75 protein-coding genes, 1 tRNA gene and 2 pseudogenes are annotated in these 90,436 nt (G+C 69.4%); 33 read left to right on the top strand and 45 right to left on the bottom strand.

Annotation, left to right across the window (positions count from 1 at the left end; all coding sequences use genetic code 11):
- Window positions 1–554: 554 nt before the first annotated feature.
- The 4 genes from ACH4TV_RS06665 to ACH4TV_RS06650 all read right to left on the bottom strand — a co-directional run bounded on the left by ACH4TV_RS06665 (window position 555) and on the right by ACH4TV_RS06650 (window position 5,405).
- Window positions 555–1,982: a GH1 family beta-glucosidase gene (locus tag ACH4TV_RS06665; protein ID WP_398394849.1), complete on the bottom strand. Its 1,428-nt coding sequence runs from the start codon at window positions 1,980–1,982 to the stop codon at window positions 555–557.
- Window positions 1,983–2,136: 154 nt separating this feature from the next.
- Complete coding sequence (locus tag ACH4TV_RS06660; RefSeq protein WP_398394847.1) at window positions 2,137–3,039, bottom strand: carbohydrate ABC transporter permease; 903 nt, start codon at window positions 3,037–3,039, stop codon at window positions 2,137–2,139.
- A 12-nt stretch (window positions 3,040–3,051) separates the two neighbouring features.
- Window positions 3,052–4,065 (bottom strand): carbohydrate ABC transporter permease, encoded by a 1,014-nt coding sequence (locus ACH4TV_RS06655; RefSeq protein ID WP_398395398.1) that lies wholly within the window; start codon window positions 4,063–4,065, stop codon window positions 3,052–3,054.
- A 5-nt stretch (window positions 4,066–4,070) separates the two neighbouring features.
- Window positions 4,071–5,405 (bottom strand): extracellular solute-binding protein, encoded by a 1,335-nt coding sequence (locus tag ACH4TV_RS06650; RefSeq protein WP_398394845.1) that lies wholly within the window; start codon window positions 5,403–5,405, stop codon window positions 4,071–4,073.
- Between the two features lie 457 nt (window positions 5,406–5,862).
- Here ACH4TV_RS06650 and ACH4TV_RS06645 point away from each other — a divergent pair, with 457 nt between their 5' ends.
- Window positions 5,863–6,918, top strand: a complete 1,056-nt coding sequence (locus ACH4TV_RS06645; RefSeq protein ID WP_398394843.1) for a LacI family DNA-binding transcriptional regulator — start codon at window positions 5,863–5,865, stop codon at window positions 6,916–6,918.
- Window positions 6,919–7,050: 132 nt separating this feature from the next.
- On the opposite strand, the gene ACH4TV_RS06640 is transcribed toward ACH4TV_RS06645, so the two are convergent.
- From ACH4TV_RS06640 to ACH4TV_RS06625, 4 genes are all read right to left on the bottom strand, one after another.
- Window positions 7,051–7,123 (bottom strand) — tRNA-His (locus ACH4TV_RS06640).
- A gap of 117 nt (window positions 7,124–7,240) precedes the next feature.
- Window positions 7,241–7,846: an oligoribonuclease gene (orn, locus tag ACH4TV_RS06635; protein ID WP_398394841.1), complete on the bottom strand. Its 606-nt coding sequence runs from the start codon at window positions 7,844–7,846 to the stop codon at window positions 7,241–7,243.
- A 264-nt stretch (window positions 7,847–8,110) separates the two neighbouring features.
- The gene (locus tag ACH4TV_RS06630; RefSeq protein WP_398394839.1) at window positions 8,111–9,415 is read right to left on the bottom strand and encodes a helix-turn-helix domain-containing protein; all 1,305 of its coding nucleotides are present in this window, start codon (window positions 9,413–9,415) and stop codon (window positions 8,111–8,113) included.
- A gap of 377 nt (window positions 9,416–9,792) precedes the next feature.
- Complete coding sequence (locus ACH4TV_RS06625; protein ID WP_398394837.1) at window positions 9,793–10,089, bottom strand: hypothetical protein; 297 nt, start codon at window positions 10,087–10,089, stop codon at window positions 9,793–9,795.
- Window positions 10,090–10,443: 354 nt separating this feature from the next.
- Between ACH4TV_RS06625 and ACH4TV_RS06620 the strand changes: the two genes are divergently transcribed.
- Window positions 10,444–10,971 carry a universal stress protein gene (locus ACH4TV_RS06620; RefSeq protein WP_398394835.1) on the top strand — a complete coding sequence of 176 codons (528 nt, stop codon included), beginning with the start codon at window positions 10,444–10,446 and terminating at the stop codon, window positions 10,969–10,971.
- Between the two features lie 169 nt (window positions 10,972–11,140).
- Complete coding sequence (locus ACH4TV_RS06615; protein ID WP_398394833.1) at window positions 11,141–11,317, top strand: hypothetical protein; 177 nt, start codon at window positions 11,141–11,143, stop codon at window positions 11,315–11,317.
- A 509-nt stretch (window positions 11,318–11,826) separates the two neighbouring features.
- On the opposite strand, the gene glmS is transcribed toward ACH4TV_RS06615, so the two are convergent.
- Both glmS and ACH4TV_RS06605 read right to left on the bottom strand, forming a co-directional pair.
- A complete protein-coding gene (gene glmS / locus ACH4TV_RS06610) occupies window positions 11,827–13,644 on the bottom strand; it encodes a glutamine--fructose-6-phosphate transaminase (isomerizing) (RefSeq protein WP_398394830.1) in 1,818 nt (605 codons plus the stop codon).
- A gap of 17 nt (window positions 13,645–13,661) precedes the next feature.
- Window positions 13,662–13,919: a hypothetical protein gene (locus tag ACH4TV_RS06605; protein ID WP_398394828.1), complete on the bottom strand. Its 258-nt coding sequence runs from the start codon at window positions 13,917–13,919 to the stop codon at window positions 13,662–13,664.
- A gap of 164 nt (window positions 13,920–14,083) precedes the next feature.
- Between ACH4TV_RS06605 and ACH4TV_RS06600 the strand changes: the two genes are divergently transcribed.
- Window positions 14,084–15,646, top strand: a complete 1,563-nt coding sequence (locus tag ACH4TV_RS06600) for a purple acid phosphatase family protein (RefSeq protein ID WP_398395396.1) — start codon at window positions 14,084–14,086, stop codon at window positions 15,644–15,646.
- Window positions 15,647–15,714: 68 nt separating this feature from the next.
- On the opposite strand, the gene ACH4TV_RS06595 is transcribed toward ACH4TV_RS06600, so the two are convergent.
- Entirely contained in the window at window positions 15,715–16,605 is an 891-nt protein-coding gene (locus ACH4TV_RS06595) for a DUF4429 domain-containing protein (protein WP_398394826.1), read from the bottom strand.
- A gap of 113 nt (window positions 16,606–16,718) precedes the next feature.
- On the opposite strand from ACH4TV_RS06595, the gene ACH4TV_RS06590 reads away from it, so the two are divergent.
- Window positions 16,719–18,251 carry a beta-N-acetylhexosaminidase gene (locus ACH4TV_RS06590; RefSeq protein WP_398394823.1) on the top strand — a complete coding sequence of 511 codons (1,533 nt, stop codon included), beginning with the start codon at window positions 16,719–16,721 and terminating at the stop codon, window positions 18,249–18,251.
- 144 nt (window positions 18,252–18,395) lie between these two features.
- Here the strand turns inward: ACH4TV_RS06590 and ACH4TV_RS06585 are convergent, their stop codons facing one another.
- From ACH4TV_RS06585 to ACH4TV_RS06555, 7 genes are all read right to left on the bottom strand, one after another.
- On the bottom strand, window positions 18,396–20,171 hold the full coding sequence (locus ACH4TV_RS06585) for an IucA/IucC family protein (RefSeq protein ID WP_398394821.1): 1,776 nt from the start codon (window positions 20,169–20,171) through the stop codon (window positions 18,396–18,398).
- Complete coding sequence (locus ACH4TV_RS06580; RefSeq protein WP_398394819.1) at window positions 20,168–20,725, bottom strand: GNAT family N-acetyltransferase; 558 nt, start codon at window positions 20,723–20,725, stop codon at window positions 20,168–20,170. Before ACH4TV_RS06580 ends, ACH4TV_RS06585 begins: the two co-directional genes overlap by 4 nt.
- A complete protein-coding gene (locus ACH4TV_RS06575) occupies window positions 20,722–22,014 on the bottom strand; it encodes a lysine N(6)-hydroxylase/L-ornithine N(5)-oxygenase family protein (RefSeq protein WP_398394817.1) in 1,293 nt (430 codons plus the stop codon). Before ACH4TV_RS06575 ends, ACH4TV_RS06580 begins: the two co-directional genes overlap by 4 nt.
- Window positions 22,015–22,024: 10 nt before the next feature.
- Window positions 22,025–23,512, bottom strand: a complete 1,488-nt coding sequence (gene desA / locus ACH4TV_RS06570) for a lysine decarboxylase DesA (protein WP_398394815.1) — start codon at window positions 23,510–23,512, stop codon at window positions 22,025–22,027.
- A 138-nt stretch (window positions 23,513–23,650) separates the two neighbouring features.
- Entirely contained in the window at window positions 23,651–24,511 is an 861-nt protein-coding gene (locus tag ACH4TV_RS06565) for a siderophore-interacting protein (protein ID WP_398394813.1), read from the bottom strand.
- Window positions 24,512–24,629: 118 nt separating this feature from the next.
- Entirely contained in the window at window positions 24,630–25,688 is a 1,059-nt protein-coding gene (locus ACH4TV_RS06560) for an ABC transporter substrate-binding protein (RefSeq protein ID WP_398394811.1), read from the bottom strand.
- Between the two features lie 352 nt (window positions 25,689–26,040).
- Complete coding sequence (locus tag ACH4TV_RS06555; RefSeq protein WP_398394809.1) at window positions 26,041–27,300, bottom strand: glycosyl hydrolase family 28-related protein; 1,260 nt, start codon at window positions 27,298–27,300, stop codon at window positions 26,041–26,043.
- Between the two features lie 204 nt (window positions 27,301–27,504).
- On the opposite strand from ACH4TV_RS06555, the gene ACH4TV_RS06550 reads away from it, so the two are divergent.
- The gene (locus ACH4TV_RS06550; RefSeq protein WP_398394807.1) at window positions 27,505–27,858 is read left to right on the top strand and encodes an SCO4225 family membrane protein; all 354 of its coding nucleotides are present in this window, start codon (window positions 27,505–27,507) and stop codon (window positions 27,856–27,858) included.
- Window positions 27,859–27,879: 21 nt separating this feature from the next.
- Window positions 27,880–29,826, top strand: a complete 1,947-nt coding sequence (locus ACH4TV_RS06545) for an NlpC/P60 family protein (protein WP_398394805.1) — start codon at window positions 27,880–27,882, stop codon at window positions 29,824–29,826.
- Between the two features lie 104 nt (window positions 29,827–29,930).
- Here ACH4TV_RS06545 and ACH4TV_RS06540 read toward each other — a convergent pair whose 3' ends face one another.
- The gene (locus ACH4TV_RS06540; protein ID WP_398394804.1) at window positions 29,931–30,827 is read right to left on the bottom strand and encodes a hypothetical protein; all 897 of its coding nucleotides are present in this window, start codon (window positions 30,825–30,827) and stop codon (window positions 29,931–29,933) included.
- A 52-nt stretch (window positions 30,828–30,879) separates the two neighbouring features.
- A pseudogene (locus tag ACH4TV_RS06535) lies at window positions 30,880–31,083 on the bottom strand (hypothetical protein); the annotation flags it as partial.
- Window positions 31,084–31,261: 178 nt separating this feature from the next.
- Between ACH4TV_RS06535 and ACH4TV_RS06530 the strand changes: the two are divergent.
- Window positions 31,262–31,975, top strand: coding sequence for a 2-phosphosulfolactate phosphatase (locus tag ACH4TV_RS06530; protein ID WP_398395394.1), 714 nt, complete (start codon window positions 31,262–31,264; stop codon window positions 31,973–31,975).
- 37 nt (window positions 31,976–32,012) lie between these two features.
- Here the strand turns inward: ACH4TV_RS06530 and ACH4TV_RS06525 are convergent, their stop codons facing one another.
- From ACH4TV_RS06525 to ACH4TV_RS06510, 4 genes are read right to left on the bottom strand one after another with little or no spacing between them, the layout of a single operon-like run.
- Window positions 32,013–33,173 carry an acyl-CoA dehydrogenase family protein gene (locus ACH4TV_RS06525; protein ID WP_398394802.1) on the bottom strand — a complete coding sequence of 387 codons (1,161 nt, stop codon included), beginning with the start codon at window positions 33,171–33,173 and terminating at the stop codon, window positions 32,013–32,015.
- Window positions 33,174–33,179: 6 nt separating this feature from the next.
- The gene (locus tag ACH4TV_RS06520) at window positions 33,180–34,130 is read right to left on the bottom strand and encodes a hydroxymethylglutaryl-CoA lyase (protein ID WP_398394800.1); all 951 of its coding nucleotides are present in this window, start codon (window positions 34,128–34,130) and stop codon (window positions 33,180–33,182) included.
- Window positions 34,127–36,109, bottom strand: coding sequence for an acetyl/propionyl/methylcrotonyl-CoA carboxylase subunit alpha (locus ACH4TV_RS06515; protein ID WP_398394797.1), 1,983 nt, complete (start codon window positions 36,107–36,109; stop codon window positions 34,127–34,129). The genes ACH4TV_RS06520 and ACH4TV_RS06515 overlap by 4 nt, the downstream gene beginning before the upstream one ends.
- Before the next feature lie 11 nt (window positions 36,110–36,120).
- Window positions 36,121–37,737, bottom strand: a complete 1,617-nt coding sequence (locus ACH4TV_RS06510) for a carboxyl transferase domain-containing protein (RefSeq protein ID WP_398394795.1) — start codon at window positions 37,735–37,737, stop codon at window positions 36,121–36,123.
- 129 nt (window positions 37,738–37,866) lie between these two features.
- Here ACH4TV_RS06510 and ACH4TV_RS06505 point away from each other — a divergent pair, with 129 nt between their 5' ends.
- From ACH4TV_RS06505 to tesB, 3 genes are all read left to right on the top strand, one after another.
- A complete protein-coding gene (locus ACH4TV_RS06505) occupies window positions 37,867–38,457 on the top strand; it encodes a TetR/AcrR family transcriptional regulator (RefSeq protein ID WP_398394793.1) in 591 nt (196 codons plus the stop codon).
- A 98-nt stretch (window positions 38,458–38,555) separates the two neighbouring features.
- Window positions 38,556–39,713: an acyl-CoA dehydrogenase family protein gene (locus tag ACH4TV_RS06500; protein WP_398394791.1), complete on the top strand. Its 1,158-nt coding sequence runs from the start codon at window positions 38,556–38,558 to the stop codon at window positions 39,711–39,713.
- Window positions 39,714–39,748: 35 nt separating this feature from the next.
- Window positions 39,749–40,630, top strand: a complete 882-nt coding sequence (tesB, locus tag ACH4TV_RS06495) for an acyl-CoA thioesterase II (protein WP_398394789.1) — start codon at window positions 39,749–39,751, stop codon at window positions 40,628–40,630.
- A gap of 60 nt (window positions 40,631–40,690) precedes the next feature.
- Here the strand turns inward: tesB and ACH4TV_RS06490 are convergent, their stop codons facing one another.
- Together ACH4TV_RS06490 and ACH4TV_RS06485 are read right to left on the bottom strand one after the other, a co-directional pair.
- A complete protein-coding gene (locus tag ACH4TV_RS06490) occupies window positions 40,691–41,491 on the bottom strand; it encodes a phosphatase (protein WP_398394787.1) in 801 nt (266 codons plus the stop codon).
- 139 nt (window positions 41,492–41,630) lie between these two features.
- Window positions 41,631–43,148: a helix-turn-helix domain-containing protein gene (locus ACH4TV_RS06485; protein ID WP_398394784.1), complete on the bottom strand. Its 1,518-nt coding sequence runs from the start codon at window positions 43,146–43,148 to the stop codon at window positions 41,631–41,633.
- Between the two features lie 154 nt (window positions 43,149–43,302).
- Between ACH4TV_RS06485 and speB the strand changes: the two genes are divergently transcribed.
- Genes speB through ACH4TV_RS06470 form a run of 3 tightly spaced genes read left to right on the top strand, consistent with a single transcriptional unit; the run spans window position 43,303 to window position 46,892 of the window.
- Window positions 43,303–44,307 (top strand): agmatinase, encoded by a 1,005-nt coding sequence (speB, locus tag ACH4TV_RS06480; RefSeq protein WP_398394782.1) that lies wholly within the window; start codon window positions 43,303–43,305, stop codon window positions 44,305–44,307.
- Window positions 44,304–46,004, top strand: a complete 1,701-nt coding sequence (locus ACH4TV_RS06475) for a thiamine pyrophosphate-binding protein (RefSeq protein ID WP_398394780.1) — start codon at window positions 44,304–44,306, stop codon at window positions 46,002–46,004. The genes speB and ACH4TV_RS06475 overlap by 4 nt, the downstream gene beginning before the upstream one ends.
- A 54-nt stretch (window positions 46,005–46,058) precedes the next feature.
- Window positions 46,059–46,892 (top strand): S1 RNA-binding domain-containing protein, encoded by an 834-nt coding sequence (locus tag ACH4TV_RS06470; protein WP_398394778.1) that lies wholly within the window; start codon window positions 46,059–46,061, stop codon window positions 46,890–46,892.
- Between the two features lie 39 nt (window positions 46,893–46,931).
- On the opposite strand, the gene ACH4TV_RS06465 is transcribed toward ACH4TV_RS06470, so the two are convergent.
- Entirely contained in the window at window positions 46,932–47,618 is a 687-nt protein-coding gene (locus ACH4TV_RS06465; RefSeq protein WP_398394776.1) for an ATP-binding protein, read from the bottom strand.
- Between the two features lie 196 nt (window positions 47,619–47,814).
- Between ACH4TV_RS06465 and ACH4TV_RS06460 the strand changes: the two genes are divergently transcribed.
- From ACH4TV_RS06460 to ACH4TV_RS06445, 4 genes are all read left to right on the top strand, one after another.
- Complete coding sequence (locus tag ACH4TV_RS06460) at window positions 47,815–48,573, top strand: GntR family transcriptional regulator (protein ID WP_398394774.1); 759 nt, start codon at window positions 47,815–47,817, stop codon at window positions 48,571–48,573.
- A gap of 201 nt (window positions 48,574–48,774) precedes the next feature.
- On the top strand, window positions 48,775–48,978 hold the full coding sequence (locus ACH4TV_RS06455; RefSeq protein ID WP_398394772.1) for a DUF397 domain-containing protein: 204 nt from the start codon (window positions 48,775–48,777) through the stop codon (window positions 48,976–48,978).
- Between the two features lie 954 nt (window positions 48,979–49,932).
- On the top strand, window positions 49,933–50,607 hold the full coding sequence (locus ACH4TV_RS06450) for an SMI1/KNR4 family protein (protein WP_398394771.1): 675 nt from the start codon (window positions 49,933–49,935) through the stop codon (window positions 50,605–50,607).
- Window positions 50,608–50,875: 268 nt separating this feature from the next.
- Window positions 50,876–51,409, top strand: coding sequence for an SMI1/KNR4 family protein (locus ACH4TV_RS06445; protein ID WP_398394769.1), 534 nt, complete (start codon window positions 50,876–50,878; stop codon window positions 51,407–51,409).
- Between the two features lie 163 nt (window positions 51,410–51,572).
- Here the strand turns inward: ACH4TV_RS06445 and secD are convergent, their stop codons facing one another.
- The 4 genes from secD to ACH4TV_RS06425 form a co-directional block, all read right to left on the bottom strand.
- Complete coding sequence (gene secD, locus ACH4TV_RS06440; protein WP_398394767.1) at window positions 51,573–53,915, bottom strand: protein translocase subunit SecD; 2,343 nt, start codon at window positions 53,913–53,915, stop codon at window positions 51,573–51,575.
- Between the two features lie 62 nt (window positions 53,916–53,977).
- Window positions 53,978–54,382 (bottom strand): hypothetical protein, encoded by a 405-nt coding sequence (locus tag ACH4TV_RS06435; RefSeq protein WP_398394765.1) that lies wholly within the window; start codon window positions 54,380–54,382, stop codon window positions 53,978–53,980.
- A gap of 470 nt (window positions 54,383–54,852) precedes the next feature.
- A complete protein-coding gene (locus ACH4TV_RS06430; protein ID WP_398394763.1) occupies window positions 54,853–55,404 on the bottom strand; it encodes an SMI1/KNR4 family protein in 552 nt (183 codons plus the stop codon).
- A 162-nt stretch (window positions 55,405–55,566) separates the two neighbouring features.
- On the bottom strand, window positions 55,567–55,986 hold the full coding sequence (locus tag ACH4TV_RS06425) for an ATP-binding protein (RefSeq protein ID WP_398394761.1): 420 nt from the start codon (window positions 55,984–55,986) through the stop codon (window positions 55,567–55,569).
- 194 nt (window positions 55,987–56,180) lie between these two features.
- Between ACH4TV_RS06425 and ACH4TV_RS06420 the strand changes: the two genes are divergently transcribed.
- From ACH4TV_RS06420 to ACH4TV_RS06410, 3 genes are all read left to right on the top strand, one after another.
- Entirely contained in the window at window positions 56,181–57,029 is an 849-nt protein-coding gene (locus tag ACH4TV_RS06420; RefSeq protein ID WP_398394760.1) for a helix-turn-helix domain-containing protein, read from the top strand.
- 13 nt (window positions 57,030–57,042) lie between these two features.
- A complete protein-coding gene (locus ACH4TV_RS06415; RefSeq protein WP_398394758.1) occupies window positions 57,043–57,219 on the top strand; it encodes a DUF397 domain-containing protein in 177 nt (58 codons plus the stop codon).
- A 485-nt stretch (window positions 57,220–57,704) separates the two neighbouring features.
- The gene (locus ACH4TV_RS06410) at window positions 57,705–58,127 is read left to right on the top strand and encodes a GNAT family N-acetyltransferase (protein WP_398394756.1); all 423 of its coding nucleotides are present in this window, start codon (window positions 57,705–57,707) and stop codon (window positions 58,125–58,127) included.
- Window positions 58,128–58,147: 20 nt separating this feature from the next.
- Here the strand turns inward: ACH4TV_RS06410 and ACH4TV_RS06405 are convergent.
- Window positions 58,148–59,553, bottom strand: a pseudogene (locus ACH4TV_RS06405) (GTP-binding protein); the annotation flags it as partial.
- A gap of 253 nt (window positions 59,554–59,806) precedes the next feature.
- Between ACH4TV_RS06405 and ACH4TV_RS06400 the strand changes: the two are divergent.
- Complete coding sequence (locus ACH4TV_RS06400; protein WP_398394755.1) at window positions 59,807–60,376, top strand: phosphotransferase; 570 nt, start codon at window positions 59,807–59,809, stop codon at window positions 60,374–60,376.
- A 172-nt stretch (window positions 60,377–60,548) separates the two neighbouring features.
- Here the strand turns inward: ACH4TV_RS06400 and ACH4TV_RS06395 are convergent, their stop codons facing one another.
- From ACH4TV_RS06395 to ACH4TV_RS06385, 3 genes are all read right to left on the bottom strand, one after another.
- The gene (locus ACH4TV_RS06395) at window positions 60,549–61,463 is read right to left on the bottom strand and encodes an aminoglycoside phosphotransferase family protein (protein WP_398394753.1); all 915 of its coding nucleotides are present in this window, start codon (window positions 61,461–61,463) and stop codon (window positions 60,549–60,551) included.
- 86 nt (window positions 61,464–61,549) lie between these two features.
- On the bottom strand, window positions 61,550–62,527 hold the full coding sequence (locus ACH4TV_RS06390) for an aminoglycoside phosphotransferase family protein (RefSeq protein WP_398394751.1): 978 nt from the start codon (window positions 62,525–62,527) through the stop codon (window positions 61,550–61,552).
- A gap of 50 nt (window positions 62,528–62,577) precedes the next feature.
- Window positions 62,578–63,051, bottom strand: a complete 474-nt coding sequence (locus tag ACH4TV_RS06385) for an HIT family protein (RefSeq protein ID WP_398394749.1) — start codon at window positions 63,049–63,051, stop codon at window positions 62,578–62,580.
- A 159-nt stretch (window positions 63,052–63,210) separates the two neighbouring features.
- On the opposite strand from ACH4TV_RS06385, the gene ACH4TV_RS06380 reads away from it, so the two are divergent.
- The 3 genes from ACH4TV_RS06380 (at window position 63,211) to ACH4TV_RS06370 (ending at window position 65,695) form a co-directional block, all read left to right on the top strand.
- Complete coding sequence (locus ACH4TV_RS06380) at window positions 63,211–63,735, top strand: AAA family ATPase (RefSeq protein WP_398394747.1); 525 nt, start codon at window positions 63,211–63,213, stop codon at window positions 63,733–63,735.
- Between the two features lie 50 nt (window positions 63,736–63,785).
- Complete coding sequence (locus tag ACH4TV_RS06375) at window positions 63,786–64,532, top strand: class I SAM-dependent methyltransferase (protein ID WP_398394745.1); 747 nt, start codon at window positions 63,786–63,788, stop codon at window positions 64,530–64,532.
- A 161-nt stretch (window positions 64,533–64,693) separates the two neighbouring features.
- Window positions 64,694–65,695, top strand: coding sequence for an NAD(P)/FAD-dependent oxidoreductase (locus ACH4TV_RS06370; protein WP_398394743.1), 1,002 nt, complete (start codon window positions 64,694–64,696; stop codon window positions 65,693–65,695).
- A 35-nt stretch (window positions 65,696–65,730) separates the two neighbouring features.
- On the opposite strand, the gene ACH4TV_RS06365 is transcribed toward ACH4TV_RS06370, so the two are convergent.
- Window positions 65,731–66,903, bottom strand: a complete 1,173-nt coding sequence (locus ACH4TV_RS06365; protein ID WP_398394742.1) for a hypothetical protein — start codon at window positions 66,901–66,903, stop codon at window positions 65,731–65,733.
- 173 nt (window positions 66,904–67,076) lie between these two features.
- On the opposite strand from ACH4TV_RS06365, the gene ACH4TV_RS06360 reads away from it, so the two are divergent.
- The gene (locus ACH4TV_RS06360) at window positions 67,077–67,697 is read left to right on the top strand and encodes a hypothetical protein (RefSeq protein ID WP_398394740.1); all 621 of its coding nucleotides are present in this window, start codon (window positions 67,077–67,079) and stop codon (window positions 67,695–67,697) included.
- A 136-nt stretch (window positions 67,698–67,833) separates the two neighbouring features.
- On the opposite strand, the gene ACH4TV_RS06355 is transcribed toward ACH4TV_RS06360, so the two are convergent.
- The 3 genes from ACH4TV_RS06355 to ACH4TV_RS06345 form a co-directional block, all read right to left on the bottom strand.
- Window positions 67,834–68,460, bottom strand: a complete 627-nt coding sequence (locus ACH4TV_RS06355) for an NADPH-dependent F420 reductase (protein ID WP_398394738.1) — start codon at window positions 68,458–68,460, stop codon at window positions 67,834–67,836.
- A 152-nt stretch (window positions 68,461–68,612) separates the two neighbouring features.
- Window positions 68,613–69,422 carry an endonuclease I family protein gene (locus tag ACH4TV_RS06350; RefSeq protein WP_398394736.1) on the bottom strand — a complete coding sequence of 270 codons (810 nt, stop codon included), beginning with the start codon at window positions 69,420–69,422 and terminating at the stop codon, window positions 68,613–68,615.
- Window positions 69,423–69,683: 261 nt separating this feature from the next.
- Window positions 69,684–71,969: an ArnT family glycosyltransferase gene (locus ACH4TV_RS06345; protein ID WP_398394734.1), complete on the bottom strand. Its 2,286-nt coding sequence runs from the start codon at window positions 71,967–71,969 to the stop codon at window positions 69,684–69,686.
- Window positions 71,970–72,175: 206 nt separating this feature from the next.
- On the opposite strand from ACH4TV_RS06345, the gene ACH4TV_RS06340 reads away from it, so the two are divergent.
- The 5 genes from ACH4TV_RS06340 to ACH4TV_RS06320 all read left to right on the top strand — a co-directional run bounded on the left by ACH4TV_RS06340 (window position 72,176) and on the right by ACH4TV_RS06320 (window position 80,213).
- On the top strand, window positions 72,176–73,036 hold the full coding sequence (locus tag ACH4TV_RS06340) for a serine hydrolase (protein WP_398394732.1): 861 nt from the start codon (window positions 72,176–72,178) through the stop codon (window positions 73,034–73,036).
- A 62-nt stretch (window positions 73,037–73,098) separates the two neighbouring features.
- On the top strand, window positions 73,099–74,148 hold the full coding sequence (locus ACH4TV_RS06335) for an esterase-like activity of phytase family protein (RefSeq protein WP_398394731.1): 1,050 nt from the start codon (window positions 73,099–73,101) through the stop codon (window positions 74,146–74,148).
- A 275-nt stretch (window positions 74,149–74,423) separates the two neighbouring features.
- Window positions 74,424–78,113 carry an ABC transporter ATP-binding protein gene (locus ACH4TV_RS06330; RefSeq protein WP_398395392.1) on the top strand — a complete coding sequence of 1,230 codons (3,690 nt, stop codon included), beginning with the start codon at window positions 74,424–74,426 and terminating at the stop codon, window positions 78,111–78,113.
- A 76-nt stretch (window positions 78,114–78,189) separates the two neighbouring features.
- Window positions 78,190–78,579 carry a hypothetical protein gene (locus ACH4TV_RS06325; RefSeq protein WP_398394729.1) on the top strand — a complete coding sequence of 130 codons (390 nt, stop codon included), beginning with the start codon at window positions 78,190–78,192 and terminating at the stop codon, window positions 78,577–78,579.
- Window positions 78,580–78,743: 164 nt separating this feature from the next.
- Window positions 78,744–80,213, top strand: a complete 1,470-nt coding sequence (locus ACH4TV_RS06320) for an aminopeptidase (RefSeq protein WP_398394727.1) — start codon at window positions 78,744–78,746, stop codon at window positions 80,211–80,213.
- Between the two features lie 80 nt (window positions 80,214–80,293).
- On the opposite strand, the gene ACH4TV_RS06315 is transcribed toward ACH4TV_RS06320, so the two are convergent.
- From ACH4TV_RS06315 to ACH4TV_RS06290, 6 genes are all read right to left on the bottom strand, one after another.
- Window positions 80,294–80,896 carry a GTP-binding protein gene (locus ACH4TV_RS06315; protein WP_398394725.1) on the bottom strand — a complete coding sequence of 201 codons (603 nt, stop codon included), beginning with the start codon at window positions 80,894–80,896 and terminating at the stop codon, window positions 80,294–80,296.
- Window positions 80,877–81,266 carry a DUF742 domain-containing protein gene (locus ACH4TV_RS06310; RefSeq protein WP_398394723.1) on the bottom strand — a complete coding sequence of 130 codons (390 nt, stop codon included), beginning with the start codon at window positions 81,264–81,266 and terminating at the stop codon, window positions 80,877–80,879. Before ACH4TV_RS06310 ends, ACH4TV_RS06315 begins: the two co-directional genes overlap by 20 nt.
- Window positions 81,263–81,691 carry a roadblock/LC7 domain-containing protein gene (locus ACH4TV_RS06305; protein ID WP_398394721.1) on the bottom strand — a complete coding sequence of 143 codons (429 nt, stop codon included), beginning with the start codon at window positions 81,689–81,691 and terminating at the stop codon, window positions 81,263–81,265. The genes ACH4TV_RS06310 and ACH4TV_RS06305 overlap by 4 nt, the downstream gene beginning before the upstream one ends.
- On the bottom strand, window positions 81,688–84,618 hold the full coding sequence (locus tag ACH4TV_RS06300; protein WP_398394719.1) for a nitrate- and nitrite sensing domain-containing protein: 2,931 nt from the start codon (window positions 84,616–84,618) through the stop codon (window positions 81,688–81,690). The genes ACH4TV_RS06305 and ACH4TV_RS06300 overlap by 4 nt, the downstream gene beginning before the upstream one ends.
- Before the next feature lie 160 nt (window positions 84,619–84,778).
- The gene (locus ACH4TV_RS06295) at window positions 84,779–85,483 is read right to left on the bottom strand and encodes a hypothetical protein (RefSeq protein WP_398394717.1); all 705 of its coding nucleotides are present in this window, start codon (window positions 85,481–85,483) and stop codon (window positions 84,779–84,781) included.
- 137 nt (window positions 85,484–85,620) lie between these two features.
- The gene (locus ACH4TV_RS06290) at window positions 85,621–87,423 is read right to left on the bottom strand and encodes a glycoside hydrolase family 3 protein (protein WP_398394715.1); all 1,803 of its coding nucleotides are present in this window, start codon (window positions 87,421–87,423) and stop codon (window positions 85,621–85,623) included.
- Between the two features lie 556 nt (window positions 87,424–87,979).
- Between ACH4TV_RS06290 and ACH4TV_RS06285 the strand changes: the two genes are divergently transcribed.
- Both ACH4TV_RS06285 and aroA read left to right on the top strand, forming a co-directional pair.
- Window positions 87,980–88,918: a peptidoglycan-binding protein gene (locus ACH4TV_RS06285; RefSeq protein WP_398394713.1), complete on the top strand. Its 939-nt coding sequence runs from the start codon at window positions 87,980–87,982 to the stop codon at window positions 88,916–88,918.
- Window positions 88,919–89,066: 148 nt separating this feature from the next.
- On the top strand, window positions 89,067–90,335 hold the full coding sequence (aroA, locus tag ACH4TV_RS06280; RefSeq protein WP_398394711.1) for a 3-phosphoshikimate 1-carboxyvinyltransferase: 1,269 nt from the start codon (window positions 89,067–89,069) through the stop codon (window positions 90,333–90,335).
- Window positions 90,336–90,436 lie beyond the last annotated feature (101 nt).

The following is a 90,436-nucleotide window of genomic DNA, read 5'->3' as shown; positions in this document are numbered from 1 at the left end:
TGTCGCGCCCCGTCCCCGTCAAGCCCCCCGTTCACCGCCTCTGGCGGCCGGGGCCGTGCCGGTCATGGACTCGGCGGCGGTCGCTTCCCCGGCGCCGCCCCCGTCGGTGTTCTGCTGACCGTGGCGACCGTCTCCGGGACGTGCCGGGGCGCGGCACCCCCCTCAGGTGTCGCGCCCCGTCCCCGTCAAGCCCCCCGTTCACCGCCTCTGGCGGCCGGGGCCGTGCCGGTCATGGACTCGGCGGCGGTCGCTTCCCCGGCGCCACCCCCGTCGGTGTTCCGCTGACCGCGGCGACCGTCCCCGGGACGTGCCGGGGCGCGGCACCCCCCTCAGGTGCCGCGCGCCGTCCCCCGTCAAGCCCCCCGTTCACCGCCTCTGGCGGCCGGGGCCGTGCCGGTCATGGACTCGGCGGCGGTCGCTTCCCCGGCGCCACCTCCGTCGGTGTTCTGCTGACCGCGGCGACCGTCTCCGGGACGTGCCGGGGCGCGGCACCCCCCTCAGGTGCCGCGCGCCGTCCCCCGTCAGGCCCCCCGCTCACCGCCCCCGGCGGCTCCTTACTCGACGTTCACCGGCGGCAGCGTGCCGCTGCGGGCCGCGCGGCCGTACCAGAGGGCGCTCGACTTCGGCGTACGGGCGAGGGTCGAGTAGTCGACGTACACCGCGCCGAAGCGCTTGCCGTAGCCGTAGGCCCACTCGAAGTTGTCCATCAGGGACCACAGGTAGTAGCCGCGGACGTCCGCGCCCTCGGCGATCGCGCGGCGCACCGCGCGCAGGTGGCCGTGGAGGTAGGCGATCCGCTCGGGGTCGTGGACGCGGCCGTCGGGGTCGGGCTTGTCGTCGTAGGCGGCGCCGTTCTCGGTGATGTAGATCGGCAGGCCCGGCGCCTCCTTCGTGTACCGCATGATCAGGTCGTGCAGGCCCGTCGGGTCGATCGACCAGCCCATCTCGGTGCGCTCACCCGGTGACTGGTGGAAGAGGACCTCGTCCGCCCCCGGCCACGGCGAGAAGTCGCTCGCCCCGTGACCGTCGGCGCGCGGGCCGGCCGGCTTCTCCTCGGCCGCCGAAACCAGCGCCGGCGTGTAGTAGTTGAGGCCCAGCGCGTCCAACGGCTGGTTGATCAGCGCGAGGTCGCCGTCCAGGACATACGACCAGTCCGTGATCGACGAGGTGGCGGCGAACAGCGTCTCCGGGTAGGCGCCGTGCAGCATCGGGCCGTGGAAGACGCCGTTGGCCAGGTCGTCGATCTTCTGGACCGCCGCCAGGTCGGCCGGGTCCTGCGAAAGCGGCCTGACCACCGACGAGTTGAGGCTCACCGCGACCGTGTTGCGGGCGGGCATCGCCGCGCGCAGCGCCGAAGCACCCAGCCCGTGCGCCAGGTTGAGGTGATGGGCCGCCCGGAGGGAGGCCAGCGGGTCCGTGCGGCCGGGGGCGTGCACACCCGAGCCGTAGCCCAGGAACGCGCTGCACCAGGGCTCGTTGAGCGTGATCCACTGCTCGACGCGGTCGCCCAGCGCCTCCCCCATGATCTGGGCGTACTCGGCGAAGCGCAGCGCGGTCTCGCGCTCCGGCCAGCCGCCCGCGTCCTCCAGCTCCTGGGGGAGGTCCCAGTGGTAGAGGGTGACCGCCGGCTTGATGTCGTGCTCGAGCAACTCGTCGACGAGGCGCCGGTAGAAGTCCAGGCCGCGCTGGACCGCGGGACCACGTCCGGTCGGCTGGACGCGCGACCAGGAGACGGAGAAGCGGTACGCGGTCAGGCCCAGGTCGGCCATCATCGCCACGTCGTCGCGGTAGCGGTGGTAGTGGTCGACAGCGATGTCACCGTGCTCGCCGCCGGCCGTCTTGCCCGGCGTATGACTGAACGTGTCCCAGATCGAGGGGGTGCGGCCGTCCTCCCGCACCGCCCCCTCGATCTGGTACGCGGAGGTCGCTGCGCCCCAGAGGAAGGCGGGAGGAAAGGTCACCGGGGTAACGGGTTCAGGCATGGAAGCGCTCCCATAGGAGGTCGTGGAGACCGACGGGTAGGAGGAGTGGGAAGTGGGGGGAGAGTGCGAGGGGGCCGAGGCGGCGGTGACCCGGCCCCCAGAGGTTCCCGTACGAAGTCCTTCAGAAGTTCCCGTACGAAGGTCGATGTGCGGGTCAGCCCTTGACGGCGCCCTGCATGATCCCGCCCACGATCTGCTTGCCGAAGATCGCGAAGACGATCAGCAGCGGAAGCGTGCCGAGCAGCGCACCCGCCATGATCAGGGACTGGTCGGGGGTGAACCCGCGGCCCAGGCCCGCCACCGCGACCTGCACGGTCGGGCTGCCGGTCTGGGTCAGCACCAGGAACGGCCACAGGAAGTCGTTCCACGTCTGGACGAACATCAGCATGCCCAGGACGGCCATCGCCGGCCGGGCCGCCGGGAACACCACGTGCCAGACCACGCGCCAGCTGCTCGCGCCGTCCACCCGGGCCGCCTCGATGATCTCGTCCGGCAGCGCCTGGACCAGGTACTGCCGCATGAAGAACACCCCGAAGGCGTTCACCAGCGACGGCAGGATGACGGCCTGGAGCTGGTCGGTCCAGCCGAGCTCGGCGACCACCATGTAGAGCGGGATGATCATGAGCTGTGGCGGCACCATCATGGTGCCGATCACGATCAGCAGCAGCGCGCCCCGCCCTCGGAAGCGCAGCTTGGCGAAGGCGAACCCGGCGACGGTGGACATGACCACGATGGTGATCGCCGAAGTTCCGGCCACCAGCGTGGTGTTGATCATCGCCTCGCCCATGTTGGCGTTTTCCCAGGCGAGTTCGAGCTTGTCGAACAGGCCCCCGCCGAACCAGAACGGCGGCGGGGTCTGCGCGAGCCGGTTGTTGTCGCGCGAGGCGGCGATCGCCGTCCACACCAGCGGGAACAGCGAGCCGATGGTGAACAGGGCGAGGATGATGTACGCGATCGGTCCGGCGTGCATGTGCCCGCCGGCGCGCTTGGCCTTGGTGCGCCGCTGCCTGGCGGACGTCTCGTCCGGGGCGGGCGGCTTCGTCAGTGTCGTCGTCACGGCCGGTTCTCCTTAACTACTGGCGCGCAGCCGGCGCGAGATGACGTAGTTGATGACTCCGATCACGATGAGGATCAGGAACATCGTCCAGGCGATGGCAGAGGCCCGGCCCAGGTGCAGGTTGACCCAGCCCTGTTCGTACAGATACAGCCCGAGCGTCTGGAACTCGTGCTCGGGGCCGCCGGACGCCCCCTTGTTCGGGTCGAACAGCAGCGGCTCACCGAAGAGTTGGGTCGCTCCGATGGTCGAGACGACCACGGTGAACAGGATCGTCGGGCGCAGCGAGGGCAGCGTCACATGGATGAACTGCCGCCAGCGCGAGGCGCCGTCGAGGGCCGCGGACTCGTACAGGTCCTGCGGGATGGCCTGCATCGCGGCCAGGTAGATCAGGGTGTTGTAGCCGGTCCAGCGCCATATGACGATCGTCGACACGGCGAACTGGGAGGGCCACTTGTCGTTCTGCCAGTCGATGTTGTCGATGCCGACGGCGTTCAGCACCCAGTTGATCATCCCGTAGTCGCGGCCGAAGAGCAGCACGAAGACGAGGGAGGCGGCGGCGATCGACGTCGCGTACGGCGCGAGCATCGCGACCCGGTAGAAGGTCGAGGCGCGCAGCTTGTAGTTGAGGATGTGGGCCAGGCCCATCGCCATCAGCAACTGAGGAACCGTCGAGATGATGCCGATGGTCAGGGTGTTCTGCGCCGCGTTCCAGAAGAACTCGTCGTCGAAGAGGCGGGTGTAGTTGCGCAGCCCCACCCATTCCATGTCGTTGGGCGCCGTCAGCTCCACCGAGTGCAGCGAGGCCCAGCCCGTGTAGATCAGCGGGAAGAGCCCGAAGGCGAGGAAGAGCAGGAAGAACGGCGAGACGAACGCGTACGGACTCCAGCGCAGGTCCCGCTGCCAACGGCGCGAGAGCCGGTCCCGGCGGCGCTTGTCCACCTCGGGAACCTCGGTGGCGGGCGGACGGGCCGGGGCCGCGCCCCCCTCCTTGGCGGGGGGCGCGGCGATGTCGTGCCGGGCGGACATACCGGTCACTTCTCCAGGTTGTTGTCGATGGTCTTCGTGGCCGTGTCCCAGGCTTCCTTGGCCGACTTGCCCTTGGTCACCAGGATCACGCCGTTGTCACTCAGACCCTGCATGATGATCTGGTCCTTCGGGCCGATGATCTGGACCGGAATCGCCTTGGCGGCCTCGCCGAAGATCGTGCCGATCGGCGCGTCACCCGTCATCTCGTTCTTCGCACCGGTGACTTCGGGCAGGGTGTAGGCGCCCGGCGTGCTCGGGAAGTTGCCCTGCACGCTGAAGAGCTTCGCCTGCTGCTCGGGGGCGGTCAGCCACTTGACGAGCTTCGCCGCCTCCTCCGCGTTCTTGCCCGACTTGGGCACGGTGAGGAAGGTGCCGCCCCAGTTGCCGGCCTTGGGCGGCACGGCGACGTCCCACTTGCCCGCGGAGTCCGGCTTCGACTTGCCCTTGATGGTGCCGAGCATCCACGGCGGGCAGGAGATCGCGGCGAACTTGCTGTTGGCGATCGTCGTGTCCCAGGCGGGCTGGAACTGCGTCTGCGCGCCGACCAGTCCGTCCTCGGCGGCCTTGGCGGTCAGGTCGAAGCCGGCCTTGATGGCGGGGTTCGTCTTGTAGACGACCTCGCCGGCGGAGTCGTAGAACTTCTCGCTCTCACTGCCGAGGATGGCGTTGAGCAGACCGCCGGGCGAGTCCATGAAGGTGGTGCCCGCCGGGGCCTTCGCCTTGTAGTCCTGGCCGACTTCGACGAACTTCTCCCAACTGCCCGCCCACAGCTTGCCCACTTCTTCGCGGTCGGTGGGCAGACCGGCCGCCTGGAACAGGTCCTTCCGGTAGCAGATGGCCATCGGGCCGACGTCGGTGCCGAGCCCGACCGTCTGGCCGTCCTTGGTGGTGGCCTGCTGCCACTTCCAGTCCAGCCAGGTGCTCGCCTGGACGCCCTCCACCTTGGACAGGTCCATCAGCTTGGGAGCCTGGGTGTCCACGATCTCGGCGATATTGGCCACTTCGACGGCCTGTACGTCCTGCAGGCCGCTGTTGGTGGCGAGGTGGTTGAGGAGCGGCGGGTAGTAGTTCTCGTTCCGCTCGATGACGTTCTCGGCGATCTTGATCTTCGGGTTCAGCTTCTCGTACTCGGTGTAGAGACCGGCCTCTTTGAAGCCCATCGTGCCGAAGAGACCCATGGTGATGGTGGTCCTGTTGCCGTCGCCACCGCCGGGCGCCGAACTGCTGCCGCCGTCGCTGCCGCCGCCGTCGTCGGCACAGCCGGCCAACAGCCCGGTGCCCAGCGACGCTACGGCCGCGAGGACCACCGCCTGGCGGGCGGTTCGGGTACGTGCTCGCATTGCGTCCTCCTGTTGCCCTGACGTGCCGACCCCCCGGCCAACTGCATTGTTGGGCCCGTTAGTTCGTCTTGATTCAGCGCTGCGGCTCGGGCGGGGAACGTGCGGGATGTGTATGTGTCAGGTACCGTGGGAGCGCTCCCATCGGTGATGTGTTGAAGGTTCGTCGGTCCGGGCGGGGGTGTCAAGGGCGATGACGGGAGGAGCGCGTTCAGTTATCTGCCTGTTAGCTAACTCGGCGGGCCGGTACGAACCCGACGCGGACCGATGGAGATCGGCCAGTCCGCGGCACGGGAGCGGCTGCCCCGGTGACCGGCAAGTGACTGGCGGTGAGCTGTTCCGGGCGGAAGCGGAAGGCCGGAGAAACCGGCCCCCGGAGGGCGAGGGCGAGCGGTCGGCGCCCCCGGGCAGGACTGTTAGATTCCAGGCCAGGGCGATGACAGCGGAAGGGCGGAGCCATATGGCAAGCCACGGAGCGCGGGGCCGCAGCGGTGGCCGGCCGACCTTGGAAGAGGTCGCCGCGCGCGCCGGAGTGGGCCGCGGCACGGTCTCCCGGGTGATCAACGGCTCCCCGCGGGTCAGCGACGCGACCCGCGCGGCGGTCGAGACGGCGGTAGCGGAACTCGGTTACGTTCCGAACACGGCGGCCCGCGCCCTCGCGGCGAACCGCACGGACGCGATCGCGCTGGTCGTCCCCGAGCCGGAGACCCGGTTCTTCGCGGAACCGTACTTCTCGGACATGCTGAGCGGTGTCGGCGCGGCGATCTCGGACACGGAGATGCAGCTCCTGCTGATCTTCGCGGGCAGCGACAGGGAACGCCAGCGCCTCGCCCAGTACCTGGCCGCCCACCGGGTCGACGGCGTCCTGCTGGTCTCGACCCACGCGGACGACCCGCTGCCCGACCTGCTGGAGCAGCTGGAGATCCCGGCCGTGATCAGCGGCCCGAGGTCCGCGGCGGAAACGCTCACCTCGGTGGACTCGGACAACTACGGAGGCGGCCGGCAAGCCGCCGAACATCTTCTCGCCCGGGGTCGCCGCAAGATAGCCCACATCACGGGCCGCCTGGACGTGTACGGCGCCCAGCGCCGCGTCGACGGCTACCGCGAAGCCCTGGAGGCGGCGGGCCACGAGGTGGACGAGGCATTGATCGAACCGGGCGACTTCACCGAGGAGGGCGGCCGGCGTGCCATGACCCGCCTCCTGTCCCGCCGCCCCGACCTGGACGCGGTCTTCGCCGGCTCGGACGTCACAGCGGCGGGAGCCCGCCAGGTCCTGCGCGAACAGGGCCGCCGCATACCCGACGACGTGGCCCTGGTCGGCTACGACGACTCGGCCATAGCCCGCCACATGGACCCGCCCCTGACCAGCGTCCGCCAGCCGATAGTGGAGATGGGTCGAGCGATGATCGACCTCCTGCTCGAGGAGGTGGCCGACCGCCGCCCCACGGCATCCCGGGTGCTGGAGCGACGCCGGGTGGTACTGCCTACGGAACTGATGGCCCGTACGTCGTCCTGAGGGGCGCACCGAGTCGCACCGGGTCCCTGGCCCCCTGGAACTCCCGGGGGGCGGTGTTCCCATGATGTTCGCAAGTGCCGGGACACGACTAAGGGCTGACCCGTTTTCACGGGTCAGCCCTTGATCGTTCAGGGTGAGTGACGGGACTTGAACCCGCGGCATCCTGGACCACAACCAGGTGCTCTACCAGCTGAGCTACACCCACCATGACCGGCTGAGGATTTCCGTGGAGGCTTCCTGACCGGCCGAGAAAAAGTGTACAGGGTCCGAAGGGGTGCTCGCGCCCGGCTTTCCTCGGGGGTGGCCGTACCGCCCTGCCGCCCTACTGGGCCGCGGGCAGGACGTGCTTCGCCGCGATCGTGCGGGCCCTCTCCGAGTCGGGGCCCGGCTGCGGGACGAAGATCGCCTCGCGGTAGTAGCGCAGCTCGGCGATCGACTCGCGGATGTCGGCGAGGGCGCGGTGGTTGCCGTTCTTGGGCGGGCTGTTGAAGTACGCCCTCGGATACCAGCGCCGGGCCAGCTCCTTCACCGAACTGACGTCCACGATCCGGTAGTGGAGGTACTTCTCCAGGGATCCCATGTCACGGAGCAGGAAGCCGCGGTCCGTGCCGACGGTGTTGCCGCACAGCGGGGCCTTGCCCGGTTCCTTGACGTGCTCCCGCACATACGCCAGGACCCGCTCCTCGGCCTCTGCCAGCGTCGTGCCGCCGGCCAGCTCGTCGAGCAGGCCGGACGCGGTGTGCATCTGCCGCACCACCTCCGGCATCGTCTCCAGCGCCGAGGAGGGCGGACGGATGACGATGTCCACTCCCTCGCCGAGTACGTTCAGCTCGGAGTCGGTGACCAGTGCGGCCACCTCGATGAGCGCGTCGTCGGACAACGAGAGACCGGTCATCTCGCAGTCGATCCACACCATGCGATCGTTCATGCGTCTCACCTTACGGGGAGGTGGCGCGGGGCGAACCGGCGGTGCGGTGTGGTTTGTGCGGGGGGTTCGGCACCCGGCGCTGGTGCGGGCCTCGCCGGGGGCTGCCGCCCCCGGGCCCCCGCTCCGGCCTGGACGGCCTTGTCCTCAATCGCCGGACGGGCTGGATGGTGCCGACCGGCGCTGAGAAGCGCGCGTGCTCTGCTCGCCACGCAAACGCCGGACGGGCTGGGGAACGTACCCCCAGCCCGTCCAGCCTGCGCAGCTTTACGTTCCGCTTCGCTGGCCCGGGAGGCTCGCGCGGCTTCCGGCGTACGCGTCCCGGCTGTGGTCCGTCGACATGGACGCCGACGAGCCGACAGCGCTCGCCGCCGCCGCCGTACGGCGGGCCTGCATCGGGACCGGGCTCTCCGGGTGCGCACGGTCGTGTCCGCCCTGGCTGTGGCTCGGGCCGTGCCCGTGTCCCTGGCCGGCCGTGGTCGGCGTACCCATGCCTCCGTGGCCGCCCTGCGACCCGCTCATCGGACCGTCCGGTTCCGGTGAGCGTTCGCTCTGTGGTCTGCGTGCCCGGTACGCCGCGCGGTACGCGGCCGGGGACGAGCCCAGCTGGCGGCGGAAGTGACCGCGCAGGGCCACCGGGGAACGGAAGCCGCAGCGACCCGCGACCTCGTCCACCGAGTAGTCCGACGTCTCCAGGAGACGCTGGGCCTGGAGAACGCGTTGCGTGATCAGCCACTGCAACGGGGCGCTGCCCGTGAGAGAGCGGAAGCGGCGGTCGAACGTACGACGGCTCATGTACGCGCGTGCCGCCAGTGTCTCCACGTCGAACTGTTCGTGGAGGTGCTCCAGCGCCCAGGCGACGACCTCGGCGAGCGGGTCGGCGCCGATCTCCTCCGGCAGTGACCGGTCGAGATAGCGCTCCTGGCCGCCCGATCGGCGCGGCGGGACCACCAGTCGGCGGGCCAGCGCACCGGCCGCCTCGTTGCCGTGGTCCGTTCGCACGATGTGCAGGCACAGGTCGATGCCCGCCGCCGTGCCCGCGGACGTCAGTACGTCGCCGTCGTCCACGAAGAGTTCGCGTGGGTCGACGTGGACCGACGGATAGCGCTTCGCCAGCGTCGGTGCGTACATCCAGTGTGTTGTCGCCGGACGGCCGTCCAGCAGGCCCGCCGCCGCGAGGACGAACGCGCCTGTGCACAGACCTACGATCCGTGCGCCCTCTTCGTGTGCCCGGCGCAGTGCGTCGAGCGCCTCCTCCGGTGGCGGCGCGGTGATCGAACGCCAGGCCGGCACGACGACCGTGCCTGCTCGCGCGATCGCTTCCAGGCCGTTCGGCGCGGTGAGTTCCAGCCCGCCTGTGGTCCGCAGTGGGCCCTCTTCACCCGCGCACACCAGCAGTCGGTAGCGCGGCACTCCGGCGTCCTGGCGGTCGATCCCGAACACCGAAAGTGGTATAGAACTCTCGAAGATGGGGCCGCCGCTGAACAGCAGCACCGCGACGATCTCCTTGCGGCGTCGCCCGGAAAGTTTCCGGGCCGCGGCTTCCGGCGCGGCAGTGGAGTCGTGGCTCATACTGCTAAGCCCCCCTCGGTGGTCGCGGCTCCTCGGTTGTGTCGCTCCTGCACGTTTCCCCTCGGTCCTGCACGAGTCCCCCGCCGTAGACAGTCAAGATCGAATCTACTGTGTCCCATGATGCCGAGGTGACCAGTTCGGTACTCGGCAGATTGTCGACTTGGCAACTTGGCGTAAAGCATTCGATCACGAAGCGTTGCACTCGTGGGGCGTGCAGGGAAGTGCGCCTCGTCGCAGTGGCCAATCCGCGTAGGGTGCGCGGACCCGTCTGGACCCTTTCAGTGCAGGTGGAACAGGGGTTTGGGGGTTGTTCGGCCAAGGGGCGTACGGTAGCCGGAAGTTGGCTGAAAAGCGTCGTCCGCGTGCGCGAAAACAGGTCAGTCGACCGGTGTAGTTCCGCCGGAGTGCCGGCCGCTCCGGTGGGTCCCCGCAGGGGCCCTGCCGTGCCGCCCCCGCGCTGGGGCGCTCTCCTCGGCCGGCAGTCGCGCCGCACCCCGCTCGGACTGCCGCAGCAGCACCCGGCACACCCCTGTCACGGCCGCCAGCCCAAGTGCCGTACCGGCCGCACCGGCCAGCGAGGTGCCGTAGAGGACGAGCACCACGGGGACCAGAACGCAGCTGAAGGCCGCCCAGCGGACGAGATCGCTCGCGGAGTCCTGGGTCGGTGAGGTCATGGCTGCTCCCTGTGGCGGTGGGTCACGGGGTTCAACGTCTGTTCGAGCAGTCGGTCACTGGCCACGGTGTCCGGAACATGTGCGTGCGCGTGATCGGCATGGGCGAGATGTAGGCGAACCCTGTGGAAACAGCCTGTACGTGACAGCAACCATTGCGTTACGGGCGCCCCCTCGTGCATGCTCCCTGGAACCCGTCCGGAGCATGTACGGGATGTGGGCTGAGGAGGCGTGCCGCCGTACCCTTGGGGGTATGGGGTTGGGAAGATGATTCCCGGACACAGCTCCGCCGCACACTGTTGTCCCGTCTGTGCCGTCACGTTGTCCCATCACGAGGATCAAAACGCCGAGAATCCCATGGCCGGTCACGAATTCCTGGATCCCGCGGACCGCAAGCGCCGCGTCGCCGAACCCACGGCGGCCGAGCCCTTGGCGGCGGAAGAATCACGTCAGTCCTGCGACCCCGCGTTCAAGCACGGTGTCGTCGTCGGTTTCGACGGCTCGACGTCGAGTGAGCGCGCCCTCGCGTATTCCATCGGCATGGCCCACCGCTCCGGTTCGGGCCTGATCATCGTGCACGTCGCCAACCGGCTGCCCACCACGGTGTGGGCCGGCTGTGAACCACCCGTCTTCGTCGACGTGCCGGACCACCGGACCGAGGTCCTCGGGCTCGAACTCGCCTGCGCGGACTATCTGGCCGAGGTGCCCTGGATCCTTGTCGAGCGTGGCGGCGACATCTGCCACGAACTCGAAGAGGTGGGGCGGGAGTACGAGGCCGACGCCATCGTCGTCGGATCGACGCACGGCATCGTCGGGCGCATCTTCGGCTCGGTGGCCGGGCGGCTCGCGAAGCGGGCTCAGCGCCCGGTCGTCGTCATTCCGTAACTCCTCCTTCTCCCAGGTGAGATGGGCGGCGGGAACGGTCAACTCCCTTGTGAAGAGCCTTTTTGCGCTGCGCGAAGCTACTCGTGCGTAGATGTGTTTGTGCGCTTGTGAAGGGCATATACCGGTCACTGCACAAGTGGTACAGGTACATGCACGAAGGGAGCCCGCTGTGGACAATGACGTCTCCGCGGGAACGGGAAGCACCACCACGATCCTTGGCCATCTCGCGCTCGGACTCACCCTGTTGGCCTTCGGCCTCGGGTATTCCGGGTGGTCGACGGCGCGACGGCAAGGGCAACTGTTTGCCGAGCGGCGCGCATCAGGACGGTTTAGCTCGATCGTGTGATGGTCGGCTTCTAGGCTTGCGGTGGCCTCGGTCGTCCGGGTTAGCGTGATCGTGCGATCTGGGACGCCGAGTACGGTGCCAGCGTGCGGGGCCCCTGCTCTACCGGAGTTGATGGTTCAGGGCCTCCCCGTCGCCTCTGGCCGTACCCAATTGGCCAGGTCGTGCAGGGAACTGGCCTCCCGGGCCCGGACCACGCACAGGATGCGTGTCGCTGCCCCGGGGTCGAGTACGCCGGGGACCAGTGCGTCCAAGACCGTTCGGGACGTGCGGCTGAGCGGGGCTCAGTCCACAGGAACGGTGTGACGGCTACCGGTTGAGGCAACCGCGGGCCAAAGATGGGAGCCCTGCTCAAGCGAAGTCGCGGACTTGAGAGGGGTGACCCCTCCGAATGCTGAAGCGGTCGGGGAAATGGGCGGCCCCGGCTCGAAGGAACGATCCCTGTGCGCTGGTGGCACGCACAGGGATCGTTCACGTTCACGGGGGCGGCAGCCGACCCCGCACAAAAGGCGTTACTCCACCGTGACCGACTTGGCCAGGTTCCTCGGCTTGTCGATGTCTCGGCCGAGGGCCAAGGCCGTGTGGTAGGCGAGGAGTTGGAGGGGGATGCCCATCAGGATGGGGTCCAACTCGTCCTCGTTCTTCGGGACGATGATTGTCTCGTCGGCCTTCTCCTGGTTCTGGTGGGCCACCGCGAGGATGCGGCCGCTGCGGGCCTTGATCTCCTCCAGGGCGGCGCGGTTCTTCTCCAGGAGGTCGTCGTTGGGGACGATCGCGACCGTGGGGAGGGCGGGCTCGATGAGTGCGAGCGGGCCGTGCTTCAACTCCGAGGCGGGGTACGCCTCGGCGTGGATGTACGAGACCTCCTTGAGCTTCAGGGAGGCCTCGCGGGCCACCGGGTAGCCCCGGACGCGGCCGATGAAGAGCATCGAGCGGGCCTCGGCGTACCCCTCGGCCAGCTTCTTGATCTCCTCCTCCTGCTCCAGGATCTCGGAGATCTGCGCGGGCAGCTTGCGCAGGCCCTCGATGATCCGCTTGCCGTCGCGGACCGACAGGTCGCGGGTGCGGCCCAGGTGCAGGGCGAGCAACGCGAAGGCGACCGTCGTGTTCGTGAAGCACTTCGTCGAGACGACGCAGACCTCGGGGCCCGCGTGCACGTACATGCCGCCGTCCGCCTCGCGGGCGATCGCGGAACCGACCACGTTGACGATGCCCAGGACCCGCGCGCCCTTGCGCTTCAGCTCCTGTACGGCGGCCAGCACGTCGTACGTCTCGCCGGACTGGGAGACGGCGACGTACAGGGTGTCGGGGTCGACGACCGCGTTGCGGTAGCGGAACTCGGAGGCGGGCTCGGCGTCGGCGGGGATGCGGGCCAGCTCCTCGATCATCTGGGCGCCGATCATGCCCGCGTGGTACGAGGTGCCGCAGCCGAGGATCTTCACGCGGCGCACGGCACGCGCCTCGCGGGCGTCCAGGTTGAGGCCGCCGAGGTGGACCGTGGAGAAGCGGTCGTCGATCCGGCCGCGCAGGACGCGGTCGACGGCGTCGGGCTGCTCGTGGATCTCCTTGTGCATGTACGTGTCGTGGCCGCCCATGTCGTAGGACGCCGCTTCCCACTCGACCGTGGTGGGCTCCGCCGTCGTACGCGTGCCCTCCGTCGTGTACGTGCGGAAGTCGTCGGCCTTGAGGGTGGCCATCTCGCCGTCGTCCAGTGTCACTATCTGCCGCGTGTGGGTGACCAGCGCGGCGATGTCCGAGGCGACGAACATCTCTTTCTCGCCGATGCCCAGGACGACCGGGGAGCCGTTGCGGGCGGCCACGATCCGGTCGGGGAAGTCGGCGTGCATGACCGCGATGCCGTATGTGCCCTCGATCAGGCGCAGCGTCTGGCGGACCTTCTCTTCCAGGGTCTCCGCCTGGGAGCGGGCGATGAGGTGGGTGAGGACCTCGGTGTCGGTCTCGGAGAGGAACTCGACGCCGTCCGCTTCGAGCTTCTTCCGCAGCTCGGAGGCGTTGTCGATGATGCCGTTGTGGACGACGGCCACCTTGTTGTCGGCCGACATGTGCGGGTGCGCGTTGTGGTCGGAGGGCGCGCCGTGGGTGGCCCAGCGGGTGTGGGCGATGCCGGTGGTGCCGGCGAAGCGCTTGGGGACCTTGGCCTCCAGGTCCCGGACGCGGCCCTTGGCCTTGACCATCTTCAGGCCCGCCGCCTTCGGCGAGGTCACGACGATGCCCGCCGAGTCGTAGCCGCGGTACTCCAGGCGCTGGAGGCCTTCGAGGAGCAGCGGCGCGACGTCACGCCTGCCGATGTATCCGACAATTCCGCACATGTATGAGTACCTGGTCCCTAGCCGTAGACGATGCGGCGCAGTTGGCGGAGGGTGAGCTCCGGTGGTGCGACCGCGCGGTATTTCAGGTCCGCCTCGATCCGTTCGAAGATCGTCGCGTTCACCAGGCCCTGGCCCTGGAGTTCACGGTGGCGGCGACGGACATAATCCTCGATTGTCTCGTCGAAGTAGGCGAGAACGTCCTGAACCACCCGCAGAGCCTCGCCCCGCGACAGGGGCGTGGATCGCGTCAGGTGATCAACAAGGTCGTCGTGCACCCGACGATCCTGAGGTAAAGCGCTGGCAATCGCAAGAATCCTGCCCGATTTCGGGCAACGGGCTGTTGAAACACTTATGGGACCCTGTTCGGGGCCTGTTCACCCTGTGTCCTGCGTACCGATGGCTGCCCAGAGCACCTTTTTCAGCCATGGACACTCCTCGCATGGGCGTACCCGAGCAGCTCGCCGGGCGCATGAGCATGGCCGAGCAGCACGAGTACCTTCGCGCCACGTTCTCGCGGCGCACGATGATCAGAAGCGGCGCCGTCACCCTTGGTGCCGTCGCGGGCGGTGCGTTCGTCCCGGGCGCCGTCGCCCAGGCCGCCGTACCCACCCGGACGGCGGTCACCGCCGAGAAGGTCGACGGCGCGCTCGTCGCGCCCTTCGGGCGGCACCTCGCCTGGGGCAACGACCCGCGCACGGAGATCACCGTCTCCTGGCAGGTCCCGGTCGCGGTGAAGAAGCCGTTCATCCGGGTCGGCGCCCACCCCTGGGACCTCTCCCGCAAGATCGAGGCCGAGGTCCGCACCCTCTACACCCCGGCCGGGGTCGGTGCCAGCGGCGACCACACCCAGTACTACCTGCACGCCGAGCTGACCCATCTGCGCCCCGGCAGGACGTACTACTACGGCGTCGGCCACGCCGGCTTCGACCCGGCCGAGGCGCATCTGCTGGGCACGCTCGGCACCTTCACCACCGCCCCCGACCACAAGAAGCCGTTCACCTTCACGGCCTTCGGCGACGAGGGCGTCAGCTACCACGCGCTCGCCAACAACAGCCTGCTCCTCGGCCAGAACCCGGCCTTCCATCTGCACGCCGGTGACATCGCGTACGGCGACCCGGCCGGCCAGGGCAAGGCCTCCGACACGGGCTTCGACTCCCGCGTGTGGGACCAGTTCCTCGCGCAGACCGAGTCCGTCGCCAAGTCCGTCCCGTGGATGCCGGCTTACGGCAACCACGACATGGAGGCCTGGTACTCGCCCAACGGCTACGGCGGCGAGGACGCCCGCTGGAACCTCCCCGACAACGGCCCGGACAAGAAGAACCTTCCGGGCGTGTACTCCTTCGTCTACGGCAACACGGCGGTCATCTCGCTCGACGCCAACGACATCTCCTTCGAGATCCCGGCCAACCTGGGGATCTCCGGCGGCACGCAGACCACGTGGCTGGAGGCGCAGCTCAAGAAGTACCGCGCCGCACACGACATCGACTTCGTCGTCGTCTTCTTCCACCACTGCGCCTACTGCACCTCCACCGCGCACGCCTCGGAGGGGGGCGTGCGCCAGGAGTGGGTGCCGTTGTTCGAGAAGTACACGGTCGACCTGGTCATCAACGGCCACAACCACCAGTACGAGCGCACGGATGTCATCAAGGGCGGCGCCGTCACCAAGAAGCTCCCGATCGGCGGCACTTCGTACCCGGAGACCGAGGGCGTCGTGTACGTGACGGCGGGCGCGGCCGGCCGCAGCCTGTACGCGTTCACCGCCCCGCTCTCCTACGAGGGCCACGAGAACGAGGTCGACTCCGTGGCCTCCTTCATCAACACCAAGGACGGCAAGGTCGACGAGACGGTCACCTGGTCGCGCGTGCGCTACCTCGACTACTCCTTCCTCCGCGTCGACGTCACCCCCGCGTCGCGGGGCCGCCTCGCCACGCTGACGGTGCGGGGCATCGCGGAGACCGGCGAGGAGGTCGACCGCTTCACGGTCGCGCGCCGCGTACGCTGAGCGTGCGCGTATGCCCCGAAGGCAGGGCGTACGAGCGACACCAACAGGCGGTTCTCCGGCGCGTGTTCCTACATGCGCTTGAGGACCGCCTGTTTGGCGAGTGCGAACTCGTCGTCCGTGAGGACGCCCGTCTGGTGCAGCTCACCCAGTTCGCGCAGGCGGCGAAGCTGGGCGTCGTGGTCGTGTTCGACGGGCACGCTGTCCTGCACGGGGGCCGCGATCTCCTGCTGCCGCTGCGGCGGTACGTCCGTCATGGGCGCCGTCGGATGCGGCAGGCGGGCCTGGACGGCCGCCGCGACCAACGCCATCAGCGGGTCCTTCTTGAATCCCCACAGCTCGACGGAGTTGGGGTCGTACTTCGGCGGGGCCTTGGTGGGCGCGTGCCGCACGCTGAAGCGCAGGTAGCCGTTCTCCAGGCCCACCGCCGGATGCCACTCCACGGCCGCGATGTCGGCGACGGCCAGGGAACGGGGCCCGGCGGCGGCCTTCGCGTCCTCCGTCTTCCAGTTCCACTCCAGCCGGATGTGCTCACCGTCGAAGGTCGCGGTGCCGTCCCCGGCCGACACGGACAGCGGTACGGCGGGGCCGGCCAGCAGATAACGGTCCACGGCGCCGGACGGCACCTCGTCCAGCAGCAGCCCGTTGCGGACCTCGTCCACGAAGTACTCGGCGACGCCGTACCGGTCGGACTCGACGTTCAGCTGATACGGGTCGTTGGGCTCCGCCAGCTTGCCACCGGTCGCCTGGAGCAGCGGGTCGGCGCCGTCCCGCAGCCGGAGCCTGAGGCGCCCCGACTTTCTGCCCTGCTCGAAGGAGACACCGGCCAACGCGTGGAGGGGGACGGCGAGTTCGCCCAGGGCCTTGCGGAGCAGGCTGACGTTCTTGTCGCGTCCGGGAGTCAGCCGGAGGGCGTCGCCGTCGAAGACCCACGTTCCGTCCTTCTGGATGATTTCCGCCATGACAGTGATTGTTCCACCGGCGATACGGGAGGGTGGTCTCTACCAATCCGAAGGGAGCGCATGTGAGACACCGCAACCACAGAACGCCCCGCCTTCTCAGTACGCTGCTGCTCGTGGCCGCAGCAGGTATCTCCCTCACCGGCGCGGCACCCGCCGGGACCGCGACCCCCATGAGCCGGGTCGTCCCGGCCCCCGCCTCGGTCCAACCGGGCGGCTCCCCCTACCGCATCACCGACTCCACCCGCATCCGGGTCGACGGCTCGCGCGGGGCCCGAGAGGCCGGCGAGTACCTCGCGGACATCCTGCGGCCCTCCACCGGCTACCGGCTCCCGGTCACCACGCGGGGTGACGGCGGACTTCAACTCCGTCTGGGCGCCAAGGGGTTGGGCGCGGAGGGTTACCGGCTGACCGGCGGCAGCAGCGGCGTCACCATCACGGCCTCCGGGCCCGCCGGTCTCTTCCACGGCGTCCAGACCCTGCGCCAACTCCTCCCACCGGCGGTGGAGATGGACTCCGTACAGCCCGGCCCCTGGCTGGTCGCGGGCGGCAGGATCGAGGACAGCCCGCGCTACGGCTGGCGCGGCGCGATGCTGGACGTCTCCCGACACTTCTTCACCGTCGGTCAAGTGAAGCGGTACGTCGACCAGTTGGCGCTGTACAAGCTCAACAAGCTGCACCTCCACCTCAGCGACGACCAGGGCTGGCGCATCGCCATCGACTCCTGGCCCCGCCTCGCCACGTACGGCGGCTCGACCCAGGTCGGCGGCGGGACCGGCGGCTTCTACACCAAGGCCGACTACCGGGAGATCGTGCGGTACGCGGCCTCCCGGTACGTCGAGATCGTCCCCGAGATCGACATGCCGGGCCACACCAACGCGGCCCTCGCCTCCTACGCCGACCTGAACTGCGACGGCGTGGCACCCCCGCTGTACACGGGCACGGACGTCGGCTTCAGCTCGCTGTGCGTGCCGAAGGACCTCACGTACGACTTCGTCGACGACGTGATCCGGGAGCTCGCCGCGATCACCCCGGGCAGGTATCTCCACATCGGCGGCGACGAGGCGCACTCCACCAGCCATGAGGAGTACGTCGCGTTCATGGACCGGGTCCAGCCGGTGGTCGCCAAGTACGGGAAGACGGTGGTCGGTTGGCATCAGCTGACCGCGGCCACGCCGGCGAAGGGCGCGGTCGCGCAGTACTGGGGGCTGGACAGTACCGGTGCGGAGGAGAAGGAACGGGTCGCCGCTGCCGCCCGGGGCGGTACGGGGGTGGTGCTGTCGCCCGCCGACCGGGTGTACCTCGACATGAAGTACGACAGGGACACCCCGCTCGGGCTCGACTGGGCGGGATACGTCGACGTACGGCGGTCGTACGACTGGGACCCGGGCACCTATCTGCCGGGGGCGCCGAGTTCGGCGATCCGGGGGGTCGAGGCGCCGCTGTGGAGCGAGACGATCGTGACCTCGGCCGACATCGAGTACATGGCGTTCCCGAGGCTGCCGGGGGTGGCGGAGCTGGGCTGGTCGTCGGCCTCGACGCACGACTGGGAGGACTACCGGGTGCGGTTGGCTGCGCAGGCTGAGCGGTGGGAGGCGTTGGGGATCGGGTACTTCCGGGCGCCTCACGTGCCTTGGCCTGCACGTTAGGCACTCCGCGGGATAGGCGGTTCGTTGGCCGCGGGCCCGGTGGGGGCTGGTCGCGCAGTTCCCCGCGCCCCTTTGGGGCGCGAATGAGGGCGGGCACCTCGGGGGACCGTACTCCGAGGTGCCCGCCGGTATGGGGGAGGGGTGTTACCGGCCCGCGATGGGGTTTTTGAGGTTGCCGACGAGTTGGAGGGCGCCGGCCGGGTCGGCGAGGTCCACCATCTGCTGGTTGTTGCGCAGTTGGAGGCGGTTGAGGCAGGACAGGGAGAACTCGGGCGCGAACATGTCGTACTGCCGGAACTTGTCGGCGAGTTCGGGGGCGGACTCCTGGTAGTCGCGGACGGTGTCGGCGACCGTACGCCAGAAGTCGTCCTCCTCCAGGACGCCCTCGGAGGCGAGGTTCGCGGCGAGGAAGCGGAAGAAGCAGTCGAAGACGTCCGTGAAGATGGACAGGAGCTTCTTCTCCTCCGGTACCTCCACGCGCAGTCGCTCGACCGTCGGCGGGAGTACCGCGTCCGGGTCCATGACGGCGATCTCCTCGGCGATGTCCTTGTAGATCGCGCGCTGGACCGTGCCGTCCTTGAGGACGAGGATCACGTTCTCGCCGTGCGGCATGTAGACCAGGTCGTAGGCGTAGAAGCTGTGCAGGAGTGGGGTGAAGTAGGCGCGGAGGTAGCCGCGCAGCCACTCCTTCGGCGGCAGACCCGACTGCTCGATGAGCGCCGCGGCGAAGGACCGGCCCTCGTGGTCGACGTGGACGAGCGAGGCCATGGTGGCCAGCGCTTCGCCGTCGCCCAGGGACGACACGGGGCTCTCGCGCCAGAGCGCCGCCAGCATTTTGCGGTACGGGGAGTAGCGGTCGGTGGCGGCCTCGTACTCCAGGTGGCGGTAGCCGACGGCCGCGCGCTCGCGGATGATCGACAGGCCCGTCGACTTCAACACCGGGTCGTTGTCGATGAGTTGGGCGAGCCAGTCGTTGATGGCCGGGGTCGCCTCCATGTACGCGGCTGAAAGCCCGCGCATGAAGCCCATGTTGAGGACCGAGAGAGCCGTTTTGACGTAGTGCTTCTCAGGGTTGGACCGGTTGAAGAAGGTCCGGATGGACTGCTGGGCGAGGTACTCGTCGTCGCCCTCGCCCAGGCAGACCAGGTTCTTCTGGGCGACCTCGGCGGCGAAGGTGACGCTGAGCTTGTTCCACCACTGCCAGGGGTGCACCGGGATGAAGAGGTACTGGGCGGGGTCCAGGCCCTGGTCGCTGAGCTTCGTACGGAAGCGGACGACCGTCTCCTGGCCCAACTCCTCGCGCAGGAAGGCCTCGTACTCGATGCCGACGCCCGCGGTGAACGCGGCGCGCGAGCGGTGGGCGGCCAGCCACACCAGGCGGACCGGGTTCGCGGTCTCGGGCGCGTAGGAGAGGTACTCGTGCACGCCGAAGCCGAGCCGCCCGTTGTTGGCGACGAAGCAGGGGTGGCCCTCGGTCATCCCGGTCTCGATCGCCTGGAAGCCGCTTTTCGTCAGCTCGGCGACCGGGACCTGAGGCTTGGTGAGCTTGTAGCAGGTGCCGGAGAGAGTGGAGGAGATCTCCTCCAGGTAGACGGGGATGACCTCGTCGCTCAGGCCGAGTGTTTTCTTCGACTCGATGAAGAAGTCGAGGGCGGAGAGCGGGAGTTCGGCCCCGTCACGGTGCCGGGTGATGGAGTCGGCGTCGACCTGCCAGTGGTCGAGGGCGTGCCGGGCGGCGGTGAAGCGGTAGCGGGTCAGGCCGTCGTCGCTGCGGACGACGTACTGGTCGCCGTCCTCCGTCGCCTCCGGGGCGATGAGCCGCTCGTGCGCGAACTCGGCGAGGGCCTTGCGGATGAGGACACGGTTGGCCTGCTCCCAGCGCTCGGGGGAGAGATGGGCCGTGGCGTCGGCGAGGCTCATACGGACACCGCCTTCTCGAACTGCTCGCGGGTGCAGAAACTCAGCAACGCCTTTTTCTCCGGCTTCTGTATCGCGCGCTCGGGCACGAACCCGACGGCTTCGTTCAGGGCGTGCACGGCCTTGTTGCGGACGTCCGGCTCGACGACGACGCGGGCGGTGCGCGGGTCCTCGAAGAGGTGGGCCATCACGGCCGTGATGACGGCTCTGGTGAACCCGGGCACGGGCGTGTCGGTCGACGGCACCAGGAAGTGCATGCCGACGTCGCCGGGCTCGGGGTCGTACAGGCCGACCAGTTCGCGGTGTGCGGGGTCGTACTGCTCCATCAGGAAGGCGGGTACGCCGTCGTGGAGACCGAGGAGCGCGTGGTGGTGCTCGTCGGCGGCGACCTCCATGTAGGCGCGCTCGACGTCTTCCGGTCTGGCGTCCTGCATCATCCAGTAGGCCGCCTTGGGATGCGTGACCCAGGTGTGCAGAAGCTCGGCGTCCTGGAGCGGGTCGAGCGCGCGAACGGTGAAGCCACCGAGGGCAGTTGATGTGCCGGTTGAGGTGCTCATACGGCGAACTCCTGGAAGGCGATGGCCTTTTCGACCGGGTAGTACTCGCTGCCGAGCAGCTCGCCGATGATGAAACTGTTGCGGTACGCGCCCATGCCCAGGTCGGGCGACGTGATCGAGTGGGTGTGGACGCCGGCGTTCTGGAGGAAGACGCCGCGTCCGGTGGTGTCGATCGCGTAGTTGCGGGCGATGTCGAAGTTGCCCTGGGAGTCGTAACGCAGCCGGTCGCGCACGGGCTTGAGGAACTCCGGCTCGGCGTACTTGTAGCCGGTGGCGAGGATCAGACCCTGGGTGTCCAGCGTGTAGTCCTTCTCCTGCTCCTCCTGGCGCAGGCCGAGCGTGTACGTCCCGTTCTCGTTTCCGCTCCCGGTCTCGTAACTCACCGAGTTCAGCGCGGAGTTGGTGAGCAGACGGGTGGGGACGGGCCCGCCGAGGTTCTTCCGGTAGAGCAGGTCGAAGATCTCGTTGATGAGCTCGCCGTCGATGCCCTTGAACAGGCCCTTCTGCTCCTGCGTGAGGCGGTAGCGGGTCCGCTCGGGCAGCGCGCGGAAGTAGTCGATGTACTCCGGGGAGGTCATCTCCAGGGTCAGCTTGGTGTATTCGAGCGGGAAGAAGCGGGGGGACCGCGTCACCCAGTTGAGCCGGTAGCCGTGGACGTCGATCTCGCTGAGGAGGTCGTAGTAGATCTCGGCGGCGGACTGACCACTGCCGACGAGCGTGATCGACTCCTTGGCCTGCAACTCCCGCTTGTGCTGCATGTATTGGGAGTTGTGGATGAGGTCGCCGTCCAGGTCCGCACACGCGTCCGGGACGTACGGGGGAGTGCCGGTGCCGAGCACGAGCTTGCGCGCCCGGTGGACGTCACCGGCGACCGTGCGGACGACGTACACGTCATCCTCGTACGTCACTTCCTGGACTGTCGTGTCGAAGCGCACGCTGGTCAGCCTGTTGGCGGCCCAGCGGCAGTAGTCGTCGTACTCGACGCGCAGGGGGTAGAAGTTCTCGCGGATGTAGAACGAGTAGAGACGGCCCGATTCCTTCAGGTAGTTGAGGAAGGAGTACGGGGAGGTCGGGTCTGCGAGGGTGACGAGGTCCGACATGAACGGGGTCTGGAGGTGGGCGCCGTCGAGGAACATCCCCGAGTGCCACGCGAAGTCGGGCTTCGACTCCAGGAAGAGGCCGTCGAGTTCGTCGATCGGCTCGGTGAGGCAGGCGAGGCCGAGGTTGAAGGGGCCGAGACCGATCCCGATGAAGTCGTAGGTCTTGTGCACTGCTTCGGTCCTGTTCATGGCTGCGGCTTCAGGACGCGACGGAGGCGACGGAAGCGACGCGGTCAACGGAATCTCCCAGGTACTGCTCGGCATGGCCGGCGATCAGGTCCAGTACGGCGGCGATGTCGTCCGTCGTGGTCTCGGGGTTGAGCAGGGTGAACTTGAGGTAGTGGCGCGCGCCGACCTTCGTCCCCGCGACCACGGCGGCACCGGAGGCGAACAGGGCCTTGCGGGCGTACAGGTTGGCGCGGTCGATCTCCGAGGGGTCGGTGACGGCGGCCGGGATGTAACGGAAGACGAGGGTGGAGAGGGAGGGCTCGACGACGACGTCGTAGCGCGGGTCGGCGGCGAGCAGCTCCCAGCCCTCCTGGGCCAGGTCGCAGACCTCGTCGAAGAGTTCGCCGATACCGTCGGCGCCCATCACCCGCAGGGTCATCCACAGCTTGAGGGCGTCGAAGCGGCGGGTCGTCTGGAGGGACTTGTCGACCTGGTTGGGGATGCGCTCCTGCACCATGCGGCGCGGGTTGAGGTACTCCGCGTGGTAGGTGGCGTGGCGGAGCGTGGCCGCGTCGCGGACCAGGACGGCGCTCGAACTCACCGGCTGGAAGAAGGACTTGTGGTAGTCAACGGTGACCGAGTCGGCGCGCTCGATGCCGGTGAGGAGGTCACGGCGCCTGACCGAGGCGAGCAGTCCGCAGCCGTAGGCGGCGTCGACGTGCATCCATGTCCCGTACTGGGAGCAGAGTTCGGCGATCTCCGGCAACGGGTCGATCGAACCGAAGTCGGTGGTGCCGGCGGTGGCGACGACGGCCATGGGCACGAACCCGTCGCGCCGGCACTTCTCCAGCTCGTGGGCGAGGGCGACGGTCTGCATTCGCTTGTCGTGGTCGACGGGGATCGACACGACCGAGTCGGGGCTCAGACCGAGCAGTTTCGCGGACTTCTTCACGCTGAAGTGGCTGACGTCGGAGGCGAAGACACGCAGTTTGGCGAGGGATTCGGGGTACTGCCACCCGTCCCGCCCCGGCTTCGCCTCCTCGCGGGCCAGCAGCAGCGCCTGGAGGTTGGACTGGCTGCCGCCGCTGGTGAAGATGCCGTCGGCGGCGGGACCGAGGCCGATGCGCTCGTTGGTCCAGTCGATCAGTTTGCGCTCGATGAGGGTGCCGCCGGCCGACTGGTCCCAGGTGTCGAGGGAGGAGTTGACGGCGGAGAGTATCGCCTCTCCGAGCACCGCCGGTATGACGACCGGGCAGTTGAGGTGGGCGAGGTAGCGCGGGTGGTGGAAGTACACGGCGTCGCGCAGGTAGACCTCTTCGAGCTCGTCCAGGGCGGCGGCCTCGTCGAGGAGGGGCTGGTCCAGGTCGATCCGGTCGATGTGGGGGGCGAGGGCGTCGGCCGTGACGCCGGTGAACGGACGGTCCGTGGTGGCGAGTTTTGCCGCCACCCGCTCGACTCCTTCGGTCACGGAGCGGCGGTACCGCTCCGCGGTCGTGTCATTGAGCAGGTGCGAGCGCATAGGGGGAGCCTCCGGGGGGACAGAGAGGGGGCATGCGAGTTCGACAGGTCGAACGTTCGAACTTAGGTTAGCCTAACCTAAGTTTCTGTGTGAACTCCTGTCCCGTCGGTCACGGCTGTGATCTGCGCCTTCGCGGGATCATTCCGGCTGCTCGCGCAACTGCTCCTCGCTGAGTCCGCGCCGCCAGTAGCCGACGAAGGTGACGGCCCGACGGTCGATTCCGCGCTCGCCCACGAGATGCCGGCGCAACTCCTTCACGGCGGACGACTCACCCGCGATCCAGGCGTACGGCCGCTCCGCGGGCGGGAGTTGGGCGGCCCGGATCTCCTCCAGGGCGGTGGGGCCGGTGCCCTCGCCGCGCACGAGCCAGGTGATCTCGGCGTCGGCGGCGGTCACGAGATCCTGGATGTCACCGGCGTGCCCGGCCTCCAGCCAGACCTGGGCCCGGGTGCCGGCGGGCAGTGATTCGAGGATCGCGGAGGCGGCCGGTACGGCGGTCTCGTCGGCCCAGATGACGACGAGATCGGTGCCGGCCGGCGGGCGGAAGCGAATCGCGCGGTTGTCGGCGATCGCCGGTCCGAGGAGAAGGACGCGGTCACCGGCGCCGGCCCGGGAGGCCCAGAGCGAGGCCGGACCGGCGGGGGCGGCGGCGCCCGGTTCGACGCCGTGCAGGACGAAGTCGATGTCGATCTCCGTCGTACGGCCCCGGTCGTCCCGGCGCAGCGCGCGAAGCGTGTACGAGCGCATCACCGCCCGTACGTCGTCCGGGAGTTCACGCCACCCCTGCCACCATCCGTCGCCCAGCTCGATGGGCACGGCGGGGGCGTCCTGCCCCGGGTGGGGGAGAAAGAGGGAGAGGCTCTGGTCGCACCCGTCGGAGACGAAGGCGGCCAGATCGTCCCCACCGAAGGTGACGCGCACGAGGGATGGGCCGAGCGGCGCGGTGCGAACGACGTGGAGAGCGAAAAACCGGAAGGGGACGGCAACGGCGGTAGTCATTCGGACTCCTGATGTGATGTCAGGGGACGCGATAACGCGCCCCCAAAGGGGCGCGGGGAACTGCGCGATCAGCCACAACGGGCCCGCAGTTCCCCACTTCCGGCGGAGTGCCTAGCTCCTAACTGACCTTCTTCGCGTTCTCGATCGCCTCCGCGAGGCCGGTGAGAAGCGGCGTGCACTTGTCGTAGGACAGGATCGGCTCGGGATTACGCGCGATCACCTGCCCCGCCTTCACCGCGGGCAACTGCTTCCAGGTCGCCTCGGTGATGTCCGCGGGCTGGATCGCCGACGTGCGGTTGTCCATGATGATGACGTCGGCCTTGTACTTGTCGACGTTCTCCCAGCTCAGGTTCTCGTACCAGCCGCCGCTCGCCTTCAGGACGTCGGCGGAGGGCTCGACGAAGTTCACGCCGAGGGCCTTGAAGTACTCCAGGTCGACGGAGAGGTTGGAGCCGGAGACGTAGAAGATGTCCTGGCTCGCGGAACCGACCAGCACCTTGATGTCCGGCTTGGCCTTGGTGGCCGCGCGCAGGCGGGCGGCGGCGTCCTCGAAGGCCTTCTTCGCGGCGGTGATCTTGGCGGAGGCGGTGTCGGCGCCGAGGGTCTTGGCCAGCTCCAGCATGCGGGCCAGCGGCTGGTCCAGCTGGATGTCGAACACGGAGATACCGACGGTCGGGGCGCCGACGCCGAGGATCTTCTCCTTGGACTCCTCCGGGACGTACCAGAGGGTGCCGGCGCTGTCGAACATCGTGGTGACGAGGAGGTCCGGGGCCAGGGCCGCGTACTTCTCGATGTTGAACTGGCCCCACTCGTTGCCCAGGACGGTCACCTTGGTGACGTCCATGTCGCCGGCCTGGACGTCGGCCTTGCCGTCTTTGGTCGTGGTCGGGCCGAAGACGCCCTTGACCTCGATGCCGTAGTCGTAGAGCGCGGCGGCGACACCGGTGAAGGCGACGATGCTGGAGGGCACCTTGTCGGCCTTGACGGTTGTGCCGCGGTCGTCCTTGAAGGTCCAGGGGCCGGCGGGGGTCGCGGCGGACTTCGACGCGTCCGCGTCCGTGCCACCGCTTTTCGCGTCGTCGTCCCCACAGGCGGCGAGGACGGCCCCGAGGCCGAGGGCGCCGCCTGCGGCGAGGATGCCGCGGCGGGAGAGGTGGGTGGCACGGGCGTTGGACATGAGAGGGCTGCTTTCGAACAGGGCGGTTCGGCCCGTCGGACAATTCGAAAGGTAGGTTAGCCTAACCTCAGCTGATGTCCAGGGGGCGTTTCCAGGGAGTGGGATGCCCTGAGTGACGCGCGCCTGTTTCTGTGTGCGGCCTGTGGATCGAAGGCGTGTTGCCTATCCGGGAGACTATTCAGGCACAGGGGTGTTACCTGTGTCCCGCATGTGAAGGTGCCCTCGATGGCCCGGTGGTCGGCCGCCGAACGGCCGCAAGGCCCGACCCGGGTGGGGTCGAACCTTGCGGGGGATGTGCCGGGCGGTTGTGCTGCGGCGGTTTCCAGCCACAGCCAGCCACGGTTGATCACGGCTACGACAGGACGACAGTGGCCCCCTTCTGGAAGACCGTGTTGCCGCCGTTGTCGTGCCAGTCGATCTCCACGCCGTCGAGGAAGCCCGAAGTGACCACCGTGCAGGCCGAGGTGCCGGCGGACACCCCGCGGGCCGGGGAGGCCCCCTGGGAACCGTCGTCGTCGTTCCCGGCGGTGACGATCAGGCCGTCGGCGAGAACCTTGGCCTTGGTGTTCCGCACCTTCAGTCCCGCGTAACCGCCCCCGCCCGTACCGCCGTTGCGGCCGTCGCGGGTGAGCCGGCAGCCGCTGAGCTGGAGGATGCCCTTGCCGTCGGTGTTCTCCACGTTGATGCCGTCGTAGCCGTTGCGGTCGGTGGAGCAGCCGCTGAACTGGATGATCCCCTGCCAAGTCCGCAGGATGAAGCCCTCCTTGGCCGACCACTCGGCCCGGCAACTCGTGAACGTCGAGTTCCCGGTCCCGGCGATCCACCAGCCGGCGCCGTTGCCGCCGAGTACGTACACATCGTGGATGACCGAGTCCGTGCAGTTGTTGAGGGCGATGCCGTAGGTCCCCGGCCAGAGGACGGAGACCCGGTCGAAGTGCAGACAGAACGGCGCCTGCGGCCCGTTGGGCTCGGCCGAGTACGTGGTGTTGATGCCGTGCCCGGTGACCTTCCGCACCTGCACGTCCCGCAGTTGGAGGTGCTGGACCTGTCCGACGGCACGGATACCGTCGACTTCGGCGCCGCCCGCGGGCAACGCGCTGCCGTCGATGGTCAGTTGGAGGATCCGTACCTCCACCGACTTGGTGGCGTAGCCGCCGGTCAGCTTGTCGAGCACGAGGACGACGGCATCCCCGTCGAAGGTCGGCAACGGCTTCAGACCGAACCCGGGGTCGACGGCGCCCCATTCGTTCTCGCCGCCACCATGGGTGCCCTGGAGTGTGACGTACGGCGGTATCTTCACCGGCGCGCTCGTACGGTACTGACCCGCCGGCAGGTACACGGTGTTGCCGGGCTCGCAGGCGTCCAGGGCCGCCTGGATGGCGAGGGTGTCGTCGGTGGTGCCGTCACCGGCGGCGCCGTAACCGCGTACGTCGTGCCACCCGAGGCCGTTGACCTCGGGCGCGTCCCCCTCGGCGGCGCTCGCTGGCGCCGCCCCGATTCCCGTGGTGGCGGAGAGGGCGGTGGCCGTCACGCCGGCCGCGGCTCCGCCGAGGAACAGTCTTCGGGTGCGGGGCATGTTGCTGTTCGCCGCGCTGCTTTCGTTGGTCTCCATGGTGTGTATCCCCCTCAAGATTGACAACGAGGGTCACTAAAACATGGAGGCGATCTTCCCGGTACCTCTGCTGGTCAACTCGGCACGGGTACAGCTCAGTTACGGATGAGTAGGTGTACTCATGCCAAGGGAGTGGCGCTGGCGGCATCGTAAAGGCACGGCAACAGGAGTTGCCCCTACGGAACTCACTCACCGGAGTACGCCATGAGCATCAACCGCCGCAGCCGCAACCTGCTCACCCTGGCCACGGACAACTGGCTCTCCCGCGTCTACCTGGCCGTGGTCGCCGCCGCGTCGGTCTACTTCGTCGTCGACACCCTCTTCGTCTCCCACGCCGACGCCTCCATGGCGGGCGTCGTGCCGTGGGTGCTGACGGTCCCGATGAGCCTGCTGTACACCCTTCTGCCCGAGGGCACGCTGAACGGCACGGGCGACGGGGCGTTCATGGCCCTCTACCTCGTGGGCATCGCGGCGGCTGCTCTGGCCAACGCGGCGTTCATGGGACTCGCGCTGCGGAAGATCCGGCCGGCTTCGGGGCAGGCTGCTGCGGGGGCGTGAGCGCGGAAACGGGGGCGGGATGTGGGGAAAGGGGCTCACGGGGGTCCTTTTCTTTCGGCACGGGCCGCCATCCACACCAACGGCACCATCGGCTACGACGCGAAGACCGTGGCCCTGCCCGTCGTCATCGCCGTCCCCAGGCAAGGGGGTTGTGAGTTGGTGAAAATCAACTCCCCGGCCCGGCTCCCCTACGAGATCATGCGCCCCATGCCCACCACCACCTCACGGCGCCACCTCCTGGCCGCCATCGCAGCCTCCGCCGCCACCGTCCCCCTCACCACCCTGGCCGTCACCCCCGCGCGCGCCGCCGATCCAGCCGTGGCCGTACAGCCCCTCGCCACCCCGAACGGCCTTGCCACAGGCGCCCGTTCCTCTGTGACCCTGCCCCCGCTGAATGCCTCCTACTTCGCCACGCTCACCCTCAGCACCCCCCTCACCGCCACCGTGCTCCCAGGAACCCCGCCCCGCACCGAGGTCACCTCCGACGGCAAGCGGGTCGCGCTGCTGACCCACGGTGCGCGGACCGTCGTACTGCCGGGACCGCAGCGGACGTTCGCCGAGAACAAGCGGCTTTTCGTGGACGACTTCCAGCGCACCCTGCCGGATCAGACGCTGCCGGCGGCGGACCGCGCGTACTGGGGCACCTCGCCCGGGGGCGGGAGCTGGTCGACGCTCGGGGGCCCCGACGCCGACTACTCGGTGGTGCCGGGGGCCGGGAGGATCGCCCTGACCACGGTCAACGCCAGTCGGCACGCCAGTCTGCGGGACGACGAGATCACCGATGCCGATGTGCGCTCCGTGGCCTCCTTCGACAAGGTGCCCACGGGGGAGGCGTGTTCGTACGCGCTGTCCTTCGGATACCAGGACACGCACAACAACTACCGGGCCCGGCTGTCCTTCCTCACCACGGGCGCCGTCCAGCTGCGCGTCGAGAAGGAAGTCGCCGACACCGTCAGTCAGTTGGCGTCGCCGGTGACCCTCGCCACGGGGGTGGGCGCAGGTACCCAGTGGACGATCCGGGTGCGGCGGGAGAGGGCGGTCATCCAGGCCAAGGCGTGGGCCTCGGCGTCGGCGGAGCCGTCCGCGTGGGCCGTCGAGATCAGCGACTCCACCTTCGGCAAGGGGCGGGTCGGGCTGCGCGCGCTGGCCGGTACCGGGTGCACCAACCTGCCGGTCACCCTCGCCGTCAGCCGTTTCCAGGTGGACGCCGCCAACTGGGACGCCCCACCGAGTGTCACGCACGGCGACTGGGTACGGGTGCTGCCCCAGCCCTTCGACGGAACGTGGACCGAGGGGATGGAGACCGTCATACGCGGGTGGGCCGGGTCCACGGCTCCCGACGCGCTCGCCCACGCCGCCATGTTCCTCGGCGGCGCGCCCGCGGTGACGGCCGGGGCGGGGCCGGCGCAGGGCAGGCAGGTGCTGGGTGAGGCCGGATACGGGTATCCGGATCCCCAGGGTTACCGCTACGAGGGCGCCGACTTCCACGAGTACATGAACGTCGGCTGGACCTTCGACGACGGCGTCCACACCGGGCCGTCCAGCAGGCAGGTCGGCAATCTGGACTGCTCCGGGTACACGCGCATGGTGTACGGCTACCACCTGGGCGTTCCGATGGCCGCAGGTGAGGACACCACCGGGCTCCGTATTCCGCGCAAGTCCCGGCACATGGCCGACCACACCCCTGGCGTACGCATCGACCGCACCGACGGCACCAACCCGCCCGCCGCGACCCTGCTCCAGCCCGGTGACCTGGTCCTCTTCAACGCCGACTCGGGTGACGACAACCCGACGGCCACCGTCGACCACGTCGGCATCTACCTGGGTGTCGACGCGGCCGGCAAGCGCAGGTTCCTCTCCAGCCGCAAGACCGTCAACGGGCCCACGATGGGGGATCTCGGGGGCGCCTCGTTGTTGGACGGGACGGGGACGTATGCCGGCACCCTGCACACTGTGCACCGCATCTGAGCCAACCCCTGGGGCAGCAGGGTGGAATCGGCTACTCGTAACAGAACGGGGCCGCACTACCGGCGAACTCCGGCGGTGCGGCCCTTGGCGGCGAGGCTCTGGGGTTATGCCTCCCGGAACAGTTCCTGCGCGTCGGAGGCTGTGATGGCCCGGTCGAACCAGGTGCCGAGGGTGTCCAGGTCGGTGCAGTTGGCGATGCGTTCGCGGGCGGCTTCGGGGACGTCGATGCCGCGGACGTCGAGGATGCGGAGGATGTCCTCGGCGCGGCCCTCAGCGCGGCCCTCCGTCTGGCCCTTGATGAGGGTTTCCTCGATGATGGTGCCGCTGCCGGGGAAGCGACTGGTACGCATGGCCATCAGTTTCCTCCAGTGTGCGCGGGCCTGGGTGTTGTCCAGGCCGACTTCAGTGAATTCCGCCCAGTCCACCGCGACATCGTCGCCGACGATGTCCACCGCCGTCGCCAGTGCGTCCAGTATCGCAGGGAGTGCCGGGTCCTTCGCGTGGGCGAGTGCGGAGAACACGGCCAGAGGGAGATCCTCCGCCGCCTCGTCCGGGTCGAGGATCGCGGGAACGTTGTCGGGGCCCAGGACCATCGGGAAGACCATCATGGTGGTGTGGACCGGCAGACCGATGCGGATCGGGTTCGCGGCCCAGGAGGCGGTGTCCTTGTCCTGGCACACCACCAGTAGGACCGGGGGCAGCCTGTGCTTGGCGTAGGCGTGTGCCAAGTAGTAGGTCCAGCTGCTGAACTTGTCCGGGTCCGGTGCGCCCTGGGACTCCACGAGGAGCAGATAGCCTCCGCCGTCGGCCGTATCGACCTCGACCTCCAGCAGGGTGTCCACGCGGCGGACCAAGGGCTTGATCTCGGTGAGATCGGTGTCCACGAGTCGGGTGGCCGTGGGTTCGGGGAAGGTGATGCCGGCCTTCGGGAGGACTCGGGCGAACAGCCCGGGGTCCTCCCGGAAGATCTGGTGCATCGCCTCATGCGCTGAGCTGACCATGCGACGGAACGTAGTTGGGTGGGTGCGTTCTTGTTGGTGATGCGGGACGCCTTCAGCCGCACGAGTGATTTTGCCCCATGGCGTTGCCAATGGAATATGTCGCAATTCGCCAGCCGGTCAGCAGCAGATGGTTGAGCAGCAGGGCCAGGGTCGCCTGGGCCGCGAGCCAGGCGCGATGCCGGGAGTGGGTGAGGAATGCTCACGCCGGGAGCAGCCGCAGCGCGAGCGGCAGCCAGATGCGTTCCGTCTCTCTTCTCCCCTGAGACCGGGCGGGGCTGCGCAACTGAGAGCGGGCGGGGCTGTGCGGCGGGCCAGGAGGCGTTGCCGCCTACCGGCGGGACCCCATTGACGGCGGACTGGGAGTTGCCGACCGCCGGAAGCCTTTCGCGACGCAGGCAGCCGGAGGTGTCGCAGTATGCGCGATCATGATCGGTATGGACACCCGTTTTCTTGGTATCGCCGAGCTGGCCGAAGTCCCGTCCGTGGCGGTCGTGGTCGACGTCATGCGTGCTTACACCGTGGCTGCCTGGGCCTTTGCCCGGGGGGCGGAAAAGATCGTCCTGGCTGAGTCGCTGGACGAAGCCCTGGCGCTCAAGGCCCGCCACCCGGATTGGACGGCGCTCAAGGACGGTCCGCCCGCGCCCGGGTTCGACCTGGTCAACTCGCCCGGCCTGCTGAGGTCTGTCGACCTCGGCGGACGGACCGTTGTGCAGAAGACCACCGCGGGGACGGTCGGCGCCCTCGCGGTCAAGGAGGCGTCGCTGGTGCTGTGCGCCGGATTCGTGGTCGCGGAGGCGACGGCTCGGGTCCTGCGGACACGCGGGAGTGACAGCGTCACGTTCGTGGTCACCGGCGAGGACGGGCAGGCCGACGAAGACCTGGCGTGTGCTCAGTACATCGCGCGGAGGGCCACGGCGGTTGGAGCAGAAGCTGGGACGGATGCCGCCGAGTTCGTCCGCCGCGCTGCCGGGTCACGCGCCGCCGCCGAACTGGCGCAGGGGGTGCGCCAAGGAGTCCATCCTGACGACGTCGCGCTCTGTCTTGAGGTCGACCGGTTCCCCTTTGCCATGGTGGCGACCTTGGAGGACTCCCTCATGGTCCTGCGTCCGCATGTGCTGCCTTCGCAGGCTGACGAGGACCCGGTCTGATCGCCGGTGAGGTCTGCCGCCGCCCCTCCGTCGCCCCTCAGCCCACCAGCCCCAACTCCCGTGCGATCAGCATCCGTTGCACCTCGCTCGTGCCCTCCCCGATCTCCAGGATCTTCGAGTCGCGCCACATCCGGGCCACCGGGTACTCGTTCATGAAGCCGTAGCCCCCGTGGATCTGGGTGGCGTCCCGCGCGTTGTCCACCGCGATCGTGGAGGAGTACAGCTTCGCCAGGGCCGCCTCCTTCTTGAAGGGCTCGCCCGTCACCAGGCGGGACGCCGCGTCGCGCCAGGCCAGGCGGGAGGTGTGGGCTTTCATCTCCATGTCGGCGATCTTGAACTGGATGGCCTGGTTCGCGCCGATCGGGCGCCCGAACGCGTGCCGTTCCTTCGCGTACTTCACCGACTCGTCCACGCACCCCTGCGCCAAGCCCGTCGCCAGCGCCGCGATCGCGACGCGTCCCTCGTCGAGGATGCGGAGGAACTGCGCGTACCCCCGGCCCGCCTCGCCCACCAGGTTCGCCGCCGGGACGCGCACGTCGGAGAAGGACAGCTCCCGTGTGTCCGACGCGTTCCAGCCGACCTTCGAGTAGGGCGCCGCGACCGTGAAGCCCGGGGTTCCGGAGGGGACGATGATCGCGGAGATGAGCGGCCTGCCGTCGGCCTTGCGGCCCGTCACCGCCGTCACCGTCACCAACCCGGTGATGTCCGTGCCCGAGTTGGTGATGAAGCACTTCGTGCCGTTGATCACCCACTCGCCGGTCGACTCGTCCAGCCGGGCCGTCGTACGCGTCGCGCCCGCGTCCGAGCCGCCGTCCGGTTCCGTCAGCCCGAACGCGCCCAGGATCTCGCCGGCGCACAGACGCGGAAGCCACTCCCGCTTCTGGTCCTCCGTGCCGAACAGGTAGAGGGGCATCGCGCCCAGCGAGACACCCGCCTCCAGCGTGATCGCCACCGACGAGTCCACCCGCGCCAGTTCCTCCAGCGCGATGCCCAGCGCCAGATAGTCGCCGCCCATCCCGCCGTACTCCTCCGGGAACGGCAGCCCGAACAGGCCCATCCTGCCCATCTCACGGACGATCTCGTACGGGAACTCGTGCCGCTCGTAGAAATCGCCGATCTTCGGGGCGACGACGTCGTGCGCGAACGCCTCGACCGTACGGCGGAGTTCTTCGAGTTCGGGGGAGAGCTTGTGGTCCATGGTCCTTCACTGCTCCTGGGAATCCTGTGAGTCCTTGTGGGACAGGGCGCGTACGGTGCGGGACGGGCTCGGTCGGCCCAGTCGGTCGGCCATCCACGTGCTCGTGGCGACGAGGCTGCCGAGGTCGACTCCGGTCTCGATGCCGAGGCCCTGGAGCATCCAGACCAGGTCCTCGGTGGCCAGGTTTCCGGTCGCGGACTTGGCGAACGGGCAGCCGCCGAGGCCGCCCGCGGAGGCGTCGACCGTCGTGACGCCGTGCTCCAGCGCCGCGTACGTGTTGGCCAGCGCCTGGCCGTAGGTGTCGTGGAAGTGCACGGCGAGGGCTGACGTCGGCACGGCTGCCTTGTTCAACTCGGCCAGCAGGGTGCGTACATGGCCCGGGGTGGCGACGCCGATCGTGTCGCCCAGGCTCAGTTCGTCGCAGCCCATGTCCAGCAGCGCCCTGCACACCCGTACGACCTGGGCGACCGGGACCGGGCCCTCCCACGGGTCGCCGAAGCACATGGAGAGGTAGCCGCGCACCTCCGCGTCCGCCGCCTTCGCCCGTGCGACGACCGGCTCGAACATCGCCAGGGCCTCGTCGACCGTCCGGTTCAGGTTGGCCTTCGCGAAGGACTCGGTCGCGCTGGCGAAGACGGCGACCTGCCGTGCGCCCAGCGCCAGGGCCCGGTCCAGGCCGCGTTCGTTGGGAACGAGCACCGGCAGGCGTACGGGGAGATCGCTGACCTGCGGGAACAGGGCCTCCGCGTCCGCCAGTTGGGGCACCCACTTCGGGTGTACGAAGCTGGTCGCCTCGATCGTCGTCAGGCCCGCGTCGGCCAGCCGGCGGACGAACTCCGCCTTCACCTCCGTCGGCACGATCGACTTCTCGTTCTGCAGACCGTCCCGCGCGCCGACCTCGTGGATCCTGACCCGCGCGGGCAGATCCGGGGCCGGTACGACCATGGGGAGCGTCATTTCTCCTCCTCTGCCGAGGACTGTGCGGGTGCCGAGGACTCTGCGGGGGTGATCACGGCGAGTACCTGGTCCATGGCGACCGTGGTGCCCGGCGCGACGTCCAGCTCGGCGACCGTGCCCGCGTGCGGGGCGGAGATGACGTGCTCCATCTTCATCGCCTCGACCACCAACAGGCTCTGACCGGCGGCCACTTCGTCGCCCACGGCCACCTTCACGACGGTGACGGTCCCGGGCATCGGGGCGGTCAGCGAGTCGGCGCCGGAGTGTGCCGAGCCGGTCAGGGAGGCGGCCACCGGGTCGTGGTCGCGCACGTGCCAGGCGTCGCCGTCGCGGCCCAGCCAGTCGCCGGCGTGGTGGAAGGTGTGGCGGACGCCGTCCAGGACCACCGACACATGGGTGTCGCCGACCGTGTGGGTGCCCTGGGGGGCGTACTCCACGGGGTCCTGCACCCGCAGCCAGAAGGCCGGCGGCTTCGGCGTGCCCCCCAGCCGCCAACCGCTGGGCACGGAGAAGGGGTCCGTCCAGCCGTCGCCGCCGCCCGCCTTCGGCCGCAGCGCCTCCATCCGTACGGCCGCAGCCGCCTCGTACACCTCCTCGGGCACCCCGTCCGGTACGAGGGAGTCGACCTCGCGCTCGACCAGGCCCGTGTCCAACTCGCCCGCCACGACCGCCGGATGGGCGAGGAGGCGGCGCAGGAAACCGGCGTTCGTCGGCACGCCCAGGGTGACCGTCTCCGCGAGGGCCGCCCGGAGTTTTCTGAGCGCCGTCGCGCGGTCGGGGCCGTACGCGATCACCTTGGACAGCATCGGGTCGTACAGCGAACCGACCTCCGTGCCCTCGCTCAGCCCCGAGTCGGTGCGCACGCCGTCACCGGAGGGTTCGCGCAGCGCGAGCACCGTGCCGCCGGACGGCAGGAACCCGCGCGCACCCGCCCGCACGGACACCGTCTCCGCGCAGATCCGCGCCTCCACGGCGTGCCCGGTCAGCCGCACGTCCTCCTGTCCGAAGGACAGGGGCTCACCGGCGGCCACCCGCAGCTGCCACTCCACCAGGTCGAGGCCGGTGACCAGCTCCGTCACGGGGTGCTCGACCTGGAGGCGGGTGTTCATCTCCATGAAGTAGTACGAGGAGGGGTCGCCGCCCGGGACGATGAACTCGACCGTGCCCGCGCCCTCGTACCCGCACGAGCGCGCCGCCTGGACCGCCGCCTCGCCCATCGCGGACCGGGTCCGCTCGTCGAGGAGCACACTGGGCGCCTCCTCGATGAGTTTCTGGTGGCGCCGCTGGAGCGAACACTCGCGCTCGCCCAGGTGCACCACGTTCCCGTGGGCGTCGGCCAGGACCTGGATCTCGATGTGCCGGGGCCGCTCGACCCACCGCTCGACGAGGAGCGTGTCGTCACCGAAGGAGGCGCGGGCCTCGCGCCGCGCGGCGGAGATCTCGTCCGCCAGCTCCCCGGGGTCCCGCACCAGCCGCATGCCCTTGCCGCCGCCGCCCGCGCTCGGCTTGAGCAGCACCGGCATGCCGATCTCCCGTGCCGCGTCGGCCAGTTCGGCGTCCGTGAGCCCGCTGCCGCTCGACCCGGGGACCACCGGGACCCCGGCCGCCCGGACCGTCTCCTTGGCGCGGATCTTGTCGCCCATCAGGGCGATCGCGTCTGCCGGGGGGCCGATGAACGCCACCCCCGCCTCGGCGCACGCGCGCGCGAAGGAGGCGTTCTCGGCGAGGAAGCCGTATCCGGGGTGCACCGCCTGCGCTCCGGTGCGGGCGGCGGCTTCGAGGATGCGGGAGACGGACAGATAGCTCTCCGCCGCTGCCGCCGGTCCGATCCGTACCGCCGTGTCGGCCTCCCGGACGTGCCGGGCGTCCGCGTCGGCGTCGGAGTGGACGGCCACCGAGCGCACACCGAGGGAGCGCAGCGTACGGATGACGCGTACGGCGATCTCGCCCCGGTTGGCCACAAGTACCGTGTCGAACATGGACGTTCCCCTCACATCCGGAAGACGCCGAACTGGGGGTCGCCCAGTGGCGCGTTGGCGCAGGCGGTGAGTGCGAGCCCCAGTACCTGGCGGGTTTCGAGGGGGTCGATGACACCGTCGTCCCAGAGCCGGGCCGTCGCGTAGTAGGCGTTGCCCTGATGCTGGTACTGCGCGCGGATCGGGCCCTTGAAGGCTTCTTCCTCCTCCGTCGGCCAGGACTCGCCCCGTCCCTCCAACTGGTCCCGCTTGACGGTCGCGAGGACGGACGCGGCCTGCTCGCCGCCCATGACCGAGATCTTGGCGCCGGGCCACATCCACAGGAAGCGCGGCGAATACGCCCGGCCGCACATCGAGTAGTTCCCCGCGCCGTACGACCCGCCGACGACGACGGTCAGCTTGGGCACGCGCGTGCAGGCGACTGCCGTCACCATCTTGGCGCCGTGCTTGGCGATGCCGCCCGCCTCGTAGTCCCGGCCGACCATGAATCCGGAGATGTTCTGGAGGAAGAGGAGCGGGATGCCGCGCTGGTCGCAGAGTTCGATGAAGTGGGCGCCCTTCTGGGCGGATTCGGAGAACAGGATGCCGTTGTTGCCGACGATGCCGACCGGGTGCCCGTGGATGTGCGCGAAACCGGTGACGAGGGTCTGCCCGAACTCGGCCTTGAACTCCGAGAAACGGGAACCGTCGACCACGCGCGCGATGATCTCCCGTACGTCGTAGGGCGTGCGGGAGTCGATGGGGACGGCGCCGTAGAGCCCGTGGGTGTCGACCTTGGGTTCGACGGAGGGCTGGACGCTCCACGGCAGCGCCCCGCGCGCGGGGAGGGTGGCGGCGATGTTCCGGACGATGCGCAGGGCGTGCGCGTCGTCCTCGGCGAGGTGGTCGGTGACGCCCGACACGCGCGCGTGGACATCCCCTCCGCCCAGCTCCTCGGCGGTGACGACCTCACCGGTGGCGGCCTTCACGAGCGGGGGCCCGCCCAGGAAGATGGTCCCCTGGTTGCGGACGATGACGGCTTCGTCGCTCATCGCGGGGACGTAGGCGCCCCCCGCGGTGCACGATCCGAGCACGGCGGCGATCTGCGGAATGCCGGCGCCGGACATCCGGGCCTGGTTGAAGAAGATCCGCCCGAAGTGGTCACGGTCGGGGAAGACCTCGTCCTGCATGGGCAGGAAGGCGCCCCCGGAGTCCACGAGGTAGATGCACGGAAGCCGGTTGTCGAGGGCGATCTCCTGTGCGCGCAGATGCTTCTTGACGGTCATCGGGTAGTACGTGCCGCCCTTGACGGTGGCGTCATTGGCGACGATCACGCACTCGCGCCCGCTGACCCGCCCGATCCCGGCGATGACGCCGGCGGCCGGTGCCTGCCCCTCGTACATCCCGTCGGCGGCGAGGGGAGCGAGTTCGAGGAACGGCGAGCCCGGGTCGAGGAGTCGGTCGACCCGGTCCCGGGGAAGCAGCTTCCCGCGCGCGGTGTGCCGGGCCCGGGCCTTCTCGCCGCCCCCGAGCCGGGCCGCGGCCAGCTTGCCCTGCAGCTCCTCGGCCAGCGCGCGATGCGCCGCCTCGTTGGCCCGCCAGGCCTCCGACGCGGGGTCCGCCGCGCTGTGGAGCTCCGGTGCCTCCTGCATCCTGCGGTCCCCTCACCCAGTGGTCGCCCAGTAGTCACTCAGTGGCCGACCAGCGGTCGGCTGGTTAATGAGCGTTAACGTGTTCCTCCAGGTTAACGACCGCTAACGTCCATGTCTAGAATCATTTGCATGGCCACGAGAACCGACGCCCCCACCCGCCGCGAGCAGATCCTCAAGGAGGCCGCCAGGCTCTTCGCCGAGCGCGGTTTCCATGGCGTGGGTGTGGACGAGATAGGGGCCGCGGTGGGCATCAGCGGGCCCGGCCTCTACCGCCACTTCCCGGGCAAGGACGCGATGCTCGCCGAGCTGCTGGTGGGGATCAGCGGCCAGCTCCTGACGGGCGCGAAGCGACGCCTCGCGGAGGTCAGGGAGGGCCCCGAAGAACTGCTCGACTCCCTCATCGAGGGCCACATCGACTTCGCCCTCGACGACCGCCCCCTGATCACCCTCCATGACCGCGAACTGGACCGCCTGCGGGACAGTGACCGCAAGCTGGTGCGCCAGCTCCAGCGGCAGTACGTCGAACTGTGGGTCGAGGTGGTGTGTGAGGTGTATCCGGAACTCACCGAGCCGACCGCTCGTTCTTCGGTGCACTCGGTCTTCGGTCTGCTGAACTCGACCCCGCACCTGGGGCGCCCCGGTGCGCTGCCCGGCCGGGGTGTCACGGCCGCACTCCTGCACCGCATGGCCAGAGGGGCGCTCGCTGCGGCGGGGGAGTGACGAGGGTCTCGGGAGGATTACTCTGGCGGTCCTCGTGACTGACCGGTAACGTAGTTCTGAGCAAGCGCTTAGACAAGTATCCGGTGGAGGTGGCGGTAGTGCGCCGTACGGTGTTCAACGAGGATCACGAGGCGTTCCGGGAGACCATTCGCGCCTTCATCGAGGCCGAGGTCGTGCCCGTCTACGACGAGTGGTTCGCCGCCGGCCAGGCGCCGCGCGACTTCTACTACAAGCTCGCCGAGCTGGGCGTCTTCGGCATCCGCGTCGACGAGGAGTACGGCGGCGCCGGCATCGAGTCGTACAAGTTCGAGGCCATCCTGTACGAGGAGACCGCGCGCGCGGGTGTCTCCTTCGGCGGCTCCGGCGTACACGTGCTGCTGGGCCTGCCGTACATAAAGATGCTCGCCAACGACGAGCAGAAGAAGAAGTTCCTGCCGAAGTTCGTCTCCGGCGAGGAGATGTGGGCGATCGCGATGACCGAGCCGGGCACCGGCTCCGACCTCGCGGGCATGAAGACCACCGCCAAGCTCTCCGAGGACGGCACGCACTACGTCCTCAACGGCTCCAAGACCTTCATCACCGGTGGCGTCCACGCCGACCGCATGATCGTCTGCGCCCGTACCGACGCGCCCAGCGCCGAGGACCGCCGCCACGGCATCTCCCTCTTCGTCGTGGACACCAAGGCCGAGGGCTACTCGGTCGGCCGCAAGCTGGACAAGCTCGGCCTGAAGACCTCCGACACCGCCGAGCTGGCGTTCGTCGACGTCAAGGTGCCCGTCGAGGACCTCCTCGGCGAGGAGAACAAGGGCTTCTCCTACCTCGGCCACAACCTCGCCTCCGAGCGCTGGGGCATCGCCTACGGTGCCTACGCCCAGGCCAAGGCCGCCGTCCGGTTCGCCCAGCAGTACGTCCAGGACCGCGTCGTCTTCGGCCAGCCGGTCGCCGCCTTCCAGAACACCAAGTTCGAGCTGGCCGCCTGCAAGGCCGAGGTGGACGCCGCCGAGGCCGTCGCCGACCGCGCCACGGAGGCCCTGGACGCCGGTGAGCTGACCCCCGCCGAGGCCGCCTCCGCCAAGCTGTTCTGCACCGAGGTCGCGCACCGCGTCATCGACCGCTGCCTCCAACTGCACGGTGGCTACGGCTTCATGAACGAGTACCCGATCGCCCGCCTGTACGCGGACAACCGCGTCAACCGTATCTACGGCGGCACCAGCGAGATCATGAAGTCGATCATCGCCAAGGACATGGGCCTGTAAGGCTCCGGAAATTACTGACCGGTAGAAATGACTGCATGAGTCAGGCACTTCAGGATCTCCTCGATCTGCTCGACCTCGAGCAGATCGAGGAGAACATCTTCCGCGGCCGGTCCCGGCCCGCCATCGTCCCGCGCGTCTTCGGCGGGCAGGTGGCGGCCCAGGCACTCGTCGCCGCCGGGCGTACGGTCCCCCCGGACCGTCCCGCCCACTCGCTCCACTCGTACTTCCTGCGCACCGGCGACCCCGGTGTGCCGATCATCTACACCGTGGACCGCATCCGCGACGGCCGCTCCTTCACCACCCGCCGGGTCGTCGCCGTCCAGCACGGCAAGCCGATCTTCCATCTCTCCGCGTCCTTCCAGCAGCACGAGGAAGGCCTCGACCACCAGGCCCCGATGCCGGCCGCCCCCGACCCGGCGACCCTCCCCACGGCGGAGGAGCAGTTCGCGGGGTACGACCATCTGGACCCGGCGATCGTCGAGAGGTTCCTGGAGTCCCGCGAAGCGGTCGACATCCGCTACGTCGACGACCCGCCCTACGGCAGGTTCGGCGAGCCCCGCGAACCGCGCTCCCAGGTCTGGTTCCGTACGAACGGCAAGCTCGGCGGCGCCGTCGACGAACCCCTGCTCCACGTCTGCCTCGCCACGTACGTCTCCGACTACACGCTGCTCGACTCCATCCTGCTCGCGCACGGACGGGGCGGCTGGGCGGTCAACGACGTGGTGGGCGCCTCCCTGGACCACGCGATGTGGTTCCACCGCCCGTTCCGCGCCGACGAATGGCTGCTGTACGACCAGGAGTCACCGTCCGCGTCCGGCGGCCGGGGCCTCGGCCAGGGCCGTATCTACACGCAGGACGGACAGCTGGCCATCACGGTCATCCAGGAGGGCGTGATCCGGGTCCCCCGCACCCCCTGATCCCCCGCACCCCCTGCCCCCTGGCCCTCTGCCTCCCGACCCCTGACCAGCCGGCGCGTCCTACTCGCTGTCGTCGAGCAGCCCGGCCTCGTTGAGGAGGAACGCCGTCAGCGGGTCGTAGAAGCGCGGGCTCGTCACATGGTCGTCGAGCGGTACCGCCACCTGGAGGGTGCCTTCCGACTCGGCCAGGAAGAGCGCCGGGTCGTTGCAGTCGGCGTATCCGACGGAGTCCACGCCGTGCTGGGCGGCGTACCCGGCCCAGCCGTGGTCGGCGACGACGAGGTCGGGCAGCGGCCGGCCCGCCCGCTCAAGTCCCGTCAGGATCGCGCGCATCGGCTCACCGGAGTGGGTGTGCCACAGCGTGGCGCCGTGCTCCAGCACCGCCACGTCCGCGAACTGGAAGACGTACCCCTCCTCCGTCGTCAGACCGTCCGGAATGACGACGATCTCGCAGCCGGCGCCCCGCAGCGCGTCGGCCGTCGCGCGGTGCACGTCGAGCAGGCCGCCCGGGTGACCGGTGGCGAACAGCACGCGCTGCTGACCGTCGGCCGCCTTGCGCAGCCGGGCCGCCAGCCGCTCCAGCGCGGCGACCGTCAGCTCGGGGTCGATGGTGTCCTGGCCGTACCGGTGTTCGGCATCGTCGTTCACGCCGACCCGCTCGGCCATCACCGCGAGCACGTCCTGCTCGTCGGTCCAGCGGTCGCCCAGCTCCAGCCCGAGCCAGTAGTGCCGTTCGCCGTTCGCCAGCTTGCGGTAGTGGGAGAGGTTGTTCTCGCGGGGCGTGGCGACATCACCCGCGATGCGGGTTCTCACAAGGTGATCGACAAGCTCGGCGCGGCTGGGAATCCCGGGTATCGGCATGCCTCCCATTGTGAGGCAGACGACACTGCGAGGGGCCCGACGTCCCGACCGCTGGGACGCAGGTCACGCGACCTGAGCACACAAGGCTGTTGCCGCAGCAGTAGCACCTCGGTGCTACGTCCCGAGTAATACCCCAGTGCTACTTCAGCGCGAACCACAGCTCCATCCGGACGTCCGGATCGTCGAGGTCCGTGCCGAGCAGGGCCGTGCAGCGCGCGATCCGTTGCCGCACGGTGTTGCGGTGCACGGCCAGCGCGACCGCCGTACGGTCCCAACTCCCGTGCAGGGAGAGCCAGGTGCGCAACGTCTCGACCAGCGCCGGGGCCGCGGCGATCGGCGCGAGGAGCGTACGGGCGTAGGCCGCCGCGTCCGCCTCGGGGACGAGGTCCGAGAGCGCGGGGCGCTCGCCGTGCCGGACGAGCCGCGTACGGGTGGCCCGCGCTCGGGCCAGGGCGCGGGCGGCCTGGAGGTCGGCGGCCGGCCAGTCGCGCGGACCGGCCGGGGCGCTCACCCCGCACGTCCAGCCGGCTTGCGGGGCGGGTTCACGGTCGGCGGGCAGCAGGACCCGTACGACGTCCCCGTCGACGTCGACCAGCGGCGAACCGAACGCCGTACCGAGCGCCGAGGCCGTCACCGCATCGGGCGCCGCCCCGCCGGGCGCCTCGGGCCGAGCGTGGACGACCGCCCACCGCTCGCCCCCGCCCAGCAGCGGTGCGACCGCCTCCGGTGCCGCCCCCAGCAGCAGCCGTACGAGGGCCGACGAGCGGGCGGCGCCCGTACCGCTGTGGTGTTCGCCGGTGAGGAGGGCGAGGAGTACGGCGGCCACGGAGGCGATCGTGTGGTCCCCGGGCGTGCGCTCGGGCGGGTGTTCGGGTACGGCGACGGCGAGCGCGAAGCCCAGCCCGGTGCCGAGGGCGTAGGCGGCGAGGTGGGTGTCGCCGGTGGTGTCGGTGGCGGAGGCGGGGGCGTGGGCGGGCCGAACCACGTCGGCGAGGTCGGCCAGCGCGCGAACTGTGCCCGCCTCCCGCCCCGCCGCCGCGATCTCCGTCCCGTCCGGCCCGTACAGCACCGCCCGGCCGCCCACCCGCTGGGCCAGCCGGCGCAGGACGGCGGGGATCGGATCCGGGCCGGACGCGGCGGCGGCCAGGCTCTGCTGGGCCTCCGTCACCCGGCGGAGCTCGGCCAGCCGGGCCTGCGCCATGAGCTGCCAGACCGCGCGGGCCACCCCCGAGAAGGTCGTCGCCGGCGGCACCTCGAGGAGCGGCAGCCCGTACGCGTCGCAGGCCGCGACCAGCGCACGCGGCACCCTGTCGTGCACCGGCGCCACCCCGAACCCGAGCGCCGCGCCGCCCGCCGCGACGATCCGGGCCACGTACGCGTCGAAATACGTCCCCGAGCCCGCCGCCTCCGCCGCCTCCGGGATGTGCACCCCGGCCGTCAGCAGCAGCTCACCGCCCAGCAGATACGGATACGGGTCCGCCATCTCCGACACATGCGCCCAGTGGATCACCGGGTCGGGGGAGACCGGGCCTGCGATCTGGCGCAGGGCCAGGTCCTCGCGGGAGAGAAGGGCGGAGAGCTGCACCGGGGGAGTGGGCGGCACGGAGGGCGCGGACAGGTCCGGCACGGTGGAGGACACGGGGGCCACGGGCGACATGGTGGATGTTCCATCCGTACGAGGTGCCAGGAGTGGATGAAACGTACACTTCCTGGGTCTGTCCCGGCCACCTACTCTGGCGCGAGCGGCTCGCCGGCCACACCATCGAACTCGTACCCGAACGGCCCCGAGGCGCAGGAAGAAGGCAGACGGTATGACCAGCAGCCACGAGACGCCCGAGATGCGCGAGACGCCCCGCGGCCCCGTCGACTCGTCCCGCGTCCCGCGATTCGCCGGTCCCGCGACCTTCGCGCGGCTGCCGCGCCTCGACGAGGTCGGCGGACGTGCCGATGTCGCCGTGATCGGGGTGCCGTTCGACTCGGGTGTCTCGTACCGTCCGGGCGCCCGCTTCGGCGGCAACGCGATCCGCGAGGCGTCCCGGCTGCTGCGCCCGTACAACCCGGCGCAGGACGCGTCCCCCTTCGCACTGGCGCAGGTGGCGGACGGCGGCGACATCGCCGTCAACCCGTTCAACATCAACGAGGCCGTGGAGACGGTGGAGGCGGCGGCCGACGAGCTGCTGGGGACGGGCGCGCGCCTGATGACGCTGGGCGGCGACCACACGATCGCGCTGCCGCTCCTGCGCTCGGTGGCGAAGAAGCACGGCCCGGTGGCGCTGCTCCACTTCGACGCACACCTCGACACCTGGGACACCTACTTCGGCGCCGAGTACACGCACGGGACGCCCTTCCGGCGGGCGGTGGAGGAGGGCATCCTCGACACCTCCGCGCTCTCGCACGTCGGCACGCGCGGCCCGCTGTACGGCAAGCAGGATCTGGACGACGACGCGAAGATGGGCTTCGGCATCGTGACGTCGGCGGATGTGATGCGGCGGGGGGTCGACGAGGTCGCAGACCAGCTCCGCGACCGAATCGGCGACCGCCCGCTCTACATCTCCATCGACATCGACTGCCTCGACCCGGCGTTCGCACCCGGCACGGGCACGCCGGAGGCGGGCGGCATGACGTCGAGGGAGCTGCTGGAGATCCTGCGGGGCCTGGCGTCCTGCAACCTGGTCTCGGCGGACGTCGTGGAAGTGGCGCCCGCGTACGATCACGCCGAGATCACGTCGGTCGCGGCGTCGCACACGGCGTACGAACTGACGACGATCATGTCCCGCCAGATCGCCCAACAGAATGCACAGGCCCGAGAACAATGACCCACGACCACGACCTGGTACTGAAGCCGACCCCCGCCCAGACGGAGGCCGCGCTCAACCCGCCCCCCGGCCGCAACGGCGGAGACCTGGTCGTGGAGACGCTGGCCGGCCTCGGCACGACGACGGTCTTCGGCCTCCCCGGCCAGCACGCCCTGGGCCTGTTCGACGCGCTGCGCCGCTCGGACCTGCGGTACATCGGCCTGCGGATGGAGAACAACGCGGGGTTCGCGGCGGACGCGTACGGCAGGATCACGGGCGAGGCGGCACCGCTCCTCCTGTCGACGGGCCCGGGCGCGCTGACATCACTGGCGGCGCTCCAGGAGGCGGCGTCGGCTTCGGCCCCTGTCCTGGCGATCAGCAGCCAGATCCCAACCGCTGGGCTGGGCGGCGGCAGACACGGCTACCTGCACGAACTCCCGGACCAGCAGGCCTCGTTCAGGGGTGTGGTGAAGTCGGTTCACACGGTTCGTACGCAGTCCCAGATCCCGTCCGCGATCGCCGACGCCTGGAAGTCGGCGCTCACGGCCCCGCACGGCCCGGTGTGGGTGGAGATCCCTCAGGACGTACTGCTGGCGGAAACCCCGATCCCGGTGGTGACGGGCGGCGACGCCTTCCCCGAGGAACTCCCCCCGCGCCCCGAACTGACTGCGCTGGCAGCCCACTTGCTGTCGAACGCCGAGCGCCCGGCGATCATCGCGGGCGGCGGAGTCGTACGCGCGGACGCGTCGGGCAAGCTGAGGGCACTGGCGGAGCGCCTCCAGGCGCCGGTGGTGACGACGTACGGGGGAAAGGGCGCGTTCCCGTGGACGCACCCCCTCTCGCTCCAGTCCTGGCTGGAGGACCGGCACATGACCGACTTCCTGGAGGACGCGGACGTGCTGTTGGTGGTCGGCTCGGGTCTGGGTGAACTCTCCTCCAACTACCACACGTTCAAGCCGCGCGGTCGGGTCATCCAGGTCGAGGCGGACCTGGGCAAGCTGGAGTCCAACCACCCGGCCCTGGGCATCCACTCGGACGCACGCCTCGCTCTGCAGGCACTGCTGGAGACGTTGCCCACGGTGCCGGCGGCGGCACGGGAGGACGAGACGGCGGGGGAGCGGGTACGGGGGGTGCTGGACCGGGTGCGTGAGCGCCTCGACGCCCAGCAACTCACCCTGGAACAGGGCTTGTTGGCGTCGATCCGAGCGGCCCTCCCGTCCCGCGCCCCCTCCTTCTGGGACATGACGATCCTGTCCTACTGGGCCTGGTCGGCCTTCGACCCGCGCGGCACGAACACCATGCACTCGGCCCAGGGCGCGGGCGGCCTCGGCTACGCCTTCCCGGCGGCCCTGGGAGCGGCCGTGGCCGACCCGTCGTACCCGGTACTCGCGGTCTCGGGCGACGGGGGTGCGTTGTACGGGATCGCGGAGTTGGCGACGGCTCGGCAGTACGACCTGAACGTCACCTGGCTGATCGTGGATGACGGGGGTTACGGCATTCTGCGCGAGTACATGACGGACGCGTTCGGGGAGGCGACGGGAACGGAGTTGGCGCGGCCGGATTACGTAGCGCTGGCCCAGTCGTTCGGCGTGCCGGCGGTACGGACGACACCCGAGACGCTGGAGACGGATCTCGCGAAGGCGTTGGGGGAGCCGGGGCCTTCGGTGGTGGTGCTTCCGGCGGTGCTGCGGATGTTCGCGGCGACGCACGGGAGTTGAGAGGCGGACCGTACCTGCGGGCCTGTGTGCGGTACCTCGTGAAAGGCTGGCGGCATGGGTGGAGTGTCGGACGACCAGGCCTGCCGGGAGTTCCTGGAAACGATCCGCGTCGGCGACCTCTGCACCGGGACCGCGACCGAGATCACGCGGTCCCACGGGGTGGCTGTCACCCTGGACGGTTTCCCCGCGCGTCCGTTGGGTGTGGTCGGACCGTTGGAGCTGTCCTGGCGCCAACATCCGGCCGCGGCGGTGAAAGTGGGTGAGCGGATCACCGCCGAGGTGGTCGCCGTGGATCTGGATGAGGGCCGGGTCGGGCTGTCCATGGCCGCCGCGGAGAACCCGGAACTGTGGGCGTTTCTCAGCTCACTTCATTGCGGCGAGATCCTTACCGGCACGGTCGCGTCGATCGAACGGTTCGGAGTGTTCGTCGCGTTGGACGACGGCCCGGGCCACCCGGTCTTCCCCGGCGTCGGGTTCATCACGTTCCCCGAACTGTCCTGGCGGCGCTTCGAGTCGGCGTCGGACGTCATCGAGGTCGGGCAGCGCGTCGCGTGCGAGTTCCTCCAGTTCGACACCTGGAACGGAGAGGCCAGGCTGTCCTTGCGGGCGATGCAGCCGGACCCTTTTCAGACCTTCGCCGACGACATCACGGTGGGCCGGGTCCTGGATGGGCAGGTCACGAAGCTGGTTCCGTTCGGAGCCTTTGTACAGGTCGCCGAGGGGATCGAGGGGCTGGTCCATCTTCGTGAACTTGCGTGGACACCAGTGACAGCTCCGGAGGACGTCGTCCGGGTGGGCGACGCGGTCACGGTGGTTGTCACCGAGCTCGACCGGGATCGGCGCAGGTTGACCCTTTCCCGGCGACAGGTCTCTCTCGACCCAGCGTGACTCTTGTGTTGGCCGGTGGTGAGGAGAGGCGACTACTCGTCAGGGCACCAGGTCAGCGAACGAGACGGCGCGTGCGATGCGGTCCAGCGCCACTTTCTCAGGGGTACGTCCTTCCAAGCGAGCCAGCGTGCGCAGCACTTCGGCCCGGTCGCCGGTGAACGTGACGGTGACTGTGACGGCGGCGGCCACGGAATTCTGCTCATGAACGCCGTTCGGTGTGGTGAGTGGCGGCTCCGGCAGTGCGACCCGGCGTTGCACTGATCGTGGCAGCGCCAGTTCGACCCACGTCGCCTTCCCGATGCCGTGCCGGCGGGGGCAGCAGCCCCAGCGTTCCGCGAGGGCCTGTACGAGGGTGAGGCCGCGGCCTCCCTCGTCCTCGGGGCTGGTCTGGCGGGGCGTGGGCCGGCAGTTGTTCGCGTCGGCGACCTCCATGCGCAGGCGTCCGTCGTACGTGGCGAGCCGGAGACCGATCTCCCGGCCGGGAGGGGTGGAGGCGTGCCGGAGGGAGTTGGTGAACAACTCCGACAGCAACAGCTCGGCCGTTTCGGCCACTTCGCCGTCGACCTTCCAGTCGGTGAGTTGGGTGCGGAGCAGTTCGCGGGCGTGGGGGGCGCTTCGTGGGGTGTGGGGTAACTGCCAGTAGACCTCGGACATGCCCGGGCTTGCGGGTGCGGGTGCGGGTGCGGGTGCGGGTGCGGGTTGCTGTGATGCGATGTCGGCTGACATATGAAGACCTCCCCGGCGCGGAACGAGCTGATCTCTTACATCTCTAGAGATGTACCCCAGTGAAGCGTCGGGATCGGACTTTCGCAATACATCTCTAGAGATGTGAGCGAAATTGCTCGGAGGTGATAGCTGACTGGAGGTGAGGGTGCAGTGAGCGGTGCCTAGGATGTCTAGAGATGATCGGAGGGAGACGTTGATGAGCGGCCGGGGCGCGGGGCGTCAGCCCAAGTACCAGCGCATTGCCGAGGAGCTGCGGGCGGCCATCGAATCCGGTGAGTACGGCCCGGGTGAGCGGCTCCCCGGCGAGAACGACCTCATGGACGCGCACGGTGTGGCACGTATGACGGCCCGGCAGGCGCTCGGTGTTCTGCAGGCGGAAGGCATCGTCGAAGCGCGCAAGGGCGCCGGGGTGTTCGTCCGGGACTTCAAGCCCATTCGGCGCATGGGTATCCAGCGGGTTGCCCACTCGCAGTGGGGCGAAGGCCGGTCTATCTGGGCGGCCGACGCGGCAGGCCGCGACCTCGTCGTCGACTCGGTCGAGGTGAGCGAGGAGGACGCTCCGGTTGTGATCGCCGGAGTCCTGGACCTGGAGGAAGGGGTCCGGGTTTGTGTGCGGCGGCGCCGCTACACCCTCGACGGCAAACCTGTACTCCTCGCTACGTCGTATCTGGCGGCCGACATGGTCTCCGGTACGCCGATTACGCAGGCGGACACGGGCCCTGGCGGTATCTATGCGCGGCTTGAAGAGCTGGGCCGTAAGCCGGTCCGCTTCCGTGAGGAGATCCGCTCCCGTATGCCGAGCGGGGACGAGGCTGGGCGACTGGCGTTGCCGTCTGGCGTGCCCGTCGTGCTTGTCGCCCGGACTGCGTTCGATGCCGAGGGCGTGGCCGTCGAAGTGAACGACATGGTGCTGGACTCCTCCGCGTATGTGCTGGAGTACGGTTTCGAGGCCTGAACGGCTATTGACGGGATCTTGGCGATGTTGCTTTTCGCGGCCGAGCGCGGAGATGAGCAATGCTCAAACCCTTTGGATCCTGCTCGGGTTGGCGTCCATCCGCGGGCCTCTCTCGTGGAAGTGGGCGTCAAGGAGATGGAATCCGAGTCCCCGATCATGGGGATCGCCGAGGGCTGACCGACTCGCAAGGAAGAGCAGCACATGTCGTCGCAGCGGACCACTTGGTTCAAGAGCAGCTACAGCGGCCAGAACGGCGAATGCATAGAAGTCCGTCGCCGGACGGCCGGTATCGACGTCCGAGACTCGAAGGACCAGCCTGGCCCTGTCGTCGCTGTCGGGGCCGTGGCATGGCGTTCGTTTCTTGCCGGGGTTGAGCAGGCCTCCTACGGCGGCTTGCAGGCCTGATGGAAGCGCGAGCCTGCCGCTCGGCGGAGAAGCCTGCCGGTGGCTATTCGCTTCGAGTGCTCATTTGCCTTGCTCCCCCCGCATGTTGTTGATGGCCGCTTGAAGTCGTAGCCAGGTCGGATCCGTTGCCGCCACGGTGGTCACCGTTGCCAGATCGTCTGATTCCCAGGTGCGGGCTCCGTCGGTTGCGACGAGGTGTCCTCGGCGGGACATGACTGTCTGTCGTCCCAGCTTGCCGTGCTCGTCGTCCCGACCTGACCTTCTAAACCGGTTGCAGCGGTGGCAAGGCCCGTGGCGATACTCCGGCATGAGTACATTCGCGGAGGTCATCGTTTTGGCCTTGGACGCACATGACGTGATGGAACCACTCACCAAGGATGACGAGACCCGTACCTGGCGCGGCCGATTTGTTCCGATAGAGAGCCAATGGGGCCGTTCCTTCGGAGCTGGTTGGGCCACAGAGTTCGAGCGGATGAGGCCGCGGTCTGGACTGCTACGGCACCTGGAGTCCCTGCCGTGGCCCTACCCGGAAAGCGTGCAGGTCTTGATCCACGACCAGGACGACGAATGCTTCGGCCTCTGGATGATCCATGACGGCAGGCTGGTAGAAGTACCTCTCCCGCGCACGGAGCGATTCCATCAACCGGCCCCGCCCACCGACGAGTTTCCGCCGGACCCGGGCTACCTGCTCCGGACGGACCGGCACTCTGACCTGCCTGAGCAGACCCCGAGTGACCGCCGAGATCCGCGGCCGGCCTGGTAACACCGCGAAGCCTGGCAGCGTCGTGACCATGCCGACCGCAGGCCCGCGTGCCCCTTGACCCAATGTCGCCCACCCGACCCTGCGCATGGGGCGATCGTCCGCCGCGATCCGGCCCCGACCACCGCTGTTCGCCGTTGCACCTTGGCCGTGCGCCTGTTCTGGAGTAGATCCTCTCGCCTACGCTTCGGTTCATGGGGGCGATGAACTGGAGCGGTGTCCGTGAGCGGGTGGAGGCTCTGGCTCACGCTGACAAGGCGAATCAAGTCTTCGGAGCGTGGGACCGGTACGGCGGAGTGGGGCATCACTTCTGGCTTGCTGATCCACTGTCGGAGTCGGAGGTCGCCGAGGCGGAGGCTCAGTGGGGTGTCTCGCTCCCCGTGGACTATCGGACCTTCCTCCTCGAAGTCGGTGCCGGTGGTGCTGGACCGGGGTATGGGCTCACGGTCCTGAGCCGCAGTGGTGCCGGGTGGCTGTGGAGCGATGTGGGCGGGGACACGGTCCACGAGCGATTGCGCTTTGCCTTTCCAGGCGGGGAGGAAAGCGTGCGCGTTCAGGCCGAGCACGAGAGCAAGGAGCCGGTGGAGTCCCATTTCGAGGACGAAGCTGCGTTCCGCGAGGCATATCGCGCCTGGTTGGAACAGGACGAGAAGCTGTTCGACTGGTTCTCTTCCGGTGCCGTGTGTCTCAGTCACGAGGGTTGCGGTTGTTGCCATTGGCTCGTCGTGTCCGGCTCGCAGAAGGGTCGGGTGTGGCTGGACGACCGTCCGGGGGACGGAGGATTCCGTCCCCTTGGGGAGGTCGCATTTGCGGACTGGTACCTCGACTGGGTCGAGAGGTCTGAGGCAGTCGTTCGGCGTCCTCGCTAGTGCTGTGATTGCACAGGTTCGTCGGGTTGGGTCGGACTGCGGTTTTGCGGGGACGACTGTCCCAGCGGGTGCCGTTCTCGCTCCGGATAAGGGCGTGTGGGCGGAGAGGCTGGTCACCGCGTCCGGCGAGCAAGCCGCGCGGCCGTGCAGTGGCGGGAAGGCTCCCGCCGGAGCATTGACCGCAGCGGCTTGAAGCGCGTGTACGCACGGTTCGTGGCCCTGCGGGTCAGCTTGGTGTTGCGGTAGATCACGTCGCTAATCTGTTCGTGTGACACCGACCGAGGACCGCCAGTTCCCTGCCCCATTTGCCGCTGCCATGGCGGTCCGGCTCGACTGCATCGGCGAGGACGGCGTCGACTTCGAGCCCTACGAGGCTTTCCTGACGGCCGATGAGACAACCGACTGGTTCCGGGCGTGGACCGGCAACGGCGAGCTGAACGGCGATGCCTTCCGCGTGTTCGGCCAAGATGGCACCGGCGGATCCGCCGCATTCTGGTTGATCCGCCCGGGTCGAGCACTGGCCGAGCAGCCTGTCGTCTTCCTCGGCTCCGAAGGAGAGACAGGCGTCGTCGCCCGCAACCTGGGCTCTTTCCTGTGGTTGCTGGCCGACGGCTTCGGCCCATGGGAAGCGGCCAGCTCACACGAGCCCGAGCCCGACTGGGTCCCCCACTCCAACCGCGAACTGGCTGCCATCGCGGAACAGTTCGCTCCACTCCATCGCGCGGCAGCAGCTGTCGTGATTGACCAGGCCACGCGAGAGTTCCCCGACTTCGACGACACCATGATGGAGCTCTGCCGCTGAACCCGGTCGCCTTGATGGGACACACGCAGTCCGAAGTACGGCAGGTCGAGCCCGCTACGTGGGTGACCTCACATCCGGAGCTGCTGCCGCCGTGGCCGCCCCTCCGGATGCGCGCTTCTTCCCTGCGGTCATCCGTGTCTTCTGCGCGAGCCTCCGCGCGCCCTCACACCACAGCGCCTGAATCCCGCGCCCGCCCGCGTCGCTCCAGCGGACTGCGCGCCCCACTGTTCTCGCTGCGCTTGGGGCGCACCGGCGGCGCCGGGCGGCTTCCCTCGAGCTGCACGGCGATCGGCACGGCAGTGAACACCGTCGACGCCATACCGATCACCACACCGGCGATCAGCGCCACGGAGAAGTCCGCGAGCGAGTCACCGCCGAGCACGGCCAGGGCTGCCAGGATGAACAGCGCGCCCATACCGGTGTTCACCGTGCGTGGCAGCGTCTGGATGACGGCCTTGTTCGCGGTGGTTTCCAGGTCCGCCGCCGGATCGCGTCGGCGTGCCTCGCGCACCCGGTCGAAGACGACGACGGTGTCGTTGACGGAGTACCCGATGACCGTGAGCAGGGCCGCCAGGAAGACGCTGTCGACGGGCTTGCCGAGCCAGGCGAACAGGCCCACCACGAGCAGCACGTCGTGCACCATGGCCGACACCGCCGCGGCGGCGAACGTCCACCGGAACCGCACGCTGAGGTAGATCAGCTGGGCCGCGACGGCGATGCCGAGCGCGATGAGCGCGTGCCGGCGCAGTTCGTCGCCGAGGCTCGGGCCGATCAGCTCGTCCCGCTCGACGGTGACCTCGCCGCCCTCCTTCGCCAGCGCCGTTCTGATCGTGTGCTGCTGGTCGTTGCTCAGCTCACCGGTGCGTACGGAGATGTCCCCGTCCCCCGACTCCTGCACCACCGCGCGCGGGAACCCGGCGTCCGTGACCGCCGTACGCGCTGTGTCCACGTCCACTGGCCTGCTGGTGCTGTATTCCACCAGGCGCCCGCCGGTGAACTCCACCCCAAAGGCCAGGCCGCGCAGGCCGATTCCGGCGACGGCAACCACGATCAGCAGCGCGCTGACGCCGAGCCAGCGGCGCCGGTGGTGCACCAGGCGGGGTTTGCGGTGCGCGAGCCAGGCACGCACCCGGCCGGTGGAGGTGATCCCGGTCAGGCCGGGCCGACCCCGCACGTAGCGGCGCCGGATCGCGAAGTCGGCGAGGACCCGGGTGATCACCAGGGCCGAGATCATCGAGACGAGGACACCGATGGAGAGCGTGACGCCGAACCCCTTGACGGGGCCGCTGGCGAAGAAGAAGAGCAGCCCGGCCGCGAGCAGCGTGGTCACATTCGAGTCGACGACCGCGCTCCATGCCTTGCTGAAGCCGATGCTCAGCGGCTTGTCCAGGTGCGCCGAGGCCGACTTCAGGGCGCGGGCTCCCAGATACTCCTCGCGGGCACGCTCGAAGACCAGCACGTTCGCGTCCACCGCCATGCCGATCGCCAGGACGAAACCGGCGAGTCCGGGCAGTGTCAGGGTCGCGCCCAGGGCGACCAGTGCGGCGTAGGAGATCAGCCCGTACAGCGCGAGCGCGATGATGGCCAGGGCACCGAGCAGCCGGTAGACGACGATGATGAACAGCCCCGTCAGGGCGAGCCCGATGATCGCCGCCTGGGCGCTGGCGGCGATGGCGTCGGCACCGAGCGTGGGGCCGACGGTGCGCTGCTCCACGACCTCCACGGGCACCGGCAGCGCACCGCCCTTGACGAGCGCGGCCAGATCGCGGGCCTCTTCCCGGCCGAAGCCGCCGGTGATCTGCGTGGAGCCGCCGGAGATGCCGACCTTGCACGCCACATCCGCGTTGACGCCGGGTGCCGAGAGGACCTTGCCGTCCAGGACGATGGCGACGCGCCGCTCGGGGGCGCCCTGCGGGGCACAGGCCGCCGCCCCGGTGACCCGTGCCCAGTCCTTGCCTGCCTGCTCGCGGAAGGTGAGGTTGACCATCCAACCCGACATCGCCTGCTGGTCGAGCACCGCCTCGGCGTCCTTGACGCCCTCGCCGGTGAGAGCGGTGGGCCCTAGCTTGAGAAACGCCCCCTTCTGGTCGGGGTCGGCCAGGGTGCGCGAGCCGTCCTTGGCCGCCTTCCCCTTGTTTTCGTCCTGCTTGTCCGTCGCGCCCTGCACCGGGTGGACGGTCAACTGCGCGGTGCGGCCGATGACTTCGGCGGCCTCGCGCGGGTCCTGCAGGCCGGGCAGCTCGACGAAGATCCGCTGCTGTCCGGACCGGTACAGGCTCGGCTCGGACACGCCGAGCGCGTCGACCCGCTGGCGGAGCACCTCCAGGGCCCGCTGGGTCGATTCGGCATCGGCCTTGACGAGGGGTGAATCCTTGGTCTCCAGGACGATCTGGGTGCCGCCGCGCAGGTCGAGGCCGAGGCGGGCGGACTGGGTGAGAGCGAAGAAGAGCGAGGCGGCGATCACACCTAGGGCGACGATCGCCCGCCACATGGGCGCGCGAGACATGAGTTCTCCACGATGGGCAGGCAGACGGAGTCGACGTCTGCGCCGGGCGCGGAGGCGAACGGTCAGGCGTCGATACGGACTTCGGTGCTCCATCGGGACGGCGGGCCGCGCGGGCGATACGCGTGGGCGCCCCGGCTCGCCCCTGCGGCCGCGGCCGCCACGGCCACGGCGGGGCCGCCGACAGCGCGGTGCGGAGCTGCGTCCCCGGCGCCAGGGCCCAGGAAGCCGTGGAACGGGTACGGCACGGCGTCGGCGCGGCCGAGCACGGGGTGCGCCACGGTGACGGGTCGCTGCGCGTCGGTGGTCGCGGACGCCTGCGCGGTCGCCGTCGCGGCCGTGCCCGTCGACGACGGGCGGGACGCCGGCGCCGACTTGGCCGACACCGGCAGGAGGAAGGTCAGGACGGCGAGCAGCGCGGAGAGCACGACGGCGGCCGGGCGCGTGGGGTGTGCGCGGTGGTGCTGCACGCCTCTTGCCCCCCGGCCAAGTCGTCGTACGGAATCAGCAGTTGACACTGCGAGCCGACGGCTCCGCTCGTCCGGCCGTCAGTGACATGAACGCCGTCGGGCGTCCTGAGGTTCCCGATTGACCGCAGGAAGGTTGCTGTCGGCGGGGTGCGCTGGTGCGGCTGCACGGAAGTGCGGGGAAGGGGCGGGACGAGGCGGCGGTACGGACCCTTGAGCCCGTGCCGCCGCCGCACCTCCGAAGCCGGAGTCGGCTACGCCCCTTCTCTCAGAGCATCCGATCGTTGTTCTGGCGTGCCGCTGAGTGATGCCCAGTGGGCGCGTATCGAGCCAGTGCTTCCGGACAGGGTCCCGCAGCAGGGCGGGTGAGGGCGTCATCACCGCCAGGTGATCGAGGCGATCGCGTGGAAGTGCCACACCGGATCGCCCCTTCATCCGGGTCGGCGGGTCGGTCCGGACGACGTGCGGGGTATTCAGAGGCGCTGTAGCCACTCGGTGTACCAGGTACCAAAACCGGGCCTCACCGGGACGAAGCCGCCCCAGTTCGGGTCGATCTCCCAGACCTCGCCTTTTCGGAGGCCGTTCAGGATCAGCCTGACGTAGATGCCGCAGCCCTCTTCTGCCAGCATGAGCGTGCCTCGGGTCAGCTCACAGGCCGATGGGCCGATGCGGCCGGGCAGGGGTTCGGTGAGGGGAAACGGCTCGGTGAGTCGGCCCGGCAGCCGGTCTTCTTCCCACTCGTCGTCCACGGCCCACTCTTCGCCGATCTCCGGGTGTCGGGCGGTCAAGGGCATCAGCCAGTGGCCGGGACCGGCGGGTCCGTCGCCCACCTGTGCGACGAAGGACCGGTACTCCGCCGGCAGATCGATGTCATGGGCTTCCTCGAACGCCCTGATCTCGGCCTCCGGCAGCGCCGGCTCCAGCTCGTACCGGTGCGTAGCCGCCCCGAAGCGCGACCGCTCCGGGTCCTGTGCTGCCAACTCCCGTATCCGAGCGCGTACGCCGCCCTCGTCCCAGCTCTCCATCCGGCGACCGTAACAATGACGTAGGCGCCCAGTCCGCGCGCCTTCGTGCGAAGCGGCGATCAGCGGTGGGCCCGCCGGGTCTCTGACCGGCGCACTCAAGGTTCCCTACGTTGTTCGATGGCACAGGACCTTCGCTCAGTACCGTCGTGCGGGCGGCGCTCATCATGGCAGCGCCAGTTCCACCCACGTCGCCTTCCCGATGCCGTGCCGGCGGGGGCAGCAGCCCCAGCGTTCCGCGAGGGCCTGTACGAGGGTGAGGCCGCGGCCTCCCTCGTCCCCGGGGCTGGTCTGGCGGGGCGTGGGCCGGCAGTTGTTCGCGTCGGCGACCTCCATGCGCAGGCGTCCGTCGTACGTGGCGAGCCGGAGACCGATCTCCCGGCCGGGCGGAGTGGAGGCGTGCCGGAGGGAGTTGGTGAACAACTCCGACAGCAACAGCTCGGCCGTTTCGGTCACTTCGCCGTCGATCTTCCAGTCGGCGAGCTGGGTGCGGAGCAGTTCGCGGGCGTGCGGGGCGCTGCGCGGGGTGTGGGGGAGCTGCCAGGTGGCTTCGGTGGCAGGGGGGTTGGGGGTGGGTTCGGGCATGAGGGTCCCTTCCTTGTCAGCAAGTGCACTGAGTGCGCGCCGCATCGCTGAGGGTAATCGTGATTGTTCGTCGAGCGACTTGCAAGTGAAACGACTAAGTTCGATTGCTGCGCCCGTGGCGCTGGGTACTCTGATGGGCACGGAGAGGTGCACCGACTGGGGGCGATGTGGCTGCTGGGGAATACAGGCCGACTGTGCGTAAGAGGGTGCTCGGGTCCAATCTCCGGCGTCTGCGCGAGGAGTGTGGGCTGCTGCTGGAGGACGCGGCTGAACAGCTCAGTTGCCACGCGGCCAAGGTGAGCCGCATCGAGTCGGGGCGCAGTGGAATCCGACAGCTCGATCTCAAGGTGCTGCTTGATCTCTACGGGGTGAAGGACCCGGCGGAACGGGACGGCTGGCTGGCATTGGCGCGGGAGAGCCGCCGTCAGCGGTGGTGGAGAGTCCTTGAAGACCAACTCCCGCAGGAGTTCCTGGACTTGATCGGCCTGGAGGACGAGGTGTCCGAGTGTCGCGGCTTCCAGCCCGGCATCGTGCCCGGGCTGTTCCAGACCGAGGCGTACGCGACGGCTGTCATCCAGGGAGGCATTCCGGGGCCGTTGGACGACGCGCAGAAGACGAAGGTGCGCGTGCGCATGGAACGGCAGAAGGCGCTGACGCGGACGGATCCAAATCCCCTCAAGGTGTGGATGATTCTCGGTGAGGCCGCTCTGCGCCAACAGGTCGGAGGGCCCGGCATTCTGAGGGAACAGCTGCTGCACCTGGTCGAGTTGGCCCAGCTTCCAAACGTGACTTTGCAGGTACTACCCTTCACGGCAGGAGCCTGCCAGGGTGGGCCATATCCCTTCCTGATCTACAGCTTTCCTCCCCCGGCGGGGCTGGAAGTGGTCCTTCTGGAGAACTTCGCGAGTCACGCGTACCTGGAGACCCGGGAGGACACGGCTCGGCTGGGCGGCGCCTTCGACCACCTCCGTGCCGCAGCCCTCAGTGCGATGGAATCCGAGTCCCGGATCATGGGGATCGCCGAGGGGCTGACCGACTCATAAGGAAGAGCAGCAGATGTCGTCGCAGCGGACCACTTGGTTCAAGAGCAGCTACAGCGGCCAGAACGGCGAATGCATAGAAGTCCGTCGCCGGACGGCCGGTATCGACGTCCGAGACTCGAAGGACCAGCCTGGCCCTGTCGTCGCTGTCGGGGCCGTGGCCTGGCGTTCGTTTCTTGCCGGGGTTGAGTAGGCCCTCTGAGCTTGTAATTTGACCTGCGGGCGAGGAGTTTTGTTGGCTGGACAGCCCGGGGAGGCTCGCTCATCTTCGAACGGGGCAACGGCCCTCTGTGTGCGATCAACCTCAGCCTCCCCACATGACCATGAACTCTGCGCTGTGCTGCTCCCCTGCCGGCCGTACCCGCCACGTCTGGCGTAGCGGGCACCTCATCCGCCGCGTCACCGTGTCAGCCCACCACCCGCCGCTTCGCGCCCGGTGGTGTCCGCCGTGATCGGTATGGAGACAAGACATGGTCGACCAGCAGTCATTCCGCCCTGGCTTTGATGGATCCCTCGCGCCGTTCGTCCGCAGCAGGCTGACGACATCGTCGCTGTCGTGGCCCCCTTGCTCAGGGCATGGCAGCCGGTTTTTGAGTCGATGAGCCGCGTGCTCGGCCCCCGGCTCAACCGGATCGTCTATCCGGACTGGGCCGCGGCCAGACCCGTGCGGTTGAGGATGTGTGCCGGGATGAGGGCATCAAGGTCTGGGTTGCCGAGATCGGCACCCAGCCCGTCGGATTCGTCGCGGTGGCCTTCCACGACGATCCGCGCAGCGCCGAGATCGACATGATCGCCGTCGATCCGGACCAGCAGTGCAGGGGTGTCGGCAGCGCACTGCTCGCCTTTGCGCTGGACCGCATCAGCGCCGCCGGCATCCACCTCGCCCACCTCGGTACGGGAGGCGATCCCGGCCATGCCGCGGCCCGCGCACCTACGAGAAGGCCGGATTCACGGCGCTGCCACTCGTTCACTACTACAAGGAACTGCCTGCGGTCCGCGCCGACTGACGCTGATCGGCGGGCGCCGCACCGTGGCAGCGTCCTCGCCGAACGCGACGATGCCTCAACCATCCGATCGTCGCATCAGGTCCACAGGATTTGACACTTACTGACGAGCTGAAGTCAGTAACGCTCCACCTGCAGCGGCCGGTCCCCCGACGGCCGTGACCACCACACGCCCTCGCCGCGCGTCAGCCCCGGCAGGCACAGCTCCATGTCCCGCACGTGGCGCGCCGGGAGTTCGCCGGTGACCAGCCACGCAGTACGGGCGCCCGTCGTCTCCCCGAACTCCGTTCCGTACGCGGCGAGCCGGGCCGTCACCGGCGCGAGCGCGTCCAGGGGGAGTTCGACCTCGAAGGCGTGGTACGGCTCGTACACCCGCGTGCCCGCCCTTTCCAGGGCCAGAAGCAGGACGTACGGGGTGAGCGCGCGGAAGTCGGCCGCCGTGCTGTGCTGCGAGGAGAAGCCGGACCGGACGAGCGTGGCCCGGCAGTCGGTCACCGCCCAGCCGTGCGGGCCGGAGCGCAGCGTCGCGTGGACCGTGTCTTCGATGGCCTGGTGGAAGGCGCGGGGCAGGGCGCCGAGTTCGGTCTCGTACGCGAAGACTGTGCCTGAACCGCGGGCGCCCGGCTCGACGCGCAGGCCGATCGTGGCCATGTGGTGCGTCTGGTCGAGCCATGGCATCTCCGCGTACGCCTCTCCGGTGCCCGCCGGACGCTCCAGGAACCGCACACGGCTCGGCTCGAAGTCCGCCTCGATACCGAAGTCCTCGGCGAGCGTCGCCGCGATGACCTCCTTCTGCACCTCGCCGTACAGGAGCAGCGCGGTGGCGCCGGAGCCCGCTGGCCGGGCGTGCAGCAGCGGGTCCTGGTCGGCCAGGGAGAGCAGCGCCGACCGCAGGGGCGCCGCCTTCGCGGGGTGCCGTGCCCGCACCAGGGTCTCCAGGGTCGGCGCGGTGAACTGAGGCGCCCTTTCGGTGACCTCCCCGAGCCGGTCGCCGACGCGGATGCCGGGGACACCGCGCAGCTCGGCGATGTTCCCCGCGGTGAGGGATACCGCACCGGGCCTTCCGACCACGGTGAGTTCCAGTGCCCGCCCCGGCACCTCGATCGTGCGTCCGTCGGCCTCGCGCCGCCGGAACGTCAGTCGCTGACGGTGCGTCATCTCGCCCTCGTACAACCGGACATAGGCCCTCCGTTCGCTGCCTGGGCCGGGCCGTACGGCGAACACGGTGCCCCGGGGAACCTGCGTGGCGCCGCGCCGCGCCGCTCGGGCGTGGGCGCCGGCACGAATCGGACGATGCCCTCGACGAGTTCGGCGATGCCCTGGCCGTCCAGCGCGCAGCCGAAGAACAGCGGATACATGGAGCCGTCGGCGGTGTGCGCGGCGAGCGCGGCCCGCAGGTCGTCCTCGGTCGGGGCGGGGCCGTCCACGAGCGCGGCGAGGATCCCGGTGTCGACCTCGGCGAGCGTAGTGGCCACCTCCGGTGCGGTGAGCGGGCGCGGTACGACGCGGGCGTGCGGCGTGCCGACCACCCGAGTCCCGGTCCGGTGCCGGAATTCATGCCGTGCGCACGGTCGACGGCCAAGGCGCGTACCTCAAGGTCACTCCTGCCATGCTGGGCTCGGAGGCGATCGCGGCCGCTCTGCGAGAGCTGCGCTTCTATCAGGACCTCGCGCCACTCGCGCCGGTACGTACGCCAAGGCTCTTCGGCCACCTGGACACCGAGGACGGCGTGGCTGTGCTGCTTGAGGCGGCCGGCGAGGCTCAGGAGCCCGGCGCGTGGACGGCACGGATGGGGCGGACTTGGGCCGGGAACTGGCCGGCCTGCACAGCATGCCGTTGCCCACGGGGGTGAACTGGAGCCGACCCGATGCGCTGCGCGAGGCTCTCGCCGATCCGGACATGGAGCAGATCCATGCCTTCTGGGCTCCCACGCTCCCGCGAATCCCCGAACTCCTGGGTCGCCGCGGCGAGCTGGGGGACCAGATCGACGCTCTGCCGCCGGTCTTCATCCACGGCGACTGCCACACGGACAACCTCGTGCACTCCGCCGGCACAGTGGTCTTCTGCGACTGGCAGGCGGCCGGCATCGGCCGCCCCGCCTCCGATCTGGCCTTCCTCAGCGTCCGCTCCACGCCTGTCGGCACGACGGTGCCGCAGCTGTTGATCGACGCGTACCTGGACAGCCGGCCGTGTGAGCGCCGCACGCTGCAGCGCGCATTGCTGGCAGAGGAACTCGCGATCTTCCTGTTGCTGTGGCCGTCCTTCGCCGCGTTCAACAGTGCCCTGGGGATCGCCCGCGTACGCCGAAGGACTCTCGAGCTCGCGGAGCGTTGGCTCGACGCGTGACAGCTCGGAAAATCCCATCGACATCGTCCGGGCAGACTCTGCCTACGCGGACACACTCGTCGACTGGGCGAAGAAGCAGCTCGACACGACGATCAGCACGGGCACCGATCGCCCCGGCCGTGATGGAGGCCGCTGCCTGACCAACATCCATCTCATCGTCGGCGCATCGTCGTCACGTCGGTGATCGAAGCGAACTGTCCGCCAGGATGCGTTCCAAGGATCGGTGGCCCGTCCGGCTCATGACCGGGTTGCTTTCGACGTAGTACCAGACCAACCCCATCGCTTGAACGAAAGCCCACGCCTTGCCTCGCTCCCATTCAAGGTCGTCGCTGCCCAGGTGATCGCGGAGCACCTGCCGCGGCCCGGCCTCGAGTAAATGCCACGCGCTCACGAGATCCAGAGAAGGGTCAGCCGGCCCGAAGCCGCCAACGTCGAGAATCCCCCCAAGACGGCCGGTGGACACGAGCACGTTGCCAGGAATCAGATCGCAATGGGCCATGACGTCCTCGGCCGCACCTCGCGGCAGATCGCGCAAAGTTGCCCAGATACGGCGAAGCCGAGGGACATCCAGGAGTTGCTCACTGTGTCTGAAACAGGTCTCCATCCACGCGTCATGGGATTGCAGGTCGCCTCCTCGACCTGTGCCGGCGAACGTGCGGCCACGCGTGTCGATCGCGCGGAGGTCGCCGATGAGATCGGCCAAGTCGTGGGCAAACGCCACCGATTTGCCGGGGTCCTCATCGTCGGCCACGACCCCGGGCAGCCACGTCTGCACCGACCACGGAAGTGGGTAGCCTGCCCCGGGTTCACCGAGCGCGACCGGCTCGGGCGTGGGGAAACGCGTGCGACCTGCCAGCTCTCGGGCCGCTTCCGCTTCGGACTCCAGCCAGCGCCGCGTCGGCTCGACGTCTGCGGACTCAAGAGGGAATCGAGCCGCGAGGCGATCGCCGATGCGGAAGAGGGCGTTGACCGTCCCCTGCGCAGCGATACTCCTGACGGGCAGGCTCCGCCACTGGGGAAACTGCTGATCGACCAACGTGCGCACCGTCTCAGGCGACACCGTCAGCTGGTTGGCGTGCATCTGCATGGCGGAAGCATCCGCGTCACGACCTTCAACCGCAACCCGTTTCTTGTCGCGCAACCTTGCCTGTCGGCAGCCCGGAACCAGCCACTTCACAGCCGTCGTCGCTGTCGTAGCCAGCGCAGTGAAGCGAGCCCCAACCTGGCCATCATGGTCACCAGGTGGGGATCGGCGGCCGGCCCGGCCATGGCGGCGGCTCGGAGGAGGAATCCGGCGTGCAGCGCCAGCACTTCGTTGACCTGGGTGGGGTCGAGACCGCGGGTCAGCGGGTGGTTCTCGGCGATCGCCTGCGGATCCACGCCGCTGAGGGAAGCACTCGACATCAACGTGACCGCGTCACAGTGACGGGGACCGATCCAGGCATGCGGCCAGTCGACGATGAAGACGCGGTCCGCGGTCAGCATGATGTTGAACGGGTACAGGTCTCCATGCAGGAGAGTGGCGCCATCCAGCGAAGCGCTCTCCTCCAAGGTCGCGAGTTCGTCGAAGTGGCGGGCCGCCCACGGCGAGAGTTCGTCCACCTTGTTTCTGACTACGGCATCGCCCGCCATCGCCAGCCATCCTCCAAGGCGCGGCTTGCCCAAGATCGCCGCGTCCACGGGGGACGGTGTCAGGAACTCCGCCATTGCGGTGACTGTCGCGAGCACTCTGTCGAGTTCCTCCCGCAGCCACGGCTGAGCAGGCAGACGTCCCCGGATCTCCTCGAAGGCAAGCACCACCCAGGTGCCGTCGTCGTACGCATCGAGCAAACGTGGTGCCGGTACCTCTCGGGGAAGCCGCTCGGACACCGCGATCTCTCGGCGATGGAAGTCCGCCACCGCCGGCGCCCTCAGCGCGCTCGTCGCCTTGATGAACACACCTCTGCCGCTCGCCAAACGCACTCGTGCGGCCAAGCCCCCGGAAAACCCGCCCGGTTGGCTGATCGCCTCAGTCACCGGGCTGCCGAGCAACCGCTCGATCCCTGCGGTCACCTCGCGTGGCATCGCCGCCCAGGCCATCCTCCGGCTGCCTGTGGCCTCGGGCATGCCCGGGCCCGCCGCTGTGAGGCCGTTTTCGGGATCGTGCTTCATCGTGGGTCTTCCCGTCTTCGGCGGATGGTGGTGGTTGTGCGAGAGGCGCGTTACGGCTGCTCCAAGACGCCCGGCGGCCCGACTCCACTCGCCGCCTCCAGGGCGGTGATTCCGCTGCGGACCGCCGCTGCCGTCTCGTCCAGCAGATGACGTTCGCGCACCCGCCAGTCCGCCTCGATGCGGAACGGATCCCCTTCGAAGCGGGGGAAGACATGCAGGTGGACGTGAAAGACCTCCTGGAAGGCAGCCTCGCCGTCGGCCAGGAAGAGATTGACCCCCTCGCACCGCAGGCCCGACATCCGCAGCGCGCGTCCGAGGCGGTGCGCCACCGTCCAGACCCGCACGCCGATGTCCTCCCGCAAATCTTCCAGCCCCTCGGCATGTGCCTTCGGGATGACGAGCAGGTGCCCCGGGGTCACGGGTTGGAGGTCCATGAACGCGAGGACACATTCGTCCTCGAAGACGATGCTGGCCTCTGCCTGACCTCGCGCGATCGCGCAGAAGACACATCCGTGGTCCGGCAATCTGCCCCCTCGGTTCGAGAACGTCTCGTTCCCCTTACGAGAGCACGCGTGACCAGCCCGCGCCGGTCATTTTTCCCGGCGCCTCTCACGAAGCCCGAATTCTGGCCCTGGGTATTTCCGGTCGACGTGACAGTCCGGACTCTGCCAGGCTGCCCAGCCATGACTGCTTACGAACTGTTGCTCATCGGTGGTGGGGCGGGCGTCGGCAAGACGACCGTCGCGTGGGAGGTATCTGCGGCATTGCAGGGGAGGGGAACGGCGCACTGTCTGATCGAGGGCGACTACATGGACCAGATCCACCCAGCCCCACAGGACGACCCTCACCGCGCAGCCATCACCGAACGGAACACCGCGGCAGTCTGGTCGAACTACGCCGCTCTGGGCCAGCGTCGCCTCGTCTACTCGAACACGGTGAGCATCCTGGAAGCGCCGATGATCAACCGGGCCATGGGCGGCGGCGAGGTCCGAGCCAGGTGCGTCCTGCTCACGGCAGGGGAGACGACCGTGCGGGAACGCCTCGCCCAACGCGAAATCGGCTCGCAGCTCACCGCCCACATCGAGCGTAGCCTGCGGAACGCACGGGAACTGGACGAGAAGGCTCCGGCGGGCACCGTCCGTATCCCGACCGACGGCCGGTCGGTCGAGGACATCGCCGTGGACGTGATCAAGGCGGCTGCTTGGTAGGGGCCGATAACCACTGGACATCGCTCGGGCCGACGGCGAAGGCTGGCGGTATGCAGCAGGAATTTCTCTGGGACGTCGATGCCGCCCAGCACTATGACACGCCCGGGACGGGCATGTTCGCGCCCGAGATCCTGGGGCCGACCGTGGATCGCCTCGCCGAGCTCGCAGGCGACGGAGCAGCGCTCGAGTTCGCTGTCGGCACCGGCCGGGTGGCTGTTCCGCTGGCTGAGCGAGGAGTACCGGTCACCGGCATCGAGTTGTCGCGGCCGATGGTCGATCAACTGCGCACCAAGGCAGACGAAGCGACGATTCCCGTGGTCATCGGTGACATGGCGACCTCCGTGGCACCCGGGAAGTACACGCTGGTCTACCTCGTCTACAACACCATTTCCAACCTCCTCACCCAGGCTGAGCAGGTCGAGTGCTTCCGCAACGCCGCCCGCCACCTCACACCCGGCGGCCGGTTCGTCATCGAACTCTGGGTGCCCGAGCTGCGCAAGCTTCCACCGGGGCAGACAGCGGTCGTCTGGGGCTCTGAGCCCGGTTACATCGGTCTGGACACCTACGACGTTCTGACCCAGCACGTCGTATCGCACCACTTCCGCTTCGACGACACCAAGCAGGCTCAGCTGTCCCGCGGCCCGCACCGCTACATCTGGCCGGCCGAACTCGACCTCATGGCGCAACTGGCCGGATTCGAGCTGGAGACCAGGCATGCGGACTGGGCCGGCGCCGAGTTCACTGCCGAGTCGCGTTCGCACGTCTCCGTCTACCGATACCGACTGGTGGCTGCGTAGATGAGAACGGGGTTCTGGCACGTCTGCAGCACGTGTGTGACTGGCTGTCCTGCGTCTGAACTCGTCTACGGGCAGCCTTCGATCAGCGGGCGTCGGCCCACCAGGCCGCGCGGGCGGGCGCTGAGGTCGTGGACGTGTTGAGCCCATCAGTGAACAGGGACTTGGTCGTCGTCGGCGTCGGCATTGTCGGCGCATCGGTGGCCTATCACGCCGCTCGGGCGGGCGCCGACGTGACGTTGGTCGACGCCGGGCGGCCAGGCGCCGGTGTGACGGCGGACTCGTTCGCCTGGATCGGATCGTCCGGCGTGCTCAAAATTCCGGCCGCCGGGCTGCGGGCCACCGCGACGGCGGAGTACCACCGACTCGGGGCCGAGTTGCCCGGACTCCCGGTGACCTGGTCCGGCTCGTTGAGCTGGAACAGGCAGGACAGTGCGCCGGATGCCGGGCCCGGGCAGACGATCGTGGACGCGGCCACCGTGGCGACGCTCGAACCCAACCTTCGGCAACCTCCGGAGTGGGCTGTCTGGGCGCCGGGGGACGGCGCCGTTGACTCGGTGGGCGTGACCCAGCGGTTGGTCGCGGGCGCTCGTGCCCATGGAGCCCGGGTACATCTGGACACGCCGGTTACCGCGGTCCGCCGGGATGCAGCGGGCCGGATTGCCGGGGTTGAGACGACAGCAGGCCCCCTCTCCGGTGCGACGGTGGTGCTGGCGGCCGGAGTTGCCACGGCCGCGCTGGGCGCATCGCTCGGCGTGCGCGTCCCGGTCGAACCGTCGCCGTCGCCGCTGTTCGGGCTCAGCGCCCCGGCCGGTCTGGTCCGCACCGTGGTCAACACCGAGGACTTCGATCTTCGGCAGGTCGCCCCGGACCGGCTGATCGCTGCCGCGGACTCGCCCGAAAGGACCCTTGCCGCCGTCCGGTCCACCTTCCATGGCGCCGGGAGCGTAGAGCTGCTCAGCACCCGACTCGGAGTGCGTCCGATGCCGGCCGACGGTGAGCCGATCGTCGGCCCGGTCGCCGAGGTCCCCGGCCTCTACTTGGCAGTGATGCACTCGGCGGTCACGCTCGCCGCGGCCGTGGGCCGCCTGGTCGCGCGGGAGTTGGTCGACGGAACCGTTGAGTCGGCTCTGTCAGGTTGCCGCCCCGATCGCTTCTCATGGTGAGGCTGAGGAAGCCGGTGGCTATTCGCTTCGAGTGCTCATTCGCCTTGCTCCTGCATGTTGTTGATGGCCGCTTGAAGTCGTAGCCAGGTCGGATCCGTTGCCGCTGCGGTGGTCACCGTTGCCAGATCGTCTGACTCCCAGGTGCGGGCTCCGTCGGTTACGACGAGGTGTGTCTCCAGGTCGTCGCCGTCGTCAGGAACTTCGGAGGTGGCGTCCAGGAACGCTGTGACCGCGGCCCTCGACGTGTCGCCCTCCGTGTCGTGGGTCTGTGCGGAACCAGCGTGTACGGACAGGAGCACAAGATCTCCGTCGCCGCCGGCGATGACGAGCTGGCCTGTTGCCGTGGCGGCAAGCCCGGACACCGGGGAGCCGGTCAGTACGTCGTGTTCGACCGCGTGCTGCGGTTCGAGGGCGACTTCGATGAGTGTCCCGGTGGGAGTTCCGACCCAGAGAACGTTGGGTTGGGCTCCGAACGCGATGTTGTGTCGCGACCAGGCGCGCATTTGGTCACTCCACTCCTGCGAGCTCGGGTAGCCCGGGTTGGGTTCGCCGAGAGTCGTCGCCAGAACTCGGTGGAGCGAAGGGAACTCGAATACCTCCAGTGAGTTCTCGTACGCGTTGCCTCGGATCGCAAGGTGGCGTCCGTCCGCGCTGAAGACCGGCGTCTGGTAGCCGTCGGCATCCAGGATCAGTGCCCGGCGAAGCAGTCGCATCGAGGTAGCCGCGTTCTCGTGGTCGACCCGCGCGAAGAGCCCGATCGTCGCGCCCTGGTTGCTGGCGAGGGTGGCCACCAACCCGCCACCGGGATGCTCAGCGATTCCGGTGTCCCAGCCGGGGCCGCTACTGACGGTTCCTGAGGCGAGGTCGACGACGTCAGAGCTTTCCCACGCGTTTTCTCCGCCGCCTGACGACGGCGATGCCCACAAGGACTGACCGTCCGGACTGAATGCCACGTTCAGGTAGGAAGCAGTGGGAGGGGGACCTTCCAGTTCGCACGACCCGGCAGGAGTCCACTGCATCACTCCGCCCTCGCCGGCCACCACGAGCAGCGGCCGGTCCGGATGCCAGGTCACAGAGGGCGTCCGCTCCATCCGGTCCCATCCGAAAGCATCGCCGTAGATCTCCGACTCGGCGCCCACAGAACCCAGTTCGTGCAGCTGCCCCGCCTCGGAGCTCCAGAGGTGGACCGCCGGACGTTCCGAGTCCAAGCCGGCAACCAGGGGAAGCCGCGGATGGCATACCAACTTCTCAACAGCACGCCCACTGCTGACTCGTACACGTGCCACAGCCTCAACAACAGTCACTCGAACACCGTAATTGCGAGACGGCGCTCGCCGCTAACTCAGGTGCCGCCGCAGCCGACTTGGCGTAGCGTGCGCCGGTGATCAGTGAAGAGGGAACGCGCCTGGGTGCGGATGCCGCACGTCGTCTGGCGCAGACAGGTCTGTACGAGTTCGAGCCGGGACTGACGGACGCCGAGTTCGCACACATCGAGCGCGAGTACGGCTTCGAGTTCGCGGACGATCACCGGGCGTTCCTGGCAGCCGGCCTTCCTGTCAATGTTCCGCCCGAGGAGGGGCAGACCTGGTCCAGGCCTTGGCCCGAGTGGCGCAGCGAGGATCCGGTCCAGCTGCGCGAGCGGCTCAACTGGCCGGTGGAGGGAGTCCTCGTGAGCGTCGAGCACAACAGGTTCTGGTACCAGGCCTGGGGTGAGCGGCCGGCCGATGACGCGGTCGCCCTGGCTACCGCACGGCTCCACCTTGCGGATGTGCCGGTGCTCGTACCGGTGTACGCCCACCGCTACCTTCCCGCCGGGCGGGGAAACTCCGGGCATCCGGTGCTCTCGATGTGGCAGACCGACGTCATCTACTACGGCGTGGACCTGGTCGACTACATGCACCAGGAGTTCGACGAGGCACGCGGTGACGTCGACGAGAGCTGGGACCCGAGAGCGACGGTCCCCTTCTGGCGGGACCTCCTCTTCCCGGGGGGTCCTCGATAGCGTGGATGGCAACGGGCGCTCTGCGGGCATGCCGGCCCCGGCAGGAGCCGGCACTGCTGCCGCCGTGGCCGTCACACTGGTGACAGGACCGGAGCCCCCGGGTGCGCACCGAGAAGCCCCGTCGGTGGATGCCCTGCTAGGCAGCGGGGCGGGCGACCACCTTGATGTTGAACGTGTGGGAACCCAGACCGCCCGCGATGCCCATGAAAAGCAGGGCGAAGTGCTCCTGGCCGCGTGCGGTGGTGATGCCGCCGATGTCCAGCTGGGACGAAGCGGGCCAGCCGAGGTCGGTGAGCAGTCGGCCGGTGGTCCGTTTGGCTTCGGTGTCGTTGCCGGAGAGGAAGACGGTGCTCGGGCCGTCCAGGGCGTCCGGGGCGGTCATCGCGGTGGAGTCCATGGTGCACAGCGTCTTGACGACGGGGGTCAGGGGGAAGGCTTCCTGGATCTGTTCACCCAGGCTGCTGTTGGGATGCGAGAGCTCGGTGAAGTCGTCGGAGAGGCCGACCCCGACATCGATCAGCAGGGTGCCGGCCAGCGCCGGAGCCCCGATGGAGTGCAGTAGTTCCACGGAGACAGTCCCCGGGGTGGCGTTGACGAGCACCTCCGCGTGGGCGGCTGCCTCGTCGAGGCTCCCCACGGGGAGACCGAGGTCCGTCCGTTCCTTGGGCTGACGTGAACCGAGGAGCACGTCGTGCCCTGCGGCGCTCCAGCCGTGGGCCAGTGCTCGGGCGACGTTGCCGGTGCCAAGTAGTCCTAATCGCATGGTGGGACGCTAACTGCTGCCGGAGCGTAGGGGATCGGACCTCGGGCCCGGGTGGACCGGCACCAAAGACCTAGTTCCAGCAGCGGACGCACTGAACGCCCCGTGGGTCACGGGGCGTTCAGGATCAGGCGGTGTGTCCGTTGCCGGATCGGCTACCAGATCGCCTCGACCCACTCCGGGTGGTCGATGAACGGGTTGCGGTTCTTCTGGTAGGTGTCGTAGATCGCCTGGTTGCGCTTCTCCTCGAAGGCGCTGGGCGGGTCCGCCTCGTTCCACGCCTTGAGAACGGAGAGCTTGCCCATGTACGGGTTGCTGCCGTTGCCCACCAGCTCGTTGGGCTCCAGGTTGGCCCAGCCGTCGTCGCCCTCGTAGCGCACGGTCATGTAGAGGATCATGCGGGCCACGTCGCCCCGGTCCGCGGCGCGCGGCGCGAAGGAGTTGGAGTCGTAGGTGCTGCCGCCGCCGTTGGTGACGGTGCTGCCGCCGTTGTCGAAGTCCAGGTTGCCCCGGGTGCTGTTGATCACGACGTCGCAGGGACGCAGGTGGTGCAGGTCCGTGCCGGGGCCGATCGCCTCGCCGAAGTCGCCGTGGGACTTGGCCCAGGTGTGCTCGCGGTTCCAGTCGCCGACGTCGCCGCCGTTGAGGGTCTTGCTGCGCGAGGCACCGCTGTAGAGCAGGATCACGTTGTTGCTGTTGTTCGGGTCCTGGTCGGTGACCTTGAGGGCTTCCCAGACCGCGGAGTACGAGATCTTCGTCTGGCTGCTGATGATCGTGTGCAGTGAGGACTTGAGGCTCGTGCCGGTCTTGCCGATCGCGTTCTTGTAGTACGTGGCGTCGTACGCGGTCGTCGTGGCGCCGGCCGGGGTCGCGGTCATCGTGGGGATGGCGAGGGCTGCCAGGACGGTCGACGTGGCCAGCGCCACGGCCTTCCAACGGCGGGTGCGTATCTGCGTCGCGGGCATCGGGGGTGTCCGTTCTACGCGTGTCGATTGGGCGGGACAATCGGGAGCGTGACATGGACATGCGTTTCAGGCAATGAACTGCACGTGTCCGTTGGATGACTTAAACCGGCAACTCGGCTGATTTCGGCGTGATTTGACGCGCGTAGAGCCAAGGGGAGGCCATGGGGTGCTCTGGAAGATGTGTTGATCTGGAAAAGGGAGCGGCCCCTGACCGGATGTCCGGGTCAAGGGCCGCTGCTCGGTGAGGTCCGTCGGTTCGTCTCAGCTGACGTCCGACGTGTCCAGACGGTAGATCGACGAGGTGGATGAGGCCGACGAGGTCGACGATGGCGTCGAGGACGTCGGGTTGGAGGACTCCGACGAGCCGCTGCCGCTGTACTCGCTCTCCTTCACCGCCGTACCGTGCTCCTGCACCCAGGCCGTCACCTCCGAGCTGAGGTCGGCGCCGTCGGTACCGCCCCTGCCACCCATGCCGCCGCCGAGCTGGACGTAGTGCAACTCGCCCTTCTTCACCAGCTCCTTGAGCTTGGCCAGGGTCATCGCCTTGTCGGTGCCGGTCCAGCCCCACATGGAGATCACCGGCTCACCGCTGCTCACGATCAGCTGCGCCGCACCCTGCGAATTGGACACCGCCAGCAGCCACTTGGCGCCGTCCTGGTGCTTCTTCAGGTACGTGATCAGCTCGCTGTCGGCGCCGCCGCCCATACCGCCCCCGCCGCCCGTACCTCCACCGCCGCTGCCCATGCCGCCGGGCTGCCCGCCCTGCTGCTGAGCGCCGGCCTCGCCGGTCTCACCGCCGGTGCCGTTCGTGCCGCTCGGGGGCGTACCCGTACCGCCAGCCTGCTGACCGCCGCCGGGTGCCCCGCTGGGCATGGCGCCACTGGGCGGCGTACCCATCTGACCGCCCTGCTGAGCACCCTGCCCGCCGCCCTGCTGCTGGGCCTGGCCGCCGCCGGGGAAACCGCCACCCGTACGGCCACCGCCACCCCCGCCGCCACCGGGTCCGCCCATGCCGCTGCCCGTCGAGGGGCCGGCCGTCGGGTTCGTGCCGCCCATGCCGCCGGCCGTCGCGGAGGTCTCCGCGAAGGAGTACGCGGCCGGGCCGGCCACCGCCGCGACGATCGCCGCCACCACGGAAGCCGCCAGCAGCTGTACCCGCCGTCCGCTGCGGAAGACCAGCAGACCCGTGATCGCCAGCGCCATCACCACGGCGATCGTCGGCCACAGCCAGCCGTTCCAGTCAGTGGTCCGCCGAAGGAGCACGATCGACCAGATGCCGGTGATGCCCAGGGCCAGCGGAAGCACCCACACCCACCGCCTGTCGGTGCGGAACGCGCGCAGCAGCAGCACTCCGCCGCCACCGCACAGCGCCGCGATGCCGGGCGCGAGGGCGGTCGTGTAGTACGGGTGCATCGTGCCCTCGGCCATGGCGAAGGTGAGGTAGTGGAGCAGCGTCCAGCCGCCCCACATGAGCAGCGCGGCGCGGGTCGTGTCCGTACGCGGGGCCCGGCCGATCAGCACCAGGCCGCCTACGAACGCGATGCTCGCGAAGGGGATCAGCCAGGAGATCTGGCCGCCGAGGATTTCGTTGAACATCCGGCCGATGCCCGCGGTCCCGGAGAAGCCGCCGCCTCCGCCACCGCCGCCCCCGCCGTTGCCCTCGCCGCCGAAGACGCGGCCGAGGCCGTTGTAGCCCATGATCAGGTTCCAGGCGCTGCCGTCCGTCGAGCCGCCGATGTACGGGCGTTCGTCGGCCGGGACCAGGGAGACCGCCGTCGCCCACCAGAAGCTGGCGACCGCGAGCGCGACGCCCGCCAGGAGCAGGTTCACGATCCGCTTCACGAGGCCCAGGTTGGCCGCGTACAGGTAGACCGCGAAGACGGCGGGCAGGGCGATGTAGCCCTGGAGCATCTTCGTGTTGAAGGCGAGTCCGAAGCACACCGCCGAGCCGAGCAGCGGCAGCAGCCTGCCGTCGCGGGTGGCGCGCAGGGCGAGGGCCGCACCGGCCACCATCAGGAAGACCAGCAGCGTGTCGGGGTTGTTGTCGCGGTTGATGGCCACGGTGATCGGGGTGAGCGCGAGGACGAGTGCGGCCACGGTGGCCGCCGCGTGCCCGAACACCCGCTTCACGGACGAGTGCAGGATCCAGATGGTGCCGAGCGCGGACGCGATCAGCGGCGCCATCATCTGCCAGGTGCCGTAGCCGAACACGCGGCAGGACAGGCCCATGACCATGAGGACGAAGGGCGGCTTGTCGACGGTGAGGAAGTTCCCCGCGTCGAGCGAGCCGAAGAACCACGCCTTCCAGCTCTGCGTGCCGCTCAGCACGGCCGCGCTGTAGAAGCTGTTGAGGCCGGAGGAAGAGAGGTTCCAGGAGTACAGGACCCCGGCCAGCAGCATGATCGCGAGCAGCGCGGGCAACGACCAGCGCGGCGCCTTCTCGGGGGTGCCGGTGGTGGTGGGGGCCGGTGGAGCCTCGGGGGCCGCCGCATCGGCGGCGACGGGGCTCTCCGGGGCGTGGGGGGTGGGATCGGTGGCAGATGTCACCGTCGAATCCTCGGAACGGGGGGTGGGTGCGCGCTGTGGCGTGGCTGGGGGCCAGCTGTGAATCAGGGCAACAGTGCGTTACGCGCGGTGCATGCGTTACCCAAAGGAAATCGAGCACGCGTACAACCATTCGTACGTGCATGTGAGTCAAAGAAGACCAGCGTGCCAGGGGCCGCTGACGTCTTTCACGGGGATGGGGAAACTCCATGACTCACCACATAGCCAGATCCGCGCGTATGCGTGTACTCGGCGGCGCCGCCCTCTGTGCCGCCACCGCGCTGTCGCTCCTGGCCACCGCCACACCCGCCAACGCGGCCGTCGCGGCGGTCAGTTGTACGTCCGCCAAGCCCGCCCTCGCCACCAAGCTGAAGCGGGACATCACCACCGCGCTCGCCGGGCGACGGGGCTCCATCAGTGTCGGCGTATTCGACCGCGCCACCAAGACGACGTGTGTGTACCGGGCGCAGACCGCCTACGACTCCGCCAGCGTCGTCAAGGTGACCGTCCTGGCGACCCTCCTCTGGGACGCCCAGAAGCACGGCCGCGCTCTGACCGCCACCGAGAAGAGCCTCGCCACGGCCATGATCACCAAGTCGGACAACGCCGCCACCACGACCCTGTGGAGGCAGTTGGGGCTGACGAAGATCAAGGGCTTCCTCACCGCCGCCACCATGACGCAGACCAAGCCCGGCGCGAACGGCTATTGGGGGCTGACCCAGATCACCGCCCGCGACGAGCAGAAGCTCCTCGCGCTCACCACCATCACCAACGCGGTCCTCACCGACAACTCCCGTGCGTACATACTGAAGTTGATGAGCCAGGTCGTCGCGTCCCAGCGCTGGGGTACGCCGAAGGGCGTGCCCGCGGGTGTCTCCGTGCACGTCAAGAACGGCTGGCTGTCACGCGCCACGCACGGCTGGCGGGTGCACAGCGTCGGCTCGTTCAAGGGCGGCGGCCACGACTACATGATCACGGTGCTCACGCACGGCAACAGCACCATGAACTACGGCATCGCGACCATCGAGGGCATCGCCAAGGTCGTCCACCGGGATCTCGCCGCGAGCTGATCGCAGGCCGACTTCACCCCCGCGCCTCCCGGCCGTCACCGACCCGTCCTACGGTGACGGCCATGCGCCTGCGACGACACCTGCGACCTCTGCGAACCGTCCTCACCACCGTCACCGCCGGTCTGGCGGCAGCCACCTGCCTCACCGCCGCCGGACCGGCAAACGCCAACCCCCTTACCGGCAACGCCTGTTCGCCCGCCGTCTCCATCGACCGTTTCTCCGACGCCCTCGACAAGACGACGTACGACGGCACCTTCGTCGGCAACCTCTCCGCGCTCGCCGTCGACCGGAACGGCGACCTCGCCGCCCTCTCCGACCGCTCGTCCCTCTTCACCCTCGACCGGAGAACGCTGAGCCCGACGAGCGTCGTCCCCCTCGCCGACGAGACCGGCGCCGCGCTCGACTCCGAGGGGCTGGTCGTCGACCGGGACGGCACCCGGCTCGTCTCCTCCGAGACGGAACCCTCCGTACGCCGCTACTCCCGCGACGGCCGCATCCTCGACCGCCTCCCGGTGCCGGACGCGCTCAAGGTGACCCCGGCCGGCCGTGCCACCGCCAACCAGACCTTCGAGGGGCTGACCCTGCTCCCCGGGGGCCGTACGCTCCTCGCCGCCATGGAGTACGCGATAGCCGGGGACAGCACGGGCACCGTCCGTTTCCAGACCTGGGAGCGACACGGGAAGCGGTTCGCACTCGGCGCCCAGTACGCCTACCGCACCGACACCGGCCTGGGCGTCCCGGAGGTCGCCGCGACCCCGGACGGCCGTCTCCTCGTCCTGGAACGCGGCTTCACCGCCGGCGTCGGCAACACCGTCCGCCTCTACCTCGCCGACCCGCGCCACGCCACGGACACGAGCGGCGTCGAGAACCTCACCGGCCAGGGCGACGGCGTACGACTGGTCCGCAAGACCCTCCTCGCCGACATCGCCGCCTGCCCGACCCTCGGCGCGACCGCCAAGCAGCCCCAGCCCAACCCCCTCCTCGACAACATCGAGGGGATGGTGATCACCGGCCACGCCCACGGGGCCCTGCGCGTCCTCCTGGTCAGCGACGACAACCAGAACGCCGTACAGACGACCCGCTTCTACTTCCTGCGGGTACGGACGGCATAGCCGGGGTTTGGGGGAGGGGCTGAGCTGAACTTCACCACCGTGGCCTTCGCCGACCGCTGGACGTGAGCGCGCCGCCCCCGGAGGCGGGCTGCGGCCCCGCCGCCCCTTCCGCAGTGTTGCGGAGGGATGAAATCCGCTTCTGTCCGTGTTGGTGCTTACCGGCGGAGTGCGGATCTACGAAAGGCGCCGGAGTGGCAGAGCAACGGGGGCGGAAGCCGGGACAGGCGCCGGAACAGGAACCGGAGCCGGTACTCGAGCAGGGCTGGGCCCGGCGGCTGGTCGGATACGCCTGGCGGTATCCGAAGGACGTCGTGCTGTCGCTCGGCGCGTCCCTCGGCGGCATGGCCCTCATGGCGCTGGTCCCGCTGATCACCAAGGTGATCATCGACGACGTGATCGGCGACAAGAGCCGCTCCATGGCCCCCTGGGCGGGCGCGCTCGTCGTCTCCGCCGTCTTCGTCTACGTCTTCACCTACATCCGCCGCTACTACGGAGGCCGGCTCGCCCTCGACGTCCAGCACGACCTGCGGACGGAGATGTTCGAGACGATCACCCGCCTCGACGGGCGCCGCCAGGACGAGCTGTCGACCGGGCAGATCGTCGGCCGGGCCACCAGCGACCTCCAGCTGATCCAGAGCCTCTTCTACATGCTCCCGATGACCCTCGGGAACGTGCTGCTCTTCCTGATCTCCCTCGCGATCATGGCCTGGCTGTCGATCCCGCTGACCCTGGTCGCCCTCGCCGTCGCCCCCGCCCTCTGGATCATCGCCAAGCGCAGCCGTACGAAGCTCCACCCGGCCACCTGGTACGCGCAGGCCCAGGCCGCCGCCGTCGCCGGTGTCGTGGACGGCGCCGTGACCGGCGTACGCGTCGTGAAGGGGTTCGGGCAGGAGGACCAGGAGACCGGGAAGCTCCGGGAGGTCGGGCGGCGGCTCTTCGCGGGGCGGCTGCGGACCATCCGGTTCAACTCCGTCTACACCCCCGCGCTCCAGGCCGTGCCGGTGCTCGGGCAGGTCGCCATGCTCGCCGTGGGCGGCTGGCTGGCCGTGGGCGGGAACATCACGCTCGGTACGTTCGTCGCCTTCTCCACCTATCTCGCCCAGCTCGTCGGACCGGTGCGCATGCTCGCCATGGTGCTGACCGTCGGGCAGCAGGCGCGGGCCGGTACCGAACGTGTCCTTGAGCTCATCGACACCCGCCCGTCCATGTCCGACGGGCACAAGGACCTGCCCGCCGACGCCCCGGCCACCGTCGAGTTCGACGACGTGTCGTTCGGGTACGACCCCGAACGCCCCGTCCTCGACGGGCTCACCTTCGAGATCCGGCCCGGCGAGACCCTCGCCGTCGTCGGGTCGTCAGGCTCCGGCAAGTCGACCGTGTCCCTCCTCCTCCCGCGCTTCTACGACGTGACACGCGGCGCGGTCCTCATCGGCGGGCACGACGTCCGCGAGCTGACCCTCGACTCGCTCCGGGCCGCGATAGGCCTCGTCCCCGAGGACTCGTTCCTCTTCTCCGACACCGTCCGCAACAACATCGCGTACGGCCGTCCGGACGCCACCGAGGAACAGATCCTCACCGCCGCGCGCGCCGCCCAGGCGGACCGTTTCATCGCCGAGCTGCCCCACGGCTACGACACCAAGGTCGGCGAGCACGGCCTCACCCTCTCCGGCGGCCAGCGCCAGCGCGTCGCCCTCGCGCGGGCCATCCTGACCGACCCCCGGCTCCTCGTCCTCGACGACGCCACCTCCGCCGTGGACGCACGCGTCGAGCACGAGATCCACGAGGCGCTCAAGCACGTCATGGAGGGCCGCACCACCCTCCTCATCGCCCACCGCCGCTCCACCCTCGGCCTCGCCGACCGCATCGCCGTCCTCGACGACGGCCGCCTCGCCGACCTCGGCACCCACGACGAACTCCAGGCCCGTTCCGCCCTGTACCGGCGGCTGCTGACCGACCCCGACGAGCTGGGCGGGGTCTCGCCCGGCCGCGTCCTGCCCTCCGCCCCGCCCGAGGACACCTCCGTACGGGACGAACTGGACGCCGAGTTCGACGCCGAACGCGGGGTCACCCCCAGGCTGTGGAACGGCGACCGCGAACCCAAGGACACCGCGTTCGCCGGGATGCCCGCCACGCCCGAACTCCTCGCCCAGGTCGAGGCGTTGCCCCCGGCCGCCGACACCCCGGCCATCGACGAGGCGCGTGCCGTCACGCCCGAGGAGTCGTACGGGCTGAAGCGGCTGCTGCGCGGCTTCGGGAAGCCGCTGCTGGTGAGCCTCGGGCTCGTCGCCGTGGACGCCGGGATGGGGCTGCTCCTGCCGATCCTGATCCGGCACGGCATCGACTCGGGTGTCTCCCAACTCGCCCTGGGTGCCGTGTGGGCGGCCTCCGCGCTCGCCCTGGTGTCCGTCGTCGTCCAGTGGGCGACACAGATCGGCGAGATGCGGATGACCGGCCGGACCGGCGAACGCGTGCTCTACGCACTCCGGTTGAAGATCTTCGCCCAGTTGCAGCGCCTCGGACTCGACTACTACGAACGGGAGTTGACCGGGCGGATCATGACGAGGATGACGACCGACGTCGACGCCCTCTCCACGTTCCTGCAGACCGGACTGGTCACCGCGTTCGTCGCCGTCGTCACCTTCTTCGGCATCATGGTCGCCCTCGTCGTGATCGACGTAGAGCTCGCGCTCGTCGTGTTCGTCACCATCCCGGTGCTGGTCGTCGGGACGTTCTACTTCCGCCGGGCGAGTGTGAAGGCGTACGAACTCGCCCGTGAGCGTGTGTCCGCGGTCAACGCCGACCTCCAGGAGTCGGTGTCCGGGCTGCGGATCGTGCAGGCCTTCCGGGGCGAGCGGACGGGCACCGAGCGGTTCGCGGAGGGCAGCGACAGCTACCGCCAGGCACGCGTGCGGGGGCAGTGGCTGATCTCCGTGTACTTCCCGTTCGTGCAGCTGCTGGCCTCGGTCGCCGCCGCCGCGGTCCTGATCGTGGGGGCGGGGCGGATCGACAACGGGACGCTGACGACCGGTGCGCTGGTCGCCTACCTCCTCTACATCGACCTGTTCTTCGCGCCCGTGCAGCAGCTCTCGCAGGTCTTCGACGGGTACCAGCAGGCGACGGTCTCGCTGGGCCGGATCCAGGAACTCCTCCAGGAGCGGACCTCGACCGAGGCCGCCGAGGAGCCGCTGGACGTGCTGTCCCTGCGCGGTGACATCGCCTTCGAGGGCGTGGACTTCGCCTATGGGGATGACGAAGAGGCCCTGACCGGCGTCCAGTTGACGATTCCGGCCGGGCAGACCGTCGCCTTCGTCGGCGAGACCGGCGCCGGCAAGTCGACGCTCGTGAAGCTGGTCGCCCGCTTCTACGACCCGACCGGCGGGCGGGTCACCGTCGACGGCACCGATCTGCGCGCCCTCGACATCACCTCGTACCGCCATCGCCTCGGGGTCGTGCCGCAGGAGGCGTACCTGTTCCAGGGGACCGTGCGGGACGCCATCGCGTACGGGCGGCCGGACGCGACCGACGCCCAGGTGGAGGCGGCGGCTCGGGCGGTCGGGGCGCACGACATGATCGCCACGCTGGAGGGCGGCTACCTCCACGAGGTCGCCGAGCGCGGACGCAACCTCTCCGCCGGGCAACGCCAGCTGATCGCGCTGGCCCGCGCCGAGCTGGTCGACCCGGACATCCTGCTCCTCGACGAGGCGACGGCGGCACTGGACCTGGCCACCGAGGCCCAGGTCAACCTGGCGACAGACCGCATCGCGGGCCGCCGTACGACGCTGGTCGTCGCCCACCGGCTCACCACGGCTGCCCGCGCCGACCGGGTGGTGCTCATGGACCACGGGCGCGTCGCCGAGGACGGCACCCACGAGGAACTGCTGGCCCTGGACGGGCGGTACGCCGAGCTGTGGCGGACCTTCGTGGGCGCGCCGGAGCCGGAGGAGCCGGTCACCTCGTCCCGCTGACGGGACCGGCGCAACCGTTCGACACCTCTCCGGCGTCCGTACATCAGTACGGACAGGGGCGCAGGGAGGGGCGACGATGGCCAGGGGTGCGATACGGCGGCGGGCCGCGCTCGCGCTGGCTGTGCTGAGCGCGTCCGGTGCGCTCGTCCTCGCGAGTCCGGGCGGGGTCGAGGCGGCCTCTCCGTGCTCGGCGGGGCACAAGGCGCGGGTCGTGTCCTTCTCCACCGGTGCGGTGCACGTCTACAAGCGGGGCCGCTATGTGTGCGCGATCACCGTCGCCAAGCAGCCGGGCGCACCGCAGAAGATGTCGGTCAGCATCCGCGCCCGCGGCGGGCGCCCCAACGGCGAGGCCGGCGAGTACCGAAAGCAGACGGGCCCCAGGACCGTGCACGCGGGACGGCGCTGCGTGTGGGTCGAGGGGTCGGTGGGCCGGGGCCGGGTGAGCTCGGGATGGATCCTCTGCTGAGCCGAGCTCGCTGCTGATCTGTTCCCGGGACCGTTTGGGGACCGTTTGACTGCCGGAGACCCTACCGACCGGATCTTCGCAGAGGGTTTTCCCTATCTCCCCTGGTGCGTCGGGCAGTTGCTCCGATAGCTTCCGGCGCACAGATGTTTCATAGGGGAGGGTGCATGCGCAAGGCGCTCAGATGGCTGCTCGCGCTCACCGTGCTCATAGGCACGGTCGGTACGGCGGGTGCGGCGACCGCCGCTCAGCCGGAAGCCATATCCGGCACCAAGAGCACCACCAGTACCACCAGTTCTGTCAGTTCGGACATCAAGGACCAGCTCCTCGCGATCCCGGGCATGAGCCTGATCCAGGAGAAGCCGTACACCGGCTACCGGTACTTCGTCCTCGACTACACCCAGCCGATCGACCACCGGCGCCCGTCCAAGGGCACGTTCCAGCAGCGCATCACCGTCCTGCACAAGGACGTGTCGCGCCCGACGGTCTTCTTCACCAGCGGGTACTTCGTCAGCACGAACCCCGGTCGCAGCGAGCCGACCCGGATCGTCGACGGCAACCAGGTCTCCCTGGAGTACCGCTTCTTCACCCCGTCCCGGCCCGAGCCGGCCGACTGGTCCAAGCTGGACATCTGGCAGGCGGCCAGCGACCAGCACCGCGTGTTCCGGGCGCTCAAGCCGATCTACGCCAAGAAGTGGCTCTCGACCGGCGGTTCGAAGGGCGGCATGACCGCCACGTACTACGAGCGCTTCTACCCGCGCGACATGGACGGCGTCGTCGCGTACGTCGCCCCCAACGACGTGGTGAACAAGGAGGACTCGGCGTACGACCGGTTCTTCGCCACCGTCGGTACCAAGGAGTGCCGCGACCGGCTGAACGCCGTACAGCGCGAGGCACTTGTCCGCCGGGAGCCGCTGGAGAAGCGGTACGCGGAGTACGCCGCCGCCGAGGGCTTCACCTTCGACACCATCGGGAGCCTGGACAAGGCGTACGAGGCCACCGTGCTCGACTACGTCTGGGGCTTCTGGCAGTACAGCTTGCTCGCCGACTGCGAGTCCATCCCGGCGGACGCGAAGAACGCGACCGACGACGACATCTGGACCTCGATCGACACGATCGCCGGGTTCTCCTTCTACACCGACCAGGGCCTGGAGCCGTACACGCCGTACTTCTACCAGGCGGGCACCCAACTCGGCGCGCCCACCATCGTCTTCCCGCACATCGAGAAGCAGTACGTCCGCTACGGCTACCTGCCGCCGCGGCACTTCGTCCCCCGGGACATCCCGATGAGGTTCCAGCCGGGGGCGATGCGTGACGTCGACACCTGGGTCAAGCACCGCGCGAACCAGATGCTGTTCGTGTACGGGCAGAACGACCCGTGGGGCGCCGAGCCGTTCCGCCTCGGAAAGGGCGCGAAGGACTCGTACGTCTTCACCGCACCCGGCCTGAACCACGGCGCCAACGTCGCGGGGCTCGTCCCCGAGCAGAAGGCGCTCGCCACGGCCCGCATCCTCGACTGGGCCGGCGTCGCCAGCGCCACGGTCCAGGAGAACCCGTCGGCGGCGAAGCCGCTGGCGACGTACGACGCGAAGCTCGACAAGCGGAACATCGAGCGGGAGCCGACGCTGCGGCCGTAACGACCGCAGGAAGTATGGGTAGTTGACCGCGGCGCGGTCCGGTGGCAGACGTCAGACGTCACCGGACCGCGCCGTCGGTGTCAGCCGCGGGTCGTTGCCGCCGTCCGTCCGGCCATCAGCCGGTTGACCAGGGCCAGCAGTACGTCCCGGCTCGCCGACCGCTCCCGGAGGTCGCCCATGACGACCGGTACGTCCGGATCGAGGTCGAGCGCGTCCCGTACCTCGTCCACCGTGCGGTCCCGGAGCCCGTGGAAGCAGTTGACGCCGACCACGAACGGGACGCCACGGCTCTCGAAGAAGTCGATCGACGCGAAACTGCTCTCCAGCCGCCGGGTGTCCGCGAGGACGACCGCGCCGAGCGCCCCGTGCACCAGGTCGTTCCACATGAACCAGAAGCGTTCCTGGCCGGGCGTCCCGAACAGGTACAGGACGAGCTGGGTGCTCACCGTGATCCGGCCGAAGTCCAGAGCCACGGTCGTGGTGGTCTTCCGCTCCACCCCGTCGACGTCGTCCACGCCGAGGCCCTCGACGGTGAGTTGCTCCTCGGTGTGCAGGGGCGGGATCTCGCTCACGGCCGCGACCATCGTGGTCTTGCCCACGCCGAAGCCGCCCGCGATGAGTATTTTCACCGCGGCGGGCGCGGCGGGTGTCCCGGCCGGGTCGTCAGAGTCTGAGTAGGGCATCCTTCACCGCCTGAAGAAGAGTCATGTCGGGTTCCTGGCCCACCGCGACCGCGAGCGGCGGCCGGGCCGTCACCCTTTCCAGCGTGATGAGGTCGTCGACGAGGATCTTCGTCACCGCCACGGGCAGGTTCAGACCGGCGGCGACCTCGGCGAGGGCCACCGGTGTACGGCACTGCTGGAGGATCTGCCGGTGCTCGGGCTGAAGTCCCCGGTCGCCCGGCCGTCCGTCGGGCACGACGGTGGCGATCACGGTGATGAGGGTGAGATCGTCACGCACCGAGGCCGTACGCCCATGGGTGATCGTGTACGGCCTGACGAAGCTCTCCTCCGCGTCATCGTCGTCCGGCGACGCGTCCGCCCAATGGCTCACTCACGCCCCCCGCCCTCCAGGTGCTGGACCCGCGCCTCGGTACCCAGCCGCTGCCCGACCTGCTGTACGAGGGTGTCCATCGCCACGGCCATGATCTCGGCGTCGACCTCCTGGTCGGCGACGACCGCCAGATGGGTGCCCCGGCCGGCCGAGCTGACGAACAGCCAGATCTCGTCGAGCTCGATGATGACCTGGTGGACCGCCCCGCCGCCGAAGACCTCGCCGACGCCGCGCGCCAGGCTCTGCTGGCCGGTGGCGATGGCCGCCAGACGCTCCGCGTCGACCCGGGCGATGCTGCTGGACTGGCTCACCACCAGCCCGTCGTCGGACAGCACGATGGCGTTCCGGGTGCCCGGCACCTGGTCGACCAGACGGTCGAGCAGCCAGTCGAGGTCGGAGTTGGTGGCAGTGGTTCGCAGAGTCATCGTCCGTCTTCCTTCCGGGCCCGGTCGGGGCCCGGTGAGGGGTGGGTGGGCTGGTGGTCGGGTTGATGGCCGGCGTCGGGCCTGAGCCGGGCGGCCTTGGACTGACGCTGGAAGGCCCCGACGGTGGCACCGGAACGGGCACCTTTCCGCCGTGGCAACGGCTGTGCGGCGCCGGGCCCGGTGCGCGGGGCCTCCCCGGAGGCATACGAGGGGGGAGGCTCCCGGAGCTCGCTGGCGAGACTCGCCTGCCGGACCCGCCGGGGCAACGGCTCCGGACTCGACACGGGGACCTGCGGCTCGGCGTGTGCCGACGGCCCCTTCGGCCGAGCCGACGGCACGACCCAGGGCCCGACAAGCGGCCGCGCATACCCCTCCGGCTCACCACCGGCCCGCAACGGGGGCGACCCGGGACGGACGCGGTCGTCCACCACCCCGGCCTGGCCGGTCCCGCCCCGGATCGCGAGCCGATCCGGAGCCCCACCCGAAGGACGCGAACGCACCGGAAGCGGCACGGTCCCTCCGGGGGTCTGTGGGCCCGGGACCGACTGCCCCGAGGTCTGCGGCCCCGGGGCCAACCGCCCCGGGTGGTGCTGCCCGTCGACCGGCTGGCCCGGGATCTGCGGCCCCGGGGCCAACCGCCCCGGGTTCTGTTGCCCGTCGACCGGCTGGCCCGGGATCTGCGGCCCCGGGGCCAACCGCTGCTGGTTCTGCTGCCCGTCGATCGACTGCCCGGGGGGCTGCTGCCCGTCGACCGACTGCCCCTGGAGCTGCTGCTCCGAGGCCAACCGCCCCGGGGTCTGGTGGCCCGTGGCCGACCGACCTGGTACCTGGTGCCCGTCGATCGACTGCCCCGTGGCCGACCGACCTGGTACCTGGTGCCCGTCGATCGACTGCCCCGTGGCCGACCGCCCCGGTACCTGCTGCCCCGCGACCGGCTGCCCCGACCCCGACCGCCCCTCGCCCTCCTGCCCCGCGACCAATCCACTCGGCCCCGTCTGCCCCCCGGAGATCAGCTCCCCAGGTATCAGCACAACGACCCGCGTGCCCCCGAACGACGAGGCTCGCAGCTCGACCTGGAGGCCCAGGTTGGCGGCGAGGCGGGCCACGACGTACAGGCCGAGACGGGCGTCGTCGGCGCGGGACATGACGTCCATGCGGGGCGGGTTGGCCATCAGTTCGTTGGCCTCGGCGTACTGCTCGGGGTCCATGCCCATGCCGCGGTCCTCGATCTCGACCGCGACCCCGCGCCCCACCTGGGAGGCCGTCACCTCGACCGGGGTCGGCGGCCGGGAGAAGGACACCGCGTTCTCCATCAGCTCCGCCAGGAGATGGACCATGGGTCCGACCGCGCGCTCGGACAGCCACGTCTCGCCGTCCGTGTCGATCCGGATGCGCCGGTAGTCCTGCACCTCGCCCTGGGCGGAGCGCAGGATGTCCACCAGGAGCACCGGCCTGCGCCAGCGCCGCTGCGGCGTTCCGCTGCCGAGGATGACCAGGTTCTCCTCGTAGCGGCGCAGCCGGGCCGCCAGGTGGTCCAGGTCGAAGAGCCCCTCCAGGACCTCGGGGTCCTCGTGCCGCCGCTGCATCTCGCCGAGACGTTTCAGCTGCATGCCGATCAGCAACTGGGTGCGCCGGGCGATGCGTTGCAGCAGCCGCTCGAAGCCGCGGTACAGCTCGACCTCCCGCACCGCGGTCTCCAGGGACGAGGCGCGGGCCTGGTTGAGGGCCTGGCCCAGCTGGCCGAGTTCGTCGTCGCCGTGGAGGATCTCGGGCAGTTCCGCGTCGGTGTCGACCTTCTCGCCCCGGCGCAGCCGCTCGACCATGTCGGGCAGCCGCTCCTGGAGTTCGAGGGCCTCGCCGCGCAGGGCGAAGATCCGGCGGCGCAGGATTCCGGTGAGGCGCAGCGAGATCACCAGCATCAGCAGCACGGCCGCCAGGCTCACGGCACTGTTGACCATCATGTCGGTCATCAGCCCGCCGAGCTGGTCCTCGGTGGAGCTGACCAGGTCGTCGGAGTAGGCGTTGCTGGCCTGCATCAGCTGGGGCGTCATACCGTCGAGGCTCTGCCGCCACTCCTTGCCGGACGCGGCGGAGACAGCGGTCCGGCCGCTGTCGTCGGCGTTCTCGGTGTTCAGGAGGTCCTGCTCGACCGCCGTCTTCCGCTTCCAGTCGGCGCCGGACAGCACTGCCTGGTAGGCCTTGGCCCGCGCTTCGGGCAGCTGCGGGACGACCTTGTCGTCGTAGATGTGTTCCTGACTGCCGATCACCTCGGCGAGCTGGAAGCGCTGCCCGGCGGAGAGACGGCCGCTCGCCACTCCCGCGGCGATGATCGCGTCCTCGCGCGAGAGCATCTCCAGGCCCCACTGCGCGTCGAGCGCCGGCCGGGCGAGGACGGTCGTGTCGCCGAAGCCGACGTTGCTGAAGTCCTCGAACAGCGCCATGTCGGCGGCGATGACGTCGGTGTAGGCGTCGAACGTCTGCTGCTGGCCGGCAGTCTGCCGGTCCACGGCGGTTCGCTGGTCGGGCAACTCGCCCAGACCCTGGGCGAGTTGCTGGAAGGCGTCGTCGAGAGCGGCCGGCGTGGAACCGGCGAGCGCGTCGAGGCCCTGCACAGCCTTGTCGGTGAGCCCGCGCTGACGCGTCAGTTCGGACCGGTCGGCCTTGGGGTCCGCGAGCGCCGCCGCGGTCAGCCGCCGCTCTGCCTGGAGGTTGAAGAAGACGGTGACGAGCGGGGTGCCGAACCGTTTCCCCTGCTCGTTGCGGTCATGGACGGTCCGCCAGTCGCCGTAGAGCTGGCCCGAGTTCATCGCTCCCAGGGCCACCAGCACGAGACAGGGCACCAGGGCCAGGACGAGCAGGATCGTCCGCAGCGACAACTGGCGCTTCGGAGCCTTCTGTTGTTGTGCCGTTCGTGCGTGCAGTGCCACAGAGGTCCCCGGCCGGGTGGGTGATGGCGGACCAGGGGAGCCTACCGATTCAAGAAATGATCTCAACAGTTGTTTGTACGAACTGGTCTACTTGTTACTTTGCCGGTCGATTCGGAATGGATCATTCCGACTGTCTACCGAAACCGTCTGCCGAAAACGCTTACCGAAACCGCTTCCGAAAAGAAATTCCCTTCGCACACCCCACCGGCCGTTCCCCGCCCAGCTCGACGTAAAGGGCGGTGGAGGGCGGGCAGTTGACGCGTTTGGTGACCGCCTCCGTCACCTTGTACTGCGGTTTCTTCTCGCCCTTCCCGTCGCACGCCGTCTCGCGCACCTCACCCCGCCCGGTGCTGTACACGCAGTCGCCGACAATCGTGCGTGGGCCTCCGCCGCCGCCCGGGTCGCCGGGATGCGGGGCCTGGAGATTGCGCATACAGGAGTAGCCCTGCGGGACGGCTCCGTCGCCGTCCTCGTCGGCGGCAGGGCGCTGTTCGCTGATGTGCAGCACGAAGTCGGTGGTCGCCGGACATGGCGGACCGTCGGTCACCTTGCCGTCGAACCGGGCCACGACCCGGGCCGCCGCCCGCTCGCTGGTACAGGGCACCTCGGTGAAACTGGTCGTGCCGAAGGAGCTGCACTCGTCGATGGACAGAAAGACGGTGCCGTAACCCGTGGGCCGGGGCGGCGCGGGCCGCTGGTCGACCGAGGTGCCGTCGGCGGCCCCGGAGGCTCCGCCCGACGCGTCGTCCGCCGAGCCCTCCGACGACAACTGGCACCCGGCCCCCGTCAGCACCGTGAACACCATCAGCAGCGCGCACACGAACACCCGCACGCACACCGCCCCCACCGAACGCCTCTTACGCATCGCATCCCCCCGATTACCCCCGCCCAGCGTGACCCGCGGCGCCCGGGCCACGCCGGATATCGAGTGGATTTGCGCCTATTGGGGGTGGTGCGCCAGGTGTGTGACGTACGACGCGTACGCCTCCCTGCCCTCTGCACCTAATACGACAGACCGTGACCGATCGGGTAGAGCACCACCTTCGGATCGTCCGCGCGCAGCACCGGCACGGGCAGCTTCCCGCGCGGCCGGACCCGTCCCGCGATCACCCGTGCGGCTGCCCGGAGTTCGACGTCGGTCCAGGAGTAGGAGGCCAAGTAGGCCTGTACGTCCGGCAGTTGGGCCACGTCGTAGGGGTTGCGGACGGCGACGCAGACCACGGGCCGCCCGGTAGCGAGGAGTTGGGCGACCAGAGTCCGCTGACTGCTCCCGCCGCTGACGTTGTACGTCCCGACGACCACCGCGTCCACCGCCCCGGCGGCGGCGACGGCCTGGGTGATGACGGCGGCGGAGGGGGCCGTGCCGGTCGACAGGACGGTGGTGGTGAAGCCCAGTTGGGCGAGGGTGTCCGCCAGCACGGTGGTCGGCGGCCCGGTCGTACCGGACGGCGAGGCCGGGTCGGCCCCGACGACGAGCACCCTCTTGTGCGTCACCCGGGAAAGGGGCAGCAGCTTCCGCTCGTTGACGAGGAGGGTGGTGGTCCGCTCGGCGATCCGGTCGGCGGCCAGGAGATGGCCCCGGACACCGACGGCCCGGTCGACGCCGGAGTGGGTGACATACGGGCGGTCGAGCAGCCCGAGCCGGTGCTTGAGCCGCAGGACGCGCAGCAGCGACGCGTCGAGCCGTGCCTCGGTCAACTCCCCCTGCCGCACAGCGCCGAGTACGGCGTTCCAGGCGACGTCGATCGACGGCGGGTTGAGGAGCTGGTCGACCCCGGCCTTCAGCGCGAGCACCGGGACGCGGTCGTCGCCGTACTTCTCCCGTACGCCCTGCATGCCCAGCGAGTCGGTGACCACGACCCCGTCGTAGCCGAGTTCCTCGCGCAGGATGCCGGTGAGGATCGGGTGGGAGAGGGTGGCGGGGTCGCCGGAGCCGTCGAGGGCCGGGACCATGATGTGCGCGGTCATGATCGAGTCGATGCCGGCGCGGATCGCGGCGCGGAACGGCGGCGCGTCGATGGTGTTCCACTGCTCGCGGGTGTGCTCGATGACGGGGAAGCCGTAGTGGCTGTCGACGGCGGTGTCCCCGTGTCCCGGGAAGTGCTTGGCGGTGGCGGCGACGGAGGCCCGCTGGTACCCCGTGACCTGCGCGGCGACCATCCCCGCCACGGCGTCCGGATCGGCCCCGAACGACCGTACGCCGATCACCGGATTGGCGGGGTTCACGTTCACGTCGGCGACGGGCGCGTAGTCCTGCCGGATGCCCAGGGCGTGCAGCTCGGCGCCGCCGATCCGGCCGGCCGTGAGCGCGTCGGTGCGTGAGCCGCCCGCGCCGAGGGCCATGGCGCCGGGGAGGAGGGTGGCGGGCCTGCCGACGCGGGCGACGATGCCGTGCTCCTGGTCGGTGGAGATGAGCACGGGCAGCCCACGGGGCAGGGCGAGGGAGGCCTGCTGGATCCCGTTGCTGAGATCGGCGATCTGATGCGGGTCGCGGGTGTTGTGCGCCCAGGAGAAGTAGATGATCCCGCCGACCCGGTACTTGGCGACCAGCTCGGCCGCCGTCCGGACGCCGATCTCCTTGAGGTTGGCGTCGATGTCGGCCTGGTCGGGTGCGGTGGCGGAGTGCCCGTACACGCGCATGACGAACAGCTGCCCGACCTTCTCCTCCAAGGACATACGGGAGACGATCCTGCGGAGCCGCGCGTCACTGTCGTACGGATGCGCTTCGCCCCCGAGGGCGAGCGCGGCACCGGTGCCGGCGGTCGCGGCGAGAAGAGTACGTCTGGTGGTGCCGGAGTCGCGCACGAGGCGCTCCTTCCTGATGAAGGAAACTTCCGAGAAGTCACGAATAACCGGGAAGTTTCTTCCAGTCAAGAGTGCGCACAGTAACGCGCGATGGCCGATTGCCCCCAGAAGAGACCCGGGAAGGACCCGGGAAGGACCCGGGAAGGACCCGGAAAGAGGGGCCGTCACCGGCGCATCGGAGGGGGGCGCGCCGGTGACGGCACGCTGCCGGCCGCAGGCGGCTGGAGAGGGTTGGTCAGCGATCGCAGCCAGCAGCGAAGCCGACACCGCACCACGGAGACTCATCCGGCAGTCGTGTCCGTTGGACGGGGATGGCTGGGGGTGGGTTCCCAGGTTTTGGCTGATTTCAGGAAGTTGGTACGAGGTGGGGTGCTGGGGGCGATGAGGCGTCGGTCGGAGAGGCCCGGAGAGGCAGGGACCGGCATCCGCACCGACACCGCACGACACGCGGGGAATTCCCGTCAACCACCCTCAACCCAGAGCCTGTTGGGCGATGATCTCAGCAATTCCCCGCGTACCGAGGGGAAGCCGGGAAACAGGAGAGGGAGACAGCGGGATGGCCACGAAGACAGGACCCCAGCGATACCCGGGCGCCAGCCGGGCGAACTGGTACCAGGACGACTACCCGGGCGACCCGATGCAGGTCAACGTCGTTGTCCTGCACACCACCGAGGGGCGCAGCCTGCCCACGTACAGCGGCGGCTCCATGGCGCCGAACCTGACGGCGGTGCCGGACCTCGGTGCCAAGAAGCTGAAGTGGTACCAGCACTTCGACATAGAGACCTCGTCCCGGGCCCTCGCCAACAAGAGGGGCGGCGTCGAGACGAACACGCTCAACGTCACCCAGGTGGAACTGGTCGGCACCTGCGACCCCAAGACGCACAAGAAGTGGACGGCGGCGGGCCAGGCGCACATCTACTGGCCTGACGCCCCCGACTGGGCGCTCAGGTCGGTCGCGCGGTTCCTGGCCTGGATGCACGAGGAGCACGGCGTCGCACTGGCCGGCCCGAAGGCATGGCCGGCCTACCCGACCTCGTACGCCGACGGCGGCGACCAGCGCATGTCCTTCGCCGAGTGGAAGGCGTTCAAGGGCGTCTGCGGGCACATGCACGTACCGGAGAACGACCACGGCGACCCGGGCGCGATCGACTTCTCCACGCTCATGAAGTACGCCAAGGCCGAGCTGGACGTCGACGACGGCGACGACACCCCGCCGCAGACCGCGCCCAAGCCGACCACGCCCAAGCCGAGGGTGCCCGCGTATCCGGGCCGCAAGTACTTCCGGGACGGCGTCGCCGCCAACGCCCATGTCCTCCAGCTCGGCAAGCAGTTGGTGAAGCGCGGCTTCGGCGACCACTACCGGGTGGGCCCGAGCCGCACCTGGGGCGAGGCCGACCGGCTCAACGTCCGCGACTTCCAGAAGTCCCGCAAGGAACTCCGCGGCGACGCGGACGGCTACCCGGGCCCACTGACCTGGCGTCTGCTGTTCTCGTGACACGGCACGTTCCCCGGTGACGGGGAGGACGGGGCGCTCCCGCGCACCGGCGCGCAGGGCGGCGCGGGAGCCCCGTGGCACCCACCGTTCACGGTCCATTTCGCGGACGTTCCGGCGCGTGAGGCGGCGGCGGGGCCAGCATGGGGACATGGCCGTCGTAGAGATTCCCGGTTCCAAGTCCATCACCGCGCGCGCCCTCTTCCTCGCCGCAGCGGCCGACGGGGTCACCACCCTCGTACGCCCCCTGCGCTCGGACGACACCGAGGGCTTCGCCGAGGGTCTGGTCGGCCTCGGCTACCGGGTCGGACGGACGCCCGGCGCCTGGCAGATCGACGGCCGCCCGCAGGGCCCCGCGGCCACGGAGGCCGACGTCTACTGCCGTGACGGCGCCACGACCGCCCGTTTCCTGCCGACCCTCGCCGCCGCCGGCCACGGCACCTACCGCTTCGACGCCTCCCCCCAGATGCGCCGCCGCCCGCTGGCCCCCCTCACCCGCGCCCTGCGCGACCTGGGCGTGGACCTGCGGCACGAGGAGGCGGAGGGACACCACCCGCTGACCATCGCGGCGGCCGGGGTGGAGGGCGGGGACGTCACCCTCGACGCCGGCCAGTCCTCCCAGTACCTCACCGCACTGCTCCTCCTCGGCCCCCTGACCCGCAAGGGCCTGCGCATCCACGTCACGGACCTCGTCTCGGCCCCCTACGTGGAGATCACCCTCGCGATGATGCGGGCGTTCGGCGTGGAGGTACGCAAGGAGGGCACCGAGAGCAACGTATTCACCGTCCCGCCCGGCGGCTACCGGGCCACCACCTACGCCGTCGAGCCCGACGCGTCCACCGCCAGCTACTTCTTCGCGGCGGCGGCCCTCACCGGCGGCGAGGTGACGGTCCCCGGCCTCGGCACCGGCGCCCTCCAGGGCGACCTGGGCTTCGTCGACGTACTGCGCCGGATGGGCGCGCGGGTGGAAACCGCCGCCGACCGCACCACCGTCACGGGCACCGGCGAACTGCGCGGCCTGACGGTCAACATGCGGGACATCTCCGACACCATGCCGACCCTGGCGGCGCTCGCCCCCTTCGCCTCAGGCCCCGTGCGCATCGAGGACGTGGCCAACACGCGCGTGAAGGAGTGCGACCGCCTGGAGGCCTGCGCGGAGAACCTCCGGCGGCTGGGGGTCCGGGTGGAGACGGGGCCCGACTGGATCGAGATCCACCCCGGTACGGATCTTCCGCAGGGCACGGACATCAAGTCGTACGGCGACCACCGCATCGTCATGTCCTTCGCGGTGGCGGGCCTGCGCACGCCCGGGATCACCTTCGACGACCCGGGGTGCGTACGGAAGACGTTCCCCGGGTTCCACGAGGCGTTCGGGGCACACTTCAGCCCGTCTGGGGGTCCCCCCTCTGGGGGAGTTTGAGGACGAGCGCTTTCGGCGCGAAAGGGGGTCTGGGGGCTGCGCTGCGCCCCCAGAAACGGGATGGGACGGGTAGGGGCGGCGGGGGCGAGAAAATCCCGCCC

This window comes from Streptomyces sp. NPDC020898 (genome assembly GCF_044333925.1).
In the GTDB taxonomy this organism is placed as follows: Bacteria; Actinomycetota; Actinomycetes; order Streptomycetales; family Streptomycetaceae; genus Streptomyces.
The sequence above is the reverse complement of the archived record's forward strand: the minus strand, read 5'-3'. Positions and strand labels throughout refer to the sequence as shown.

Bases quoted from the DNA above. Each gene is read 5' to 3' on its own strand.
- ACH4TV_RS06350 (WP_398394736.1), bottom strand. From the start codon at position 69,422: ATGCCCGCGACGCAGATACGCACCCGCCGTTGGAAGGCCGTGGCGCTG.
- ACH4TV_RS06325 (WP_398394729.1), top strand. From the start codon at position 78,190: ATGGCCAGGGGTGCGATACGGCGGCGGGCCGCGCTCGCGCTGGCTGTG.
- ACH4TV_RS06655 (WP_398395398.1), bottom strand. From the start codon at position 4,065: ATGTCCGCCCGGCACGACATCGCCGCGCCCCCCGCCAAGGAGGGGGGC.
- ACH4TV_RS06340 (WP_398394732.1), top strand. From the start codon at position 72,176: ATGACTCACCACATAGCCAGATCCGCGCGTATGCGTGTACTCGGCGGC.
- ACH4TV_RS06475 (WP_398394780.1), top strand. From the start codon at position 44,304: ATGACCCACGACCACGACCTGGTACTGAAGCCGACCCCCGCCCAGACG.
- ACH4TV_RS06355 (WP_398394738.1), bottom strand. From the start codon at position 68,460: ATGCGATTAGGACTACTTGGCACCGGCAACGTCGCCCGAGCACTGGCC.
- ACH4TV_RS06460 (WP_398394774.1), top strand. From the start codon at position 47,815: ATGAGCGGCCGGGGCGCGGGGCGTCAGCCCAAGTACCAGCGCATTGCC.
- ACH4TV_RS06525 (WP_398394802.1), bottom strand. From the start codon at position 33,173: ATGGACCACAAGCTCTCCCCCGAACTCGAAGAACTCCGCCGTACGGTC.
- ACH4TV_RS06540 (WP_398394804.1), bottom strand. From the start codon at position 30,827: ATGGTCAGCTCAGCGCATGAGGCGATGCACCAGATCTTCCGGGAGGAC.
- ACH4TV_RS06625 (WP_398394837.1), bottom strand. From the start codon at position 10,089: ATGACCTCACCGACCCAGGACTCCGCGAGCGATCTCGTCCGCTGGGCG.
- ACH4TV_RS06455 (WP_398394772.1), top strand. From the start codon at position 48,775: ATGTCGTCGCAGCGGACCACTTGGTTCAAGAGCAGCTACAGCGGCCAG.
- ACH4TV_RS06580 (WP_398394819.1), bottom strand. From the start codon at position 20,725: ATGAGCACCTCAACCGGCACATCAACTGCCCTCGGTGGCTTCACCGTT.
- ACH4TV_RS06560 (WP_398394811.1), bottom strand. From the start codon at position 25,688: ATGTCCAACGCCCGTGCCACCCACCTCTCCCGCCGCGGCATCCTCGCC.
- ACH4TV_RS06470 (WP_398394778.1), top strand. From the start codon at position 46,059: ATGGGTGGAGTGTCGGACGACCAGGCCTGCCGGGAGTTCCTGGAAACG.
- ACH4TV_RS06600 (WP_398395396.1), top strand. From the start codon at position 14,084: ATGGGCGTACCCGAGCAGCTCGCCGGGCGCATGAGCATGGCCGAGCAG.
- desA (WP_398394815.1), bottom strand. From the start codon at position 23,512: ATGCGCTCGCACCTGCTCAATGACACGACCGCGGAGCGGTACCGCCGC.
- ACH4TV_RS06505 (WP_398394793.1), top strand. From the start codon at position 37,867: ATGGCCACGAGAACCGACGCCCCCACCCGCCGCGAGCAGATCCTCAAG.
- ACH4TV_RS06595 (WP_398394826.1), bottom strand. From the start codon at position 16,605: ATGGCGGAAATCATCCAGAAGGACGGAACGTGGGTCTTCGACGGCGAC.
- ACH4TV_RS06620 (WP_398394835.1), top strand. From the start codon at position 10,444: ATGGCCGGTCACGAATTCCTGGATCCCGCGGACCGCAAGCGCCGCGTC.
- ACH4TV_RS06530 (WP_398395394.1), top strand. From the start codon at position 31,262: ATGGACACCCGTTTTCTTGGTATCGCCGAGCTGGCCGAAGTCCCGTCC.
- ACH4TV_RS06645 (WP_398394843.1), top strand. From the start codon at position 5,863: ATGGCAAGCCACGGAGCGCGGGGCCGCAGCGGTGGCCGGCCGACCTTG.
- ACH4TV_RS06575 (WP_398394817.1), bottom strand. From the start codon at position 22,014: ATGAACAGGACCGAAGCAGTGCACAAGACCTACGACTTCATCGGGATC.
- ACH4TV_RS06585 (WP_398394821.1), bottom strand. From the start codon at position 20,171: ATGAGCCTCGCCGACGCCACGGCCCATCTCTCCCCCGAGCGCTGGGAG.
- ACH4TV_RS06425 (WP_398394761.1), bottom strand. From the start codon at position 55,986: ATGCCCGAACCCACCCCCAACCCCCCTGCCACCGAAGCCACCTGGCAG.
- ACH4TV_RS06555 (WP_398394809.1), bottom strand. From the start codon at position 27,300: ATGGAGACCAACGAAAGCAGCGCGGCGAACAGCAACATGCCCCGCACC.
- ACH4TV_RS06490 (WP_398394787.1), bottom strand. From the start codon at position 41,491: ATGCCGATACCCGGGATTCCCAGCCGCGCCGAGCTTGTCGATCACCTT.
- ACH4TV_RS06520 (WP_398394800.1), bottom strand. From the start codon at position 34,130: ATGACGCTCCCCATGGTCGTACCGGCCCCGGATCTGCCCGCGCGGGTC.
- ACH4TV_RS06415 (WP_398394758.1), top strand. From the start codon at position 57,043: ATGTCGTCGCAGCGGACCACTTGGTTCAAGAGCAGCTACAGCGGCCAG.
- aroA (WP_398394711.1), top strand. From the start codon at position 89,067: ATGGCCGTCGTAGAGATTCCCGGTTCCAAGTCCATCACCGCGCGCGCC.
- ACH4TV_RS06390 (WP_398394751.1), bottom strand. From the start codon at position 62,527: ATGAAGCACGATCCCGAAAACGGCCTCACAGCGGCGGGCCCGGGCATG.
- ACH4TV_RS06515 (WP_398394797.1), bottom strand. From the start codon at position 36,109: ATGTTCGACACGGTACTTGTGGCCAACCGGGGCGAGATCGCCGTACGC.
- ACH4TV_RS06450 (WP_398394771.1), top strand. From the start codon at position 49,933: ATGGGGGCGATGAACTGGAGCGGTGTCCGTGAGCGGGTGGAGGCTCTG.
- ACH4TV_RS06565 (WP_398394813.1), bottom strand. From the start codon at position 24,511: ATGACTACCGCCGTTGCCGTCCCCTTCCGGTTTTTCGCTCTCCACGTC.
- ACH4TV_RS06285 (WP_398394713.1), top strand. From the start codon at position 87,980: ATGGCCACGAAGACAGGACCCCAGCGATACCCGGGCGCCAGCCGGGCG.
- ACH4TV_RS06430 (WP_398394763.1), bottom strand. From the start codon at position 55,404: ATGGAGAGCTGGGACGAGGGCGGCGTACGCGCTCGGATACGGGAGTTG.
- speB (WP_398394782.1), top strand. From the start codon at position 43,303: ATGACCAGCAGCCACGAGACGCCCGAGATGCGCGAGACGCCCCGCGGC.
- ACH4TV_RS06510 (WP_398394795.1), bottom strand. From the start codon at position 37,737: ATGCAGGAGGCACCGGAGCTCCACAGCGCGGCGGACCCCGCGTCGGAG.
- ACH4TV_RS06335 (WP_398394731.1), top strand. From the start codon at position 73,099: ATGCGCCTGCGACGACACCTGCGACCTCTGCGAACCGTCCTCACCACC.
- ACH4TV_RS06550 (WP_398394807.1), top strand. From the start codon at position 27,505: ATGAGCATCAACCGCCGCAGCCGCAACCTGCTCACCCTGGCCACGGAC.
- ACH4TV_RS06320 (WP_398394727.1), top strand. From the start codon at position 78,744: ATGCGCAAGGCGCTCAGATGGCTGCTCGCGCTCACCGTGCTCATAGGC.
- glmS (WP_398394830.1), bottom strand. From the start codon at position 13,644: ATGTGCGGAATTGTCGGATACATCGGCAGGCGTGACGTCGCGCCGCTG.
- ACH4TV_RS06485 (WP_398394784.1), bottom strand. From the start codon at position 43,148: ATGTCGCCCGTGGCCCCCGTGTCCTCCACCGTGCCGGACCTGTCCGCG.
- tesB (WP_398394789.1), top strand. From the start codon at position 39,749: ATGAGTCAGGCACTTCAGGATCTCCTCGATCTGCTCGACCTCGAGCAG.
- ACH4TV_RS06395 (WP_398394753.1), bottom strand. From the start codon at position 61,463: ATGCAGATGCACGCCAACCAGCTGACGGTGTCGCCTGAGACGGTGCGC.
- ACH4TV_RS06650 (WP_398394845.1), bottom strand. From the start codon at position 5,405: ATGCGAGCACGTACCCGAACCGCCCGCCAGGCGGTGGTCCTCGCGGCC.
- orn (WP_398394841.1), bottom strand. From the start codon at position 7,846: ATGAACGATCGCATGGTGTGGATCGACTGCGAGATGACCGGTCTCTCG.
- ACH4TV_RS06315 (WP_398394725.1), bottom strand. From the start codon at position 80,896: ATGCCCTACTCAGACTCTGACGACCCGGCCGGGACACCCGCCGCGCCC.
- ACH4TV_RS06295 (WP_398394717.1), bottom strand. From the start codon at position 85,483: ATGCGTAAGAGGCGTTCGGTGGGGGCGGTGTGCGTGCGGGTGTTCGTG.
- ACH4TV_RS06305 (WP_398394721.1), bottom strand. From the start codon at position 81,691: ATGACTCTGCGAACCACTGCCACCAACTCCGACCTCGACTGGCTGCTC.
- ACH4TV_RS06630 (WP_398394839.1), bottom strand. From the start codon at position 9,415: ATGAGCCACGACTCCACTGCCGCGCCGGAAGCCGCGGCCCGGAAACTT.
- ACH4TV_RS06375 (WP_398394745.1), top strand. From the start codon at position 63,786: ATGCAGCAGGAATTTCTCTGGGACGTCGATGCCGCCCAGCACTATGAC.
- secD (WP_398394767.1), bottom strand. From the start codon at position 53,915: ATGTCTCGCGCGCCCATGTGGCGGGCGATCGTCGCCCTAGGTGTGATC.
- ACH4TV_RS06465 (WP_398394776.1), bottom strand. From the start codon at position 47,618: ATGTCAGCCGACATCGCATCACAGCAACCCGCACCCGCACCCGCACCC.
- ACH4TV_RS06380 (WP_398394747.1), top strand. From the start codon at position 63,211: ATGACTGCTTACGAACTGTTGCTCATCGGTGGTGGGGCGGGCGTCGGC.
- ACH4TV_RS06665 (WP_398394849.1), bottom strand. From the start codon at position 1,982: ATGCCTGAACCCGTTACCCCGGTGACCTTTCCTCCCGCCTTCCTCTGG.